General features: G+C 68.8%; 102 protein-coding genes and 2 pseudogenes (2 of these 104 cut by a window edge). 66 read left to right on the top strand and 38 right to left on the bottom strand.

Annotation, left to right across the window (positions count from 1 at the left end; translation table 11 throughout):
• The 10 genes in view from ABZV44_RS13795 to ABZV44_RS13750 are tightly spaced (at most 24 nt apart) and all read left to right on the top strand, a layout consistent with a single transcriptional unit that may run on beyond the window.
• Positions 1–1870, top strand: the final stretch of a protein-coding gene (locus tag ABZV44_RS13795) for a beta-ketoacyl synthase N-terminal-like domain-containing protein (protein WP_354835735.1). The gene continues 5123 nt to the left of window position 1, outside the view; the window shows 1870 of its 6993 coding nt (coding positions 5124–6993); its start codon lies off the left edge, out of view; the stop codon is at positions 1868–1870.
• Positions 1867–3462 carry a PfaD family polyunsaturated fatty acid/polyketide biosynthesis protein gene (locus ABZV44_RS13790; protein WP_354835733.1) on the top strand — a complete coding sequence of 532 codons (1596 nt, stop codon included), beginning with the start codon at positions 1867–1869 and terminating at the stop codon, positions 3460–3462. Before ABZV44_RS13795 ends, ABZV44_RS13790 begins: the two co-directional genes overlap by 4 nt.
• On the top strand, positions 3459–5276 hold the full coding sequence (locus tag ABZV44_RS13785) for an acyl-CoA dehydrogenase (protein ID WP_354835731.1): 1818 nt from the start codon (positions 3459–3461) through the stop codon (positions 5274–5276). Before ABZV44_RS13790 ends, ABZV44_RS13785 begins: the two co-directional genes overlap by 4 nt.
• Positions 5273–7060, top strand: a complete 1788-nt coding sequence (locus ABZV44_RS13780; RefSeq protein WP_354835729.1) for an acyl-CoA dehydrogenase family protein — start codon at positions 5273–5275, stop codon at positions 7058–7060. The genes ABZV44_RS13785 and ABZV44_RS13780 overlap by 4 nt, the downstream gene beginning before the upstream one ends.
• 13 nt (positions 7061–7073) lie before the next feature.
• Positions 7074–7484 carry an SRPBCC family protein gene (locus ABZV44_RS13775; RefSeq protein WP_354835727.1) on the top strand — a complete coding sequence of 137 codons (411 nt, stop codon included), beginning with the start codon at positions 7074–7076 and terminating at the stop codon, positions 7482–7484.
• Positions 7485–7494: 10 nt separating this feature from the next.
• On the top strand, positions 7495–8742 hold the full coding sequence (locus ABZV44_RS13770; RefSeq protein WP_354835725.1) for an aspartate aminotransferase family protein: 1248 nt from the start codon (positions 7495–7497) through the stop codon (positions 8740–8742).
• A gap of 24 nt (positions 8743–8766) precedes the next feature.
• Positions 8767–9960 (top strand): thioester reductase domain-containing protein, encoded by a 1194-nt coding sequence (locus ABZV44_RS13765; RefSeq protein ID WP_354835723.1) that lies wholly within the window; start codon positions 8767–8769, stop codon positions 9958–9960.
• A 24-nt stretch (positions 9961–9984) separates the two neighbouring features.
• Positions 9985–10218, top strand: coding sequence for a LuxR C-terminal-related transcriptional regulator (locus tag ABZV44_RS13760; RefSeq protein ID WP_354835720.1), 234 nt, complete (start codon positions 9985–9987; stop codon positions 10216–10218).
• A gap of 13 nt (positions 10219–10231) precedes the next feature.
• Positions 10232–11974 (top strand): ABC transporter ATP-binding protein, encoded by a 1743-nt coding sequence (locus ABZV44_RS13755; protein WP_354835718.1) that lies wholly within the window; start codon positions 10232–10234, stop codon positions 11972–11974.
• The gene (locus ABZV44_RS13750; protein ID WP_354835716.1) at positions 11971–13692 is read left to right on the top strand and encodes an ABC transporter ATP-binding protein; all 1722 of its coding nucleotides are present in this window, start codon (positions 11971–11973) and stop codon (positions 13690–13692) included. The genes ABZV44_RS13755 and ABZV44_RS13750 overlap by 4 nt, the downstream gene beginning before the upstream one ends.
• 178 nt (positions 13693–13870) lie before the next feature.
• On the opposite strand, the gene ABZV44_RS13745 is transcribed toward ABZV44_RS13750, so the two are convergent.
• Complete coding sequence (locus tag ABZV44_RS13745) at positions 13871–15196, bottom strand: salicylate synthase (RefSeq protein ID WP_354835713.1); 1326 nt, start codon at positions 15194–15196, stop codon at positions 13871–13873.
• Positions 15197–15242: 46 nt separating this feature from the next.
• Entirely contained in the window at positions 15243–16577 is a 1335-nt protein-coding gene (locus tag ABZV44_RS13740) for an AMP-binding protein (RefSeq protein WP_354835710.1), read from the bottom strand.
• A 178-nt stretch (positions 16578–16755) separates the two neighbouring features.
• Here ABZV44_RS13740 and ABZV44_RS13735 point away from each other — a divergent pair, with 178 nt between their 5' ends.
• The 16 genes from ABZV44_RS13735 (at position 16756) to ABZV44_RS13660 (ending at position 37734) form a co-directional block, all read left to right on the top strand.
• A complete protein-coding gene (locus ABZV44_RS13735) occupies positions 16756–17790 on the top strand; it encodes a ketoacyl-ACP synthase III family protein (RefSeq protein WP_354835708.1) in 1035 nt (344 codons plus the stop codon).
• 10 nt (positions 17791–17800) lie between these two features.
• On the top strand, positions 17801–19408 hold the full coding sequence (locus tag ABZV44_RS13730) for an AMP-binding protein (RefSeq protein ID WP_354835706.1): 1608 nt from the start codon (positions 17801–17803) through the stop codon (positions 19406–19408).
• Entirely contained in the window at positions 19405–19674 is a 270-nt protein-coding gene (locus ABZV44_RS13725) for a phosphopantetheine-binding protein (RefSeq protein ID WP_354835704.1), read from the top strand. Before ABZV44_RS13730 ends, ABZV44_RS13725 begins: the two co-directional genes overlap by 4 nt.
• Positions 19671–21161 (top strand): amidohydrolase family protein, encoded by a 1491-nt coding sequence (locus ABZV44_RS13720; RefSeq protein WP_354835702.1) that lies wholly within the window; start codon positions 19671–19673, stop codon positions 21159–21161. Before ABZV44_RS13725 ends, ABZV44_RS13720 begins: the two co-directional genes overlap by 4 nt.
• Entirely contained in the window at positions 21158–21922 is a 765-nt protein-coding gene (locus ABZV44_RS13715; protein ID WP_354835700.1) for a 2,3-dihydro-2,3-dihydroxybenzoate dehydrogenase, read from the top strand. Before ABZV44_RS13720 ends, ABZV44_RS13715 begins: the two co-directional genes overlap by 4 nt.
• A 48-nt stretch (positions 21923–21970) precedes the next feature.
• The gene (locus tag ABZV44_RS13710) at positions 21971–22597 is read left to right on the top strand and encodes an isochorismatase family protein (protein WP_354836004.1); all 627 of its coding nucleotides are present in this window, start codon (positions 21971–21973) and stop codon (positions 22595–22597) included.
• A complete protein-coding gene (locus tag ABZV44_RS13705) occupies positions 22594–24480 on the top strand; it encodes an anthranilate synthase family protein (RefSeq protein ID WP_354835698.1) in 1887 nt (628 codons plus the stop codon). The genes ABZV44_RS13710 and ABZV44_RS13705 overlap by 4 nt, the downstream gene beginning before the upstream one ends.
• 65 nt (positions 24481–24545) lie before the next feature.
• Entirely contained in the window at positions 24546–25058 is a 513-nt protein-coding gene (locus ABZV44_RS13700; protein ID WP_354835696.1) for a TetR/AcrR family transcriptional regulator, read from the top strand.
• 73 nt (positions 25059–25131) lie between these two features.
• The gene (locus ABZV44_RS13695; RefSeq protein WP_354835694.1) at positions 25132–26598 is read left to right on the top strand and encodes a DHA2 family efflux MFS transporter permease subunit; all 1467 of its coding nucleotides are present in this window, start codon (positions 25132–25134) and stop codon (positions 26596–26598) included.
• Between the two features lie 28 nt (positions 26599–26626).
• Positions 26627–28840 (top strand): MMPL family transporter, encoded by a 2214-nt coding sequence (locus tag ABZV44_RS13690; protein WP_354835692.1) that lies wholly within the window; start codon positions 26627–26629, stop codon positions 28838–28840.
• A 157-nt stretch (positions 28841–28997) separates the two neighbouring features.
• The gene (locus ABZV44_RS13685) at positions 28998–29270 is read left to right on the top strand and encodes a hypothetical protein (RefSeq protein ID WP_354835690.1); all 273 of its coding nucleotides are present in this window, start codon (positions 28998–29000) and stop codon (positions 29268–29270) included.
• Positions 29271–29301: 31 nt separating this feature from the next.
• Entirely contained in the window at positions 29302–29820 is a 519-nt protein-coding gene (locus ABZV44_RS13680) for a DUF2505 domain-containing protein (protein ID WP_354835688.1), read from the top strand.
• Positions 29810–30553 (top strand): alpha/beta fold hydrolase, encoded by a 744-nt coding sequence (locus ABZV44_RS13675; protein ID WP_354835686.1) that lies wholly within the window; start codon positions 29810–29812, stop codon positions 30551–30553. The genes ABZV44_RS13680 and ABZV44_RS13675 overlap by 11 nt, the downstream gene beginning before the upstream one ends.
• A gap of 345 nt (positions 30554–30898) precedes the next feature.
• Complete coding sequence (locus tag ABZV44_RS13670; RefSeq protein ID WP_354835684.1) at positions 30899–31345, top strand: hypothetical protein; 447 nt, start codon at positions 30899–30901, stop codon at positions 31343–31345.
• 46 nt (positions 31346–31391) lie between these two features.
• Positions 31392–36872 (top strand): biotin carboxylase N-terminal domain-containing protein, encoded by a 5481-nt coding sequence (locus tag ABZV44_RS13665; RefSeq protein WP_354835682.1) that lies wholly within the window; start codon positions 31392–31394, stop codon positions 36870–36872.
• Between the two features lie 10 nt (positions 36873–36882).
• Positions 36883–37734, top strand: coding sequence for an SAM-dependent methyltransferase (locus ABZV44_RS13660; RefSeq protein WP_354835680.1), 852 nt, complete (start codon positions 36883–36885; stop codon positions 37732–37734).
• Between the two features lie 48 nt (positions 37735–37782).
• On the opposite strand, the gene ABZV44_RS13655 is transcribed toward ABZV44_RS13660, so the two are convergent.
• Positions 37783–38265 (bottom strand): hypothetical protein, encoded by a 483-nt coding sequence (locus tag ABZV44_RS13655; protein ID WP_354835678.1) that lies wholly within the window; start codon positions 38263–38265, stop codon positions 37783–37785.
• Positions 38266–38555: 290 nt separating this feature from the next.
• On the opposite strand from ABZV44_RS13655, the pseudogene ABZV44_RS13650 reads away from it, so the two are divergent.
• A pseudogene (locus ABZV44_RS13650) lies at positions 38556–41297 on the top strand (aminotransferase class I/II-fold pyridoxal phosphate-dependent enzyme); the annotation flags it as partial.
• A 29-nt stretch (positions 41298–41326) separates the two neighbouring features.
• On the opposite strand, the gene bfr reads toward ABZV44_RS13650, so the two are convergent.
• On the bottom strand, positions 41327–41806 hold the full coding sequence (bfr, locus tag ABZV44_RS13645) for a bacterioferritin (RefSeq protein WP_354835676.1): 480 nt from the start codon (positions 41804–41806) through the stop codon (positions 41327–41329).
• Positions 41807–41862: 56 nt separating this feature from the next.
• Positions 41863–42054 carry a (2Fe-2S)-binding protein gene (locus ABZV44_RS13640; protein WP_354835674.1) on the bottom strand — a complete coding sequence of 64 codons (192 nt, stop codon included), beginning with the start codon at positions 42052–42054 and terminating at the stop codon, positions 41863–41865.
• 160 nt (positions 42055–42214) lie between these two features.
• Here ABZV44_RS13640 and ABZV44_RS13635 point away from each other — a divergent pair, with 160 nt between their 5' ends.
• Positions 42215–42970 carry a Mut7-C RNAse domain-containing protein gene (locus ABZV44_RS13635; RefSeq protein WP_354835672.1) on the top strand — a complete coding sequence of 252 codons (756 nt, stop codon included), beginning with the start codon at positions 42215–42217 and terminating at the stop codon, positions 42968–42970.
• Between the two features lie 322 nt (positions 42971–43292).
• Here ABZV44_RS13635 and ABZV44_RS13630 read toward each other — a convergent pair whose 3' ends face one another.
• Positions 43293–43859 (bottom strand): hypothetical protein, encoded by a 567-nt coding sequence (locus tag ABZV44_RS13630; RefSeq protein ID WP_354835670.1) that lies wholly within the window; start codon positions 43857–43859, stop codon positions 43293–43295.
• A gap of 172 nt (positions 43860–44031) precedes the next feature.
• On the opposite strand from ABZV44_RS13630, the gene ABZV44_RS13625 reads away from it, so the two are divergent.
• Positions 44032–44841, top strand: coding sequence for an SAM-dependent methyltransferase (locus ABZV44_RS13625; RefSeq protein WP_354835668.1), 810 nt, complete (start codon positions 44032–44034; stop codon positions 44839–44841).
• Positions 44842–44932: 91 nt separating this feature from the next.
• Here ABZV44_RS13625 and ABZV44_RS13620 read toward each other — a convergent pair whose 3' ends face one another.
• Positions 44933–46243 carry a family 1 glycosylhydrolase gene (locus ABZV44_RS13620; protein ID WP_354835666.1) on the bottom strand — a complete coding sequence of 437 codons (1311 nt, stop codon included), beginning with the start codon at positions 46241–46243 and terminating at the stop codon, positions 44933–44935.
• 128 nt (positions 46244–46371) lie between these two features.
• Between ABZV44_RS13620 and ABZV44_RS13615 the strand changes: the two genes are divergently transcribed.
• Complete coding sequence (locus tag ABZV44_RS13615) at positions 46372–46989, top strand: helix-turn-helix domain-containing protein (protein WP_354835664.1); 618 nt, start codon at positions 46372–46374, stop codon at positions 46987–46989.
• 5 nt (positions 46990–46994) lie between these two features.
• Here ABZV44_RS13615 and ABZV44_RS13610 read toward each other — a convergent pair whose 3' ends face one another.
• The 3 genes from ABZV44_RS13610 to ABZV44_RS13600 form a co-directional block, all read right to left on the bottom strand.
• Positions 46995–48224 carry a lipase family protein gene (locus ABZV44_RS13610; RefSeq protein ID WP_354835662.1) on the bottom strand — a complete coding sequence of 410 codons (1230 nt, stop codon included), beginning with the start codon at positions 48222–48224 and terminating at the stop codon, positions 46995–46997.
• A gap of 66 nt (positions 48225–48290) precedes the next feature.
• On the bottom strand, positions 48291–49052 hold the full coding sequence (locus ABZV44_RS13605) for a hypothetical protein (protein WP_354835659.1): 762 nt from the start codon (positions 49050–49052) through the stop codon (positions 48291–48293).
• Positions 49053–49078: 26 nt separating this feature from the next.
• Positions 49079–49816: a hypothetical protein gene (locus ABZV44_RS13600; protein ID WP_354835656.1), complete on the bottom strand. Its 738-nt coding sequence runs from the start codon at positions 49814–49816 to the stop codon at positions 49079–49081.
• Between the two features lie 149 nt (positions 49817–49965).
• On the opposite strand from ABZV44_RS13600, the gene ABZV44_RS13595 reads away from it, so the two are divergent.
• Positions 49966–51174 carry a family 1 glycosylhydrolase gene (locus ABZV44_RS13595; protein WP_354835653.1) on the top strand — a complete coding sequence of 403 codons (1209 nt, stop codon included), beginning with the start codon at positions 49966–49968 and terminating at the stop codon, positions 51172–51174.
• A 2-nt stretch (positions 51175–51176) separates the two neighbouring features.
• Positions 51177–51785 carry a GDSL-type esterase/lipase family protein gene (locus ABZV44_RS13590; protein WP_354835650.1) on the top strand — a complete coding sequence of 203 codons (609 nt, stop codon included), beginning with the start codon at positions 51177–51179 and terminating at the stop codon, positions 51783–51785.
• 67 nt (positions 51786–51852) lie between these two features.
• On the opposite strand, the gene ABZV44_RS13585 is transcribed toward ABZV44_RS13590, so the two are convergent.
• The 3 genes from ABZV44_RS13585 to ABZV44_RS13575 all read right to left on the bottom strand — a co-directional run bounded on the left by ABZV44_RS13585 (position 51853) and on the right by ABZV44_RS13575 (position 55676).
• Entirely contained in the window at positions 51853–53451 is a 1599-nt protein-coding gene (locus tag ABZV44_RS13585) for an MFS transporter (protein WP_354835648.1), read from the bottom strand.
• A gap of 92 nt (positions 53452–53543) precedes the next feature.
• Entirely contained in the window at positions 53544–54812 is a 1269-nt protein-coding gene (locus ABZV44_RS13580; RefSeq protein ID WP_354835646.1) for an MFS transporter, read from the bottom strand.
• Between the two features lie 12 nt (positions 54813–54824).
• Positions 54825–55676 carry an SDR family NAD(P)-dependent oxidoreductase gene (locus ABZV44_RS13575; protein ID WP_354835644.1) on the bottom strand — a complete coding sequence of 284 codons (852 nt, stop codon included), beginning with the start codon at positions 55674–55676 and terminating at the stop codon, positions 54825–54827.
• Positions 55677–55998: 322 nt separating this feature from the next.
• Between ABZV44_RS13575 and ABZV44_RS13570 the strand changes: the two genes are divergently transcribed.
• Complete coding sequence (locus ABZV44_RS13570; protein ID WP_354835642.1) at positions 55999–57021, top strand: AraC family transcriptional regulator ligand-binding domain-containing protein; 1023 nt, start codon at positions 55999–56001, stop codon at positions 57019–57021.
• A 185-nt stretch (positions 57022–57206) separates the two neighbouring features.
• On the top strand, positions 57207–58898 hold the full coding sequence (locus ABZV44_RS13565) for a BTAD domain-containing putative transcriptional regulator (protein WP_354835640.1): 1692 nt from the start codon (positions 57207–57209) through the stop codon (positions 58896–58898).
• A gap of 34 nt (positions 58899–58932) precedes the next feature.
• Here ABZV44_RS13565 and ABZV44_RS13560 read toward each other — a convergent pair whose 3' ends face one another.
• Together ABZV44_RS13560 and ABZV44_RS13555 are read right to left on the bottom strand one after the other, a co-directional pair.
• Entirely contained in the window at positions 58933–60072 is a 1140-nt protein-coding gene (locus tag ABZV44_RS13560; RefSeq protein WP_354835638.1) for a hypothetical protein, read from the bottom strand.
• The gene (locus ABZV44_RS13555) at positions 60072–61007 is read right to left on the bottom strand and encodes a metal-dependent hydrolase (RefSeq protein ID WP_354835636.1); all 936 of its coding nucleotides are present in this window, start codon (positions 61005–61007) and stop codon (positions 60072–60074) included. Before ABZV44_RS13555 ends, ABZV44_RS13560 begins: the two co-directional genes overlap by 1 nt.
• 174 nt (positions 61008–61181) lie before the next feature.
• Between ABZV44_RS13555 and ABZV44_RS13550 the strand changes: the two genes are divergently transcribed.
• The 5 genes from ABZV44_RS13550 (at position 61182) to ABZV44_RS13530 (ending at position 64990) form a co-directional block, all read left to right on the top strand.
• A complete protein-coding gene (locus ABZV44_RS13550) occupies positions 61182–61817 on the top strand; it encodes a TetR/AcrR family transcriptional regulator (RefSeq protein ID WP_354835633.1) in 636 nt (211 codons plus the stop codon).
• A gap of 83 nt (positions 61818–61900) precedes the next feature.
• Positions 61901–63097 (top strand): glycosyltransferase 87 family protein, encoded by a 1197-nt coding sequence (locus ABZV44_RS13545; protein WP_354835631.1) that lies wholly within the window; start codon positions 61901–61903, stop codon positions 63095–63097.
• 470 nt (positions 63098–63567) lie between these two features.
• Positions 63568–63918 carry a nitroreductase/quinone reductase family protein gene (locus ABZV44_RS13540; RefSeq protein WP_354835629.1) on the top strand — a complete coding sequence of 117 codons (351 nt, stop codon included), beginning with the start codon at positions 63568–63570 and terminating at the stop codon, positions 63916–63918.
• 48 nt (positions 63919–63966) lie between these two features.
• Positions 63967–64506, top strand: a complete 540-nt coding sequence (locus ABZV44_RS13535) for a TIGR00730 family Rossman fold protein (protein WP_354835627.1) — start codon at positions 63967–63969, stop codon at positions 64504–64506.
• Positions 64507–64624: 118 nt separating this feature from the next.
• Complete coding sequence (locus tag ABZV44_RS13530) at positions 64625–64990, top strand: hypothetical protein (protein WP_354835625.1); 366 nt, start codon at positions 64625–64627, stop codon at positions 64988–64990.
• Here the strand turns inward: ABZV44_RS13530 and ABZV44_RS13525 are convergent.
• Positions 64987–65688 (bottom strand): hypothetical protein, encoded by a 702-nt coding sequence (locus ABZV44_RS13525; RefSeq protein ID WP_354835623.1) that lies wholly within the window; start codon positions 65686–65688, stop codon positions 64987–64989. The genes ABZV44_RS13530 and ABZV44_RS13525 overlap by 4 nt on opposite strands.
• 353 nt (positions 65689–66041) lie before the next feature.
• On the opposite strand from ABZV44_RS13525, the gene ABZV44_RS13520 reads away from it, so the two are divergent.
• Both ABZV44_RS13520 and ABZV44_RS13515 read left to right on the top strand, forming a co-directional pair.
• Positions 66042–67172 (top strand): alpha/beta hydrolase family protein, encoded by a 1131-nt coding sequence (locus tag ABZV44_RS13520; protein ID WP_354835621.1) that lies wholly within the window; start codon positions 66042–66044, stop codon positions 67170–67172.
• A 110-nt stretch (positions 67173–67282) separates the two neighbouring features.
• On the top strand, positions 67283–67423 hold the full coding sequence (locus ABZV44_RS13515; RefSeq protein WP_354835619.1) for a hypothetical protein: 141 nt from the start codon (positions 67283–67285) through the stop codon (positions 67421–67423).
• Between the two features lie 43 nt (positions 67424–67466).
• Here ABZV44_RS13515 and ABZV44_RS13510 read toward each other — a convergent pair whose 3' ends face one another.
• Positions 67467–71357, bottom strand: coding sequence for an arabinosyltransferase domain-containing protein (locus tag ABZV44_RS13510; RefSeq protein ID WP_354835617.1), 3891 nt, complete (start codon positions 71355–71357; stop codon positions 67467–67469).
• Positions 71358–71540: 183 nt separating this feature from the next.
• Here ABZV44_RS13510 and ABZV44_RS13505 point away from each other — a divergent pair, with 183 nt between their 5' ends.
• Positions 71541–73046: an MFS transporter gene (locus tag ABZV44_RS13505; RefSeq protein WP_354835615.1), complete on the top strand. Its 1506-nt coding sequence runs from the start codon at positions 71541–71543 to the stop codon at positions 73044–73046.
• 23 nt (positions 73047–73069) lie between these two features.
• Here ABZV44_RS13505 and ABZV44_RS13500 read toward each other — a convergent pair whose 3' ends face one another.
• Positions 73070–74086, bottom strand: coding sequence for an alpha/beta hydrolase (locus tag ABZV44_RS13500; protein WP_354835613.1), 1017 nt, complete (start codon positions 74084–74086; stop codon positions 73070–73072).
• Between the two features lies 1 nt (position 74087).
• Positions 74088–74441, bottom strand: a complete 354-nt coding sequence (locus tag ABZV44_RS13495) for a hypothetical protein (RefSeq protein ID WP_354835611.1) — start codon at positions 74439–74441, stop codon at positions 74088–74090.
• A gap of 122 nt (positions 74442–74563) precedes the next feature.
• Between ABZV44_RS13495 and ABZV44_RS13490 the strand changes: the two genes are divergently transcribed.
• Entirely contained in the window at positions 74564–75604 is a 1041-nt protein-coding gene (locus ABZV44_RS13490) for a hypothetical protein (protein WP_354835609.1), read from the top strand.
• 50 nt (positions 75605–75654) lie between these two features.
• On the opposite strand, the gene ABZV44_RS13485 is transcribed toward ABZV44_RS13490, so the two are convergent.
• Positions 75655–76446 (bottom strand): SAM-dependent methyltransferase, encoded by a 792-nt coding sequence (locus ABZV44_RS13485; protein WP_354835607.1) that lies wholly within the window; start codon positions 76444–76446, stop codon positions 75655–75657.
• Between the two features lie 158 nt (positions 76447–76604).
• On the opposite strand from ABZV44_RS13485, the gene hutH reads away from it, so the two are divergent.
• The gene (gene hutH, locus ABZV44_RS13480) at positions 76605–78149 is read left to right on the top strand and encodes a histidine ammonia-lyase (protein WP_354835604.1); all 1545 of its coding nucleotides are present in this window, start codon (positions 76605–76607) and stop codon (positions 78147–78149) included.
• A pseudogene (hutU, locus tag ABZV44_RS13475) lies at positions 78146–79794 on the top strand (urocanate hydratase). Before hutH ends, hutU begins: the two are co-directional and overlap by 4 nt.
• A gap of 9 nt (positions 79795–79803) precedes the next feature.
• On the opposite strand, the gene ABZV44_RS13470 reads toward hutU, so the two are convergent.
• The 4 genes from ABZV44_RS13470 to ABZV44_RS13455 all read right to left on the bottom strand — a co-directional run bounded on the left by ABZV44_RS13470 (position 79804) and on the right by ABZV44_RS13455 (position 82295).
• A complete protein-coding gene (locus ABZV44_RS13470; RefSeq protein ID WP_354835602.1) occupies positions 79804–80196 on the bottom strand; it encodes a nitroreductase/quinone reductase family protein in 393 nt (130 codons plus the stop codon).
• A 26-nt stretch (positions 80197–80222) separates the two neighbouring features.
• The gene (locus tag ABZV44_RS13465; protein ID WP_354835600.1) at positions 80223–80570 is read right to left on the bottom strand and encodes a DoxX family protein; all 348 of its coding nucleotides are present in this window, start codon (positions 80568–80570) and stop codon (positions 80223–80225) included.
• 75 nt (positions 80571–80645) lie between these two features.
• On the bottom strand, positions 80646–81815 hold the full coding sequence (locus ABZV44_RS13460; protein WP_354835597.1) for a lipase family protein: 1170 nt from the start codon (positions 81813–81815) through the stop codon (positions 80646–80648).
• 45 nt (positions 81816–81860) lie between these two features.
• Positions 81861–82295 (bottom strand): T6SS immunity protein Tdi1 domain-containing protein, encoded by a 435-nt coding sequence (locus tag ABZV44_RS13455; RefSeq protein ID WP_354835595.1) that lies wholly within the window; start codon positions 82293–82295, stop codon positions 81861–81863.
• 96 nt (positions 82296–82391) lie between these two features.
• Between ABZV44_RS13455 and ABZV44_RS13450 the strand changes: the two genes are divergently transcribed.
• The 3 genes from ABZV44_RS13450 (at position 82392) to ABZV44_RS13440 (ending at position 85328) form a co-directional block, all read left to right on the top strand.
• A complete protein-coding gene (locus ABZV44_RS13450) occupies positions 82392–83375 on the top strand; it encodes a cyclase family protein (protein ID WP_354835593.1) in 984 nt (327 codons plus the stop codon).
• A 134-nt stretch (positions 83376–83509) separates the two neighbouring features.
• On the top strand, positions 83510–84337 hold the full coding sequence (locus ABZV44_RS13445; RefSeq protein WP_354835591.1) for a helix-turn-helix domain-containing protein: 828 nt from the start codon (positions 83510–83512) through the stop codon (positions 84335–84337).
• A 160-nt stretch (positions 84338–84497) separates the two neighbouring features.
• Positions 84498–85328, top strand: coding sequence for a GNAT family N-acetyltransferase (locus ABZV44_RS13440; RefSeq protein ID WP_354835589.1), 831 nt, complete (start codon positions 84498–84500; stop codon positions 85326–85328).
• 43 nt (positions 85329–85371) lie between these two features.
• Here ABZV44_RS13440 and ABZV44_RS13435 read toward each other — a convergent pair whose 3' ends face one another.
• Positions 85372–86166, bottom strand: coding sequence for an SAM-dependent methyltransferase (locus tag ABZV44_RS13435; protein WP_354835587.1), 795 nt, complete (start codon positions 86164–86166; stop codon positions 85372–85374).
• Positions 86167–86635: 469 nt separating this feature from the next.
• Between ABZV44_RS13435 and ABZV44_RS13430 the strand changes: the two genes are divergently transcribed.
• Together ABZV44_RS13430 and ABZV44_RS13425 are read left to right on the top strand one after the other, a co-directional pair.
• Positions 86636–87505, top strand: coding sequence for a hypothetical protein (locus ABZV44_RS13430; protein ID WP_354835585.1), 870 nt, complete (start codon positions 86636–86638; stop codon positions 87503–87505).
• Positions 87506–87533: 28 nt separating this feature from the next.
• Positions 87534–88100 carry a YbhB/YbcL family Raf kinase inhibitor-like protein gene (locus tag ABZV44_RS13425; protein WP_354835583.1) on the top strand — a complete coding sequence of 189 codons (567 nt, stop codon included), beginning with the start codon at positions 87534–87536 and terminating at the stop codon, positions 88098–88100.
• Positions 88101–88183: 83 nt separating this feature from the next.
• Here the strand turns inward: ABZV44_RS13425 and ABZV44_RS13420 are convergent, their stop codons facing one another.
• Entirely contained in the window at positions 88184–88972 is a 789-nt protein-coding gene (locus ABZV44_RS13420) for a hypothetical protein (RefSeq protein ID WP_354835581.1), read from the bottom strand.
• 104 nt (positions 88973–89076) lie between these two features.
• Positions 89077–89646 carry a lipoprotein LpqH gene (locus ABZV44_RS13415; RefSeq protein ID WP_354835579.1) on the bottom strand — a complete coding sequence of 190 codons (570 nt, stop codon included), beginning with the start codon at positions 89644–89646 and terminating at the stop codon, positions 89077–89079.
• A gap of 148 nt (positions 89647–89794) precedes the next feature.
• Here ABZV44_RS13415 and ABZV44_RS13410 point away from each other — a divergent pair, with 148 nt between their 5' ends.
• The 5 genes from ABZV44_RS13410 to ABZV44_RS13390 all read left to right on the top strand — a co-directional run bounded on the left by ABZV44_RS13410 (position 89795) and on the right by ABZV44_RS13390 (position 96685).
• On the top strand, positions 89795–91315 hold the full coding sequence (locus ABZV44_RS13410; protein ID WP_354836002.1) for a hypothetical protein: 1521 nt from the start codon (positions 89795–89797) through the stop codon (positions 91313–91315).
• Positions 91312–92430 (top strand): hypothetical protein, encoded by a 1119-nt coding sequence (locus ABZV44_RS13405; protein ID WP_354835577.1) that lies wholly within the window; start codon positions 91312–91314, stop codon positions 92428–92430. The genes ABZV44_RS13410 and ABZV44_RS13405 overlap by 4 nt, the downstream gene beginning before the upstream one ends.
• Before the next feature lies 1 nt (position 92431).
• Positions 92432–93946: a tetratricopeptide repeat protein gene (locus ABZV44_RS13400; protein ID WP_354835575.1), complete on the top strand. Its 1515-nt coding sequence runs from the start codon at positions 92432–92434 to the stop codon at positions 93944–93946.
• Positions 93943–95244, top strand: a complete 1302-nt coding sequence (locus tag ABZV44_RS13395; protein WP_354835573.1) for a hypothetical protein — start codon at positions 93943–93945, stop codon at positions 95242–95244. Before ABZV44_RS13400 ends, ABZV44_RS13395 begins: the two co-directional genes overlap by 4 nt.
• Positions 95245–95362: 118 nt before the next feature.
• Positions 95363–96685, top strand: coding sequence for a serine hydrolase (locus ABZV44_RS13390; protein WP_354835571.1), 1323 nt, complete (start codon positions 95363–95365; stop codon positions 96683–96685).
• A 72-nt stretch (positions 96686–96757) separates the two neighbouring features.
• Here ABZV44_RS13390 and ABZV44_RS13385 read toward each other — a convergent pair whose 3' ends face one another.
• Together ABZV44_RS13385 and ABZV44_RS13380 are read right to left on the bottom strand one after the other, a co-directional pair.
• Positions 96758–97408, bottom strand: a complete 651-nt coding sequence (locus tag ABZV44_RS13385; protein WP_354835569.1) for a zinc ribbon domain-containing protein — start codon at positions 97406–97408, stop codon at positions 96758–96760.
• A 144-nt stretch (positions 97409–97552) separates the two neighbouring features.
• Complete coding sequence (locus ABZV44_RS13380) at positions 97553–98275, bottom strand: SDR family oxidoreductase (RefSeq protein WP_354835567.1); 723 nt, start codon at positions 98273–98275, stop codon at positions 97553–97555.
• Positions 98276–98384: 109 nt separating this feature from the next.
• Between ABZV44_RS13380 and ABZV44_RS13375 the strand changes: the two genes are divergently transcribed.
• The 4 genes from ABZV44_RS13375 (at position 98385) to ABZV44_RS13360 (ending at position 100445) form a co-directional block, all read left to right on the top strand.
• Complete coding sequence (locus ABZV44_RS13375; protein ID WP_354835565.1) at positions 98385–99026, top strand: helix-turn-helix domain-containing protein; 642 nt, start codon at positions 98385–98387, stop codon at positions 99024–99026.
• Between the two features lie 93 nt (positions 99027–99119).
• Positions 99120–99431 carry a hypothetical protein gene (locus tag ABZV44_RS13370; RefSeq protein ID WP_354835563.1) on the top strand — a complete coding sequence of 104 codons (312 nt, stop codon included), beginning with the start codon at positions 99120–99122 and terminating at the stop codon, positions 99429–99431.
• Between the two features lie 82 nt (positions 99432–99513).
• A complete protein-coding gene (locus ABZV44_RS13365; protein WP_354835561.1) occupies positions 99514–99978 on the top strand; it encodes a hypothetical protein in 465 nt (154 codons plus the stop codon).
• A 95-nt stretch (positions 99979–100073) separates the two neighbouring features.
• A complete protein-coding gene (locus ABZV44_RS13360) occupies positions 100074–100445 on the top strand; it encodes a hypothetical protein (RefSeq protein ID WP_354835559.1) in 372 nt (123 codons plus the stop codon).
• A 79-nt stretch (positions 100446–100524) separates the two neighbouring features.
• On the opposite strand, the gene ABZV44_RS13355 is transcribed toward ABZV44_RS13360, so the two are convergent.
• A complete protein-coding gene (locus ABZV44_RS13355) occupies positions 100525–101184 on the bottom strand; it encodes a TetR family transcriptional regulator (RefSeq protein ID WP_354835557.1) in 660 nt (219 codons plus the stop codon).
• Between the two features lie 114 nt (positions 101185–101298).
• Here ABZV44_RS13355 and ABZV44_RS13350 point away from each other — a divergent pair, with 114 nt between their 5' ends.
• Positions 101299–102747, top strand: coding sequence for a DHA2 family efflux MFS transporter permease subunit (locus tag ABZV44_RS13350; RefSeq protein ID WP_354835555.1), 1449 nt, complete (start codon positions 101299–101301; stop codon positions 102745–102747).
• A 111-nt stretch (positions 102748–102858) separates the two neighbouring features.
• On the opposite strand, the gene ABZV44_RS13345 is transcribed toward ABZV44_RS13350, so the two are convergent.
• The 3 genes from ABZV44_RS13345 to ABZV44_RS13335 all read right to left on the bottom strand — a co-directional run bounded on the left by ABZV44_RS13345 (position 102859) and on the right by ABZV44_RS13335 (position 105961).
• Positions 102859–103974 carry an alpha/beta hydrolase gene (locus ABZV44_RS13345; protein WP_354835553.1) on the bottom strand — a complete coding sequence of 372 codons (1116 nt, stop codon included), beginning with the start codon at positions 103972–103974 and terminating at the stop codon, positions 102859–102861.
• 104 nt (positions 103975–104078) lie between these two features.
• Positions 104079–104783 carry a dihydrofolate reductase family protein gene (locus ABZV44_RS13340; RefSeq protein WP_354835551.1) on the bottom strand — a complete coding sequence of 235 codons (705 nt, stop codon included), beginning with the start codon at positions 104781–104783 and terminating at the stop codon, positions 104079–104081.
• The gene (locus ABZV44_RS13335; RefSeq protein WP_354835549.1) at positions 104768–105961 is read right to left on the bottom strand and encodes a hypothetical protein; all 1194 of its coding nucleotides are present in this window, start codon (positions 105959–105961) and stop codon (positions 104768–104770) included. Before ABZV44_RS13335 ends, ABZV44_RS13340 begins: the two co-directional genes overlap by 16 nt.
• Positions 105962–106487: 526 nt before the next feature.
• On the opposite strand from ABZV44_RS13335, the gene ABZV44_RS13330 reads away from it, so the two are divergent.
• The 3 genes from ABZV44_RS13330 (at position 106488) to ABZV44_RS13320 (ending at position 107531) form a co-directional block, all read left to right on the top strand.
• Entirely contained in the window at positions 106488–106898 is a 411-nt protein-coding gene (locus ABZV44_RS13330; RefSeq protein ID WP_354835547.1) for a hypothetical protein, read from the top strand.
• A 71-nt stretch (positions 106899–106969) separates the two neighbouring features.
• Positions 106970–107278 (top strand): hypothetical protein, encoded by a 309-nt coding sequence (locus ABZV44_RS13325; protein ID WP_354835544.1) that lies wholly within the window; start codon positions 106970–106972, stop codon positions 107276–107278.
• Between the two features lie 19 nt (positions 107279–107297).
• A complete protein-coding gene (locus ABZV44_RS13320) occupies positions 107298–107531 on the top strand; it encodes a hypothetical protein (protein WP_354835542.1) in 234 nt (77 codons plus the stop codon).
• Between the two features lie 17 nt (positions 107532–107548).
• On the opposite strand, the gene ABZV44_RS13315 is transcribed toward ABZV44_RS13320, so the two are convergent.
• Together ABZV44_RS13315 and ABZV44_RS13310 are read right to left on the bottom strand one after the other, a co-directional pair.
• A complete protein-coding gene (locus ABZV44_RS13315; RefSeq protein WP_354835540.1) occupies positions 107549–108781 on the bottom strand; it encodes a sigma-70 family RNA polymerase sigma factor in 1233 nt (410 codons plus the stop codon).
• On the bottom strand, positions 108778–109131 hold the full coding sequence (locus ABZV44_RS13310) for a YciI family protein (RefSeq protein ID WP_354835538.1): 354 nt from the start codon (positions 109129–109131) through the stop codon (positions 108778–108780). Before ABZV44_RS13310 ends, ABZV44_RS13315 begins: the two co-directional genes overlap by 4 nt.
• A gap of 210 nt (positions 109132–109341) precedes the next feature.
• On the opposite strand from ABZV44_RS13310, the gene ABZV44_RS13305 reads away from it, so the two are divergent.
• Together ABZV44_RS13305 and ABZV44_RS13300 are read left to right on the top strand one after the other, a co-directional pair.
• Complete coding sequence (locus ABZV44_RS13305; protein ID WP_354835536.1) at positions 109342–109635, top strand: hypothetical protein; 294 nt, start codon at positions 109342–109344, stop codon at positions 109633–109635.
• Between the two features lie 135 nt (positions 109636–109770).
• Positions 109771–112287: a heavy metal translocating P-type ATPase gene (locus ABZV44_RS13300; protein WP_354835534.1), complete on the top strand. Its 2517-nt coding sequence runs from the start codon at positions 109771–109773 to the stop codon at positions 112285–112287.
• Between the two features lie 293 nt (positions 112288–112580).
• Here ABZV44_RS13300 and ABZV44_RS13295 read toward each other — a convergent pair whose 3' ends face one another.
• On the bottom strand, positions 112581–113183 hold the full coding sequence (locus ABZV44_RS13295; RefSeq protein WP_354835532.1) for a GNAT family protein: 603 nt from the start codon (positions 113181–113183) through the stop codon (positions 112581–112583).
• A 37-nt stretch (positions 113184–113220) separates the two neighbouring features.
• Between ABZV44_RS13295 and ABZV44_RS13290 the strand changes: the two genes are divergently transcribed.
• Positions 113221–114375: a nucleotide pyrophosphatase/phosphodiesterase family protein gene (locus ABZV44_RS13290; protein WP_354835530.1), complete on the top strand. Its 1155-nt coding sequence runs from the start codon at positions 113221–113223 to the stop codon at positions 114373–114375.
• Positions 114376–114406: 31 nt separating this feature from the next.
• On the opposite strand, the gene ABZV44_RS13285 is transcribed toward ABZV44_RS13290, so the two are convergent.
• Positions 114407–114991 carry a QsdR family transcriptional regulator gene (locus ABZV44_RS13285; RefSeq protein WP_354835528.1) on the bottom strand — a complete coding sequence of 195 codons (585 nt, stop codon included), beginning with the start codon at positions 114989–114991 and terminating at the stop codon, positions 114407–114409.
• A protein-coding gene (locus ABZV44_RS13280; protein ID WP_354835526.1) for a patatin family protein crosses the window boundary here: on the bottom strand, positions 114988–115343 show its 3' end. 598 nt of this gene lie beyond the right edge of the window; only the last 356 of its 954 coding nucleotides appear in the window; the start codon falls outside the window, past its right edge; its stop codon occupies positions 114988–114990. Before ABZV44_RS13280 ends, ABZV44_RS13285 begins: the two co-directional genes overlap by 4 nt.

Genomic DNA, 115343 nt, shown 5'->3' with positions numbered 1-115343 from the left:
CGCGGAGCTGGAGAACTCCCTCGGCGTGGTGACCAGCGCGGCCGACCGCAGGCGGCGGGAAGCCATGAGCCGCACCTGGTTCAAGCCGCTGGCGCGCACCGACCGGACGTCGCTCTCGGGCGCCGACCTGGAACTGCTCGCCCAGGGCCGCCCCGCCGAGGTGTTCGGCCCGGCCTGGGACCAGACCGCCGACGGCTGCAATCGCTCACTGCGCCTGCCGGATTCGATGCTGCGCATGATCGACGAGATCACCGTGATCGACCGGCTCGGCGGCCCGTGCGGGATCGGTGAGCTGGGCGCGGTCAAGTACCTGGACCCCGAGGGCTGGTACTTCAAGTGCCACTTCCCGGGTGACCCGGTGCTGGCCGGTTCCCTGGTGGCCGAGGGCGGCGTGCAGCTGTTGCAGGTCTACGCCATGTACCTGGGCATGCACCTGGTGGTCCCGGACGGCGAGTTCCAGTCCGTGCCGGGCCTGAAGACGCAGGTCAAGGTGCGCGGCCAGATCACGCCGCGCCAGCGCAGCCTGCGCTATCACGTCGAGATCACCAAGCTGTCCATGCTGCCGCGCCCGACCGTCATCGCCGACATCGTCGTCTACGACGGCGACAAGGCGATGATCAGCATGCAGAACTTCGGCGTGCAGGTCCGTGAGAAGCCCGGTACCCCGTACCGGCCCGAGACCGGTGGCATCCCGGCGTTCCTCGGCCGGCGCAACGCCCACGGCGAGCCCGCGTTCATCAACGAGCTGCACCTGGCCCACGCCGCCAAGGGCGACCTGGCGACCGCCATGGGACCGGAATTCGAGATCTACGCCGACCGCAAGGCGCCCTACATCCCCAATGGGGACTTCCGCTTCGTGGACCGGATCATGCGATTCGGCGGTGTCCGTGGCCAATTGAAGTCCGGGGCCACCATGGAGACCGAGTACGACTGCCCGCCGGAAGCGTGGTACTTCCACGAGAACGCCTTCCCCGGCATGCCGAACTGCGTGTACATGGAGTCCTCGCTGCAGGCGGCCATCCTGCTCGGCTACTACCTGGGCGCCACCCTGGCCACGCCGGAGCAGGAGCTCAACATCCGCAACCTCGACGGCACCGCCGGTGTGGTCGAGCAGATCGACCTGCGCGGCAAGACGATTCGCCAGCACACGCGGATGACCTTCAACCAGATCATGCCCGGCACGTCGCTGCAGAAGTTCAGCTACGAGCTGTTCGCGGACGGCGTGCTCTTCTACCGGGGCGAGTCCATGTTCGGCTATCACACCGCCGACGCGCTGGCCAATCAGATCGGCCTGGACGGCGGCAAGTACGTGGCTCCCTGGCTGGATCAGCAGGACGGCCTGCCGCCCAGCGCGATTCGCACCCTCGCGGTGCGCGGCGCGGACGACTGGTTCTCGCGGCCGGGCCTGCGGCTGGCCGATGGCCATCTGCGCATGGTCGACACCGTGGACATCGTCGCCGGCGGCGGCAAGTACGAGCAGGGGTACCTGCGCGGCCACCGCGAAATCGACCACGACGACTGGTATTTCGAGTGCCACTTCTACCGCGACCCGGTCATGCCCGGTTCGCTGGGCGTCGAGGCGCTGATCCAGGCGCTGCAGGTCTACGCCATCGAAGCGGGGCTCGGCGGGGAGTTCGACGACCCGGTCTTCGCCATGCCGGTCGGCGTGCCGATGACCTGGAAGTACCGCGGGCAGATTCTGCGGACCGAGGGTCCGATGACCTTCGACCTGCACATCAAGGAAATCCGGCGCGAGGACGGCCGGGCGCTGGTCATCGCCGACGCCAATGTCTGGAAGCCGGGCATGCGCATCTACGAGATCACTGACATCGCCGTTGAGGTGCACAACCGTCGAGAGGACGAACGATGAGCATCACCCTCGGAACCGACGACTTCGTCGAACCGATTGTCCACACCACCGTCGAAGGCTGCTACGACACCCTCACCGACCTCGAGTCGTCCGTCTACGTGGTGCGCACGCCCGAGGGTGCCGGGCTGAGCGTGCACCGGCCGCTCGACGACGCGACCGTGGTCGCCGCGGTCGGCCCGCTGCTCCCGGAAAGCCTGGGCTCCCAGGCGTTCCGCGCGCATCACGGCGTGCGGTACGCCTACATGGGCGGCGCCATGGCCGGCGGCATCGCCTCGGAGGACTACGTCATCGCGCTGGCCCGGGCCGGATACCTCGGCTCGTTCGGCGCGGCCGGACTGCTGCCCTCGCGGGTGGAGGCCGCCCTGCAGCGCTTCGCGGCCGAGATCCCGGGACTGCCCTACGCCGCCAACCTGATTCACAGCCCCAGCGAGGCCGAGCTGGAGCGCGCCGCGGTGGAGCTGTTCCTGCGCTACGGCGTCCGGTGCGTCGAGGCGTCGGCCTTCATGGACATCACCCCGAACATCGTGCGCTACCGGGTGGCCGGGCTCTCCCGCTCCGCCGGCGGCTGGGTGATCACCGGAAACCGGGTGATCGCCAAGGTTTCCCGCGCCGAGGTCGCCGAGAAGTTCATGCGGCCGGCGCCGGAGGCCATGGTCGCCGAGCTGGTCGCCGCCGGTCTGGTGACCGCCGAGCAGGCCGAGCTGGCCCGGCTGGTCCCGCTGGCCGACGACATCACCGCCGAGGCCGACTCCGGCGGCCACACCGACCGCCGTCCGCTGACCACCCTGTTCCCGTCGCTGGTGCGCCGCCGCGACCAGATCCGGCACGAACTGGGCCTGCCGCTGGACGTCCGGATCGGCGCCGCCGGCGGCATCGGCACCCCGATCGCCGCGGCCGCGGCCTTCGCCATGGGGGCCGACTACATCGTGACCGGCTCGGTGAACCAATCCTGCCTGGAGGCGGGCACGTCCAGCGAGGTCCGGCATCTGCTCGCCCAGTCCGGCGTCGCCGATGTGGACATGGCCCCGGCCGCCGACATGTTCGAGCTCGGCGTGGAGCTGCAGGTGCTGAAGAAGGGCACCATGTTCGCGATGCGCGCCAAGCGCCTCTACGAAATCTATTGCGCCTACCCGGGTCTGGACGCCCTGCCGCAGGCGGAGCTGGCCCGGCTCGAGGGGCAGATCCTGCGCCGCACCGTGGACGAGGTGTGGCAGGACGTGGTCGAGTACTTCACCCGCCGCGACCCCGACCAGCTGACCCGGGCCGCCGACGACCCGAAGCGGAAGATGGCGCTCATCTTCCGGTGGTATCTGGGCATGGCCTCGCGGTGGGCGGTCGTCGGCGAGGGCGATCGGACGCTGGACTACCAGATCTGGTGCGGCCCGGCGATGGGCAGCTTCAACGAGTGGGTTCGCGGTTCCTACCTGGCGGCCGCCGAGAACCGTCGCGTCGCCGATGTCGCGCGGAACCTGATGCACGGTGCGGCCTTCACCTCCCGCGTGCACCAGCTGGCGCTGGCCGGGGTGCGGATGCCCCGCGGCTGCGGCGACTTCCGCCCCGCGCCGGCCGATCAGAGCGGGAACGAGCTGTGACTGCGGTAGCGAATATCGCGCCCGCCCAGCTGTATTCGGGCGCGGCGGCGCTGGACGCCGCGCTCGGGGATCCCGCCGATCCGGAGAACGCGTGCGGATTCGCCGCCATGGTCACCCGGGCCGAGCGGGGCGCGTTTCCCGACGCGCTGACCGAGGCGGCCGGCCCGGCGCTGCGGATGTCCTACGTACCCGTGGCGGCGGGTGGCGATCTGGTGCGGTACGACGAGACGTTCGCGCTGGTGCGGGTGGCCGCCCGGCGCGACCTGACCGTCATGCCCGCCACCATGATCGACATCACGGCCACCTCGTGTGTCCTGCTGGCGGGCTCGCAAGCGCAGCGGCAGCGGGTCGTCGAGCTGCTGCGCGGCGGCGGTTCCATCGGATTCGCGTTCTCCGAGCCCGGCCACGGCAGTGACCTGCTCGCCAATACCTGCGCGCTGACACCGTCCGAGACCGGGTGGCGCCTGGACGGGTCGAAGTGGCTCACGGGCTTCGGGCGCCGGGCCGAGGCGGCCCTGGTGATCGGCCACACCGGCGGTCGTGGCCCGGCCGCGTTCAGCGCCGTCCTGCTCGAGAACCCGCTCGACCTGCCTTCCGCGGGACCGGATTCCGCCACCTCGATCCGGTTCCAGCGCGTCGCCGGCATGCGCGGCGCGCACTTCACCGAGTTCCACTTCGACCAGGTCCCCGTCGCCCCCGACGCGCTGGTCGGGCAGCTCGGGCGGGGCATGGAAACGGCCATGAAGGCCATGCAGATCGTGCGCGCCACCAGCACGGCCGCCAACCTGGCCGGCGCCGACAGCGCGCTGCGGCTCACCCTGGACTTCGCCCGCGGACACGTGGTCGCGAACCGTCCGGTCGATCACCACCCCGTCAACCGCCGGGAGCTGGGGACCGCGGCCGCCGCCCTGATCGCCTGTGACGCCGCCGCATTGGCGTGCGTGCGCGCGATGCACACGTTCCCGGAGGCACAGAGCCTGTGGTCCGGGACGCTGAAGACGGTCCTCACCGGGCTGTCCGAGGAAGTCTTCGCGCGGTGCGCGGATGTGCTCGGCACCCGGAGCGTGCTGCGGGAAGGGCCGGCGGGAGCCTTCGACGTGCTGCGTGCCGACAATGCCGCGGTCCGGTACTTCGACACCAGCCCGATGGCGAATCTGCGCCTGGTCTCGATGCAGCTGAACTGCTTCGCGGACGCGAAGGAGATCGACCGCGACCACGAATTGCTCTCTGCCACCTACGATTTGGGCCGGGATCTGCCGCCGCTGGAATTCGATCGGCTCGCGCTCAGCACCCGCGGCCGCGACGTGGTGACCGGCGAACTGGCCGGTGTCCTCGCGGAGGTCCGGGCGGTGCTGGATCCGGTCGTGCTCGACCGGGGCGTCCTGGAAGCCGATGCGGCGCTGCTGCTCGAGGAACTCGAACTGCTCGAGGCCGAGCTGCGTGCGGCCACGGCCGACATTCGCAGGATCGCCGCGCAGCCGTCCGCGCAACGCGGTCCGGCACAGCTGGACCTGACCGCCCGGATCGCGTATCTGCACGCGGCCGCGTCGTGTGTGCACCTGTGGTGGTTCAACCGGCACCGCTCGCTGTACGGCTGCCCACCCGGCGCGGTCGGCTGGCTGACCGCCGCCCTGTCGCTGCTGCGGGCCCGGGCTTCGGAACGCACCGCCAGGCTTCCGATGCCGGTGGCGGACACCGCATTCCGCATCGTGTCGCGGTTGTGGCGGGAGCAGCGGCTGTTCTCCGCCGCGCCGATCCAGCTGGCCGGACCCCACTCAGACCCGGAAGACGAGAAAGGACGGATGCTGGCATGACCGTTCAGCACAATATCGCGCTCGCCGAGGGACTCGAACGTCATCTCGGCGATCCCCACGATCCGGCGACCCTGCTGTCGTTCCAGCGCATCCTGCGGTACGACGAGCTGGAGGAGTTCCCGCACGAACTGGTCGGCGAACTGCAGCGGCAGGCCGTGCACGAGTACTGCCTGCCCGCCGAATGGGGCGGGCGCGCAGGCGATGTCGAGACCGGCTTCCTGCTGCTGCGCCTGGTCGCGCGCCGCGACCCCACCACGGCCAGCGCGCTCATGCTGACCGACCTCGCCTTCATGCCGACCTGGATCGGCGGCAGCGACACCCAGCGCACCCGATTCGTCTCCATGATCAACAACGGCGCGAAGATGGCCTGGGGCCTGTCCGAACGCCACCACGGCAGCGATGTGCTGTCCAACGACATGCGTGCCGAGAAGACCGACGGCGGGTACCTGCTCACCGGTGAGAAGTGGCTCATCGGCGTCGCGACGCTCGCCGACGTGGTCACCGTGCACGCGCGCACCGGCGCCCGCGGCGGGCCCGGCGACTGGTCGGTGTTCGCGGTCGAAAAACGTTTGTGCCCCGCCGGATCCGTGCGCGAGGTGCCCAATGAGCGGCTGCACGGCCTGCGCGCGCTGGATCTGAGCGGAATCCGGCTCGACGAGGTGTTCGTCCCCGACAGCCACCGCATCGGCGCCGAAGGCCAGGGCCTGGAACTGGTCCTCAAGAGCGCACAGGTGGCCCGCACCACGATCAGCGGCATCGCGCTCGGCGCTGCGGACACCGCGCTGCGCGTGACCTGCGACTTCATCGTCAGCCGGGAGATCTTCGGGCAGAAGGTCGCTCAGATTCCCTACACCCGCCGTCAGATGGCCGAAAGTTTCGCCGACCTGCTGCTCGCGGAGGCGGTCGCGACCGGCGGCGTGCGCGGCCTGCAGGCCTGCCCGGAACAGGCGGGCATCTTCTCCGCCATCGTCAAGTACTTCGTGCCGACCTCCCTGGAACGCACGCTGTCGCAGCTGTCCCTGGTGCTCGGCGCCCGGCTGTACCTGCGCGAGCACCCGCACTACGGCATCTTCCAGAAGATGCTGCGCGACATTCTGGTCTCGGTGTTCGCCGACGGCAATACCGTCGTGAACCTGAAGAGCGTCGGCGCGCAGCTGGAGACGATCCTGACCCGCGGCGCGACCGCGACGCCGGAGCAGCGCGCGGCCGCCGAGGCCAAGGTCGCGCTCATGTACGACATCGACGCCAAGCTCGACGAATGGGTTCCGGCGCAGCAGCAATTGTTCTGCCGTGACGGTGATCTCGTGCTGCTGGCGCTGCCGGCCGCGATCGAGCGGCTGCGGGCGCTGGCCGCGACCCGCGAGGGCGACCAGCGCGCCTGGTTCGAGCGATCGGCCGACCTGGCCGGCCGGCTGCTGGGTGAGGTCGACCGGCTGGCCGCCGACCAGCGTGAGCTGCAGCAGCGACTGGGCCGCGCCTACGGGCCCTCCGCCGAGCTGTACCGCCTGGCCGAGCAGTACGGCGCCCTGCACGCCGCCGCGGCGATCATCCACCTGACCGTCAATTCCGGTGCGGTGCTGGCGGATCCGTTCCCCGACGGCGCGGTCCTGCTGCTCTGCCTGGAACGCGTCCGGCGCACCTTCCACCCGACCGAGACCTGCACGGACGCGGCCGAGATCGACCACGTCACCGAAGTCCTCCTGCGCCTGCACGGCGAACGAAAGCTGTTCTCGCACTGGCAGATCCAGGTCCAGGCATCCGGCGAGGCCGGAACCGACGAATGAACGGAACGAATACATGTACTCGATGACCTCCCGGCACGCCCTGACGTGCCCGCCCGAGCGGCTGTGGGACGTGCTGCTCGACTGCGCCTCCTACCCCGAATACATGGCCGGCGTCAACGAGGTGGAAATCCTCGACGACGAAGGCGAGCGCCGTACCAGCAGCTGGGTGGTCGAGCTCAAGGGGTCCGAGATGGAGTGGGAGCAAGAGGATCTCATCGCCGTCGAGCAGCGCCGCATCGAATTCCGCCAGCTCGACGGTGACCTCGCGGAATACCGGGGCTACTGGCAGGTCCACCCGGAGGAGCTGGAGCTGAGCGTGGAGTTCGACATCGGGATGCCCCTGGTGGCGGAGATGATCCACCCCGCCATCGCCAAGGCGCTCGAAGGCTACGCCGGGTCCGTCGTCGCCCGTGCCGGGCAGTAGGGGAAATGCGATGAGCGACATCAAGACCGGCGATGCCAAGACCACGTTCAAGCGGGTGAAGCGGCACTTCTCCCCGTCGATGGCGCTGGCCGGCAAGTTCACCGGCCAGGGCGCGGTGGAGGCGTCCGCCAGCGGCTGCCGGGTCACCCTCTCCGACGGTCGTGAGGCCCTCGACTTCGGCTCGTACGCGGTCGCGCTGCTCGGTCACCGCAATGCCGCGGTGGTCGAGGCCGTGCGCCGGCAGCTGGAGACCATGCCCACCTCGACCCGCTCGGTGCTCAACCCGCTGCCCGGGCAGGCCGCCGAGACGATCGTCGAACACCTCGGCGGCGCCCTGCCGAAGGTGTACCTCGGCGGTAGCGGCGCGGACGCGGTCGAGGCGGCGGTGAAGCTCGCCCGCCTGGCGACCGGGCGGCAGACCGTGATCGCCGTGCAGGGTTCCTACCACGGCAAGACGCTCGGAGCGCTGGCGCTGACCCATCACGAGCGGTTCAAGGGCAACCTCGGCCCGCTGCTGATCGGCGCGGTGCACATCGACCCGGCCGACCCGGGCGCCGTCGCGCGCGTGGTCGCCGAAACCGACGTCGCCGCACTGATTTTCGAGCCCGTCCAGGGCGAGAACGGCGTCACCGCGCTCGACCCGGCAATCCTGGCGCAGTGGTGCGCCGACGCGAAAGCGGCCGGCGCCTTCGTGATCGCCGACGAGATCCAGGTCGGCCTGCGTCGCTGCGGGGAACGCTCCGTCGCCCTGGCCGCCGGTCTGCCGGTGGACGCGGTCCTGCTCGGCAAGGCGCTCGGCGGCGGTGTCGTCCCGGTCTCCGCGGTGGTGTGCTCCGAGCAGCTCTACGCCCCGCTGGCGGCCGATCCGGTGCTGCACACCGCCACCTTCTCCGGACATCCGTTGTGCACCGCGGCGATCGAGCCCGCGCTCACCACGATCGAGGCGCACGTCGAGGACGGCGTCCGTATCAGTGCCGAGATGGCCGCCGGACTGGCGGAGATCGCCGCCGACCACGCGCAGGTCGTCACCGAGGTGCGGGGCAAGGGTCTGCTGTGGGGCATCGATTTCCACTCGTCGGAGTTCGTCGGCGAGGTGCAGGTGGGTCTGGCACAGCGCGGCCTGATCGTGTCGACCTGCCTGAGCCGGCCCGAGGTGCTGCGCCTCATTCCGCCCATCGTCGCCGGTTCCGAGGACATCGCCGAGGCGCTGTTCCTGCTGCGCGGATCGATCGAACAGGCGCGCGCCGCGGTCGCGTAGCCACCAGAACGGGAAGGCAAGGACATGACATCGCTCGACATCGAGGGCGACGCAACGCAGTTCGCCGAGGACACGGTGCTCGCGGACGACATCGAGGGCTTCACCCCGCGGGTTCCGGCGGCACGGATGAAGTCGGTACTGCTCACCGGCGCGACCGGCTTTCTCGGCGTGTTCCTGCTGCGCGAACTGCTCGCGGCCGACCTGACGGTGTACTGCCTGGTCCGGGCCGACTCGGTCGAGAAGGCCCGGGAGCGGTTGCACGCCAATCTCGCGTCCTACGACCTGACCGACCAGGTCGCCATGGAGCGCATCGAGTTCGTGCCCGGCGACATCACGCTGCCGCGGCTGGGGCTGTCCCCATCGGATTACCAGGAGCTCGCGGGACGGGTCGACGCGATCTTCCACACCGCGGCCAAGGTCAATTTCCTGACGCCCTACAAGTGGCTGCGCAAGTCGACCGTCACCGGAATCCACGAGGTGCTGCGCTTCGCGTGCGCGGCTTCGGCTCCGCTGCACCATGTCTCGACCACCGGTGTCTTCAGCGGTCAGACCGGGGACAATGTCACTCCGCGCGGTGAGCGGCATCCGACCGGGCCGGCCGAGGGAATGCCGCTGGGGTACACCAAGAGCAAGTGGGTCGCCGAGCAGCTGATCGAGCACGCGCGCGAACGCGGCGTGCCGGTCACGGTGCACCGGCCCACCCAGGTGTGGGGCGATTCGCGGTCGGGGGCGTGCCAGCGCAACGACTTCGTGTGGCGCTTCGTCATCGGCTCCATCCAGGCGGGGGTCTACCCGCGCAGGTTCCGGCTGAAGATGAACCTCGTCCCGGTGGACTACGTGTGCGCGGCCATCGTGGCAGTGTCGCGGCAGGACGACGCGCTCGGCGGGACCTACCACGCCATCGGCCCGGAGGCCATCGACTCGGCCACCATCCAGGGCTTCATCGCCGCCGCCGGATACGACCTGAAAGAGGTCAGCATCATCAAGTGGCTGAAGGCGATCTCGGCCGACGTCGACAACGCCATGTTCCCCCTGATCCGCACCACGATGCTGATGGAGCAGGAAGAACAGCCACCGTTCACCGACGAGACCACGCGCGGCTTCCTGCGTGGGGCAGGATCGGAGGGCGCCGACATCACCTGCCCGCCGATCGACGCGGCGTTGTTCGCCACCTACACGGACTATTTCGTCCGCCGCGGGTTCCTGCCCGCACCGTAAGACACAGAGCAGCAGGAGAGTTCGATGACCACCGTATCGTTCGCCACTTACAGCAACCATTCCGCGACGCTCACCCGCCGCGAGCGTGTGATCGTGGCCCTGGCGGCACAGGGGATGTCGAACCGGGATATCGCCGAGCGACTGTTCATCTCCATCCGGACCGTCGAGAACCACCTGCAGCGCAGCTACCACAAGCTCGGCGTGCACAGCCGGCACGAGCTCGGCGCTGCCGCCGCGCGTGTGCGCGCCGCCGTATGAACAGGGAAAGGTGATGGCAGAGAACAGTTCGACACTGAGTGAGCTCCTGCGACCGATTCGATGGCGGCTGCGCGCGGCCGTCGTGGCCCAGGGTCTCGGCGCGGCGGCCGGGGTCGTGCCGTTCATCGCGATCGCGGAGCTCGGGCGCGTGCTGGTCGGTACCGGACCGGACCGCGCGCACGACGCGTGGCGGTGGGTGGTGGTCGCCGTCGTCGCGTTGCTCGTCCGGACCATCCTGCTGCTCGCCGCGGGGGGCATCACCCACTTCGCGGACAACGAACTGCAGCTGCACATCCGGCGGCGGCTGGTGCGGCGGCTGGGGGAGGTGCCACTGGCGTGGTTCTCCGACCGCAACTCCGGGGCGGTGAAGAAGGTCGTCACCGACGACGTGGAGGCCATGCACCATCTGGTGGCGCACTCCCTGCTCGAGATCACCTCCGCCACCGTGGTTCCGGTCACCTCGCTGGCCTACCTGATCTGGGTCGACTGGCGGATGACGCTGGTGACGGTGCTGCCGCTGGTCATCGGCTTGGGGCTGTACTCCATCACCGCGGCCGCGATCGGCAAGAGCATGCCCGAGTACGGCCGGGCGATGGCCGAAATCAACAGCCGCGCGGTCGAATTCGTGCAGGGTATCGGCGTGGTCAAGATCTTCGGGCAGACCCGCCGGGCGCACGAGCGCTACTCCCGGGCCGCCGACGCCTTCACCACGTTCTTCACCGCCTGGGTGCGCTCGACGCTGACGTCGAAGACGGTGGCCGAGGTGGTGCTGTCGCCGGTGGTCGTGCTGACCGTGGTGCTCGGCGGGGGCGCGATATTCGTGACCCGCGGCTGGCTGGCGGCGGTCGACCTGCTGCCCTTCACGCTGCTGGGCGTCGGCCTCACCGCCCCGATCCTGTCGCTGTTCTACGCCGGCTACGAACTGAGCATGGCGAAGACCGCCGCCGAGCAGGTGCGCGCGACGCTCGACGCGGACGTGCTGCCGGTGTCCGCGAGTCCGCGTATGCCGCAGGACAATACGGTCCGGCTCGAGGGCGTGTGCTGCTCGTACGACGGTGAGGTGGAGGTGCTCGCGGGTGTCGACCTGGAGCTCGCGGACGGCACGGTGACCGCGCTGGTCGGGCCGTCCGGCGCGGGCAAGAGCACGCTCGCGACGCTGGTGCCGCGGTTCCGGGACGTGACCGCCGGCGCGGTCACCGTCGGCGGCGTGGACGTGCGGGAGATCGCGCCCCAGGAGCTGTACCGGCGAGTGGCCTTCGTGTTCCAGGACGTCCGGTTGCTCCGCGACACCGTCGCGGCGAACATCGCGCTGGCCCGGCCCGAGGCGACCCGGGACGAGATCATCGCCATGGCTCGCGCGGCCGCGATCCACGAGGAGATCGAGGCGCTCCCGCGCGGCTACGACTCGGTGGTCGGCATCGACGCCCGGCTGTCGGGCGGTCAGGCGCAACGGGTTTCGATCGCGCGGGCGCTGCTCGCGAACACCCCGATCGTCGTCCTGGACGAGGCCGCCGCCTACGCCGACCCGGAGTCCGAGGCCGCCGTACAGGACGCGCTGTCCCGCTTGACGGCCGGGAAGACGGTGCTGATGATCGCGCACCGGCTGTCCACGGTGACCGGGGCCGACCAGATCGTGGTCCTCGCCGACGGCACTATCGCCGAGCAGGGCCGGCACGACGAATTGCTGGACGCCGGCGGGCGGTACGCCCGCATGTGGGCGGAGTACGAACGTATCGAGGAGAGGACCGGCGCATGATCCGGAAACTGCTGACGGTCGTCGGGCCCGAGCATCGCAGCGCCCTGCGGCACATGCTCGCCGCGCTCGTGATCGGCGCTGTCCTGCAGGGCATCGCCTTCGCCCTGCTGGTACCGATCCTGAAGACCCTCTTCGGATCCGACCCGGGCTCGGTGCTGTGGCCGTGGATGTACGTGCTGCTGGTCGTGCTCGTGCTGTACGCCGTCGAGTACTACGTGAGCCTGCAACTCGGCGTCCGGGTGGGCGCCGCCCTGTCGAAGAGTCTGCACACCCGGCTCGGCGACACCGTCGCCTCGCTGCCGCTGGGCTGGTTCGGCGCCGACCGGGTGGGCATGCTCGGCCAGCTGGCCACCAAGAGCGTCATGGACATCATGGGCGTGCCCGCGCACCTGTTGCGCCCGCTGGTGAACACCGTCGTTACGCCGGCGACGGTGATCGTGGCGTTGTATGTCTTCGACTGGCGTCTCGCGGTTGCCGTGACGCTGACCGTCCCCGTGATCGTCCTCGTCTACCGCTGGAGTCTGACACTCAGCGGCCGGGCCGACGCCGCCCGGGCCGCCGCGCGCGCCGAGACCGGTGGCCGAGTCGTGGAATTCGCCCAATTGCAGCCGGTACTGAGGGTTTTCGGGCGCGGAGCCGGCGACAGGCTGCTGGAGGAGGCACTGCGGACCGATCACCGCACGGCGCGACGCGTGCTGGCGACCGCCGTTCCCGGTCTGGTCGGCCTGAGCGTCGCCGTCCAGGCGTCCTTCACCATCGTGATCGCGCTCGGCGTCTACCTCGTACTCGACCGCGACCTTGCGCCCGCCACCCTGGTGGCGGTCCTGGTGCTGGCGGCCCGATTCACCGAGCCCATCACCGAATTGGCGGTGCTGGGATCCACGCTGAAGTCCGCGGGCGGTGCGCTGGATCGCGTCCTGGCCCTGCTGGACGAGCCGGTGCTGCCCGAGCCGCTCACGCCGGCGACCCCCGCCGGCAACGAGATCCGGTTCGAATCGGTCGAATTCGGCTACGGTGACACCCCGGTGCTGCGGGACGTGTCCTTCGTGATCCCCGAGGGCACCACCACCGCGCTGATCGGTCCCTCCGGCTCCGGCAAGACGACGGTCAGCCGCCTGATCGGGCGTTTCTGGGACGTGAATGCCGGCCGGGTCACGCTGGGCGGTGTCGATATCCGCTCCGTCGCGGGCGTCGATCTGATGGCCCGGCTGTCGGTGGTGTTCCAGGACGTCTATCTGTTCGAGGACACCCTCGAGGAGAATATTCGCCTCGGCCGCCCGAATGCCACCGACGCGCAGGTCCGGGCCGCCGCCGAGGCCGCGCGGGTCACCGAGATCGTCGATCGCCTGCCCGACGGCTGGGCGACGCGGGTCGGCGAGGGCGGTGCGAGCCTGTCAGGCGGTGAGCGGCAACGGGTTTCGATCGCCCGCGCGATCCTGAAGAACGCTCCCATCGTCCTGCTCGACGAGGCGACGGCGGCGCTCGACGCCGAGAACGAGCGGGCGGTCCACGACGCGCTCGCCACTCTCACCGCCGACCGCACCGTCCTGGTCATCGCCCACCGCCTGCACACCGTCATGCACGCGGATCAGATCCTCTTCCTGGACAACGGCGAGATCGCCGAACGCGGTACCCACGACGAACTGCTCTCCGCCGACGGCCGCTACGCCGGTTTCTGGGCGCAGCGCCACCGTGCCCGCAACTGGTCCCTGACCTGACGGTCACCATCGACGCCGGTCGGGCCTCCCGCGTTGCACATGCGCGGGAGGCCCGACGGTTTTCGTGAATCGTGATGTCGTGTCGGCGGATTGGTGCCCGATACCGGATTGCCTCCCGTGAGACCCCTTGGTCTCGCGGGAGGCAATCCGGCTGTCTCGCGTGAGCGGCGAGTTCGGGTCAGCTACGTCGAACCAGGTAAGGGGCGACGCTGCCGAGCTTCTCGCAGGTCTCCTCGAATTCACGCTCGGGGCTCGACTGCGCGATGATGCCCGCGCCGGCTCGGAGCCAGGCGACGCCCGCGGACTGGTAGACCGCGCGCAGGACGAGGGTCGCCTCGAGGGCGCCATCGGGCGAGAGGGTCACCACCGCACCGGAATACAGGCCGCGGGCGGAGCCGTCGATGCGGAAGATGGCGTCGACACAGGGGCGCTTCGGGATGCCGGAGGCGGTGACCGACGGGAAGAGGACCTCGAGGGCGTCCCAGGCGGTGTGGTGGGAGGCGAGGCGGCCCTGGACGGTCGAGGCGAGGTGCTGGACGCTGCCGCGTTCGCGCACCGACATGAAGTCGGTGACCGCCAGGGTGCCCGGGTCGGCGACCCTGGCGACCTCGGCGCAGGAGGCACGCACCGAGACCGCGTGTTCGACAATCTCTTTCGGGTCGCTCTGCAGGTCGTCGCGTGCGGCGCGGTCGGCCGAGAGACCCCGGCCGAAGGCGCGGGTCCCGGCGAGCGGTTCGGTGGTCACGGTGCCGTCGGTATCCACGGACAGCACCAGCTCGGGGCTGAAGCCCGCCGCCTCGAGGTCGCCGAGTTGCAGGAGGAACGATCGTGCCGGGGTGTTGTGCGCGCGTCCCAGGCGGTACGTCTCCGCGAGGTCGATCCGGAAGGGCAGATCGACCCGGCGCGAGAGAATGACCTTGTCGTAATAGCCCGATCGGATCTCCTTGATCGCGGTCGCGACCCGGCGGCGATAGCCGGTCGGATCGGCCGCGACATCCACCGCCTCGGCCTCCGGCAGGGGATCGACCGGCGCGGCGAGGATCTCGTCGATGTGATCGGCCTCCCCGGCGGCGGCGCCCCAGACCGTGACCGCGGACGCGGTGATGGTGACCTCGACGCGCGGAATCATCAGGTGCGCCAGCGTGATTCCGGGAGCGAGGTGATGCCGCGCGTCGAGGGCATGGGCACAGAACTCGAATCCGATCCAACCGTAGGCAGAGCTGGTGGCGGCGGTGGGATCATCGAGGCGGACGCGGTCGAGCGCCTGCTCGAGGGCGGTCACGGGGCGGCCCGTCCAGGACTCTTCGCTGGTGGTCCCGCGCGCGGTGATCCGCACCCGGTCGGTGTTCAGCTCGATCGTTGCCAGGGGGTCCGCGGCGAAAACCCAAGCGCCGGGGCGCTCGTAGACGACGTAGTCGCCGAAGAGTCCCGATCGCGCCAGCCGGCTGACAGCGGCCACCGGGTCGGCGACAGTGTCGGTGGCGGCAAACTCTGTTGTGGTCACGTGCCTTCTCCGTCGTTCTCTACTGTCCCCGCCGATTCGTGGCGGGTCACTGGTACATCAGGGCTTTGTCCCAGGATTCGTCCGGCCCGAACAGGTAGCGGGCCTTGAGGATGTCGCGCTCCGCGGTCAGTGCGTCGGCCGGGACGAGCGTGCCCGGCCGCAGCGGTGTGATCCGGTGCGGGATGCCGAGGGCCGCGTCGATCGCGGCGCCCAATTCGCCTGCGGCGCAGTCGCGGACGTCGTCGGCCGCCTCGAATTCCAGCAGCAGCGCGTCCGGTGTCGCCCGGGCGCGCCAGAACATCACCTCGAATTCGCGGGGCAGGGCGAAGACCAGCTCCTCCAGCTGGTTCTGCGTCACCGTCCGGCCGGCCACCGGGTAACCGAAGCCCGCGCGCCCCAGGACGCGCACGGTCGGCAGCACCAGCCCGCAGGGACAGGGGTCGTAGCTCACCTCGACGTCGTCGGCGAGGTTGTAGCGGAGCAGCGGCATGGCCTCGCGATAGAGCGGCGTCACGACCAGCCGGCCGCGGCCCGCGGCCGAAATCCGGCCGGTGTCGGGGGAGTACACCTCGAAGATCGCCCGGTCGGCCCAGAGATGCAGGCGGCCGTCCTGGCATTCACCGGCGACGGTGCCGGTCTCGGTCGAGCCGTACTCCTCGACGATCTTCACCCCGCCCCAGATCTCGCTCAGCCGGCGCTTGCGCGCGGCGGTCATCGGCTCGGCGGCGACGAACATGGCGCGCAGGGAGGGGAAGTCGGTGTCCGGGCGCAGGCCGGCCGCCCGCGCCGCCGCGGCGATCATCACGGCCTCGGTGGGGTTGCACCACGTCAGGGTGACGTCCAGGGCGGCGAGTAGCCGCACGATCCGCGCCAGCGGCAGCGCCAGTGAGCGCGCGTCCCCGGGGACGACCGTCGCGCCGCGCAGCCGGCCGGCGGCCTGCGCGAGGTGCCCGGTGATCACGAGCGCGTACGGCGTCCGGACCAGAAAGGTGTCCTCCGGGGTGATTCCCACCCATTTGCGGGCATATCGCTCGGCGAGATCGATCCAGTCCTCGTCGGTGTAGTAGGACGCGGTGGGATGGCCCGAGGTGCCGCTGGATTCGTGGTAGGTGGCCAGCTCCCGGCGGTCCACCGCGAGGAGCCCGAACGGATAGCAGTCCCGCAGATCCTGCTTGGTGGTCAGGGCGAGGGATTCGAAGTCCGCGGCCTCGACCGGTGCGCCACCGTCCGCGTATCGGTTGCCGTAGAACGGGGATCGAACTGCGCGTTCGAACAGCCGGGGCAGTCTGGCGCGCTGTAGCTCCGCGAGTTCTTCGAAGCTCGTCCAGTCGCCCGGCTCCGGGCGGCGGGTGGGCGCGGGCACGGCCGACACGTGTGTCATGAGTACTCCTTCAGCGGAACGTATTCATGACTATCCCGGGCTCGGCGGGCCTTGCCAGAGGCAAGGCTACTCAAACTTCGGCCGGGGCTACTCAAATTTGCGAGAAGTTTTCCATCGCAAGCAAATTGAGTACCGACTACTCATGAGATCCGGGCCGCGAAATGGTCGTATAGTCGCCATGCGGACCCAAGACCTGTATCTGGCGGGCATCGGAAGTGAAGTGCCGGAACTGATTCCGACGTCGTCGGCGGTCGCGGCCGGCTGGTACGACGAGTCGGCGCTGGCGGCCTCCGGCCTCGAGTCGATCGCGGTCAGCGCGAGCACTCCGGCGCCCGAACTCGCCATCGCGGCAGCCCGGAAGGCGCTCTCGGCCAGTGGGCACGAGCCCGCCGACGTCGGGGCGCTGATGCACACCTACACCCACCACCAGGGTCCGGACGGCTGGTCGGCGGCGCACTACATCCTGAACAACACCGTCGATCGTCCCGTCCCGGCCCTGGAGATCAAGCAGGGCTGCCTCGGCATGCTGGCCGGTCTGGAGGCCGCGGCGAATCGCCTGGTGGCCAACCCCTCTCATGATGCCGTGCTGATCACCACCGGCGACAACTTCTCCACGCCGCTGGTCGACCGCTGGCGGGCCTCGAAGCTGTTCGTGCTGGCGGACGCCGGCTCGGCCGCGGTGGTCTCGCGCCGCGGCGGTTTCGCGAAGGTGCTCGCGGTCGGCTCGCTCTCGGACTCCTCGATGGAGGTGCTGCACCGCGCCGGTGAGGAGCTCTTCCCGCCCGGCGTCACCCGCGGTGTCGGATTGAACTTCGACGACCGTGCCCTGAAGGTGCGCGAGCAGTGGGCCGCGGGCCAGGCCCCGCCGATCCGCAACTTCGGGCTGCGGGTCGCCGAGATCGCCCAGCGCACGCTGGACGAGGCCGGGATCGGAATGGACAAGATCACGAAGGTCTGCCATCTCGGCTTCGCCCGCGACTCGCTCGAGGCGATGTTCCTGCTGCCGCTGGAAATCGATGAGCAGCAGGAGGTCTGGGACTTCGTCCGGACCATCGGCCACACCGGTACCGCCGACCTGTTCCTGGGGCTCGAGCACGTGTGGCGGACCGGTCAGGTCGGCCCCGGCGACCATGTGCTCATGATCGCGACGGCGGTCGGCATGGAAGCCGGCGCGGCGGTCGTCGAGATCCTGACTCCGGCGCCGGCCGCGTAGGGGAACCGTGATGCTGACCGGATGCACCGCGTGGCCGGCGGACACGGCCGAGCGCTACCGACGACTGGGAATCTGGCGCGGTGAGCCGCTCGACGCGCTGACGACGCATGCCGCCCACCGCGAAACCGACGCTGTCGCACTGGTATACGGCGATCGCCGATACACCTACGGCGAACTGGAGGAGTGGATCTTCCGGCTGGCGTCCGGTTTCGCCCGGCAGGGCGTGGCCGCCGGGGACCGGGTGCTCGTGCAACTCCCGAATGTCCCGGAGTTCGTGGCGATCGTCTTCGCGCTGATGAAAATGGGCGCCAAGCCGGTCTTCTCGCTGATCGCCCACCGGCATACGGAGATCACCCACCTCGTGCGGCTCTCCGGCGCGACCCACTACGTGTTCCCGGATGTGCACCGCACCTTCGACCATCGTGAGCTCGCCCTCCGCGTCCGGAGCGAGAACCCCTCGCTGCGAACGCTCTTCGTGGTCGGAGCGGCCGTCGACGGTCTGGTGGCGGTGGACGCGCTCGGCGTCGACGAGAACTGGACGCCGCCGCCGGCCGACCCCTCGGACATCGCCTTCTTCCTGCTGTCCGGAGGCACCACGGCGCTGCCGAAACTGGTGCCACGGACCCACGACGATTACGCGTACCAGCTGGCGCAGACGACCGCGCTGTGCGGAATCACCAGCCACGACACGTATCTGGCGGCGCTGCCCATCGAATTCAATTTCGCCTGGGGATGCCCCGGCGTCGTCGGCACGCTGGCGACGGGCGGCACCGTGGTCCTGTCGGACACCCCGAATCCCATGGCCTGCATGCCGCTCGTCGAGCGCGAAGGGGTGACCTTCACCTCGCTGGTGCCGTCCGTGCTGGCGCTGTGGATCGAGGTCGCCGAGTGGACGACCGCGAATCTGAGCAGCCTGCGCCTGGTGCAGGTCGGCGGCGCGAAGCTGTCCCGCGAACTGGCCGCGCGGGTGATGCCCGCACTGGACTGCGATCTGCAGCAGGTGTTCGGCATGGCGGAGGGCCTGCTGTGCTTCACGCGCGCCGACGATCCGCTCGAGGTGAAGCTGACCACCCAGGGGCGCCCGGTCTCCTACGCGGACGAGATCCGGATCGTCGACGGAGTCGAGCCGGTACCGCTGGGTGACGTCGGCGAGCTGATCACGCGCGGCCCGTACACGATTCGCGGCTACTACTCCGCGCCCGAGCACAACGAACGAGCGTTCACCACGGACGGTTTCTACCGCACCGGCGATCTCGCCCGGCTGACGCCGCGGGGTGATCTGGTGATCGAGGGCCGGATCAAGGACGTGGTCATCCGAGGCGGCGACAAGATCAACGCCGTCGAGGTCGAGGAGCATCTGCTCACGCACGCGGCGGTCGCGGCGGCCGCCGTCGTCGGCCTGCCCGACGAGCTGTTCGGCGAACGCATCTGCGCGTTCATCGTGCCGTCCGGGCCCGCGCCGACGACCGCGGAGCTGCGGCAGGCGATGCACGCGCGCGGGGTCGCCGACTACAAGCTGCCCGATGAAGTGCGGGTGGTCGGGGAATTGCCGCTGACCCCGCTGGGCAAGGTCGACAAGAAGGCGCTGGCGCGCACAGTGGAAGGAGTGCCGTCGTGACGAACGGTGCGGCTCGAGGTGTTTCGGCGATCCCCGGCGAGAGCGAACTTCGCGCGCTGCTGGCCGTCCCCCTGGAGTTGGCGGACCCCGCCGAACTCGACGCGGACGCGAATCTCGTGCTGCTGGGGCTGAGTTCGCTCGAGATCATGCGAATGGTGGGGCGCTGGAACAAGGCCGGCATTCCCGCGGACTTCGAGGCGCTGATCGAAGTCCCGACGCTGCGGGCCTGGGTGACGTACTTCACCGGGCTGGAGACGAGCCGATGAGCGAGCGCGCGGTCCTGATCGAAGGCGGCTGCGTCTACCCGGCCGACTCCGGCGACACCGTCATCCCGCGGGGCTCGGTCCTCGTGGTGGGGGAGCGGATCACCGCCGTAGGCTCCGTCGAGGAAGTCCGCGGCGCTGTCGCCACACTCGACGCGGCTGTCCGTGACGCGCTGGAACTCGTCGACGCCGGCGCGATGATGGTGCTGCCCGGCCTGGTCAACGGGCACTGGCACGACATGTTCGCGATGGGATTCCCGCTGCGCGGCGCCCTGCGCCCGGCCGCCGATCGAGCCGATGAGGTCGGCTTCTTCGGCGGTGGCGGCGACATGCACACCATCTCGCGCACCTTCGACTCCTTCGACGGACTGATCGCCGGGCTGACACCCGACGAGGCCTACGCCATCGCCCAGTACTCCATGTGGACGCAGCTGCGCGGCGGCGTCACCACCATCGGCGACGTCGGCTCGCTCAATCGGCCGCACGACATGGTCAGGGCCGCACTGGATCTCGGCATCCGCTTCAGCGCGACCACCTGGGCGGGGGACGCCGTCTGCCCGCCCGGCGGCGACCGGTACGAGCGCACGCGAGACACCGAGACGGTGCTGTCCGCGGTCGAAGACCTGCTGCGCCAGTGCGACTCCGATACGACGGGCCGCATCAGATGCCGTCCGAGCATCGCGTACGTGACCAATATGACCGACGAGCTCGGCTTCGGCTTCGCCGACCTCGTCAAGGGGCACGACGTGGGCTTCGCAACCCACGTCGGCGCGGTCCGCAACGAGCCCGAGGTGCTCCGCACGTACTACGGCACGACCGGTGTGCGGCGGCTGCACGACCTCGGCCTGCTGACCGACAAGCTGATGGCGGCGCACTGCGCCTTCGTCGACGAGGAAGAGCAGCGCCTGCTGCTCGAGGCGGGCGTCCATATCAGCCACTCGCCCGGAAAGTACGGTCCCGCAGGCGAATCCACGATCACCGAGACGGGTGTGGTGCCCGCGCTGCGGCGGGCGGGCCTGGACGTCTCACTGTCCACCGACGGAGCCTCGCTGCCGAACGCCGGCATGGCCGAGACGATGCGCGCGGCCTGGCTCACCTACAACGAGATGGCCGCCAGCCAGATCGAGGTACTGCCCACGGACGCGCTGGCAATGGCGACCCGCATCGCCGCGAAGGGCCTGCAGTGGTCCGCTGAGATCGGCAGTCTGGAGCCGGGCAAACAGGCGGACCTGGTGCTCGTGCGCACGGACGACTGGCGCTATCTGCTCAATCCCCGGCCGTTGGAAAGCTTCCTGTGGCTCGGTGGTTCCGCCGACGTGGACACGGTGATGGTTGCCGGGCGGACCTTGATCGCGGGTGGAGAGCCGGTCGGCATCTCCTTCGCCGAGCTGCGCGACCGCTACCTCGACGCGCTGGGCTCCTTCACGACCCGTTGCCTGCGCGTCCCCGGTGACGTGGTCGACGGCATCCTGAACGGGGTCGCGCGATGAAGGTAGCGCTGGTGACGGGAGCGGCCGGCGGAATCGGCGCGGCGATCGTCCGCGAACTGGCCTTCGCCGGAATCGCGGTCGCCATGGTCGACCGGGATCCAGCCGCGTTGGAACGGGTGGCATCCGGGCCGGGACTCGAGGATTGCCGGACGCTGTCGCTGGTCGCGGACGTCAGCTGTGCCGAGCAGGCCGAGGGCGCGGTGCTCCAGGCCTGCACTGCGCTCGGCGGTATCGACTATCTCGTCAATGCGGCCGGCGTCCTCCAGTCCGGCTGGATTGCCGACATGTCCGACGAGGACTGGCACTACACCATGGCGGTGAACGTCGGCGGTGTCTTTCATATGAGCCGCGCCGTCGCACGGCAGATGGCGGGCCGGTCGAGGGGCGCGATCGTCACCGTGTCGTCCAATGCCGGATCGACCCCACGCATGGGCATGGCCGCCTATGCGGCCTCGAAAGCCGCCGCGACCATGTTCACCCGCTGTCTCGGGCTGGAGCTCGCGCAGTACGGGATCCGCTGCAACGTAGTGGCTCCCGGATCCACCGATACACCGATGCTGACCGCGTTGTTCAACCACGAGCAGGCTTCGCGCGTCGCGGTGGACGGCGTCCCGGAGGCCTTCCGGATCGGTATTCCCCTGGGCCGCATCGCACAGCCCGATGACATCGCCGCGGCCGTCCGCTTCCTGCTGTCCGACGCCGCCGCCCACATCACCCTGCAGGAGCTCGTCGTCGACGGCGGCGCGACCCTGGGTGTCTGACCGAGGAGGACTGTCTCCGTGGCGATTTCGCCTATTGCCCCCTATCCCATGCCGACCGAGCCGGAGCTGCCGGCCAACCTCGTCGACTGGGCGATCGAGCCGCACCGGGCCGTCCTGCTCGTCCACGACATGCAGCACTATTTCCTGCAGCCGTTCGCGGACGGCTGTGAGCCCCGGAGCGCACTCATGCGAAACGTGCGACGGCTGCGGGAACACTGTGAGCAGCTGGACATTCCGACCATCTATACGGCGCAACCGGGCAGCATGACCCGGGAGCAGCGGGGTCTGCTGCTGGACTTCTGGGGTCCGGGTATGTCCGCACGGCCCGAAGATCGCGGCATTCCATCGGAGATCGCCCCCGCCCTCGGCGATCCCGTCCTCACCAAGTGGCGGGCCAGCGCGTTCCACAGCACGAATCTGCTCGAGCGGATGCACTACCTGGAGCGCGACCAACTGCTGATCTGCGGTGTCTACGCCCACGTCGGCGTGCTGCTCACCGCCGCCGACGCCTTCGCGAACAATGTGCAGGCCTTCGTGATCGCCGACGCGGTCGCCGACTTCACCCCCGAATACCACCGGATGGCGATGGAATACGTGGCAACCCGCTGTGGCCGCGTGGTGCTGACCTCGCAGGTGGCCACGGAACTCGCAGCGTACGAGACGAGAGTGCCTTGACCGCTCGGAACCAGCAGCGGATCGCCGAGTTGGGCTGCGGTGGAACGCCTTTCGCGCTGTTGTATCGCCCGGAGGCCGGACCCGGGAATCGTATCGAGGCGCTGCTGGGCGATATGCACGAGGTAGCGGGCACCGCTCAGCTGCCCGATGCCGGCATGGGCGGCACGGACTGCCACCAGCTGCTGGCGCTGTTGCCGTATCGAGTGGTCGGTGAACGTGGCTTCGCCCACCCGCCGGACGCGGAGCCGGTGTTGTACCTGAAGGTCACCGAGAGTTTCGAGCTCGAGCCGGACGCGTTCCGGAAGGGTTTCGCCGATCACCGGATCGATGTGGGCGAGGGCGAATTCGACATCAGCGACGACGAGTATGCCGCCCTGGTCGCACGCGTCGTCGCCGAGGAGATCGGCCACGGCGCGGGAGCCAACTTCGTGCTGCGGCGAACCTGGCGGGCCGAGGTCGGCAACTGGGACGTCGCCTCCGGATTGGCATTGTTCGCGCGCCTGCTCACCGGCGAGCGCAGTGCGTATTGGACGTTCCTCGTCTATACCGGCGAGCGGATGCTCATCGGCGCGAGCCCGGAACGCCATGTCAGCCTCGATCGCGGCACGGTCGCCATGACACCCATCAGCGGCACGTACCGCTATCCGGCCGGTGGGCCGACCCCCGCGGGCGTCCTGGATTTCCTTGCCGACGGCAAGGAGGCCAATGAGCTGTACATGGTGCTCGACGAAGAGTTGAAGATGATGTGCCGGATCTGCGACGAGCCCTACGTGGAGGGCCCGGAACTGCAGGAGATGGCTCACCTCGCCCACACCCGCTACCTCATCACCGGGCGCAGCGATCGAGACTATCGAGAGGTGCTGCGGGAGACCCTGCTCGCGCCCACGGTCACCGGCAGCCCGCTGGAGAACGCGTGCCGGGTGATCGCGCGCTTCGAACCGGACGGCCGCGGCTATTACGCCGGGGTGGTGGCACTTGTCGGCCGCGACGACAGCGGCGCGCGGCGAATGGATTCGGCGATTCTGATCCGGACCGCCGACATCGACTCCGCGGGCGCCATGCGAATCGGCGTGGGCGCCACGATCGTTCGTGATTCCGATCCCGCGGCGGAGGCGCTGGAGACGCGGGCCAAGGCCGCGGGGTTGCTGAACGCCCTGCGCCGCGGCACCGTGCCTCCGGCGTATGCGGGCATCGGCGACCATGTCGCCGTTCGCGAGGCATTGCGTGCGCGAAACAGCCCGCTCGCACCGCTGTGGCTGGATCCGTTGCCCCCCGCACCGGAGTATCGCGGCCGCACCGCGGTGATCATCGATGGCGAGGATGCCTTCACCGCGATGGGTGCGCGGATGCTGCGCGCGCTCGGATTCGCCATCACCGTGCGCAGATTCGATGCACCGCTCGATGTTTCGCGATTCGACCTGGCCGTCGTCGGCCCGGGGCCCGGAGATCCTCGCGAGGTGCGGGATCCGAAGATCGCGAGGCTGCGCGAGCTCACCGAGGAACTGCTCGCCGCCCGGAGACCGTTCTTCTCGGTGTGCCTGGGCCATCAGGTGCTGAGTACGGTGCTGGGGCTGCCGATTCGGCGCAGAGCGGTGTCGAATCAAGGTGTCCTGAGGGTGATCGACCTGTTCGGCGTCGCCGAGCCGGTGTACTTCTACAACGCCTTCGAAGCGCACAGCGACAGTGAGGTTTTCGAGGCTCGCGGTAACGGCGGCCGCGTGCTGGTGGCGCGCGACCCGCGCACCGGCGAGGTGCACGGGCTGCGTGGCGACGGCTTCGCCTCGCTGCAGTTCCATCCGGCATCGGTGATGTCCCGCAACGGGAGCCGGATCGTGTCGAGGCTGGTGTCCGAACTGTTAACGACTGCTGAACTGTCCGCCTAGCACGTTGCTTAGTTGGGTGAGTGCTCACTAAACTAAGGACCATGAGCTCACCGGTAAGGACGCGCATGTCGAAGAGTGCGCGACGCGAACAGGTATTGGCTGCCGCCATCGCCGAATTCGCTGCCGGTGGCTATGCGGCGACGTCAACGGAGTCGATCGCCCAGCGAGCCGGAATTTCGCAGGCCTACCTTTTCCGATTGTTCCCGACCAAGAAAGCGGTCTTCCTCGCCGCGGCGAATCAAGCATTCGATACGGTCGAGAACGCTTTTCGTGCGGCGGCCGCCCGGAGCGTCGCAACCGATGCCGCCGATCGTCTGGACGCGATGGCGGACGCCTACATCGATCTGCTGGGCGATCGCCAGTCACTGACCTTTCAACTGCAGATATACGCGGCGTCGGCTCTCGACGAGGAGATCCGGACCCTGGCGCGTGAACGCTTCCATCGGCTCTACCAGACGGTGCGGGAGCTGTCCGGCAGCGATGCCGGCGGGGCGTTCAATTTCATGGCTCAGGGCATGTTGCTGAATGTCACGAGTGTGCTGGAACTAGAACTGTTGAACCCGGACGCGGGCGAGTAGCGTCCGGGTTTCTGGCGGTTTCTCAGCGCAGTCGATTTACGAACTACGCCATAATTCTTCATAAGGAACCACCATGTCGAATACCGACTCTCGTCGTGTGTTGTGGACCTTTATCGTCAGTGGAATCGCCATTTTCATGGTCTCGCTGGACAATCTGGTCGTCTTCAACGCGCTTCCCACCATTCGGACCGAACTGCATACGGGCCTGGACGGCCTGCAGTGGATCATCAACTCCTACACGCTGACCGAAGCGGTGCTGCTGCTGGCCGGCGCATCACTGGGTGATCGATTCGGCCGCAAGCGCACCTTCGTGGCCGGCCTGGTCATCTTCACCGCGGCGTCCGCGGCCTGCGCCCTGTCCTCGTCGATCGGCCTGCTGATCGCTGCCCGCGCGGTACAGGGGGTGGGTGCGGCCATCGTCATCCCGTTGACCTTGACGCTGCTCGCCCAGGCCGTCCCACCGGCCAAGCGCGGTGCGGCCATCGGGATGTGGAGTGCCATGAGCGGTCTGGCGGTCGGTCTCGGCCCGGTGGTCGGCGGTGCGATCACGAATTACGCGTCGTGGCAATGGATCTTCTGGATCAATGTGCCGATCGGTGTGGTTCTCGTTCCGCTCGCCATCGCCCTGGTGGGGGAGAGCTTCGGCACGAGTGCCCGGCTGGACCTGGTGGGTAACGCACTGATCGCGCTGGGCCTGCTCGGCATTGTGTTCGGCCTGATCCGCGGCAATGATCACGGATGGACCAGTGCCGGTGTGCTCGGCTCGCTGATCGGTGGCGCGCTGCTGCTCGCGGTGTTCGTCGCGTGGATCAACCGGGTCTCCGAGCCGATGGTGCCGCCGGTGATCTTCACCAGCCGCGGTTTCACATTGACCGCCCTGGCGGCGCTCGGGATGTCGGTCGGCATGTTCGGCGCGGTGTTCTTCCTGGTGCAGTTCCTGCAGTCGGCCCAGCACTATTCGGCGCTGTCGGCCGGCGTGCACACCCTGGCGTGGACGGCCATGCCGACGTTCACGGCCCCGATCGCAGGCATCCTGATCGACAGGATCGGCGGAAAGCCGGTGCTGGTCGTGGGTTTGGTGCTCCAGGCCATCGGCCTGGGATGGCTGGCGGCGGTCACCACCCCCGATGTCTCCTACGCGGTGCTCGTGCCCTCCTTCGTGATCAGTGGCGCGGGGATGGGCCTGTTCTTCCCGCCGATCGCGCGACTGGCGCTGGAATATGTTGCGCCGCAATTCGAAGGCGTCGCCTCCGGCGTGTCCAGTGCCATCCGCTACTTCGGGACGGTGCTCGGTATCGCGGTGCTGGGAGCGGTGTTCGCCGCCCACGGCAGCTACGCCAACCCGCGAACCTTCACCGACGGCTACGTGCCCGCGCTCTGGTGGGCCTGCGCCTTCCTGACGGTGAGCGCGATCGTCGCGATCCTGCTTCCGCGACGGCCCGAGCGGGCCGGCAGCGGGGCGCCCGCAGCGGCGGAGACCGCCACGGCCGCAGCGGCGGAGACAGCCGCGGATGCGCCCGAAACAGTAACGGCTCGTTGATCTTTCCTGCTCGAAAAGGGGTGTAGCAGTGTTCGAAAGACTGGGCTACTTCATCCACCGCCGGCGACTGATCGTGCTGGCCGTCACGGCGGTGCTGGCCGTACTGTCCGGAATCTACGGGCTCGGGGTGTTCGGCGACATGGTGCCGAACGGCTTCGAGGCACGCGGCTCCGACAGCCGCACAGCGGCCGTACTGGCCGACAAGTCGTTCGCGCAGCGCAGTCCCGACGCGGTGATCATCTACCGCAGCGCGGATCGCACCGTAGACGACCCGGCGTTCCGCAAGTCGGTCGAGGATGTGCTCGACGGACTGCCGGGCACGGCGGTCACCGGATCGGTCGACTATTGGCGTACCGGACTGGACGAGCTCGTCAGTCATGACCGGCACGCGACCTACACGCTGCTGAATTTCGTCGGTGGCGACGACAATGCCAAGCAGGACAGCTATCTGAAGATCAAGGACAAGCTGTCGGCGACGGGCCTGCAGACCTTCCGAGGCGGTAACACACCCGCGGGATACGAAGCCGGTGATCAGGTCGGCAAAGATCTCGGCATGGCCGAGGGACTGTCGTTCCCGGTGCTGTTCATCTTCCTGGTGATCGTGTTCGGTGGATTCGTCGCGGCCGGCCTGCCGCTCGCGGTCGGAGGTCTCTCGATCCTCGGCTCGATGGCCGTCCTGCGGGTGTTCGCCCGATTCACCGACATCTCCGTCTTCGCAATGAGTCTGGTGACCATCCTCGGCCTGGCCGTCGCCATCGACTACGGCCTGTTCATCGTGAGCCGCTACCGCGAGGAGATGGAACAGGGTCATACGGGTGGCGACGCGCTGGCCCGCACCCTCGCCACCGCCGGCCGCACGGTCGCCGTCTCCGGTATCACCGTCGCGGTCGCGCTCGCCTCGATGAGCTTCTTCCCGTTCGTGTTCCTGAAGTCGATGGCCTACGGCGGTGTCGCGGCCGTGTTGCTGTCGATGTTCTTCTCGCTCGTGGCGCTGCCCGCGGCCCTGTCGCTGCTGGGACACCGCCTCAACGCGCTGTCGCTGTGGAAGCAGCGTTCGGTGATCCCGAGCGCCACCGGATTCTGGTACCGGCTGGCCCAGGGCGTCATGCGCAGGCCGGTGCTCGTCGCGGCGGCCGCCATCGCGCTGCTGCTGGTGCTGGCGTCGCCCGTGCTGCGCATCGAATTCGGGGTGAACGACGCGCGGCAGCTGCCGGACTCGGCGCAGGGCCGCCAGGTGTTCACCATGCTCGAGAAGGATTTCCCGCGCGGTGCGGCGAAGACCATCGACGCGGTCGTGGTGCTGCCCGCGGGCGTGGACACGCCGAACGAGCAAGCGGCACTGGCGGATTACGCACGCCGGCTGGCCGGCGTACCCGGCGCGGGCCGGGCGGAGATCACCGGCGCCCAGGGTACGGTGGCGCGAGTATCGGTGGCCTACGACGGCGTGGCGGTGTCCAAGCCGAGCCGCGAGCTGCTGCACCGGCTGCGTGATCAGCCGAAACCCCCGGGCGCATCGGTGTATTTCGGTGGCGAGACCGCGACCTACGACGACACCCTGAACCGGCTCGGCGACGCGCTGCCCGCCATGCTGATCTACATCGCCGTCGCCACCTACCTGCTGCTGTTCCTGGCCTTCGGCTCGGTGCTGTTGCCGTTGAAGGCGATCGTGATGAACCTGCTGTCGCTGTCGGCGACCTTCGGCGTGCTGGTCTGGATCTTCCAGGACGGGCACTTCGCCGATCTGCTCGGTTTCCAGCCCACCGGCAATATCGAACCGAACATGCCGATCATGTTGTTCGCCTTGATCTTCGGACTGTCCATGGACTACGAGGTCTTCCTGCTCTCCCGGGTGCGCGAACAGTACGACACGCTCGGCGACCCGACCGCCGCGGTGGCCACCGGCGTGCAGCGCACCGGCCGGCTCATCACCAGCGCCGCGTTGCTGATGTGCGTGCCGTTGGCGGCGATGGCCTCCAGCCAGGTCCTCACCATGATCCTGTTCGGCGTAGGCATGGTCGTCGCAATCGTGTTGGACGCCACGGTGGTTCGGATCCTGCTCGTCCCGGCCATCTTGCGACTGCTCGGCCACCTCGGCTGGTGGGCCCCGGGCCCCCTGCGTCGCCTCTACGAACGATTCGGAATCCGCGAGTCGGACGGCGACATCGAGATCGAGCAGCCCGCAGGTGAGATCGAGCAGCACACAGGCGATACCGAACCAGCGGTCTCCGGAACCCCGTCGTAATCAGAGAAACAACAAGAGAAAGAAGAGGCCCGTCATGCCCGCTCTGCCCTGGACCAAAGGAACTCACAAGCCCGCCGCTGGCGATCAACTCCACGTTCTCACCTCACGACTGCCGCTTCGGAGCTACGCCGACGTGCCCCGATTTCTGTACTGGACCATGAGGATCCGCAGCCAGCTGCAGTCGGCGCCCGGCTGCGTCGGGTTCGCGCTGGACGCCAAGCTGATCACCAAAACCTTCTGGACGCTGTCCGCGTGGTCGGACAAGGAGGCCATGGACAGCTTCGCGCACAGCGGCACGCACGCGAACATGCTCGCCGATATGAAGGGGCGGATCGGCAACCCGAGCTTCGTGGATTCGACGGCGACCACGCAGGACATCCCGCTGTCCTGGCCGGATGCCCGGGCTCGAATCCAGAAGCTGCTGCCCTGAGGGCCGCCGAGCGGTAGATCTAGGAGTGGTTGTGGGTCAAAAGATTCGTTTGATCAGTGAATTTCCCTTCTCGGCCGGACTGCTCCATGACGCGATGGTCAGTCCCGAATACTGGCGGGCGCGGGTGGCGGAATTGGACGGGCCGCTTGCCGAGCTGTCGATTCGGCGCGACTCGGACGACATGATCGCCACCGTGTCCAAACCCCTTGCTCCGGACCGCATCCCGCCCCGGCTGTCGAAGGCGTGGCCGGCCGGCATGCGCCTGGAATACTCCGAGCGTTGGTCGCCGTTCGCCGACGGGGTGGCCCGGGCGGTGGTCCGGGGCACCATTTCCGCGATCGGCTCGATGTCCGGCGTTTTCGAATTGCGTGACAGCGCGGACGGCTCCGTGTGCGAATACGTGGTGACGGTCGAATCCGGAATCCCGATGGCGGGGAGGCTGATCGCCGGGGCTTTCGCCAAGGGGGTCATCGAGGACTCGGGCGCGGTGGACGCGTTCACCGAGCGCTGGCTGAAATCGCGTGGTGCGGAGGTTCCCGGTGGCGCGTGACGTGTTCGCGACCTGGACCCGGCGCATGCGTGCCGGTGCGCCGGGACAACCCACCCTGGTGTGCTTTCCACCCGGCGGCGGGGCGGCCGGTGGCTATCGCGCACTCGCGAACCACATCGCCGACGGTATCGCGGTCTACGCCATCCAGTACCCGGGCCGCCGCGATCGCATCAGCGAGGCACCGATCGGCTCATTGACCGAACTGGCCGATCACGTCGCCGAGGCACTGGAACCGCTCGGCGGTGAGCTGGCCTTCTTCGGCCACAGCATGGGTGCCACAGTGGCTTTCGAGACGGCCCTGCGCCTCGAGACGCACGGCCGCCGCCTGAGAAGGTTGTTCGTCTCCGGCCGGACTGCTCCCTCCGAGCCGCCGCCGGACACGACGATCGAGACGGACGACGCCACATTGATCGCCGAAATGGAGCGTCTGGCGAACGACCCTCGGTCGGTGGCCGTCCTGCGAACCGACGCCGCGCTTGCCGCTGCCGTGCTTCCCTCGGTCCGGAACGATTATCACGCGATCGAGCGCTACGTTCACATCCTCGGCGAACCGCTGCGTTGCCCGATCGTCGGTCTCACCGGTGCCGACGATCCCGTGGTTACACCCGCCCAACTCGAACGATGGCGTATGCACACCAGCGGGGCGTTCGAGTTGCACATCTTCCCCGGTTCACACTTCTACCTCGACGCCCGGCCTGCGGAGATCGCACATGTGATCAACAGCTGTATCTGAGATCCGCTCTCGGGTCGCCGTATTCGTGAGAGGCAGTAGCGAGAAGCCTCTCGCGGGTATGCGTAGTGCTGCTCGATCTGCTCGGCTACCTCTTTCGAGGTATGCGGTTACCTCCAAAGTGGACTCCAGTCCTTACGTCCGCGCCCATAGCCTGAGAGCGAGTCCGGTTGCGAACGACAAAGGTCGGACCTGGCCGAGGACAGTGGGCCGTGGATCGATCGGCTCATGGCGCGAACGCGCGCTGAATCGGTTGCGGGCACTACTCCCGCCGGAGGCCGAGAGCTGGGTGGCCCGATCGATTGTTCTCGATCCAGACCCCGAAGTCACTGAAAGGAAACCGGTTCGATGTCGGTGGAAAGCCAAACGCCCAATGGGGCAGTCGCGCCGACTCTGTCACGGACGACCTGTCGAATTGCCGGAATTCTGTTACTGGTAATGCCATCAGTGGAATTCGGCGGATACTTCCTCACCCTGGTCGATACCGGCAAGGTGCCGCAGACCACATTCCAGCAGAGCTTCGACCGCGCCGGCCACGCGCACGCGGCCGTGTTGCTGATTCTGTCGCTCGTTTCCCTGCTGCTCGCCGATTCGCTGCGGCTGGCCGGCTGGTTCGGCTGGGTCTCCCGGCTCGCGATTCCGGCTGCCGCGGTGCTGATTTCGGCCGGGTTCTTCCTCTCGGCGCTCGGGAGCGGCCGGACTCAGCCGAACCCCCTGGTCATCGTGCTGTGGCTCGGAGTCATCAGCCTGACCACCGGATTGATAAGTCTCGGCGTGGCTCTGCTGCGTCGCTAACCGTCTCGCGTTTCACGTCTTCGACGTTTCTTGCCTGGAGTAGTCAATGTTCACGCGCATCGCCATCGTCAACCGTGGAGAGGCGGCCCGCCGCCTGATCCACGCGGTCCGGGAATTCAATGCCCAGCATCGCGATCGAGAGCCGCTGCGCACCATCGCGCTACACACCGATGGTGAGCGGCAGGCGGGGTTCGTTCGCGACGCGGATGAGGCGTACTGCCTGGGGCCGGCCTCGGCCCGGCCGTATCTGGACATGGCGGTGCTGGAGCGGGCGCTGACCGAATCCCGGGCCGACGCGGCCTGGGTCGGCTGGGGTTTCGTGGCCGAGGACCCGGCCTTCGCCGAGCTGTGCGACCGCCTCGGGGTCACGTTCATCGGCCCGAGCGCTACGGCCATGCGGGCACTCGGGGACAAGATCGGCGCCAAGCTGCTGGCCGAACAGGTCGGTGTGCCGGTGGCAGCCTGGAGCCGCGGGCCGGTCGAATCGCTCGACGACGCACTGGGCGCGGCCGAAGCGATCGGATACCCCCTGATGCTCAAGGCGACCGCCGGTGGTGGTGGCCGGGGCATCCGGATTGTCGCGACGCCTCAGGAGTTGCGTGAGGCTTACGCGCGGACCAGCGAAGAGGCGGCGCGTTCGTTCGGCAACGGGACCGTCTTTCTGGAGCGGCTGGTTTCCGGTGCCCGGCACATCGAAGTACAGGTGATCGCCGACTCGCACGGCACCGCGTGGGCGCTGGGTGTGCGCGACTGCACCGTTCAGCGGCGCAACCAGAAGATCATCGAGGAGTCCGCCTCGCCCTTGCTGAGCGCGGAACAGATTGCGACAGTGAAGGATTCGGCCGAGCGTCTGGCCCTGGCGGTCGAGTACTGCGGGGCCGCCACCGTGGAATTCCTCTACCAGCCGCAGGAACAGCTGTTCGCCTTCCTGGAGGTCAACACGCGGCTGCAGGTGGAGCATCCGGTCACCGAGGTCACGACCGGAATCGACCTGGTGAAACTGCAATTGGAGGTGGCGGCCGGATTGCCGCTGCGCGGTGACAAGCCGGTCGAGCGCGGCCACGCGATCGAGGCGCGTTTGAACGCGGAGGACGCCGACCGCGATTTCGCCCCGGCGCCGGGGCGGATCGAGTTGCTGCGCTGGCCCGTCGGGCCCGGCATCCGCATCGACACCGGCGTTGTCGAAGGCGACGACATCCCCTCGGATTTCGACTCGATGATTGCGAAGATCATCGCGTACGGCCGGGATCGGGCCGAGGCCCTTGCCCGCCTGCGCCGGGCGGTCGCCGAGACGACGGTCGTCATCGAAGGCGGCGCCACCAACAAGGGCCTGCTGATGTCTCTGCTGGAGTCCGCCGAGGTGGTGAACGCCACCGCCGACACCCGCTGGGTGGACCGGGCCCGCGCCGCAGGTGAGCTGCACGCGGCCCAGCGAACCGGGATCGCGCTCGCGGCCGCCGCCATCGCCGGATACGAGGAGGACGAGGCAGCGCGCCGGATCCGCCTGTGGGAGACCGGCCGCGGGGGTCGCCCGCAGGTGCTCGACGAACCGCTGCGCGCGGTCGAGGTGAAGCTGGCGGGCCGGGGCCATCGGGTGATCGCGGCCAGGACCGGTGCGAACAGCTTCCGCGTCGGCATCGGCGACGACACCGGCTTCGATGTCGACCTCACGCGGATCGACACGTACTCCAGCCGGCTCGGTGTCGGCGACCGGACCTATCGCGTCGTGTCGGCGACACACGGCACCGTGCAGGTCGTCGAGGTCGATGGCGTCGCACACCGGGTCAGTCGCGACGAAGGGGGCTCCGTCCGCGCGCCCGCGCCCGCTCTCGTCGTCGCCACGCCGGTCGCCGAGGGCGCCGAGGTCGGCGCGGGCACACCGGTTCTCGTGCTCGAGAGCATGAAGATGGAAACGGTGCTCCCGGCGCCGTTCGACGCACGGGTCCGCAAGCTGCTGGTGGCGGTGGGCAGCCAGGTGTCCACCGGAACGCTGCTGGCGCAACTGGAGGTGCTGGACGAGAACGCCACCGAGGAACCGCAGGAACCCGTGGACCTGATGCTGCCGGAGCTCGACGAGCCGTCCACCGCGATCCGGGCCGCGCGGGCGCTGCGCGAAGTATCCGGGGTAATCCTCGGTTTCGACCACGCCGACGATGCCGAATCGGCGGTGACGCGATATCTGCGAGACCGGAGCGGCCTCGTCGCCGAGGCGGGAGCGCCGTGGGCGGCCGAGGCCGAGCTGATCGAATCATTCTGCGACATAGCGGAACTGTGCGACCCGCGCCCGGAAGACGACACCCACCGCTCGCGGCGGGAGCAGCTCCACATCTATCTGCAGAGCCTGGACGCGAACCGCGGTCGGCTGACGGCGGGTTTCCGGCAGGTTCTGACCAGCGCACTGCACCGTTACCGGGTCGATGGTTTGGAGCGCACCCCGGCGCTGGAAGCGGCTGTCTACCGAATTGTGCTGGCTACCAGGCGATTCGATGAATCCAGCCACGCGATGCAAGATCTGCTGAAGGTGTGGCTCAGCGAGCCCCGCCAGCACGACGACAGTATCCGGCCCGCGCTGGAGCGAATGATCCGTGTCGGAGCGGCGCGGACGCCGGTGCTCGCCGATCTTGCTCGCAGTGTCGAATTCCGGTGGTACCTGCACCCCGAGGCCGAGGCGGCGAAGGCCGGGGCGCTGGCCGGGGTGCCCGACGAACTGCGCATTCTCGCCGGCCTGCCGCACCTCCCGGAACGCACGCGGCGCATCATGGCCATCGCGGACATCGCCGAGTCGCTGGATCACCTGGTGGCGGCTCGACTCCAGCGAGACATCCATCTCCCGGTCGACCCGCTGCTCGAGGTGCTGTGCCGCCGCCGCTACGCCGAACAGAACCTGGGCGACGTGCGCGCGGTGACCATCGCGGGGCGGGCCTTCGCGATCTGCGACTACGAGCTCGAACTCCGGCCGGGCAACACCGTGCCCACGACCTGCGTGGCGACCATGGGGCGGATGAGCGATCTGCGGGACGGGCCGTCGGGCGCCCTCACCACCGCACTGCGCGGCTTGCTGGAAGGCGCGCCCACCGACCACGTCCGGGTGGTCGATCTGCTGCTGTCCTGGCCGGCCGCACCCGGTTCCGCCGACGAGCGGGCCCGCGGACTGCTGGACGCGCTGCAGAACGCCGGACTGACCTCGGATATGCGGCGCATCACGGTGGCACTGGCGCCGCCACACGACGGTCCGCTGGAACAGTTCACCTTCCGCACCCGCGCCGGTGAACTGGTGGAAGATACCGTGATTCGCGGGGTGCACCCGCTGGTGGGCCGCCGGCTGCATCTGTGGCGGTTGCGCAACTTCCACCTCGACCGGCTGCCGGCGCCACCGGACATGATCGTGTATCACGCGGTCGCCAAGGAGAATTCGTCCGACGAACGTCTGGTCGCCCTTGCCCAGGTGCGCCGGTTCGCGCCGGTTCGTGACGGCGCCGGCGCCATCGTCACCGTGCGCGGTGCGGAAACGGTGCTCAATGCGTGCGCCGAAGTGGTGGCGCGGGCCCGCCGAGACCTGGATCCGGCCGGGACGCGGCTGGCGCTCAACCACGTGTGGCTCGATATCCGTCCGGTGATCGATGTCGATACCGCCGTGCTGGCCGACTGGCTGCACGCCACCGCACCGCAGATCATCCGGGCCGGTATCCAGGAAGTGGTGGTGCACGGCCGAGTCCGTCAGCCCGACGGCGCCTACGACTTCCAGGTGACGCGGTTCCGGTACGACCTGACCGGCGGCACCGAGGTCACCGTCGACGCCCCGCCCGCGGAGCCGCTGGCGCCGCTGCGTGATTACGACCAGAAGGTGCTGCGGGTCCGGCGTCGCGGTGCCGTCTATCCCTACGAGCTGATCGACCTGGTACGTGGCCCGAACGGCAGCTTCACCGAGCTGGATCTTCCGCCACAGGGCGGCGACCTGATCGAGGTCGACCGTCCGCGTGGCCTCAATGCGGCCGGAATCGTCGTCGGTACCGTCAGCACGCCGACCCCGCTGCATCCGGACGGGGTGCGCCGGATCGTCCTGTTCGGTGACCCGTACCGCGAACTGGGTGCACTCGGTGAGCCCGAATGCACCCGTATCGATGCCGCGCTCGTGCTGGCAGAGCGCGAACGGATTCCGCTCGAGTGGTATTCGCTGTCGTCGGGTGCGCGCATCTCGATGGACTCCGGCACCGAGAACATGGACTGGGTGGCTCGGGTACTGCGCCGCATCGTGCAGTTCACCCAGCACGGCGGCGAGATCAACATCGTGGTCGCGGGGATCAATGTCGGTGCCCAGCCGTACTGGAACGCCGAGGCCACGATGCTGATGCACACCCGCGGCATCCTGGTGATGACGCCGGCCAGTGCCATGGTGCTCACCGGCAAGCAGTCGCTGGACTTCTCCGGCGGGGTCTCGGCGGAGGACAACTTCGGGATCGGCGGGTACGCCCGGGTGATGGGCGCCAACGGCCAGGCGCAGTACTTCGCTCCGGATCTCGTTGCCGCGCACGAGATTCTGATGAGCCACTACGAACACACCTACGTCGCCGCCGGGGATCCCGGTCCGCGCCGGGCAGCGAGCATCGACCCCGTGAATCGCGATATCACGGAGTTCCCGCACCACCATCTCGACAGCGAATTCACAACCGTCGGACAGATATTCGGGTCGGACACCAATCCCGACCGCAAGAAGCCGTTCTCGATCCGGGCCGTGCTCCGGGCGGTCTCGGACCAGGACTTCCCGCTCTCGGAGCGCTGGGCGGACATGGCCGAGGCCGAGACCGCGGTCGTCACCGATGCCCGCATCGACGGGTGGTCCGTGTGCTTGATCGGCATCGAATCGGCTCCGGTTGCCCGGCACGGCTTCCCGCCCGCCGATGGCCCCGAATCCTTCACCGCCGGAACCCTTTTCCCGCTGTCGTCGAAAAAGGTGGCGCGGGCGATCAACGCCGCCAGCGGCAACCGCCCGGTAGTGGTGCTGGCGAACCTGTCGGGCTTCGACGGATCGCCCGAGTCGATGCGGCGGCTCCAATTGGAGTACGGCGCCGAAATAGGCCGCGCCATCGTCAATTTCGATGGACGGATCGTCTTCTGCGTGATCTCGCGCTATCACGGCGGCGCCTTCGTGGTGTTCTCCAAGGCGCTCAATCCGAATATGACGGTGCTGGCCGTCGAGGGCTCCTTCGCATCGGTGATCGGCGGTGCGCCTGCCGCGGCGGTGGTGTTCGCCCGCACCGTCGACGCTCGGACCGCAGCCGATCCGCGTATCCGCCGTCTGCAGGAGGAAATAGCCATGACCGAAGACCCCGGTAAGCGGGCCGAGCTGGTCACCGAGTTGGCGGACGAACGTGTCACGGTACGGGCCGAGCACCTGTCCGCCCTCGGGACCGAATTCGATGGCGTGCACAGCATCCAGCGGGCGGTCGAGGTCGGCTCGGTCGACGCGGTCGTCTCCGTTCCCGAACTCCGCGCACGCATCGCGGCCGCCATGGCCGCCGTCTGGTGAGCGTCGTCCCATGACCGAAATGAAACCGATCATCTCCAGCGTGTCCGACACCGCACGGTGGGTCGCGGTGTACCGGGCGATCGAGTCGGCGCGCCCGGACGCACTGTTCCGCGATCCGCTGGCAGGCATGCTCGCAGGCGACGTCGGGCCCGTCATCGCGGCCGAGACGACCCGTGTGATGGGCGATCACGGGTGGCCGATCGTCGCCCGTACCAAGCTGATCGACGACATGATCAGCTCGGCGATCAACAGCGGTTGCGACCGGGTGATCAACCTGGCGGCAGGCCTGGACACCAGGCCCTACCGGCTCGATCTGCCCGCGGACCTGACGTGGATCGAAGCCGATCTGCCGGCGCTGCTGGAGGAGAAGAAGCGGCTGCTCGACCGGTACACGCCGCGTTGCCGGCTGATCAGGCGCGCCGTCGACCTCTCTGATGCGGTGGCCCGGCGGGCGTTTCTGAACAACGCCCTCGCCGGGGCCGCCCGGGCATTCGTGATCACCGAGGGGCTGGTCATGTATCTGCGGCCCGACGAGGTCCGGCAACTGGCAGCGGACTTCCGGCGCGAGGAGATCACCTGGTGGGTGGTCGACATCGTGTCGGTCGTGATTGCCGAGCGTCTGGAGCGTAGTGGTGACGGCCTGCTGAAGAACGCGCCCTTCACCTTCACGCCGGCGAATGGCGTCGCGTTCTTCGAGGACGAAGGATGGGAAGTGCTCGAGGTGGAGTCGATCCTGCAGGCGGCGAGCCGATTTCGGCGGCTCTCCCCGATGTATCGCTTCTTTTCCCGTCTGCCGCAACCGAATCCACGCAAGCCCGGCACCGTCATCCCGTGGAGCGCCGTTCTCCGACTGATCCACTGAGCCGCTGCCGGGCGGTCACCCGGCCGACCACCAATTCGCCCTCTGGGCTCAAGAAGCCGTGAACGTACCGAGCCCCGAGGACAGGTTGATGGCGACGCCGTTGGTGGTGGCGGCTGCGACGATCCGGCCTGCTCCGGTGAACACCGACACCGATGCCGGGGCGCAGTCACAAGATTGCTGTGATATTGCTCGAATTGGCAGGTCGGTCACCGCCGTTTTTCCGGTCGTCAGGTTCGCCCAGTGGATCTGGACGGCCGAGTCGGGCATGCTGCCACCGTCGAACTGTGGTGGGGTGGCGACACCGAAGGTGGTGACGCCGCGTTGCTCGCCGACGGTGGCCGTCAAGCCGATCGTGAACTGCCTGGGGCCTCCGATTGATTGGGACACTTCCATCAATGGGAGCTGGAACGTGGTCGTCTCCGCGGCGTGAGCGACGGCGTGCTGCCCCAGAACCAGCGCACTTGCCATGGCACCCGCGAAACCCAGCTTGCCGACCGCGCCGGCAACCCGGCGGATCACGTTGTTCGTCACTAGCCCTCCTCACAGTTGGTTCCTGCTGATTCCTGCCTGCATCGAGATCGGCGACGCGCTGACGACTGCCCTGAACGAGCACCCTGCCAGTAAAACAACCCGAGATCCGATATTCACGGCATCGCCCCGCGCGTCGCCGCGGGGCAACCCGATGGCGGCGCACTGCCGCCGAACGCGAGCTAGGAATTTGCTCGACAACGGGACACAATACTTGCAGGGATGACTGTTCCAGAGCGATCTGCCGTTTTCGGCAGACCCACCTCGTCTGCACTGATTGGGGCGGAACCGACATGCACCGAGACGGTGAGCGACCGAAACGGCTCAGTGTTTCCGCGCTGGCGGCGGTAGCCAACCCGTCGTACTCGCGAATCGATACCTGGAATCTGCTCGACGACGCCTGCCGTCAGCTGGCCGATGTCGACCGTGCCGGTCAGGACACCACACATGAGGCCGCCGTGGTGCGACGTCTGCTCGATCGTCTCGGCGCCTACGAGCGGTACTGGCTGTATCCGGGAGCGGAGCGACTGGCGGCGTTCCACAGATATGTCGACGACCTGGCCACGGCGCGGCTCACCGAGGAGGTGTCGCTGGCCGTGCGCCTGCTCTCCGAATACGGCGACCGCACAGCCCTGTTCGACACCTCCGCGCCCTTGGCCGATCAGGAGCTCGTGGCTCGGACCAGACAGCAGCAGTTCTATACCGTCGTGCTCGGCGACGATTCCCCGCCCGAGGCTCCCGAGAGCCTGGCGGAGAGCCTGCGGGCGCTTCGCGACCCGTGCGACGATGTGCAGTTCGAGCTGCTCGTCGTCACGAGCATCGAGGACGCGATCACCGCCGTCGCATTGAACGGCGAGATTCAGGCGGCGATCATCCGGCATGACCTGCCGCTGCGTTCCCGCGACCGGGTGCCGTTGATGAACACGCTGCTCGGCGCCAACGAGGACGTGGTCGTGACCGACCGCACCCACGACTGGGTCGAATGCGGTGAGTGGATCCGGAAGCTGCGGCCTCATATCGACCTGTATCTGCTGACCGACGAGTCGATCGCCGCGGAGACCGAGGGCGAGCTGGACGTCTACGACCGCACGTTCTACCGGCTCAACGATGTCACCGACCTGTACAGCACGGTGCTCGCCGGCATCCGGAACCGGTTCGCCACACCATTTTTCGATGCTCTGCGCGCCTATGCGGCCGCACCGGTCGGCCAATTCCACGCCCTTCCCGTCGCGCGCGGCGCCAGCATCTTCAACTCCAAATCGCTGCAGGACATGGGCGAGTTCTACGGCCGCAACATCTTCATGGCGGAGACGTCGTCCACCTCCGGCGGGCTGGACTCGCTGCTGGACCCGCACGGCACGATCAGGGCGGCCATGGACAAGGCCGCCGCGACCTGGTGTGCCGATCAGACGTACTTCGTCACCAACGGAACATCCACCGCGAACAAGATCGTCGTGCAGGCCCTGACCCGGCCGGGCGACATCGTTCTGATCGACCGCAATTGCCACAAGTCGCACCATTACGGCCTGGTGCTCGCCGGCGCGTACCCGATGTACCTGGACGCCTACCCGCTCGCGCCGTTCGCGATCTACGGAGCGGTGTCCCTGCACACCATCAAGAAGGCGTTGCTGGACCTCGAGGCTGCCGGGCAGCTGGACCGGGTGCGCATGCTGCTGCTCACCAACTGCACGTTCGATGGCATCGTCTACAACCCCCGGCGGGTGATGGAGGAGGTCCTGGCGATCAAGCCGGACATCTGCTTCCTGTGGGACGAGGCGTGGTACGCGTTCGCGACCGCGGTGCCGTGGGCCCGGCAGCGGACCGCGATGGTCGCCGCCGAGCAACTCGAATCGACATTGTCCTCACCCGGTTACGCCCAGGAGTACCGCCGGTGGCAGGCGTCGATGGACGGCGTGGACCGTGCCGAGTGGGCCGACCGCCGGCTGCTTCCCGACCCCGGGCGGGCGCGGGTGCGCGTATACGCGACGCATTCCACCCACAAGTCGCTGTCGGCGCTTCGGCAGGCGTCGATGATCCATATCCGCGACCAGGATTTCGCCGCCCTCGTCCGCGAGATGTTCACCGAGGCGTTTCTGACCCATACCTCGACGTCGCCGAACCAGCAACTGCTGGCGTCGTTGGACCTGGCGCGCCGGCAGGTCGACATCGAGGGCTTCCAGCTGGTCCGCAACGTCTACGACATGGCGCTGGTCTTCCGGCACCGGGTCCGCAAGGACCGGCTGATCGGCAAGTGGTTCCGCATCCTGGACGAGGCCGACCTGGTGCCCGAGGAGTTCCGGGCCTCCGAGGTCAGCTCGTACCGGCAGGTCAGGCAGGGTGGGCTGGCGGAGTGGAACGAGGCGTGGCGGTCCGATCAGTTCGTGCTCGACGCGACGCGGGTCACCCTGTTCATCGGCAAGACCGGCATGAACGGATACGAGTTCCGCGGGAAGATCCTGATGGACCGATTCGGCATCCAGATCAACAAGACCTCGATCAACAGCGTGCTGTTGATCTTCACGATCGGCGTCACCTGGTCGAGCGTGCAGTACCTGCTCGACGTGCTGCGGCGGATCGCCACCGACTTCGAGCGCAGCGAGAGCGCGGCCGGCAAGGCCGATCGCGCCCTGCAGCTGCGCCGGGTCGACGCGATCACCAAGGATCTGCCCGCGCTACCCGACTTCAGCGAGTTCGACACCGCCTTCCGTCCCGACGGCGCCAGCTCGTTCGGCGACATGCGATCGGCCTTCTACGCCGGATATGAGGAGTCCGACCGCGAACACGTCCTGCTCGGCGAGGCCGGTCGCCGGATCGCCCAGGGAAAGACCCTGGTGTCGACGACTTTCGTCGTCCCCTATCCGCCCGGCTTCCCGGTGCTGGTCCCTGGTCAGGTGATCTCGCGGGAGATCCTCTATTTCCTGGCCGAGCTCGACGTCAAGGAAATCCACGGCTACAACCCCGATCTCGGGTTGTCGGTCTTCACCGATGCCGCGCTCGCGCGGCTCACGGCCCGGCGCCTGGGTGTCGCCACGGTCGACGGTGTGCCGACTGTGACGAGGCAGGATCAGTCCTCCGCGGCGTCGGTGTAGCGCTGGAGATAGAGGGCTTCGCCGAGCTTCTCGAGGAGGTCGAGTTCGGTGTGCAGGTAGTCGACGTGCTGCTCTTCGTCCTCGAGGATCTGTTCGAAGAGGCGAGCCGAGATCGCGTCGCCTCGCGAGCGCATCAGCTCGATGCCCGGGCGCAGCCGGTCGACGGCGTCGATTTCGATCTGCAGATCGGCCTGCAGCTGTTCGGCGATGGTCTGTCCGATACGTAGCAGGCCGAGTTTCTGGTAGTTGGGAAGCCCATCGAGAAACAGGATTCGATCGGTGAGGATTTCCGCGTGCCGCATCTCGTCGATCGACTCGTGGCGGGTGTGCTGGGCCAGTTTCGGGAAGCCCCAGTGCTCCTGCATCTTGGCATGCAGAAAGTACTGGTTGATCGCGGTGAGTTCGGCCGTCAGCTGGTCATTGAGCAGTGCAATGATGTCCTTGTCGCCCTTCATGGCGTGATCGTGGCACAGATCACACGGGGTGGCGAGGTGCGAGCGCGCGTGTCGGATCAGGCCGCTGAGGACTCGGTGCCGGACGACGCCTGAGCCTGGCTGAAAACCTCCGCCAGTCGCCTCGCGCAGTTGCCGCAGCCCGGTCGCCAGCCGCAAGCGCGTTTGACCTCTCGGACGGAGTGGGCGCCGCGCGAAACGCAGTCGTGCACATCGTCTTCGGAGACGGCGTTGCAGATGCAGACATACACGGGCGGGCCTCGCTGGCGGGAGTTGTTTTCCGAAGAGGCCGACCACTCAGAGGTAAGCCTCCCCTAATTTATAGCACCGGATAGGGGAATCGGGAAGGCCGCGCTCGCGGGGGGCGCCGCTCGACAGCCGGATGGCGCTGCCGGGGCCGACAATGGTCATATGACCGGCAGTGTCCAACTGCGCGTGTACGCCGAGCTGAACGACTTCCTGCACCAGGATGTCCGGTACACGGCGCAGCCTCGGCCGATCCGTCCCCATCAGACCGTGAAAGACGTCGTCGAGGCTGCCGGTATCCCGCATACCGAGGTCGATCTGATCCTGGTGAACGGCGAATCCGTCGGCTTCGGCCACCACCCGCAGCCGGGCGATCGGCTCGTCGCCTACCCGATGTTCGAGACGCTGGATATCGGCCCGCTGACCCGGGTACGCCCTCATCCGCTGCGTGATCCGCGTTTCGTCGTCGACGTCAATCTCGGCGGGCTCGGACCGCTGCTGCGACTGATGGGACTCGACGCTCGCTGTGAGTGGGACGCCGACGACGCCACTCTCGCCGCGACGGCCGCCGCGGAGAATCGCATCCTGCTCACCCGCGACCGCGGACTTCTGAAGCGGCGCAACGTGACCCACGGCGTCTTCGTCCGCTCGAACCGCCCGTTCGAACAGCTGGTGGAGGTGATCCGCCGCCTCGACCTGGCCGATCGGCTGGCCCCCTTCACCCGTTGCCTGCGCTGCGGCGGCCTGCTCACCGACGTGCCCAAACAGGACATCATCGATCGGCTCCAACCCCTCACCCGCCGTTATTACGACACCTTCCGCCAGTGCCCGGAGTGCGGCCGGATCTACTGGGAGGGCTCGCATCAGCCCCGCCTGAACAACCTCGTCGCCCGAATCCGCGCCGCGATCGGGTCGTCGTAGCGGGCCGAGAAAAAAATTGCCACCGATGTGCCCGCATGTATTGACTACGGGCAAAGGTGGAGGACACTTGTGTATACACCGAAACACCGGAGAACGCCGCAATGGCGATGGAGACGTCCGTCAAAATGAGCGGTGGAGCCCACAGGATTCGGCCAGGCCCCCGGCAAGTCGATTGGAAAATCGAGTGGTCAGCGACGACTGAGACTCGAGATTTCGATAGAGACTACCGGGGACTGATCTGTTCGGGGGCAAACGTACAGCGGCGCGGCGACCAACCATGGTCGCCGCGCCGTCGTTTCTCCAGTGCGAGCCGAGCCCCGATTCACCTCATGAGGCGCAGCAGGCCGAGGTCGGGAACGAGCGCGCCGTCCTGGCCGAGTGCGAGGAAGTCGGCCTCGACTGCCGAGAGCGGGAGCTTCCCCGCGCGCACTGCGCGGTAGCGCACGAACGACCAGAGGAAGACATCGAGATTGTCGAAGCGGGTGTTGGCCTCGAGCACCTCCTCCTCGTGGAACCACACGGCCACCTGACCATTGGTCAGCACGACGTACAGGTTTCCGCCACCGTCCGCGCCGATCGAGTACACATCGTCGTCGGTGAGCTCGGTGGTGTAGTCCGAATCGCGGATACCGCAATCGTTTCCGGCGAAGTCGAAGCCGTACGACCAGAAGAAGATGTCCGAGAACTGGGGCATCCGGCCCGAACGTACTCGACGATCGAACGCCTCCAGCGCAGCGGCATCCCCCGCCGCGAGACGCGCGAGAAACGGTGCCACCGTACGGGTTTCCTCCGGCACCTGAACCGTCGGGGCGTCGGAGAACCAGCGGTCCAAATCGCCGTCGAGATCACGGTCGGTGTAGCCGGCGAGGTCGGCAAGAGTGAGAGCCACGCCGGGATTCTAGAAGCCTCGAAACAGCGGTGCCGGTGGCGGATGTCCGACTGCCCCTCGAGGCGGCGTGCCCATTGCGCCACTTGTTCGTGATCGTGTCGTATGGAAAGTCGGGCTGGGGTATACCTGCGGTATACGGGTTTTCAGATCTCAGCGTACAGGGGGCTTGCCGATGTCCGGTCAGATCGATCTGCACACCGACGTGCCGCACTCGGCTCGTATGTACGATTACTTTCTCGGTGGCAAGGACAATTACGAGGCGGATCGTGATGCCGCCGAAAAGGCATTGCAGGAGTTTCCCGCGGTTCGGGTGACCGCGCGTACCAATCGTGAGTTCATGCGGCATGCCACGCGATTTCTCGCCGGGCAGGGGATTACGCAGTTCCTCGACATCGGCACGGGTATCCCGACGGAGCCGAATCTGCATCAGGTCGCGCAGGAACTGGCACCGGACTCCCGGGTCGTCTACGTCGACAACGATCCGCTCGTATTCGCGCACGCACGAGCACTGCTGGTGAGTTCGCCCGAGGGCCGCATCGCCTACGTCCACGCCGACGCCGCGCGCCCGCTGGATATCCTCGCAGCCCCGGAACTGCGGGAAACACTGGATCTTTCGCGGCCGGTGGCCGTCTCCCTGATGGCCCTGCTCCATTTCGTGCCCGGCGACGTCCACGAGATCGTCCGGACCCTCATGGAGCCCCTGGCTCCGGGTTCCTACCTCGCGATCTCGCATGTGACAACGGACTTCGACGACGGCGACTCGGATCCCGACGGCATGGCCCGCCTGCTACAGGTCTACGTCGACCGCGGAATTCCCGTCCGTCCCCGCACCCGCGCGGAGGTCGAGCGCCTGTTCGACGGCCTGGAACTGGTGCCCCCCGGCGTAGAGGTGATTCACCGCTGGCGCAATCAGGGCATCGACCACCCACCCGGCCACGACAAAGTCGTGTCGCTCTACGGCGCCGTGGGCACGAAGATCTAGGTTGCCCCCATATTTCGCTGTCTGCGGTTCTTCTTCGAGTTGGTATCACGCGAATGACCCCCGGTCGCAGACCCGGGGGTCATTCGGTCCTTCAGCGCACCGGTTCGGTGCAGCTGGTGGGTGGGTCGACGATGGAGCAGGGGAGTGGGGGACGGGTCGGGTGGTAGCCGGCGGGGACGCTGTCGGCGGTGATGATGGCGCGGTAGGCGGGGACGGCGTCGGTGGCGTGGCGGGTCAGGGTGGGGTCGGTCCGGACGTCGACCGTGTAGAGGCCGAATCGCGGTGTGTAGGAACCCCATTCGTAGTTGTCGGTGAGGCTCCAGTAGTTGTAGCCGATGATGTTCATGCCGTCGGCCTTGGCGCGCTGGACCCAGTAGATGGAGTCGCGCAGGTTGTCGGCGCGGGTGTAGCCGTCGGCGCGGGGCTCGGCGTTTTCGGTGGGCATACCGTTTTCGACTATGTAGAGCGGCTTGCCGGGGAAGGCGCGGGCGTAGTGGCGGAGCGCGTAGTAGATGCCCTCGGGTTGGAGCGCGCTCTCCCACGGGCGGCCGGCGGCGATCTCGGGCCCCGGCGGGTCGCCGTAGTAGTAGTCGATGCCGATGTAGTCGAGCGCATTCGCGATCCGATCCTCGAAGGGCCGCTCGGACAGGGATTCCAGCCCGCTCAGGTAGGCGACATTGCTGGTCACCATGGCATCGGGGGTGCGTGCGTGAATGTAGTCGTAGATCGCCTCGTGGACGGTGACCAGCCGATCGAACATCGCGGGCAGCTCGGTTGCCGGCAGGCCACCGTAGGCCGCGGCGAGTCCGGCGTAGGCGGTCGGCTCATTGATGGTGACCCACAGCGGGTCCGCGTCGGCGTAGCGGTCGACCACCCGCCGGGCATTGGCAAGCCAGGCATCGGGCATGCCGGGATCGCTCCACCCGCCGCGATCGTCCGCCCAGCCGGGATACACCCAGTGGTCGAGAGTGATCATGGGTCGCATGCCGGCGGCGTGAATCGCGGCGATCACCCTGTCGTAGAAGGCGAATCCCTGCTCGTCCCAGCGATCCGGTTCGGGTTGCACGCGCGCCCATTCGACACTGATCCGGTACACCTTGACGCCGAGGTCCGCGGCGAGGCGGATGTCCTGCGCGTAGCGGTGATAGAAGTCGACCGATTCGCCGTACGGGTCGGACATCCGGCCCGAGGCCGCCAGTCTGCTCCAATTGCTGTCCGGCGCAGCGCCTTCGCTCTGAAATCCCGACGACGAGACGCCCCACAGGAAGTCCGGACCGAGTCCGGGCGGTGAATCCGCCTGCGCCGCAGCCGGAGCCAGCGCACCGGCCGCCACTGCCGCCGCGACGGCGAGGATCGCCCGGCGGCGGGCCCGTGCGGCGCGGCGCGCACCCGAGGTGATCATGTGATGCTCCTTCTCCTGGGAAGCCGGTGGCGCTTGCCCCCGTGATCCGGCCGCATGACTGGACAGTAGGCTGGCGAGGGCAATATCGGTGCAAACGAAACCCGTTCGGCGGGTGGGAGGTCGGACGCATGGCGCGAACACGCGACGCCGAACAGTCGGGCGCGGCGCGGCGCGGCCAGATCCTGGCCGCCGCGATGACCCTCTTCGCCGAGAACGGGTACCGCGGCACCTCGCTGGCGGCGGTCGCCGCCGCGGCGGGCATCACGCGGTCCGGGGTGCTGCACCATTTCTCCAGCAAGGAGGCGCTGCTGTCGGCGGTGCTGGCCGAACGCGATCAGCAGGCGTTCGACGCGGTCGAGGTCGATCGCGAGTACCAGGGTCCGGCGGTGCTGCGCGCTCTCGAGATCGTGGATGATCTGGCCGAGCGCAATCGGGCCGATCCGGAGCTCACCCGGATGAGCCATCTGGCCCTCTTCGGCTCCGCCGACGCCCCGGATGTGGCGCACGAGTGGTCGAATCAGCGCATCCGGACCTACCGCGACAACCTGGCCCGGGTGATCGAGCAGAGCGCCGCCGCCGGCGATATTCGTGCCGACGTCGATGCCGAGGCCGCCGCGCTGCTGCTGGTGGGCGCGCTCACCGGCCTGACCGAACTCTGGCTGCGCGACGACTCGCTGGACATGGTGGGCGCGGTCCGGATGCTCACCGGCCTGCTGCGCCGGGATCTGGCACCGGACCAGGACTGACCTCCTCACCACCCCGGTCCCACCGGGCGATCCAGGTCGGCATTGGCGACGGGGCCGCCGGCGAACCGTTCCCGCAGGAACTGCTGCGCCGTGGCCTGCCGCTTCGACGCCTCCAGACCATGCTCGCCGATCGGGTCGCGCACGGTGACGACGGTCGTGCCGCCGCGCCGCCAGGCCGCGACCAGATCGTCGGCCTGGGCGACCGGCACGACTTCGTCCGAGTCGGATTGGTAGTCGAGGATGGGCATCGTCGGTGCGCCGCCGCCGAGCGAATTCCGTTGCAGCGCTCCGGTGAGCCGGGTGTCGTCGTGGTAACCGTCGGCGGTGGCCGCGGCCAGCCGCCAGAACGGGAATCGAATCAGCAGTTCGATGACGCACACGTCGGCGGCGGCCGCGGTGTCCGCCCGGCCGCGCTCGTTGAGCAGTTCGTCGATGCGAGCGTCGGGGAACTCGCGCTGATACGACACCAGCACGCCGACCAGAAAGCCCGAGAACACCCCGCCGTCAACATTTTTCATGACCGCCGGCAGGTTCGCGGGCACCCCGCCGAGGGCGGCTCCGGCGAAGGTCAGCTCGGGCGCGTAGGCAGGCTGTAGCTCCGCCGCCCAGCCGGTGGCCGCCGCCCCGCCGGAGTAACCGTCCAGCGCCCAGCGGGTATCCGGCCCGAGCCCGGCGGGCGCGAATGCCCCGGCGGCCCGGACCCCGTCCAGGATGGCGTGCCCGGACTGCGGGCCGGTGAGGAAGGCCGACTTCGGCCCCTCGAAATCGGGGACCGCCAGCGCCCAGCCCTCGGCCAGCATGGCGGCGATCTGATCACCGGATTGCAAAGTGCCCGTGGCTATTCCGTACGAGGGCGCGCACCGGGTGCCGGTGGAGTCCTCCGGAATCTGTTCGGACACGGCGGGCCGGGAGCCCGGACCGGTCCATGGCGCGGTCGGCACCAGCAGTGTGGTGACACCCAGCTCCGGGTTCCCCAGCGAATCATTGGTGCGATACGACACCTGCCAGGCCCGCACCGCGACCGGCAGCTTGGTGCCGATCTCCCGCCCCGCCACCACCTGGCCATTGCGCAGGGTGCCGATATCGGGTGGTGGGGTGTAGAACGGATCCTGGTCCGGCACAACGGAAACGGCCGACGGCTCCTCGGCGGATACCGGGGCGGTGGCGGACATCGGCACGGTGGCCGCCGCCGCGGCGACGGCCAGTGCGGCAGCGACCGCAAGACGCGAAACCATGAAATGCACTCTCTCGGTTGATTGTCGAATCGTCGTCGGCCCGCCGCCCCACCGGCCGTCCCGGGTCTAGCTACCGGACCCGCTGCTGCTGCCGGACCCGCCGCTGCTGCTGCCCGACCCGATCGACGGTGGCATGCGCAGCACGGCGTCGGGGACGCCGGTGCCGTTCGGATCGAGCACGCCGCCCTGGTGGGCGTACATGCTCTCGCCGGGCGCGGCATTCACCGTCGAGATGTAACGCCACACGCCGTCGGCCAGCGCGGCGCCACCGGCGACGAGCGTCCCCAGCAGCCCGCCCGCGCCGGCGAAGGTGCCGATGGCGGCGGGTGCTACGGCCAGGCACGCGGGCCCTATCACCAGGCACGAGCCCAGACCGATGACCGCCCCGACCGCCGCGCCGAGCAGCGCGCCCGCGATCGATCCCAGCGGCACCTTCGCCATATTGGCGGCGAAGTCGTTGACCGCCAGCTGTTCCTCCATGGGCGAGGCGACCGGCTTCAGCCCGGTGTCGGGTGTCAGCGTGAGAGCGCGCCCGGACTCCATGACCTGGTACCGCATCGGGTGCAGTACGCCGTCGAGCAGAAATCCGGTCGGCAGGCTGAGGACGGATTGCCCGTCCAGGGTATGGATTTCGACTCCCTGCCCGTCGGCGGTGGCGGCGAACAGCGCGTGGTCGAGCACGGCCAGCACGGAGTCGCCGACCACCCGGGCGGCGACGGTGGGCTCGGCAGCCGGCTCGGCGGCGGGTTCGGCGAGCGCGGTGCCGGTCCCGGCGGCGACCGCGCACACGGTCAGGGACGCGACGGAAAGCGTTGCGCGAAGGTTCATCTCGGAGTTCCTCGGTGCTTCCCGGCTCAGTTGCCCTCGGCCGGGGCGGCCGGAACGCCCGGCCTGCCCTGGAGGTCCTTGGCGTAAATGCTCTGTCCCGGAGCCGCATTGAGCGCGGTGATGTACTGGTAGACGGCGTAGGCGGCCGCGGGCCCGCCGCCGATGACCAACCCGGCCAGGCCGCCGACGCCGCCCACCAGGCTCACGATCGGCAGCACGGCGATCACGCAGCCCAGGCTCAGGACCAGGCAGGACGCGCCCGCCACGGTGAACCCGACGCCGATGCCGATGACCGCGCCGATGGCGGTGCCGATCAGGCTGCCCACCGAGGTGCCGATGCTGACGGAGTTGATCATGTCGTTCATGGCCAGCTGGTTCTCCAGCGGCGAGGCGACCGGGGTCAGCGGCGCCGCGATGGGAGTCAGTGCCGAGCGGTCGACGGCCGCCGCGTCGGGCGTCAGGCGCAGCGTGCGGCCGTCCTCGGACACCTGCTGGCGAATGGAGAGCCGCTGCCCGTCGATGGTGTAGGCCAGCGGCAGCGAGTCCAGCACGGTGCCCGCGTCATCGCGAATGCCGATGGCGTCCGCGGCGGCCGGGGCGAAGGTGCCGTGGTCCAGGCTGACCACCACGGTGCCGTCGGTCAGGCCGGCGTGGTAGCCGACCGGTGCGACGGATTGTTCGGGAGCCGCGTTCGCGGTGGCCGCGGTGACGGCCACACCGGCGACTGCACAGGCGGCGATCAGGCCCGCGCGACGATTCTTCATGGGAATACCTCAATTGTTCGTACTGCCTTACCGCCGGAGAGCGTACCGACTGATGGGTCAGTCTGCTATAAAATCGCCAAACGAAAAATTGGCACATTCCGTGCGGAAAGGATTCCGACAATGCATCGACGCTATGAGGTACCCGGCACATGACACCGAAGCTGCCCGCCGAATTCCTGTGGGGCGCGGCCACCTCCCCGCATCAAACCGAGGGAAACAACATCGGCAGCGATTGGTGGGCCCTCGAAAACGCCGAACACCCGGTCATTCCGGAGCGCAGCGGGGACGCTGTCGACAGCTATCACCGCTACCCCGCGGACATGGCCCTGCTCGCGGGAGCGGGCTTGAACGCCTACCGGTTCGGCGTCGAGTGGGCGCGTATCGAACCCGAGCGTGGACAGGTCTCGCTGGCGGCGCTCGCCCACTACCGCCGCATGATCGACACCGCGCTCGACTGCGGTCTCACACCGGTCGTCACGCTGCACCACTTCACCGGCCCACGCTGGTTCGCCGAACTGGGCGGCTGGACGAACCCGCACGCGGTCGGACATTTCGCCCGGTTCGTGAGCGCCGTGACGCCGATCCTGGGCGATGTGCCCTGGGTGTGCACGATCAACGAGCCGAACATGGTCGCCACCATGGCGGGCGTGCAGCGCGCGGTTCCGGACGCGGAAGCCGTGCGGGCCTTCGCTTCCGGCGCGCTCCCGGACCCGGACCCGGACGCCGCCCGCGTCCTCATCGAGGCCCATCACATCGCCACCGGGATCGTGAAGGCCGAGACCGACGCCGCGGTTGGGTGGACAGTGGCGCAGCAGGCGTTCGTCGCCGCTCCCGGCTGCGAAGAGCAACTGGAACAGGCGAATCGGCTGTGGGAGGACCCCTACCTGGAGGCCGCTCGCGACGACGATTTCATCGGCAGCCAGGCGTACACCAGCCGGCTGGTGGGCCCCGACGGTCCCATCCCGCACGCCGAGGATCCCGGCAACACGCTCACCGGCTGGGCCTATCGGCCGGACGCACTGGGTATCGCGGTGCGCCACGCCTGGAAGGTCACCGGCGGCACCCCGGTACTGGTCACCGAGAACGGCATCGCCACCGCCGACGACACCCGCCGCATCGCCTACACCACCGAGGCACTCGACCACCTGCGGCTGGCCATGGCCGACGGCGTCGCGGTGCGCGGGTACCTGCACTGGTCGGCGCTGGACAATTACGAATGGGGGCACTGGCGGCCGACCTTCGGGCTGATCGCGGTCGACCGCAAGACCTTCGCCCGCACGCCCAAACCGAGCCTGGCCTGGCTGGGCTCGGTCGCCCGCGAGAACGTGCTGCCGGTGGCCGCCCGTCAGGAGAAGTAACCGTGTTCATCTACAAACTGGGCCGTCGCTACATGCTCCGGACCTCCATTGCCATGCGGGCCTCGCAATTCGCCCAGCTGCCCCCGCCCACCGGGCGAGTGGTGTTCTACGGCGACAGCATCACCGAGGGCGGCCTGTGGGACGAGTGGTTCCCGCAGGTGCGTCCGGTCAATCGCGGGATCGGCGGCAATACGGTCGACGATCTGCGGGCCCGCCTGGACACCGCCATCGACGCGCCGGCCGCGGTCTTCCTGCTGATCGGCACGAATGATCTCGGGCTGGGCCAGACCCCGCGTCAGGTCGCGGAGAACCTGCGCGAGCTGGTCTCCGAGATTCGTGAGCGGGCGCCGCACGCGCCGTTGTTCGTGCAGAGCGTGATGCCCCGGCGGGCGAAGTTCGCCGAGCGGATTCGCGAACTGAATTCCGTGATCGTGGAAATCGCCGCGCAGGCCGACGCGGTGTACATCGATCTGTGGCCGGCTCTCGCCGACGCCAATGGCGTGCTGCGGCGGGAATTCACCCGCGACGGACTGCATTTGTCGGGTGCGGGATATGCGGCCTGGGCCGAGGTGCTGCAGCCGCGCATCGCCGCCCTGCGTCTCGAACGCTGACCCCTCCCCGCAACAGACCGCCGGCCGGAACGGAATCCGTTCCGGCCGGCGGCGTTTTCGATGAAGGTCAGCCTGCTTGTTCGGGTGCGGCAGGTTCGACAGCGGCAGATTCGACCGTCGCAGGTTCGACTGCCGCCGGCTGGGATGCGGCAGGTTGGGGCACGATCGACTCGATGCTCACCTGCTCGATGGTGCGCGGCAGCAGCAGCGCGAAGAGCAGACCCACGCCCGCGATGGCGGCCGCGATCAGGAATCCGACCCGCAGCCCCCCTTCGGTGTAGATGACCGCGCCATTGAGCATCCGCGTGATCATCGGCGGCAGCTCGGCGACATGGGAGCCGTTCATGACGGAGAACGCGATGATCGGCGCGATGGCCGGAATCACGGTCTGGCACACGCTGACCAGCGCCGCCGTCGACGCCTGGACGCCGGGCGGCACCGCCGCGATCAGCAGATTCGGCGTCGCCGCGTACGCCAGGCCGGTGCCGAGGCCGACGAGCCCGGCGAAGAGCAGCAGCAGGTCCTTACTGTCGTGGGAATACGCCGTGAGGGCGGAACCCAGTGCGGTCGAGAGCATTCCGAGCGCCAGCAGCAGACCGGGCCGGATCAGCCGACGCCCGGCGAGAACACCGACCGCGATCCCGCCGGCCACGCTCAGCAGTCCGATCGGCACCAGGTATTCGGCGACGCCCTTCGGCGTCACGCCGAATCCGTAGCCCAGCCCGAGCATGGCCGGGGTCCGGATCAGCATCGGCAGCACCATGGCGTACAAACCCGTTGCGGCATAGACGCATCCGGCGGCGAGGGCGGTGAGCAGCACCGGGCGGCGACGCCACAGCCGGAGGTCGATCAGGGCGTCCCCGGTCCGGGCCGCGGTCGCGAGCCAGGCGACGATCAGCGCGGCGCCGGCGCCGAGGCAGGCGAGGGTGGGCGGCGTGACCCAACCCCACGCCGGTCCCTGCGACACCCCGACGAGCACGATCACCAGTCCGAGACCGAGCAGTGCCGCGCCGCGCACGCCCACCCGAACCGGCAGCCGCACAGTCGATTCCCGCGTGGTGACCGCGACCGCCACCGCCGCGAGCGCGGTGACGAGGAAGAAGAACCCGAAGACGGTGCGATAGCCGTGATCGTCGAGCAGTCGTTCGGTGAGATACGGCGCGGGGATGGCGGCCAGGCCCACCGCCGAGGTCACGATCGACACCGCCAGCGCAATGGTCCTGGGCGGGAAGACATCCCGGACCAGCGAGTAGCTCAGGAACAGGCAGGGTACCAGCAGCCCGAACAGGCAGCGCCCCGCCAGGAGGATCGCGAAGCTGGGCGCCAGCGCGGACATCAACGCACCGGCCGCCGACAATGCCAGGCAGCTCAGCAGGATTCGGCGCTTGCCGTGCAGATCGGCCAGCTTGCCGAGCAGGGGCGCCGTGGCGGCGCCGACCAGCAGGAACGACGTCATCACCCAACCGGCCTGGGTGGTGTGGAAGTGCGCGGTGATGGCGGGTTCCGCCATCGGCACCAGCGGGTAGCTGAGGGCGAGCGTCTCGACGACGGCGACGAGCGCGGCCAGCGAGCAGACCACGCGCCAATTCCAGCCGGGTCGCGGTCTCCCCGGTGGTTCGACCTGCTGGGCGGGTTCGGTGCCGTCGAAGGAGGCAGAGGAGGTCACGACAGGGAGTCCTTTCGAGGGATCGTGAGTGGAGAAGGGTGAAGCCGTTGCCCTGAAAGGGTTTTCGGTGTGCGGAGGGGTTCCCCGCGTCCTCAGCGGACGCTCTTGATCGGCAGTACCGCGAGCGCGCCGAGGGCGGAGACGATGGCCGCGGTGGGATAGACCGCGCCGTAGCTGCCGGACAGGTGCACGATGGCGGCGGCGATGGCCGGGGCCAGCACGCTGGGCAGGGTGGTGGCGATATTGAGAATTCCCAGGTCCTTGGCGAAGTCGTCCTTCGCGGGCAGCACCTCGGAGACCAGTGCGATATCGACCGCGGTGAAAATGCCGAAGCCGATGGTCGTCACGGCGCCGGAGGCGAACAATCCGGCCACTGTCGGGGCGGCCAGTGGGATGAGCGTCGAGACCGCGACGATCAGCCCGCCCGCCAGCACCAGGGGTTTGCGGCGGCCGATGCGATCGGAGTACGGCCCCGCCACCACGATGGCCACCAGGAATCCGGGCAGGCCCACCACGCCGACCAGCGGCACCACCTTGGCGGCTTCGCCGGTGCTGAGTCCGATATAGCCCTGCGCGAGATACAGCTGATAGGTGAGCACCATGAAATAGCCGCCGAAGATGAACAGGCGCCCGAGGAAGGCCCAGCCGAAATCGGGATGTTCGCGAGGATCAACCCACAGGGCGGTGAGGAAGTCCCGCACCGAGAATCCGGGTCGCGGGATGCCGCGATTGTCAGCCTCCGGATTCACCGCGAGAAAGGCCACGACGATCACCAGGATCACGCCGGTCGCGCTGAAGTAGCCCAGCGGAATGCGGTCGACGAACAGCGAGGCGAGAACCGGTCCGACAATGGCCGAGGCGATCGATCCCAATCCCGACAGCGTGGAATACCGGCCGCGCAGAGGAATTGGAATCCGGTCGGGAAGGATGGCCGACAGCGGTCCCGCCAGGGCGTTGAAACCGAATTGGATGGTCATGGCGGCCACCACCAGCCAGGCGATGGTGGTCGACAGTCCCGCGGTGATGAGCCCGGCCGCACCGATCAGCGCGCCGAGCAGAATCCACGGGGAGCGGGCCCCCGCCCGGGTGCGGGTGCGATCGGACAGCACGCCGATCAGCGGCTGGGCGACCATGGCAGCCACCGCGCCGGCCGCCTGCACCAGCGCCAGATTGCCGACCTTGGCGTCGGCGTCGACGGCCTGAACCTGAAGTGCCAGAAAGTATCCCGACACCGCGAAGCCCAATGCGGAGCTCGCGCTGGCGAAGGGTACCGAGGCCAGCAGTCGTTTCAGCGCGCGGTCGGCCGGGGGAGCGCTGTCGGGGGTGCGCACAACGGTGGTGGCGGCGAGCTTTTCGTCCATCTCGTGCCCGCCCTAATCGCCGGCGGGGCATGGTGTTCCGGTCCGAGCGCCGAGCGCGTCATCGGCCAGCCGCCACATCTCCTCGACCTGATTGCGGAAGGTGTCGCGGGTGAACTCGGGCAGCGCGAAGACCAGGGGTTCATTGCGCAGGATCCCGTCGACGGCCGCGCGGGCCACATCGTGCGGTTCGATCGCCAGCGGAATCACTCCGGTGCCGAACGGTTCCCGCGCCCGGCGCCCGAAGCTGTCGGGCCGATTGCGCTGCGCGTCGAGGATGCGCGTCGCCGCCTGTCCCGGGCACAGCAGGGTGACGCCGATGCCGTCATCGGCCAGCTCGCTCCGCAGTCCGAGGGTGACGCCGACGACCGCGTGCTTGGTGGCGCTGTACAGCGCGCTGGTGGCGGTGTCCGGCAGGAACGCGTGCGTGGACGCGGTATTCATGACGTGCCGCCACCCGGTGGCCCGGCTCATGCGGGGGAGAAAGGCGTGCAGGCAGTTCAGCATCCCCTCCACATTCACCGACGACAGCCACCGCCAGTCGCCGATCGTCGCGTCGGCGACCGGCCCGAACAGCAGCACCCCCGCGTTGTTGCACAGCAGTTCGACCGATCCGAACTCCTCATAGCTCGCCGCGGCCAGCTCCGCCACCGACCCCGGATCCGCCACATCGACGCCGTAGCCGAGCGCCCGCACGCCACGATCCCGCAGCTCCGCGGCGGTCCGCCGGACACCGATCTCGTCGATGTCGGCGAGCACGACCGACATCCCGCGCGCGCCCAGCTCCGCCGCGAGCGCCGCGCCTATCCCGCCGGCCGCGCCGGTGACCACGGCGGTCCGGCCGCTGAGCAGATCTGATTCAGGCATGAGGTTCCTTCCTGGGTTTTCGCTCGTCTCCGCCATCCGAAGCAAGCAGACTGACTCATAAGTCGGTCAGCTTAGCCTGTTACCCCGATCACGTCGAGAGCGCGAGGATGGGCAGCACCTGCTTCGCTCGGTAACACCGGCTGGGTTCGTCGTGTCTGCCTCGGAGGTTCTGGCAGATCCCGCAACCCCGGGCAGTAGGACGGCCGTTCGGCAGAGGCGCTCTTCTCGACGATCGCTCTTGTTCCGGATCCTGTCGCGCCACAAGCTATGTGAGGGCGAACGCGCTGAACCTGGCGTGTGCGCGAGGTAGGGAGGTAGGCCGATGGTCGCGGTTTCGGTGCAGGAGGAGCTCGGCGTGCAGGTCGAGGCGACCGACAACGTCCGGCTGCCGCAATCGATACTGCGGCACGCGGTTTCGGCGGGACTGGAACCGCGACAGCTCACCCGGGATTCGGGGGTACCCACCTGGTCGATGAGCGACGGCGAGGAGTACCGCGTCCCCAGCGCCGGATACCTGCGCACCTGGGAGGTGGTCGAGCACGGGCTCGGCAACCCGGACGCGGCGCTCGATATCGCCGAGCGGTACGTCCTGGGCCAAGTGGGTTTGTACGACTACCTTTTCAGCACCGCGCCGACGCTGGGGGCCGGGCTGGAACTGTGCGGAACGTACCTGGGGGCCATCACCACGAACTTCCGCATGGAGCCGGGCCTCGAGACCGAGGAGGAGGTCACCTTCGAGATCGGCATGATCAATGGCGAGGGCCGCGGCCGGGAGCTGGCCGCGCAGTGGGGGCTGGCCGCGATCTTCACGCGCGGCAGGCTGGTCATGGACGGGCCGGTGAGCCCGGTCCGCGTCGCCTTCCACCAGCGGGCGCCGCGCAACCACGACCGGCTGGTCGAGTTGTTCGGCACCGACGCCATCGATTTCGGCGCTCCCGCGGACAGCATCACGGTCAGTACCGCCGATCTGGTCCGCCCGCTGCGCACCGCGGACCCCCGGCTGGCCGAGATCCTCCAGCGGTACGCGGCCACCACCCAGCCCGTGGTGCCGCCGCGCGCCACCACCTGGACCGACCATCTGGGCCTGGTCATTTCCGCTGCCCTGGAGCAGGATTCGGTCACCATCGACCAGGTCGCCGCCCGCCTGTTCCTGAGCCGCCGCTCGCTGCAGCGGCGTCTGGCCGAGCACGGCACGACCTGGCGCACCGAGCTCGAGCGCGCCCGGCGCCGGCGGTACGAGCAGGCCGCGGCGGACGGCCCGCTCACCCGGTCGGAACAGGCGGAGCTACTCGGTTACAAGGATCTTCGGTCGGCCCGCCGCGCGGTGGAACGGTGGCAGGACTGACGCGCTCTCGTCCGGATTGGCACGTTTTTGCCTTGTGATTGGCGCAATCAGCCCTCGTCGACGGACCGGTCGTCCCATGAAACTGACGATGCGGGGGAGCCGAATCGGGTGGGTTGATGTCGAGCGAGGGACGTGTGGGACAGATAACGCTCCTTGGTGGAGTGGGCATTTCGGCCGATGGGCAGGTGAAACGGGTCGGTGGCCCGCGGGTGCGCATGCTGCTGGCGCTGCTCGCCCTGCAGCCCGGCCGGGCGACGACCTGTGACGCGCTGATCGGCGCCATCTGGGGTGACAGCCTGCCGGCCGATCCGGCGAATGCCCTGCAGACACTGGTGAAACGGCTGCGCGCGGTGCTGCCGGAGCACGCGGCGGTGGAATCGGACGGCGGCGGGTATCGGCTGCGCCTCGCGGCCGACGACATCGACATGCACCGCTTCACGCGCCTGGCCGAGAAGGGCATCGGCCGGTTGGCGGCCGGTGAGGTCGCCGCCGCCGCCCGGACCCTCGATGTCGCGTTCGGCCTGTGGCGTGGTGCGGCCTTCGCGGACCTGGCCGACCATCCGGACCTGTACTGGCACGCGGACCGGCTGAACCAGCTGCGCCTGCACGCGGTCGAGGCCCGCGCCGACGCCTACCTGGCACTGGGACGGGCACGGGAGCTGGTCGCCTCCCTCGAGGCGGAACTCCGCGACGAGCCGTTGCGAGAGTCCTTGGCGGTGCGGGTGATTCACGCGCTGACCGCCGCCGGCCGGTCCGGCCGGGCCCGGGAGGTCTTCGACGCCACCCGTACGCAGCTGCGCCGCGAGCTCGGCGTGCCGCCCTCCCGCGAGCTGGTCCTCGCCCTCGATCGCGGCGCGAGCCCCGCAACCGCTCCCACGCCTGCCCTGCCGGTCCGCCTGACCAGCCTGATCGGCCGCGAACCCGACCTGAACCGCCTTGCGGCCCTACTGCCCTCGACCCGGCTGCTGACCCTGACCGGTCCCGGCGGGATCGGCAAGACCAGCCTCGCTCTGGAGGCTGCCACCCGCCTGGCCCCCCGCTGGCCGGACGGCTGCCGCCTGGTCGAGCTGGCCGCGATCGGCGACGCTGCCACCGCGGGCGAGCACCTGCTGGCCGGGCTCGGGCTGCGCGCCGAGCCGGATTCGCTGCACGCCTGCCCGATGCACCGCCCGGCCGTCGGCGCGAAGCTGCTGCTCGTCCTCGACAACTGCGAGCACGTGCTCGATATCGCGGAGCTGGTCGCGGACGTACTCAGCCGCTGCCCCGACCTGACGGTGCTCGCCACCAGCCGCGAGCCCCTCGGCATCAATGGCGAAACCCTGTTCCCGGTGCGGCCTCTGGCGTCGCCGCCACCCGGATCGGCCCCCGCGGAGGCCCTCGGCTCCGCCGCGATACACCTGTTCCTCGACCGGGCCCGCGCCGTCCGATCCGGCTTCACCCTGACCGACGAGAACTACGAGACGATCGCCGCCATCTGCCGCCGCCTGGACGGCATCCCGCTGGCCCTGGAACTGGCCGCCGCCCGCGTCCACACCATGACCCCCGCCCAGATCCTGCGCCGCCTCGACGATCGTTTCCGCCTGCTCGCCGGCACCCGCTCCGCCGTGGAACGGCACCGCTCCCTCTACACCACCATCGAATGGAGCTGGGACACCCTCGCCGCCCCGGAACGTCGCCTGGCCCAACGCCTCTGGCAGTTCCCGGACGGCGCGACCCTCGACACCCTGCAGGAGGTCGGCCCCGGCGACATCCTGGCCCCGCTGAGCCGCCTGGTGAACAAATCCCTGGTCGAGTTCGACGGCCGCCGCTACCGGATGCTGGAAACCATCCGGGCTTTCGTCGGTTCCACCGTCTGCTCCGAGCAGAGCGTCGCGTAGTCACCGGGATCGGGTGCGCCGGTACCGCATTCGATCAGACAGTCGCGGGCGAATCCTCCTTCTCCGAAGCGGTCGTGGCGGGCAGGGTGAAAACGGCTGCGACGCAGAGGATGCCGATGGCGAAGCAGGCGAGGGTGTACCAGAGGTTGCCGATGGGGTCGCCGTTGCGGGTGACTCCGCCGGTGGCGTCGAGGAAGTCGGGGAGGGCGGTGGCCCACAGGACGGCCATGACGAGCAGGTAGACCACGCTGTAGGCGCGGACGAACCGGTTGTCGTAGCCGGGGTCGGCCGATCCGGGCTGTCGCCGGCGCGTCCATTGGCGGTACATCAGCACGATCGCCGCCAGGGTGAGAACGATCAGTTCGAGCGCGTAGATGGTGCCGCGGACGGTCGTGCTGCCGGCTCCGAGCACGGTGGCGGGCAGCGGGAGGATGAAGGTTCCGAGTGAGGCCAGCAGGCCGATCACGATGGTGCGCCAGACCAGTTGGAGGCCGGTGAAGCGCTCGCCGCCGTCGACGCGGCGCCCTACGAACCAGTACACGCAGAACGCCAGCGACATCGGCCACAGCGCGGCGAAGACCACCACGCTCGGCAGCGGTACCGAATCGAACATGGGCTGGTTGAGCGGGTTCGAGGTCGACCACTCCCACCAGCGCAGCTGCGGCCCGATCTGATCGAAGATCTCGTAGAACGCGTGGTGCACGAATCCGACGCAGGCCGCCCCGGCGATCGCGCCGTAGGTCCGGAAGACCCCCAGCATGCGCACGATCTCGTACGCGAGCGTCGCCATGAACGGATAGATCGCCACGATATAGAGCGGCAACCGCCCCCAGAGGAAATCCACCGTGAAGACGTTGTGCGCGAACATCGTGTCCACATGCCCCGAAATACCGAACGCCGCGGGGAAATACAGCGGTGGCTCGATGATGAACAGGTACGCGGTGGCGCCGAACCACAGCACCAGGTTGGTGGGATCGCCGTGGCGGCGCAGCCGCACGATGGCCCACACCAGCGCGAGCACCGAGCCGACGATCACGGTCAGCTCGAGGACGGGCAGCGTCCAGTTCTCCAGCGCCAGCGGGTTTCTCACCTCGACCAGCCCGCCCGCCGTGTCGCAGGAGAAGCCGAGCGATCGGGCGAGCTGGTCGAAGGTGGGTGCGCAGTGGCCGGTCATCAGTTCGCCTCCGCCCCGGTCGCCGCCGCGGTGTACCAGCGCGTGACGTCGTATCCGTCGCGGTAGCGCTCGAACCACACATCGGCCAGTGCCGGCGTGTTCTCGTGTGCCGGATCATGGTTGGGCAGCTGGCTGCGGATGATGCCGCGCAGCGCGGTGAGCTGCTCGCCCAGCGGCAGGCTGTCGAAGGCCCGCGGCCCCGGCCCCGCGTAGGGCAGCGCGAAGCGCGGCAGCAGCTTGCCCAGCCGCTGCTGGTAGCGGTAAGTGGCGAACATCGACAGTGCGTCGATCTTCCGGTCCTCCAGCGGCACATGCTTATTGAACCCTGCACAAGCCATCCGGACGACCTTCAGCACATGCCGGAAGATGGACGGTGCCACCCGCATGCGATAGAGATCGCTGCCCACCAGCGAATCGAAGATGATGAGCGCGGAACTGCGGTGCTCGACCTCCTCGACGAAATGCCAGATGAACAGCGACGCGACCCGGTCGTCCCCGGGCCGGAACAGCGACGCCTCGTTGTCCAGCATGAGCTTGAAGACCGAGGTGAAGGTGGCTTCCAGATCGGCGGTATAGGCCAGCCGGTACTTCAGCGGGGTGTTCGCGGTGAGCTTGTCGAATTCCGCGACCACTTCGTCGAGGGTCTCCTGCAATCCCGGGTAGGCGCGGATCAATCCGCGCACGTGCTGGCGGTGCGCGGTCGAATGCTGACCCTCCTGCCGCATGAAGGCGTCGGCCTCCTCGGCGACGGCGGGGTCGGTGAATTGCGGCTTGGCCTGCGTGATCATCTGCACGATCATCTTCTCGAAACCGATGGCCAGGAACGACACCGCGTTGGCCATGCTGGAGAAGGCCGGGTTCTCGGGATTCCAGAGGAACGGCACGTCGTGCTCCTCGAACGCGAAAGTCAGCTTCCGCACAATCAAATCCGTCATGTCGGGCGATACCTCGTCTTCCGGAGGTGGATGGGTCCGGTGGCCCGGTCGCGCGCTCCGATGCCGCTGTGAACATACAAACATACATCAGCGCGTACAAGTGTATGATTGGAAGACCCAGCTCAGACCGTATGCCGTACTGGACGGGACGATCCCGCGTGTTACGGTCGGGCCGTGGCACGAAGGCGCGGGTGGGGCGGGAGTCCGCCGGAGAACGACGAGGAGGCATCCCGTCGAATCGTCGCCGCCGCAGTCGAATTGATCGCGCGCACCGGTGCGGAGATCAGCATCGCGGACGTCGCGGAATCGCTCGGGGTGATCCGCCAGACCGTGTACCGGTACTTCCCCAGTGCGGACGCGCTCATGCGGGCCTCGGCCATCGCCTCGGTGGACGACTTCCTGGACCGGCTGGCCGCGCAGGTCAGCGGCATGACCGATCCGGTCGAGGCCATGACCGAGGGCGTCGTCTACACCCTCGCCGAGGTGCGCCGGACGCCGCACCTGGGCATCCTGCTGGCCGCCACCTACTCCAATGCCGACCCCGCCGGCATCACCTCCGCGGAGGCGCAGGCCTTCGGCATCACCATGATCAAACGCTTCGACGTGGACTGGCGGCACTACGGCTACGACGACGAATCCCTGCGCGAGCTGGTGGAATTCCTGCTGCGCACCATGCAGTCGTTCTTCATCTCGCCGGGCAATCCGCCGCGCGGAGACGCGGAGTTGCGGCGATACCTGCGCCGCTGGATGGGGTCGGCGATCATCGCCCAGGCGAGCGCCGTGCCGGGTGCGCCGAACCGGCGGTCGTGATCGCGCCAGGTCATTCACTAGGCTAATTGGTTGTGTCGGATTCACGCTCGATGGAGGTTTCCCGCTCCGGTGCAACGCTTTTCGTGCTCACACTGAGTGCGTTGCTGGCGTTGGCGCTGGTGTTCACGACGGTCGATCCCTGGCTGGAGAAGGCGGGAATTCTCGTGGGCGGGCTCGATGTGCACATCTACCGCGAGGGCGCCTGGCGTTTGCTGCACGGGCATTCGTTGTATCGGGACGAGACCGTCGGGGGGCTGCTCTACACCTACACGCCGTTCTCGGCCATGGTGTTCATCCCGGGGCTCGCCGTGCCCGCGGCCTGGATCACCGATGCGTTCCTGCTGGTGAATCTCGGTGTGCTGTATGCCTGTGTCCTGCTGTGCTGGCGGATGCTCGGCTATCGGATGAGCACCCGCGTGGCGAGTGTCGGTGCGCTGCTGGCGATTACGTGCATCTTCCTCGAACCGGTGCGCACCACACTGTTCTACGGGCAGATCAACCTGGTGCTCATGCTGCTGGTGCTGTGGGACTTCGCGCGGCCCGAGGACGGGCGGCTGCGTGGCCTCGGCGTCGGGGTGGCCGCCGGGGTCAAACTGGTACCGGGCTTCTTCATCGTGCAGTATCTGGTGCTGCGCCAATGGCGTTCGGCCGCAACGGCGTCGGTGACGGTGGCGGCGACGGTTGCCCTGGCCTGGCTCGTCTCGCCGGGTGATTCCCGCGAATACTGGTTCTCGACCTTCTTCCACTCCGAGCGCATCGCACCCGACACCGAGCCGGCCAACCAGTCGGTCCGCGGCGTGCTCGCGCACCTGACCGGGGGTGGCGCGCCCGTCTGGTTGTGGCTGATCCTCGGGGGCGTGGTGGCGGGTGTGGGCCTGACGCTCGTCGCCGTGCTGGACCGCTGCGGCGAGCGGTTGCTCGCGGTCACGCTGGGCGGGATGACGGCCTGTGCGGTGTCGCCGTTCTCGTGGGGACACCACTGGGTGTGGTTCGTCCCGCTACTGGTCCATCTCGTGCACCGGGCGCAGACCCGGCCGCTGTGGTGGCTCGCGGCGGCGCTGCTGTTCGTGGCCACCGGGGCATGGACGTACCAGTGGACTCCGGATTTCGCCTCGGTCGGCGTCTTCGTCCTGCCCAAACCCTGGCACTCCGAGCCGATTCTGGAGAACGCCCACGTGATCGTGTACGTGTTCGCCCTGCTCTACGGCCTGTCGGTGGCGCGCCCCGCCGAGGTCGAGCGGCCCCGGGCAGCGGTTGCGGATCCGATCCGCGTCGGCTGACATACACGAGATTCGGGGCGGGCCATGGTCGATGATCGAATACTCCGATTTATTCATCGTGATTTGCCGTGACGATGCGGTACCGGAGACGGGATAGCCTGGGAAATTCATGGCAAACTCCCTGCCGCGGTGAAAGGTGCGGTCCGGCGGCGAATTTTGTTCCTTTCCAAGGCATTTCCCGGACTATTCCGGCAGGAATGGATGTGATTGCCATCCGTCCAGTCTCCGGCAACGAATAGGTGATCAGCACCGTTGTCGGTTCAGGTACGAACCGACTGGTAACGGTTATTCGCATTTTCCACAAAGGAGGAAAGGCCCATGATTCCGCACTTCATCGGCGACTTCATCGACGCTGTGAACACCCTCATCGCGAAGTGGTTCCTCCCGTAGAGCCGCCGGCCCGGGGAGGTCCGCCGCCCCGGGCCACCGATCCCACCCGTGCTACCGTGCCCCGGAACAGGAGGGCGCACATGGTGAAAAATGTTGTGGCACAGGTTGTGGGCGGGGTCAATGCCGGTATCGTGGCGCTGACCAAGCTTCCGGTGATCGGCCCGCTCATGGGCCGCGGATTCGTCGTCATCACCTACACCGGCCGCCGCTCGGGCAAGACTTTCTCCACGCCGGTCAACTACTGGCGTTCGGGCGACGAACTCGTCATCGGCGTCGGCATGCCGGACAAGAAGAGCTGGTGGCGCAACTTCCAGGGCGAGGGCGGGCCGATCTCGTTGCACCTGAACGGCGTCGACCGCACGGGCCACGCGGTGACCCAGCGCGACAACGGCCGCGTCTCGGTGCGGGTCACCCTCGACGACAAGGCCTGAGCGCCACCGCGGCCGGGCCGCGGCCCCTTTCGGCAATACAGTGACTGCATGAACATCTGCGTGTTTCTGTCGGCCGCCGACCTCGACGAGCGCTACACCGGGCCCGCCCGCGAGTTCGCGGAGTTGATCGGGAAGGGCGGGCACACGCTGGTGTGGGGCGGGTCCGAAGCCGGGTTGATGAAGATCGTTGCCGATGGGGTGCAGAACAGCGGCGGCAGGCTGGTCGGGGTGTCGGCGGAGTTCCTGCGCGGCGGGGCGCGTGCCAATGCCGACGAGATGATCATCGCCCCCGATCTGGCCGCGCGGAAGGCGAAGCTGCTCGAGCTCGCCGACTGCGTGGTCATCATGGTCGGCGGCACCGGGACCCTCGACGAGGCCACCGCGATCCTCGAGATGAAGAAGCACCGGATGCACCGGAAGCCGGTGGTCCTGCTGAACACCGCCGGGTTCTACGACGGGCTGATGCAGCAGTTCCAGCGCATGGAGGCCGAGGGCTTCCTGCCGGTGCCGCTGGCCGACCTCGTGTACTTCGCCACCGACGGTGCGCACGCCATGGCCTATCTCGAGGACGCGGTGCGCCGCCGCTGAGCGTCTTCCCGGGCGGATTCGCGTTGCCCCACCGAAGCCTCCGTGCCAGCCTGGTTGCAGTGGGACATCTGCCCGGGCATATCGATGTGCGTCCGGCCGGGTGCTCGAGGAGGCAGCCGTGAAGGACCGGGCAGGACTCGGGGAGCACTCGACGCTGCGCGTCACCGTCGACTTCACCGACGCGGCCCATCGGTCGCTGGGGGTGGGCTGGTCGGTGGACGCGGCGGCCTACCGGCGGTTCGAGTCAGCGCGAATCTTCCTGGTGGCGATCGGTTCCCGGCCCTGCCGGACCTATCTGGGGCTGGTCGACGGGCAGGATCGAACCTCGATCCAGCTGCCCGAGGCGCTCCCCGCCGGCGCATACGCCATCGACATCGACGCCTACGGTAGTGCCAGCTGGGGCGACGGCCGGCTGGACGCCCGCGGGCGCAGCCCGGTCTTCACCGTCGAGCCCGAGGCGGCCGAATCCGCCGGTGCCGATTAGCGCGGTGCGTCGGGCAGCCCGGGGTGGGCGGCGAAGTCGACCGGACCGAGCAGGTCGGCCACCTGGCACAGTTGCCCCGCGAACCGGGGAATCAGGTTCGGGTCCTTCAGCTTTCCGCCGGGCGCGCAGGTGAGCAGCTCGTTGCCGACCAGGCTCCACTGCGGTACCGTGCCCGCGATGTGCGCGGCGACCAGTGCCGGTCCGACCATGGTCTTGGCGTGCGCCGGGGCCATCGCATCGATCCGGAAGCGGGCGTCGAACAGCACATTGCCGGTGGCGGTCGGCTTGTCGCCGAACAGGGCCCGGCCGAACTGCGACATCAGCCCGCGCTGCCGCACCGCGAGGGCGGGATGCGGCCGGTCCAGCAGCACCAGCGCCACCAGGTGGTGGTGCGTGGTGGTGGTCGTGGATTCGCCTGTGCTCGAGGTGGTTTCGTACGAGTACTCGGCGACCGTCACCCAGCGCCCGCCGACCTGTCCGGTCAGGGTGACGCCGAGCCCGCGGGGATTGCGTCCCGGGAGCCGCGCGGTCCACGGAGCGAACGATCGTTCCTGGAATGTCCAGCCGTTGACCATGGCCCAATCCCGCAGTCGCGCCTTCCGATCCCGTTCGGCCAGGATCGCGATGGGCAGCAACACCATCAGCAGTACCAGCGGGATCCCCAACAACACACCGAAGACAAGCACCGCCGCCTCCATCCCCGTCCCCTTTCACCGGTGTTCGGTCCCGTGGGGCTCGAACTGTTCGCGGTGCCAGCCTTCGTGTGAACCCTTCCGGTTCGCTTAACAGATCATTGCGCCGAAGGGATATCAACATCTTGTTGAATGCGACTCGTGACGCACCCGACCCGCACCGCGGCGGCGACCTCATCCGCGTCGAACTGGCCTAGCGCGCATTCCGATCCGGCCCAGTGCCGCAATCTGATTCGGGGGGACCAGATCCCTCGGCAGCGGCTATGCTGCTCGGCGAACCGCCGCGCCGGGAACAGGGAGCGGGGGAGGATCGAGGGGAGCGGCCGGGTTCGGCCGTGGAGTGAAAGGCACAACAGGATATGCGGGGTGGATGGGCCAAGCGGGGCCTGGCGGGAGCCGCGGTGGCCGTATTGCTGCCGTTCGGGGCGTTGACGGCCGGACCGGCTGCGGCAGACACGAATCCGGATGCGTTCGACTTCTATGTCGACTCCAGCATGGGTTCGATCAAGTCCCGGATCGTGCGCGCGGCCGACGGAAATACCGACCGGGTGGTGTACCTGCTCGATGGCGAGCGCGCGCAGAACGATTACAACGGCTGGGAGATTCACACCAGCATTCCGGCCGCGCTGGCCAAGTTCAATATCAATGTGGTGATGCCGGTCGGCGGCGAATCCAGCTTCTATCAGGACTGGGATGCCCCGAGCAGCTTCGGCGGCGCCAATCCCGATGCGTCGCTGTTCCCGAGCCGGGATTCCGGTTCGGCGGTCGCGGGCTGGGACGAGACCTCCGGCAAGTCCTACACCTACCAGTGGGAGACCTTCCTCTCCCAGAACCTGCGTGATGCGCTGCGAGATCGACTGGGGTTCAGCGACTCTCGCAACGGCATCTTCGGGCTGTCCAGTGGCGGCAGCGCGGCCCTGCTGATGGCGGCCTACCACCCCGGCCAGTTCAACTACGCCGGTTCGCTGTCGGGTTACCTGTACATGTCGGCGCCCGGCATGCGTGACGCCCTGCGCCTGGCCCTGCTCGCGGCCGGCGGCTACAACATCGATTCCATGGCCGCCGCGGGCAGCGCCAAGTGGCAGCGGATGGACCCGTACGGCTTCGTCCAGCAGTTGATCGACAACAACACCCGCCTCTACATCGCCGCGGGTAGCGCCGTCCCCGCCCAGCAGGACCTGTCCTCCGCGGACGCGGTCATCCAGGGCATGCCCCTGGAAGGCATCGCCCTGGCCAACACCAAGGCTTTCCAGTCCCGCCTGCAGTCCCTCGGCTACGACAACGTCAGCTACGACTTCCCGAGCATCGGCGTCCACAACTGGGGCAACTGGGAGCAGGTCGCCAACCGCATGCTCCCCGACATCGCCCAGCACATCGGCAAGCCCCTCCCCCCGGGCGCCCAGCCCGCCCAGCCCCCGGCCGACGCCCCGCCCGGCGCCCAGCCCCCGAACGGCGCCCCGCCCGCCGGCGCCCCGGCTCCGCAAAACTGACCGGGCCCAACTGAATCGACAACGCCGAACCCAGAGACCCGCCGCCGTCCGAGCATTCGGACCGCGGCGGGTCACTTCTTGTCAGCTCGGCACGCGCGAATTGTGTGGCGATGGTGGGGGATCGGTCGATAGCGTGCAGCCGATTCACCGGTGGGCGGACCATCCTCGAACTGTGGGTGCCGGCCGACGAGCTGGAAGAGTTCAATGAGCACCTGGTGGGCCCGATCGAAGTCGTTCACGAATTCCGTTGATACACGACCGAGTCCGGGCCCGGAGGCCCGGCTCGATCGAGTTCTAGTGGGTTTGGGTCGGGTCGGGGGCGGCCTTGATGGGGGTGTCGTTGGTCCAGCCCCAGCGGGTTTCGAGGTGGACGGTGGTGGTGGCGGGGGGTGCGTCGATGTACGGGGTGAGTTTCTGGAGCTCGCCCCAGTCTCGGGTCCAGTCGTGGTTGAGATAGGCGGGGACGGGCTGGGAGCGGAGTAGGAGGCTGGACCAGCCGAGGGGGCCGCCGCCGGTGTCGCCCTGCCAGGTTTCGGAGACCTGGGCGTTCAGTTTGTCGGGGAGGATGCGCCAGGACGGGAGCTGGGCGACGCCGTCCCGGTGGTCGAAGGGGTGCTGGCACGGGAAGGCCAGGCCGACATGGAAATCGGTCAGGACCGGGGTGTCGTGGCCGACGACGGTGTCGAGGGTGGCCAGGTGGGGCAGGCGGGGTGGGGTGAGGGCGAGCCATTGCTTGCCGGTCGGGTCGTCGGTGGCGGCCACCAGGCGAATCGCGGTGGTCCGGGCGGGGATTCGGTTCAAGGGGATGGGCAGGTTGCGCCAGCCGGGGGCACCGCCGACCGTCGGGGGCGTCAGAGTGCCGAGGGGTTCGATGGTGCCGTCGTCGGATCGGTGGGCGAACTCGAGGTGTAGTTGAGCGCCGTCGATCCGGTGGCCCTGCTCCTCACCGGCGATGCGGCCGGCCACGGTCAGCACCAGGATGTGGTAGCTGGAATCACGTTGCGCCGCAGCGAGATCCATGCGGTACCACTGGGTGGTGAGATGCGCGGGCTGCGGTTGGCCCGTGGTGTAGCTGCCCAGGATGGGCGTCAGCTTCGGGTCGAGTCCGTAGGGCAGGGCGATGGTGCTGCCGTTGATGCCGGGGTCGGCCTTGGACTTGTCCGTGGGGCCGCCGCCGGGCGGGGGAGTGGCCTGTTGCTGACCGCCGCCGCCGGGGCCGCCGCTGCCACCACCCGGACCGCTGCCACCGCCGGGGCCACCGCCCTCGGGCGCGAGGTCTCCGACGCCATTGGCAGTGAATCCGCTGTTGTCCGCGGCGAGTCCGTCGGCTGGGGTGCCGGTGTAGGGCGTGAGCACGGATTCCTCGGACTTGGTCTCCACGAGCACGTCATCGGCCATGGAGCATGGTTTTCCTTGCAGGGCCCGCAGATTCGAGAGCGCGACCGAGTACGCGGGGTACTGCGTCCACGCCGCCGAGGCCATGGTCGCCACCTCGAACAGCACCACCAGCGCGGCGGCGACCGTGAGCGGCCGGATGGCGATTCGATCGAAAACCCGTGCCGCCGAGCCGTTTCCTGCCGGTCGATAGGGCTCGCGGAAGTACTGCCAGGCCGCCACCAGCAGGCACAACGCGCCCAGCCCGAGGATCAGCGAGGCGACGCTGGTACCGCCCACCACGGGTGCGCGATCCGGCCAGCGCACGCCGTAGCCGGAGACGTACCACCAGCCGTTGGAGCCGGTGAAGCAGAACGCCACCAGGACCAGCACCGCCGCCGCGAACAGCGAGCGCAGGTACGGCAGCCGGATTCCCTTGCCGCCCACCGCGACCGCCGTGACCGCGGCCAGTGCACCCGCCAGCCCGGCATAAACACCGAAGTGATGGGTCCACTTGGTCGGCGTGAAGGCCATGAGCAGCGGTGACATGACGGCGATGCCGAGCACCCGCGCCACCGGCCCGCGGGCGGTCTCCGGAATCCGGCCGCCCTTGCGCAACGCCACCGCGACGCAGACAACCAGGCACAGCAGCATGGCGAGCACGCCGAAGCGCCGCGACAGGGAGCCGTCCGGGGTCAGGGAGAGCAGCGAGATCCAGCGGGTCGGTTCGTCCGGCCAGGACAGGTCGGGGCCCACCAGCTTTCGCACCCGGGTGGCCTCGGCGACCGACGCCAGGGTCTGATCCGCGAAGACCACCGTCAGGACCAGGGTGCCCGCCGTCAGCACCGGAGCGATGCGCGCGAGCAGGGCCGGGAGCCCTCCGGCTTCCGCGCGCACCTGGGTGAGGAGAATCCGCAGCACGCGTCGTGAGCCGGCGAAAAGTGCTGCCAGGCAGATCAATCCGGACGGTCCCGCCGCCAGCGAGAACGCGGCGATCAGCACCGCGACAGCGGCGGGCAGCAAGCGCCTGGTGGCGATCGCGCGTTCGATGGAGCACCAGGTCAGCAACGCACCCAGCGCGATCAGGGGCTCCGGCCGCAGACCGTTGTTGAACGGCAGCCACAGCGCCAGGAACACCAGCGCGGCCGCCCAGCGCGGACCCGACGCGGCGCGCACCCGGGAACCGAGGCGCGGCAGCACCTCCCGGCTGATCACCCACCAGCACAGCACCGCGGCCAGCAGCGCCGGCAACCGCATCCAGACCCCGGCATCGGTGACCCGGGTCATCTGCGCCAGTAGTTCGTACGGCCATCCGAAGGGCGCTTCCGCCACCCCGTACCACCGGTAGTAGTTGGCGGTGTATCCCGCGTACTCGGATACCCGCGCCATGGTGAGGATGTAACCGTCGTCGGAGGTATTGGCCCCGATCACATGCCAGACACCCAGCGTCGCGAGCACGACCGCATCGGTGAGCGTGAACCGCCACCAGCGCGCCGGCAGGAACCGTCGCCTGCGTCTGCCGTCCGCCGCATCCATGAAGTACAGGCAGACCAGCGCGACGAGGGTGCACAGCACCGCGCCCGCCATAGCCGCCAGCTTCAGCACGCTCGGGCTCGACGAGAACCGCGAATCCACCTCGGCGTGCAACGTGGCATTACTCAGCCGCGTCCGATCCAGATCGGTGTACACGCCGACGATCTGGGGCCGCACATCCCGCGCGATCCTGGTCCGGAACGGCGAACCGTCCGACTTGGTCAACCCGGTCAACTCGGCGGTGGTGACCTCCGCACTCGAATGCACAACCAGCGCACCGCAACCGGCGTGCGGCACAAGATTCGGATTCGACCCGCTCCCGGCCCCGGGCCCGGCAGCCGTACCGGGATCGGTGCTACCGGCGGGCGGCAGCGGCGCATCCGCCGGCAGGGTGGCTGCCGGCGGTGTCGCCCCCGGCGGCGGTGTCGAGCCCGGCGGCGGTGTCGCCCCCGGCGGCGGTGTCGAGCCCGGCGGCGGTGTCGAGCCCGGCGGCGGAGTCGCTCCGGCAGGCGGATTCGCGCCCGGCGGAGGTGAGGCACCAGGCGGCGTGGTTGCTCCTCGCGCCGGATTCGAGCCCGCTACCGGCGTGGCTCCCGCGAGCGGCGTGGCCACTGGCGGTGGTGTCGCTCCGGCAGGCGGATTCGCGCCTGAGGGCGGTGTCGCTCCCAGAGCCGGGCTCGCGCCCGAGGGTTGTGCAGCGCCGGGTGCAGTGTTCGCGCCGGACGGTTGTGCCGCTCCGGGTGCGGGATTCGGGCCCGGCGGCGGTGTGGCTCCGGGCTCGGGGTTCGTGTTGGCGGGGGGTGTGGCTCCGGGTGTCGGGGTCGGCGTGGTGCCGGATTGCGGGGTGACGCTGGAGGGGGAGGTGATGGCCGGGTCGGAAGCTGTTCCGATGCCGGTCATTTCGAAGATCGAGGCGGTGAGCAGAGGGACGTTGCGGAGCGTCACGGAGAGGGTGCGCCCGATGCCCGGTCGGTCCTCGACGCGGGCGATCAGACCCTTGGCGGCGGCGCCCGGAGCCTGTGCGGGCACCGTGGACAGCACTGTCCCGCTGGTCATGTCGCGCAGCACCGCGCACGGCACGCTCATATCCATCGACAGCGGCACGTAATCCACCAGCGGCGCGGTCATCTGAACCGCCTGTGCCTGTGGCCAATCGAGGCCGGCCCGATCCTGCCGGACCGGCAGCAGCGGTGTGAGCACCGCCAGCAGAACACCGAGCACCCCCGCCACGAGGGCGATCAGTCGAATTGGAAAAACTCCCCCGGAAACTGAACGCACGAACGCCGATGCTAGCCATAGCCTCCGCGAAACTCATCGCGGAATATTCGGACCGGCACGTTTTCCGGCCCCGATCGACCCGTATCGTCGCAGTTCGAGCGGTGATCTTCGAGGATTGGCCTATCGTTTGTCGGGGCATTCGATGGTGGACAGAGGACGCGGTAACCGGACTCAGGAGTCGTGATGGCGGAGGCGCTCGGCAGCGGCGGCGTGGTGCGGACCCTGGTGCCCGCCCGGATCGATCGATTGCCGTGGTCGAGATTCCACACCCGGCTGGTGGTCGCGCTGGGAGTGGCGTGGATTCTCGACGGCCTCGAGATCACGGTGGCCAGCGCGGTCGCCGACACCCTCACCAAACCCGAGACCCTGCACCTGTCCTCGACCGCGGTCGGCCTGATCGCGACGGTGTACCTGGCGGGCGAGGTGGTCGGCGCGCTGGTGTTCGGCAACCTCTCCGATCGTCTGGGCCGGCGCAAGCTGTTCCTGATCACCCTGGGCATCTATCTGCTCGGAAGCGGGCTCACCGCAGCGACTCTCGGCAATGGCGCGGGCTGGGTGGCCTTCCTGTACGTCACCCGTTTCATCGCGGGCACCGGCATCGGCGGCGAGTACGCGGCCATCAACTCCGCCATCGACGAGCTGATTCCGGCCCGCTATCGCGGCCGCGTCGACATCGCGGTGAACGGAACCTATTGGGCCGGAGCAATTATCGGCACCCTCGGCACCTACGTTCTGCTCAATCACCTGAGCCTGTCGCTGGGCTGGCGGCTGGGCTTCCTCATCGGCCCGGTGCTGGGCCTGGTGATCCTGTTCGTGCGCCGCCATCTCCCGGAGAGCCCGCGCTGGCAGATCATGCACGGCCACGCCCGCGACGCGGAGGAGTCGATCGCGGAGATCGAGCGCGAGGTGGAGGCGACGGGGGTGTCGCTGCCGCCGGTCGACGAATCCCGGGTCATGGCGTTGAAACCCGCCGATCGCATCGGCTATCTGGCACTGACCAGGGTGCTGTTCCGCGAGTATCCGCAGCGCGCGATCCTGGGCGCGAGTCTCATGATCAGCCAATCGTTTCTGTACAACGCGATCTTCTTCACCTACACGCTGGTGCTCGGCAAGTTCTACGGGGTGCCCTCCGGTTCCACGCCCATCTATCTGATCGCCTTCGCGGTCGGAAACTTGGCCGGGCCGCTCACCATCGGGCACTTCTTCGACACCATCGGTCGCCGTCGCATGATCGCGGGCACCTACATCCTCTCCGGTGTGCTGCTGGCGATCTCGGCGGTGCTGTTCTACGCCGGGGTCCTGAATGCGATCACCCAGACGGCGTGCTGGTGCGTCATCTTCTTCTTCGCCTCGGCGGGCGCGAGTTCGGCCTATCTCACCGTGAGCGAGATCTTCCCGCTCGAGGTCCGCGCCAAGGCGATCGCCGTATTCTTCGCTATCGCACAGTGTTTCGGCGCGCTCGGGCCCGTCGTCTACGGCGCGCTGATCGGCGACGGCTCACATCCGGGTCGCCTCTTCCTCGGCTATCTGCTCGGCGCGGCGGTCATGATCGCGGGCGGTGTAATCGCCCAGCTCCTCGCGGTGGATGCCGAGGGCCGGTCGCTCGAGGACATCGCCCTGCCACTGGCTGCCACCCGGCGCGAGGGCCCGGCCCGGGCGGAGGGAGCGGGCTCGCCGTTCTCGGCCTGAGTTCCGCAGGCCCGCACCGGATCTCAGTTGGCGAGCGACTTCATCCAGTCGAGGACCACGGCGCGGTAGTCAGCCGTATTCGGCGCGAGATTGATGGCATGGCCGCTGTCGGGGAGCACGAAGGTGCGCAGCTTCGCCGCGGGGGAGAAGTACGGGCGCTCGGCCGCATCCAGGGTGGCCGTGTCGGTGCAGGTGCCGAAACCGGGGCCGCAGGTCATGCGATCCCGGCTCCCGTTCACGATGAGCACCGGCGCCGTGATGAAGCTGGACATACCGGGCAGGGTGGAGAGCAGGCCGTCGGGGTACTCGGTGAGGGAGAAGGTCTCCTTGCCGGCCTCGTCGATCGCGACGACCCGGGGGTCCGGGGCTACGCCATAGAAATCGGCGGCGCGGGTGCCCGGGCGGGTGACCAGATAGCCGGGATCGTAACCGCGCCCGGCGAATTCGGGATCATCGACCGCCTGATAGTAGGTGCTGATCACGCCGAGCACGTCCGGCACGCTGAGCGTGTGCGAGTAGCCGGTCAGCAGGACGCCGTCGACATCGTGGTAACTGGTGGCCTCCATGACCGAGGTGCCGGAGGTCAGTGAGTGCCCGGCGGTGACCACCTTGGTGAAGGGGGCATTGCCCGCGAAGCCGCCGCGCAGCGCCTGCACCATGGTGTGCAGGGCCTCCGCGGTCTCGGAGGCCGTCAGGCTGAGGCTGGGAGGCCGGCTGCTCGCGCCATTGCCGAGCCGGTCCGCCACCAGCGTCGCGTAACCGGCCGCGTTCATGGCGCGCCGGAAGTTGTAGGTGTCGGGCTGGTACGGGAAATCCCAGTACAGGTGGTTGTAGTTGGATCCCGACATCAGGATCATCACCGTGTCCGCGGGCCCGTCCGGCAGGCACAGGGTGCCCGCGATGGTGCCCTGCGGGACCGGGAACGTCACGTCCTGGCAGTGATCGGCAGGGGCCGCGGGATCGGCCTGCGCCAGTACCGGAGTGAGGGAGAGCAGGGTCGTGGCCGCGCAGACGGCCAGCGCCCGCAACGAGGTGCGCACGTCAGGAAATCCCTTGGCTGAAGTCGACTTTCGCGGCGTCGTCGGCGACCGCGCCCGCCACCACCTCGAGCGTGCGCGCGTCGATGGGCGTGCAGCCCAGCCGCGCCAGCGTCGTGTGGCGGTGCTCGCTGTCGGCGTCCCGCATGGCGTGTTCGAGGTCTTTTTCGGTGTCGTACAGCGTGATCGAGAACATGGTCCCGTCCTGCTCGTCCAGGAAGAAGAAGATCTGGCGCGCACCCGGATCCGACATGGCGTACGGGACGACCTCACCCTGGATGATGGGAAGATTGACCGCCATCGACTCCGGATCGACGGGACATGAGGCCTTCATCAAACGGGCATAGAGCTTCTTCATCACCGAGATTCTTCCCAGGAGCGGTTCCGAGTCCGGCCATTCTCTGGCGAATGACGATACTCCACACAATGATCCGCGAACGGTGCATTCGGGAACGTGGTCGAAGATCTACCATGCACGGTATGGGCGCGCGAAATGTGCACTTCGTCGGGAGCTTTCCGGCCGAGAGCACCGGCGATGCGATGCGGGCGATGCTCGACGGTGCGGGCACCCGGTTGCGGACGCTGCCGACCGGGGAGACCGGACGCTACGAGTGGTACATCCAGCCGATCATCGACGATCTGGTTACTCAGGGTGCACTGGAAGTGAAACGCAGCGGCTCATGGACGTCGAGCCGAGAGCGGACCATCCACCGCGCCGCCCGGGACGCCGGGCTGACCGGAGACATGATGGAGTTCGGCTACCGCGGCGAGGCCGAAGAAGCGCTGCCGACCTTCGAAACCCTACGCGCGGAACGGGATCTACCCGAGCTGTCACTCCAGATGGGCATGCCGACCGATTTCACGATGGCCTTCATCGCCATGGGGGCGGGCGGGGTGCGACGGCATCGGAAAGCCTTCCGCGACGCCATGATTCGCGATATCGAAGCCATTCGCGCGCGGGCCGGCGACCAGGTGGTGCTGCAGTTCGAGGCCACCGCCGAAATGGTGCTGATGGCCAAAACCCAGCCGCTGCACCGGCGTATCGATGCCGCGCTGGGCCTGGGCCGCGGCATCGCCGATCTCGCGGCGGCCACCCCGGAGGGCACCCGCATCGGCGTGCACCTGTGTCTCGGGAGCATGCGCAACAAGGCGCGGACCACACTGCGCGATACCCGCCCGCTGGTCGAATTGGCCAATTCCATTGCCCGGCACTGGCCTTCGGGCCGGACGCTGGAGTTCATCCACGGCCCGCTCGCGGCCGGTGAGATTCCGCCCTCGACCCGTCCGGAGTTCTACGCCCCGCTCGCGGGCCTGGACCTACCGCCGGCAACCCGCTTCTACGCGGGTTTCGTGCACGAGGCCCCGACCGAGGCCCAGCAGATCCAGACGCTGCGCACCATCGAATCGGTGCTGGGCCGCCCGGTCGACGGCGTCGCCAGCGCCTGCGGCCTGGGCCGGCGTCCTCGCCCGATCGCCGATGCGCTGGTCACGCGGGCGGACACGCTGGCCGCGGTGGATTGAGTGGTGCTGCAGTGGGTTGCCCTGCGCCGCAGCAGTTTTCGTCCCGGCGGTCAGTTCTTGCGGCCGATGCCGCAGAGGACCACCAGGCGGGTGGGCTGGAGGTCGCCTTCGAGCCATTCATTGGCGGGCGCGAGGCCCGGCGGCAGCATCTCCAAGCCCTCGAAGAAGCGCTCGACCTGCTCCGGCGGCCGGAAGTCGACCTGGGAGGGGCTGCCGACGGTGTCGCTGGTGGAGGCGTTCTGGAAAAACGGGTGGGTATTGGTGGAGGCGTGCTGGATGACCAGCAGGCTGCCCGGCGCCATGGCGTCACGCAGGCGTGCCACGGCCTCGTAGGGCTTCTCGTCGTCCATGACGAAGTGCAGGACGCCGACGATCACGACGGCGACCGGCAGGGAGAAGTCGATTCCGCCCGCGGTGCGCGCTAATTCGAGAATTTTGTCCGGTTCGCGAATATCCGCGAGGATGGGCGTGACGCCCGGCGCGCCGGTGAGCAGCGCATTGCTGTGGGCGTACACCACGGGGTCGTAATCGATGGAGGCGACGATGGCGGACGGGTCGACCTCCTGTGCCACCTCGTGCACATTCGGGCTGATCGGAATGCCCGCGCCGATGTCCACGAACTGACGGATGCCGTCCTCTGCCGCGCGTCGCACCGCCCGCAGCAGGAATTGCCTGCTGTGCCAGGCGGTCTCCCGGGTGTCCGGGGCGACCTGCAGCATCTTGTCGCCGAGTGCGCGGTCGGCGTCGTAATTGTCCTTGCCACCGAGCATGTAGTTGTACACGCGAGCAGCGTTGGGCCGGAATGGATCCACGCCCACCGGCGCTCGATTGAGCTCAGACACCGCACCTCCCTCGACATCCCCGCCGATCGTAACAATTCGCGGCGCACGCCAGAGAGAAACGCGGAGCTTACCGGCAACCTGCCAGGCGTCGGAAAAAGCTCGCGAAACCGGGCCGAGGGTGCTCGATCTGCGCGGCCGGAAGCGCTGGAATGGTGCCCATGACTCGAATCGGAGCCGAACGGGTGCCGGTGGGAGCGGGACCCCTGACGCGGGCGGCCGTGGTGGCGGTGGCCCGGCGCGGCGCACGAGTGGAATTGGACGCGGACGCGCTGGCGGAGCTGGCGCGGGTGCGGCAGCACATCGACGCGCTGGCACACAGTGACCGGCCGGTCTACGGGGTGTCCACCGGGTTCGGGGCGCTGGCGCTGCGGCACATACCAGCGGCCCGGCGAACCGACCTGCAGCGCTCGCTGATTCGTTCGCACGCCGCCGGGGCCGGTGCACCGGTGGAGGCGGAGGTGGTGCGGGCCATGATGCTGCTGCGCTTGCGCACCCTGCTGTCCGGGCACACCGGGGTGCGGCCCGGGACCGCGCGGGCGCTGGCCGGACTGCTGGACAGCGGGCTGATTCCGGTTGTGCCGGAATACGGTTCGCTGGGCTGCTCGGGTGACCTGGCCCCGCTGGCGGCGGTGGCGCTGGCACTGATGGGGGAGGGGTCGGTGCTCGGGCCCGGCGGTCCGCGCCCGATCGGGCCCGCGCTGGCCGAGCACGGGCTGGCGCCGATCACCTTGGCGGAGAAGGAGGGCCTGGCTCTCACCAATGGCACCGACGGCATGCTGGCCATGCTGGTGCTGGCCATCGAGGACCTGCGGCGGCTGTTCGACCTGGCCGATCTGACCGCGGCCATGAGCGTGGAAGCGCAGCTGGGCACCGATCGGGTGTTCGCGGCGGATCTGCAGGAGCTGCGCCCGCATCCCGGACAGGCGGTGTCGGCGGCGCGCATGCTGGCGGCGCTGGCCGGGTCCGAGATCGTGGCCAGTCACCGGGGCGAGGACTGCCCGCGGGTACAGGACGCGTATTCGCTGCGGTGCGCGCCACAGGTGCACGGCGCGGCGCGGGACACCCTCGACCACGCCGAGACCGTCGCCGCACGAGAATTGCGGTCCGCCATCGACAATCCCGTGGTGCTCGCCGACGGCCGGGTGGAGTCCAACGGGAACTTCCACGGCGCTCCCGTCGGCTATGTGCTGGATTTCCTGGCCATCGCGGTCGCCGACGTGGCCGGCATGGCCGAACGCCGCACCGACCGCATGCTGGACGTGCACCGATCACACGGGCTGCCCGCATTCCTGGCCGCCGATCCGGGCGTGGACTCCGGCTACATGATCGCCCAGTACACCCAGGCCGGGGTGGTGACCGAGCTGAAGCGGTTTGCGGTACCGGCGTCGGTGGATTCCATCCCCTCCAGCGCCATGCAGGAGGACCACGCGTCCATGGGCTGGACCGCGGCCCGCAAGCTGCGGCGCGCGGTGGACGGGCTGACCACCGTGCTCACCATCGAATTGCTCACCGCCGCACGCGCATTGGACCTCCGGGCACCGCTGCGGCCCGCTCCGGTGACCGGGGCGCTGCGGGATCTGGTGCGGGCCCGGGTGCCGGGACCCGGGCCCGACCGCCACCTCGCACCGGATATCGCCACCGTGGCCGCACTGGTGCGGTCGGGTGCGGCGGATCACCTTCTCGACCAGGGGGTTTCGTCATGACCCGAATCGTCCGGGCCGCCCGCGGCGACACGCTCACCGCCCGCACCTGGCAGACCGAGGCGGCCTGGCGCATGCTGCACAACAATCTGGATCCCGAGGTGGCCGAGCGGCCACAGGATCTCGTCGTCTACGGCGGGACCGGCCGGGCGGCCCGGGACTGGCCCAGCTTCGACGCCATCGCGCGGACCCTGCTCGACCTGCGCGAGGACGAGACCCTGCTGGTCCAGTCCGGCCGGCCGGTCGGTGTGCTGCGCACCCACGAGTGGGCGCCGCGGGTGCTCATCGCCAACTCGAATCTTGTTCCGGACTGGGCGAACTGGCCCGAGTTCCGCCGCCTGGAGGCGGCCGGGCTGACCATGTACGGGCAGATGACCGCCGGATCGTGGATCTATATCGGCACCCAGGGGATCCTGCAGGGCACCTATGAGACCTTCGCGGCGGTGGCCGCCAAGCGATTCGGCGGCACCCTGACCGGAACCCTCACGCTCACCGCGGGTCTGGGCGGTATGGGCGGGGCCCAACCGCTGGCCGTCACCATGAACGGCGGCGTGGCGCTGTGCGTCGAATGCAATCCGCGGCATGCCCGCCGCCGGGTCGAGACCCGGTACCTGGACGAGATCGCGGACGACATCGACGACGCCCTGGCCCGGGTGCTCGCCGCCAAGACCGAACGGCGGCCACTGTCGGTGGGGCTCATCGGCAATGCCGCCGAGGTACTGCCGGAACTGCTGCGCCGCGAGGTCGAGGTGGACATCGTCACCGATCAGACCTCGGCCCACGACCCGCTGACCTACCTGCCGATCGGTGTCGCACTGGAGGACTGGGACGACTACGCGGGCCGCAAGCCCGACGAATTCACCCGGCGCGCACGGGATTCCATGGCCATCCACGTCGGCGCCATGGTCGGTTTCCTGGACCGCGGCGCGGAGGTCTTCGACTACGGCAATTCCATTCGCGGCGAGGCGAAGCTGGCCGGATACGAGCGCGCCTTCGACTTCCCGGGCTTCGTGCCCGCCTACATCCGGCCCCTCTTCTGCGCGGGCAAGGGCCCGTTCCGCTGGGTCGCCCTGTCCGGAGACCCGGCCGTATCGCCACCACCGACCGCGCCATCCTCGACCTGTTCCCCGAGAACGAGTCCCTCGCCCGCTGGATCCGCCTGGCGCGGGATCGGGTCGCGTTCCAGGGCCTGCCCGCCCGCATCTGCTGGCTCGGCTACGGCGAACGCCGGTCCGCCGGACTCCGATTCAACGAGCTGGTCGCCGACGGTCAGGTCGCGGCCCCCATCGTGATCGGCCGCGATCACCTCGATTGCGGCTCGGTCGCCTCGCCCTACCGTGAAACCGAATCCATGGCCGACGGCTCCGACGCCATCGCGGACTGGCCGCTGCTCAATGCCCTCGTCAATACCGCGTCCGGCGCGAGCTGGGTCTCCATCCACCACGGCGGCGGCGTGGGTATCGGCCGCTCCATCCACGCCGGTCAGGTCACGGTCGCCGACGGCACCCCGCTGGCCGCCCAGAAGATCGACCGGGTGCTCACCAACGACCCGGCCACGGGCGTGCTGCGCCACGTGGACGCCGGATACCCGGAGGCGGAATCGGTCGCCCGCGTGAAGGACATTCGAATTCCATTGTGGGAGGGCTGATCCGGCGACTCAATCCAGGTCGATGCGGACGCTCAGGAGGTCGGTGCCCATCACTCGGACGGCTGCGCTGTTGGCCTTCGGGAGGGTGCGCAGACGCGCGATGGCGTCGTCGTCGGGCAGGAGGTGGGCGGTGCCGGTGTACCAGCGGCCGTGGAGGCGGAGGCGGACCCGGGGGTCGGCTTCGATATTGCGGATGTACTGGGAGCGGGTGCCGAATTCGGAGACCAGCCAGAAGGACGCGCCGGAGCGGCGGCCGCCGACGGGGGTGAGGCGGGGGCGGCCGCTGACCCGGCCGGTGGTCTCCAGCAGGGTTTGGATGGGTAGGCGGCCCAGGATCGGGTTGGCCACCCTCCGCTGAAATGTCGTGACCATGGCGTGTTGCAGATCGCGTCGGCTCGGCATGGGCCGACGCTAGCACCGGCCGCGGCTCACCGGGCCAATTGCAGGGCCAGCGTGGCGGCGGCGGGGGCCAGGTATAGCAGGGGGAAGGGGGTGGTCTTGTAGGAGTGGGCGCGGATGGTGGTGGCCGCGGCCCCGGTGAAGTAGAGGATCAGGCCGATGGCGGCCGCGATGCCGAGGGGCGGGAGGAAGAAACCGGCCACCAGGCCCAGCGCACCGGCCGATTTGGCCAGGGCCAGCCAGTTCCACCAGGTGCGCGGGACGCCGTAGTCGATCAGCGGGTCCACGACGAACTGCTGCTCGGTGAACAGGGAGTACCCGGAGAAGCCGATCCAGAGGGCCGAGACGACACCGACGATGTGGTAGGCGAGGTTCATGGGAGCCACGTCCTTTCAGGTTTGCTGTGCTCTTACCCGAATGACGAAGCGGGAGCCCGAGGAGTGACATCGGGGTCAGGGGAGGTGGGATTGCAGGAAGGTGAGCGCGTCGGGCAGGGAGGCGAGGAACGCGCCGCTGTGGTCCTTGCCGGGGTAGGCCGTGACCGTGACGCGCACCCAGGGGCTGTGGTCCTGGAGGGCGGCACCGTACGCGGGGGTGTCGGCCGGGGGGACGTCGATATCGGCGGTGCCGTAGCCGATCATGAGATCGGCGGGGACCAGGTCCTCCTGATAGGAGACCAGCGATCTGATGTCGGCCTCGAAGGTCGGGGTGGGGTTGTCCGGATCGGCGACGAGCGCCTCGGGACGGCGGCCCCCGGCGGCGGCCACCAGATCCGAAAGGCATGCGGTGGCAGCCTTTTCCACGTACTGCCTGCCGAAGTCGGACAGGTACGGGGTCACGGTGCCGGGCGCGAGCCCCTCCAGCGCGGCGAGATAGTAGCCCGCGTAGCCGACCTGGTTCTCGGAGCCGGTCGTGCCGCGGCGGAACATCTCACGCAGGCTCTTGGCCGGATTCGTGCGCAAGCCGGTGGCGATCACGCCGGTGAGTCCCCGGACGGCGGCCGGGTTCCGGGCGTACAGGGCGGCCGCGCTCATGACGGCGTGCGCGCCTTCGGACTGGCCGATGAGCACCCAGTGCGCCGACAGCGGGACGGGCAGACCGCGGACGGCCGTGATCGAGTCGAGAATGGAGCGGCCCTCGACCGCTGCGTTGTAGTAGCTGAAATTGCCGCCGGTGCCCAGACCCTGATAGTCGGGCGCCAGCACGGCGTAGCCCCGGTCCAGAATCTGGTTGAAATAGCTGCGATTTCGATCCGACTGTGGCCGATGCGAGGGCGCGCAGTCATTGCCGATCCCGGTCGTGCCGTGCGCCCACACCACCAGCGGCCAGCCACCCTGCGGCGGCAGCCCCGACGGCAGATACAGCGCCGCGCCGGCCCGGGCCGGACTCTCCCGCTGATCGACGGTGGTGTAGGTGAAGCCGAGCGACCCGGCGGCCCTGTCGAAAGACCATGCGCCATTGAGCAATTCGATCCCGCTCAGCCGCCCGAGATCATTGTTGTCGGCCGTGGCCGGCGCCGCCGTCACGGTCAGGGTGGCGGTCAGCGCGGCGCAGGCGCTCAGCATGCCCGCGGCCAGTGCGGCCTGCCAGACCGCGGCTGCGAACCTGCGACGAATCGGCATGGCCATCACTCCCTTTCGGCGGGCAACCCCCCGACCATACCGCCGTCATTCCATCCCGTGGGCTTGCGCCACCAGATCGAAGAACACCCAGACGCCGCCCTTCTGATACGCGTCCGGTGTCTCCGATCCGCCCAGGAACGGGTACGGGGTGGCGATGTACACCTCGTCGTCGGCGAGCGGGCCCAGGCGCCGGCGGATCTCGGCGACGTGCCCCGGCTGGAGGACATAGGTGATGACGTTCGGGTCGAACAGGACCCGGCTGACGAACTCGGTGATCTCGGTGAAGACGCCGTACGGCTTCACGCCGGGGCTGTACGGATCGAGGATCCCGTACTCGCCGGTCCGGCTGCTCATCAGGAACGCGCACCCCAGATCCGAGTAGCCGACCACCGTGTCGAACTGCGGATAGTGTTCGGCCCAGGCCGGCATCACCCGGTCCATACGCTGGTCGCCGATCAGACGGAAGGGAACGCTGGTCACTGCGCCCATCCAACCAGACCGGCGACCGGGACCGGTCCTCGACAGGTCCGGCCGCACCGAGTGAAGATCGAATCACCCGTCGTAGTGGAGGTGCCCGTGACCGAAGAATGGCGCAAAGTCGCTGAGCGCGTCCGCAACTGGGGCCGCTGGGGCGAGGACGACCAGCTCGGCACCCTGAACCTGCTGACCCCGGACCGCATCGCCTTTGCCGCGACCCGGGCACGCGCGGGCCGCACGATCCAGCTGGGCATCCCGTTCGACGCGTACGGACCGCAGGGCTCGAGCGGCTTCCGGCGCAACCCCATCCACCTCATGGCCGTGGACGGCGGCGACGCCGGCCTCGCCACCGCCCTGGACGGCTGGGGCGGCCGGAACGAGGCACAGGTGGCGGGCATGTACGCCGCCGGCCCGATGCGCTACAACGACGACTACATCATGATGCCGCTGCAGACGGCCACGCAGTGGGACGCGCTCTCCCACGTGTACTACGACGGCCTGCTCTACAACGGCTATCCGGCCGCGGCCGTCACCAGCTTCGGCGCCGCCAAGCTCGGCATCGAACACGTCGCCGAGCGCGGCGGCGTGGTGGGCCGCGGCGTGCTGCTGGACGTGGCCCGGCACCACAACCTGGATCGGCTCGAGGCGGGGACCGTCGTCACGCCGCAGGACCTGCAGGCGACGGCGGACGCGCAGGACGTCGAGCTGCGCCCCGGCGACATCCTGCTGGTGCGCACCGGATGGTGGACCAGATTTCTCGAAACCCGCAGGGCCGCAGAATGGTTCAGCGGCAGCCCCGGCCTGAGCTGGCGCTGCGCGGAATGGCTGCACGAGCACGACATCGCCGCGGTCGCGGTGGACAATCCGGCCGTCGAGGTGATGCGCCCCGAGGACGACGTCATGATGCCGCTGCACATGCTCGCGCTGCGCGACATGGGACTGCCGCTCGGCGAGATCTGGAACCTCGAAGCCCTGGCCCGCGACTGCGCCGAGGACGGCGTCCACGACTTCCTGCTGTGCGCACCCGCCCTGCGGATCCCAGGTGCGGTGGGGAGCCCGATCAGTCCCATCGCCATCAAATAGACCGGCCGGTAACACCTTTCAGAACGCCGCCGGCACCAGGGCGGCGATATTGGCAGACCACCCCGGACCGTCGGGACGAGGCTCGGCGGTATCGGCCCGAAACGCGGGCCGGCCCGGTAGATTCGGCACCGCTCATGGTCAAAATTGGTCAGCCCATCCGGACACTGCAGTACGCGCCGACGGCCGGTTCGCCCACCGGTCTCGAACTGCTGACCTTCGACCAGCTGCGCCGCATGCCGGTGGCCGCCGGTCGCGAGGTGATCCGCGGCGACTTCCACGTCCTGGCCCGCTGCACCGCCGGAAGCGGGCGTATGACCATCGACTTTGTCGCGCACGACCTGGCCGCGGACACGGTCGCCTGGATCCGTCCCGGCTGGACCCACCGCTGGGACGATATCGCCGAGCTGAAGGGCGATCTCATCCTGTGCCGCTCGGAACTGGTGCCCGCCGCGGCCCTCGGACATCTGCCGTCCCCGGCCACACCCCCGGTGGTGACCGCGAATCCCCTGACCGACTCCGCCTTCGAACATCTGACCAGTGAATACGCCGTCGATCCGCCGAACACGGCCATCCTGCACCACCTGCTCAGCGCGGTGACGCTCCGGCTGGCCGCGGGTCTGCCCGCCCTGCCCGACCCCACCGATCTCTTCGACCGTTTCGCCCGCCTGGCCGAGCGGTACCACTCCGAAACCCGCGAAGTCGCCTGGTACGCCGCCCAACTCGGCTACTCGCCCCGCACCCTCTCGCGCGCCGTGCAATCGGCCATCGGCGCCACCGCCAAGCAGTACCTGAACGCCCGCGTCACCCTCGAAGCCAAACGCCTGCTCGCCCACGAGCCGGTCACCACCGCCGAATGCGCCCGCCGCCTCGGCTTCGACGACCCGGCCAACTTCACCAAGTTCTTCCGCGCGAACACCGCCACCACCCCCACCCAGTTCCGCCTGGACCTCACCGGGCAATAGATCCGGCCCGAGGCGAAGCATCACCGCGACCCCGGCGGCACGCTGTTCGAATCCGGCGGTGCGGTATCGGCACGGCCACCACGACAGATCGTTTCGGGAATTTTCTGATTGCCGGGCGATTCGGCTGTGACCTCTCGGATCGTCGCGTTAGGTTGGGCCGGTGCGGGTGGAGATGACGAGCGATCCGGTGGAATTCCAGCGGCGGGTGGCCGGGTTCATCGGGCGTGATCCCTTGCGGCACACGGTGATGTCGACGGTCCTCGCCAATGAGATCGCCGGTCTCACCATCGCCCGTGAGCCTTCCTGTTTCGCGTCGGTGCACACGGATGACGTTGTGGGCGTTGCCATGCGGAGCGCCGGACGCGGAGTGTGGCTGGGGCAGTTGCCGACCGACGCGGTGCCGCTCCTGGTGACCCGGTTCGCCGAGCTCGTGCCGCAGATCGACGACGTGCACGGCACCGAGCCCGTGGCGGCGCCGTTCGCGGCGGCGTGGAGTGCGCTGCGCGGCAGGGCCTATCACGCGGACCACGGTGCGCGGCTGTACCGGCTCGGGCCGCTGCGCCCGCCGCTTGCGCCCCCCGGCAAGGCTCGCCCCGCCACCGCGGCGGATATCGATGTCAGCGGGCGCTGGCTCGCCGAGATGGCCCGCGAACTGGGCGATAAGCACCTGGCCATGAACGACAAAGGAATCCGCGCCCGCATCGAGGCCGGACGCTGGTGGCTGTGGGAGGACGACGGAAAACCGGTGTCCCTGACAGCGCACCAGGTCCCGGTGAACGGCTGGGTCCGGATCGGGCCGGTCTTCACGCCCCGGGCCGCCCGCGGCCACGGCTACGCCTCGGCACTGGTCGCGGAGGTTTCCCGTCGGCTGCGCGAGACCGGGGCCGACGTCTGCCTGTACGCCGACATCGACAATCCGACCTCGAACAAGATCTACCGCGCCATCGGATTCGAGGCCGTCATCGACGAGGCGCACTACACCTTCGAGTGAGCGTGCCGGCTGCGGGTGCCTTTCCTGCTCGAGTGCAGGACGGTCACGCCTTGTGTGCGAGGCCGCCGTAGGCGGCGATCGGGGCGGGTTCGCCGATTCGGGCGGGGTTGATGCGCCATTCGGTGATGCGCACGAACCCCGGCTCGTCGAGGGACAGGCCGTCGAAGGCTGCCCGGATCTGCTCCTGGGTACGCGGGTAGTATGGGACGCCGCCGGATTTGGCGTATTCCTCGCACAACTCCACGTACGGCCGACTGTCGGTGGTGCCGTCCCACAGCACCAGATAGCTGCCCGACGGTACTGCCTGCACAACCGTGCGCACGATCCGCAGCATGTCGTCGTAGGTGCGGGCGTGCCCGAGCACCCCCATGAACATCAGCGCGATGGGCTGGTCGAAGTTCAGCACGGTGCGGGCCTCGGCGATGATCTGCTCGGGATCGTGGAAGTCGCGCTCGATATAGGTGGTGACACCCTCAGCGGTGGTGTCGGTCAGCAACGCGCGCGCGTGGGCGAGTACCAGGGGGTCGTTGTCGACGTAGACGATCTTGGCTTCCGGCGCCACAGATTGGGCGACCTCATGGGTGTTCTGCATCGTGGGCAGACCGGTGCCGATATCGAGGAACTGACGAATCCCGGCTTCGCGGGCGAGGTGGCGGACCGCGCGGATGAGGAACTCGCGCGATTGCACCGCCATGGTCGCGATGTCGGGATCGATCTTCAGGCTCTGCTCACCGACCTCCCGGTCGATCTCGTAGTTGTCCTTGCCGCCCATCCAGAAATTCCAGATCCGCGCCGAATGCGGGATATCGGTACGGATCACCGGTCCGGTCTCGTTCACGTCGAATTCCATTCCTTCGTCGATGCACACGCCCCACACCAGCAGTGCTACCCGCCCCCGACCCGGTCGTGCACCTCCGGCGTCCTCCGACGCTACATAGCGCAACCCAGCCCGTCCAATAGTCCGAACATATTGGCCCAAAGCAACTTCCATGATCGGCCGAACATGCACGTTCGGTCCACTACGCGCAGCCCGTCGGCCGGCATCTCCTCCCAGGTCGAGTTCGTCGACGGTGCGGGATCAGAGGGTCGGGTCGGGTTGAGGGTTCGGTGCGACGCCTCGGGTTGGGGCCCCTTGGTAGTTCGACACAGGGGGTGGGAGTGGATTGCTCGACAGGCATGCCCTCGCGCCGCCGGAATATCCGGTCCAGCCGGACAATCGACTTGAACTACCATGACAGCCGCACTTGGTGAACATGGGTTCGGTTCGCGGGACATCGAGCCGCGCCGTCCTGGCAGGAGGGACGACTGTGGCCGCTGACCTGGTCGAAGGCGAACTGAGCATCGATGGATTGCGCCGGACCTTCGGGGTGCGCCCACCGCGGCGGCAGCACGCGCCACTGGTGGTGGTGCTGCACGGAAACCAGGGGCCGTCGGCGACCGAGCGGCTCATGTACGACTGGACCAGCTTCGCCCGGCACGCCGACGAGTGGGGGATCGGGGTCGCCTACCCGGACGGGTGGGAAGGCTGCTGGGCCGACGGTCGCGGGGTCACCACGGCGGACGAGGCGGGCGTGGACGATATCGCCTTCCTGCGGGCCGTGATCGACTGGTGCGCTGCGCAATTCGACACCCAGGACGATCGCGCGGTCGTCACCGGCATCTCCAACGGTGCGTTCATGTCGCACCGGATGGCCCTCGAGGCCGGCGATCGGGTGGCGGTCTTCGCCGCCGTCGCGGGCGGGCTGCCGGAGGCGCTGACCGGGATCCGGCCCGGGCACGCGGTGTCGGCCATGCTCATCAACGGCGACGCCGATCCGGTGGTGCCGATCACCGGCGGCTACTCGCGGCATCTCGGTCCGAACGGCGAATCACGGGGCGGCACCAGGGGATTGGCGGAGTCCGCGCGGTACTGGCGCGAGCTCGACGGCTGCACTGGGCCCGGGGATACCGTCACCACCGACCGGTCGACCCGCACCACGGTGAGCCAGGGCGTCGGCGGCACCGTGGTATCCGAGTGGACGGTCTTCGGCGGTGGCCACACCTGGCCCGGCACACCGGTGCCGGAACGCTGGGCCGGCAGCCCGGGCTCGGCGGTGTCGCTGGAATTCGATGCCGCCGAGCAGATCTGGCGCTTCGCCGAGCCGCTGCTGTTGTCAGCGGACGCCCGCAAGCTCTGAAAGCTCTATCCGCCACAAGGAGAACGGAATGGCGATCATCGGCAGACTGCTGCGGAACCGGCGCGCCGCGCCCGAGGACCTGGCCTGGTGCCGGCCGAATCTGGCAGCAGGTGACGTTTTCGAGGTGACCAGCACGGATTTCGAGCACGAGGCGGCGCTCGATGTCCGGCACGCCATGAAACGGGTCGGGGGGCAGGACCTGTCGCCCGCACTGGCCTGGTCGGGAGTCCCCGCGGACACCGCGCAGCTGCTGCTGGTGGTGGAGGATCAGGACGCGCCGTTCGGCGGTCCGTTCGTGCACGCGCTCGCACTGCTCGACCCGAAGATCAACGAACTGCCCAGTGGCGCACTGGCTTCCGGATCCACCATCGACGGTGTCGAGGTGCTGCGCTCGAGCTGGGGGCGCGGATACCTGGGTCCGGGTCCGGTCCCGGGGCACGGGCCGCACCGATACGTCTTCCAGGTCTTCGCGCTGACGGAACCGGTCACCATCCCCGGCGGCGGCGCTCCTGAATCGGCCAAGCCGCGAGCGGTACTCGCCGCTGCCAGGGCGCACGCCCGGGGCCGGATCGACGGTTTCTACGAACGTCCCTGACCGGGTACGGCAAGGACACCTTGGGAATGACGAAGAGCCGCGGCCCGATGGGCCTGCGGCTCTGCTCTTTTCGGATACCACTGTCAGTTGGCGGTGTTGACCGGTAGCGACAGCACCACCTCCTGCTCGTTCTCGGGCAGATAGTGGACGTTCACCACGCGGCCGACCTGGACCATCGAGACCGCCGCCGGGGGCAGGAACTTCTCGGTGCGCGTCTCGAAGGTGCTGCCGTCCGGGCGGGTGACCACCAGCACCAGATCCAGCCGCGAGTGGCCGTCGCGGATCTCCCCGGGCACCGACAGTGACCGCACCACGGCCTGGGCCGCGATGCCGCGCCGGGCGATATCGAGCTTGGCGGGGGTGGTGAAGCCCTTGCGGATGTTGGCCACGTTCATGGCCTCCTGTGCCGCGGAGGTATCTCCGGACATGTCCACCTCGACCTTCTCGAGCCGGTCGGGCAGGTAGCGGACCGGCAGCACCACGCCGGGCCGCAACAGCGCCAGCTGGGTCAACGGCACGATCATCTTGGCGTGCGAGGCGAAGACCTTGCCGTCGGCGCCCTCGACCCGGAAGTCGATGCGCACCTGCGGCTGCTCGTTGAGGTAGACACCGGTCTGGCGGACACCCTCGACGGTGCCCAGACCCACCAGGCCATTGCGGAACTGGGAGCTGTTGTTGCCGGTGAAGGCCGACATGATGCCGTCGCCGGTGAAGGCGAAGGCGATGGGGACGATGGTCAGGGCGATGATCGGCAGGGCCATCTGCGGGCCGACCCAGCCGAAGACGCTGTCGGAGGTGAGGCCGTGCCACAGGTAGTAGCCGATGGCCAGGACGCCGAGAGCGAGTGCTGCGTAGCGGATTTGGTTCTTCATGAGCTTTCCGGATCGGAGACGTGGGGGGAGGGGAGCCCGCTCATGCCCGGTGGCACGAGCGGGGAGGACAGGGCCCCGCGTCGGGGGCCGGTGGACGGACCGGCTCAGCCGCCGACGATGGTGCTGCAGGCGAAGACGATCTCGAACTTCTCGGTCTTCGGGCCGGCCATGGGGTTGGACAGATCGGGGGTGCCGACGCCCTCGCCGGTGACGGTGTAGGTGTTGCCGCTCTTGGTCACCTTGGCGTTGCCGCCCGGCATGCCGTTGCCGAAGCCGATCGCGTACGGCTGGCCGTTGTCGCCGCCCTTGGTGCCGGTGATGCCGACCGCCTGCACGGTGGTGTCGCCGGTGATGGTGGCGCTCGCGCTGAGCGTGCCGTAGGTGGAGTTGCCGCTGTCGGTCAGTGCCAGCGCCAGATTGCCGCCCTGCTTGGCGCAGGTGGTCTCGAACTTGGCGGTGATCGCCTTGCCGCCGACCGAGGCCGAGGACGCGCCGCCGGCGGGGGCCGCGGAGCCCGGGGCCGAGGTGGCCGCGGCGGAGGTGGCCGCGGGGGCGGTGGTGGTCGGGCTGGACTTGGAGCTGCTCGAGTTGCTGGAGCAACCGGTGACCAGCAGGGCCGCCGCGGCGGTGGCGGCGAGGACGGCGGTGGTCAGGCGGACGGGCTTGGAGTTCATGGTCATTCCTCGTTCTCGTGATGTTGGCTCCGTGGTGGAACCGATGCCAGAACCGTAGAAATCGGCACCCGGCCTACCGATCCCAACTTCCGGCACGCGAAAGGCGGTGGAACTGGGCTAACCTGGGCGAATGCGACGACCGCGGGCCATGGTGCTGGATGAGGTGTGGCGCCGCCTCGACGGGGTCGAACCCTTGAGCGGACCGCACGGCGGACCCCTGCGGCGGACCGTCAAGCTGATCCTGGATCCGCTGGTCATCCGCCCGGTTCAGCACCCGCAGTGCGCGGGCTCGATGCTCTCCGCCGACGGAGCGGTGTTGCTGGCCACCCGGATTCACGCCGCCGCCGATGTCCTGCGCGCCACCGCGGCCTGGTTCACACTGCTCAAGCAGACGCGCCGGGCGCTGCGGATCACCGAGGGCAATGCCCAGGACCTGTACTTCCAGCGCTGCTTCGAACTCGCCACCGTCTCGGGCCCGCCCGACCCGGTCGGCGACCGCCCCGCCGCGGAAGCCGCGCTGCGCGAGATCCACGGGCTCGCCGCCGGCCGCACCACCCAGGCGCTCAAGGAATACCTGTCCGAACCGGCCCGGGTCGGCGAGCTGACCGAACTGATCCAGACCGCCTGGCGACGGCGCCCGCTGACCGAGGTGCCGGACCACTCCGAGCTGCTGGCCGGACTCCTGGAGGAGTGCGCCGCAACCAGATTCGACAGCGCCGGTGACCCCGCCGATATCGACGCCGTCATCGACGCATACGTCGGCACTCACACGGGAATCCGGCTGTGGCTCAATGAAATAGGCTGCACCGCACAGGAATTCGGTCTCACGCTGTACCCCCTCCCGCTCCCGCCCCAGGTGGGCTTCTCGGCCTCCACCGCCACCCTCGGCCTGCCCCTGGACCGCACCATCCACGAGCGCGTCTTCACCGTTCTGCAAGCCTCCAGCGAACGGTCCGACCTGCCCGCGATCCCCGAACTGGTTGCCGCCGAGATCGCCCGCGCCTGCGCACCCTGGGCCCTGTTGGACGAATCCCTCCGGGTGGCCGCTGCCACCGGCGCCACCCTGGCGGTCGACCTCCGCCCCCTCGGTGCATCGCTTCCTATCGGCTACGCCCCGGACGGCGACGCCGCCCCTGCTCCCAGATCCACTGTCACCCTGGCCGGTGCGGCCACCGGTCTGCTGGGCGCGGCCGTCGGCCTGACCGGCACGGCCGCCGGGCTGCTCGCCGGCTCGACCGGGCTGGCGGGTACCGCGGCCGGGGTGACGGGCGCCGTCGCCGGATTGACCAGTGCCGCAGCCGGTCCGACCCGGCCCGGCGCGCCCTCGAGCGGCGGTGCGGCGGCGCGGTTGATCAATGGGCGATGGCAGCGCGAGGCCTATGTGCTGCAGGCGCGGCGAATGGCGGTTCGGGTGGACGCGGTCGACGGTCCACTGGGGGCGATAGCGGCGGATCTGCGCGTGCCGTGGCGTCCCTACCTGCGCAGACTTTGGGCGCGACTGCACGGGCGGGACGTACGTGAGTTCCCCGTGTACGCCGTCGGCGAACTCTGGGATCTGCTGGACGGCGTGGCCCGGTCGGTGATCCTGGACCACCGGATGCGGGTGAAACGGGCCCTGGCCGCCGGTGCGGCGGCCGAGCCCGGCGATCTGGAATCGAGGGTGGGATGACGAACTCGGCGGTCACGATCCACCGCTACCCCGACGGGTTGCGCGGCATAGTCCCGGTCGGCGACCCGGCTGCCCTGCACGCCGCCCCTGGGCCCGACTCCATGGTGCTCGAGGTCGCCGGCGGCCACCTCATCTGGAGTGTGCTTGCCGGACAGGAACTTCCGGCGGCGCTGATCGACGATGTGGATGCCGCGCAGGAATGGGTGTGGGCGCTCTACGGCGAACCCGCCGCCCTGGCCCTCGACTCCGTCCGGCCGGGCGGGCCGGTGGCGACCGCGGACGAGCAGCCGGTTCCGGCGGTGGCCGCGGACGAGCGCCCGGTCGAGGTGCCCGCCGCTCCCGTGCTCCGGTCCCAGGCCGTCAGCGCCCGCAGACTCGCGTACGCGCACTGGGCATCCCGGTGGTGGCCGGCGTCAACCCTGGACGGCATCGCCGACCTCGACCCGGCGCTGCTCGATCGCGATATCGCCCTGCTGACCGAGGAGTGCGAACTGCTGGTGGACGGCGCGGACGCGCTCGCCCCACCGGCTCCCACCTATCTCGAAACATCCTTGCGCGCTTCGGATTATGCCCTCGCGGCCGGTGACGAGGCCCGGTCCGGCGGCACCCTGGTACTGGCCCGCGGCACCGGCGGGTGGGACTGGCGCCGCTGCCCGCCCGGGCTGGTCGACGCCTCCGAATCCGCGGTGTCCTGGGAACTCGTCCGCGACGCCGGAGCGACCAGCGTGGCCATCGCGGTGGCGGCGCACCCGGGCCTGCCCGATGCGGTTCCGGCCCACCTGCGGCCCTGGGCCCGCATCGATATCGGCCGTGGCGAACTCGACACCGAACTTCGGGCCGCCGACGACACCTGGATCGGCGAATCCGTGCTGCCCGCACCGGCTTCCGCCGTCCGGGTGGCCATCCACGTCCCCGGTTTCGGGCCGGATCCGGAGGCCGGCCCGGCCCCGGCCGATGATCCGGCCACCGGCACCGCGGCCGCCCTGCGCCGGCAGATCCGCGACTTCGCGGCCGCCCGGCTCCGCACAGCGGTAGACCCGGCCGCCGACCACTCCGGGCCGCTGTCCCCCTTGCTCGCCGAAATCGCGGCCGCAGAGGCGGATTCGGACTACTGATATGTCGTATGTGGAGCCGGGGTTCGACACACCGGAGAGCCCATTGCTGCGAGCCGGGGCCGAGGCGGTCGCGCGGGGCGAGTTGGGGGAGGCGCTGCGGGTTTTCGAGCAGGCCGCGGAGACCGAAACCGGGGATCTGCGGCTGTGCGCGCTGGTGGACGTGGCGGTGGTGACCGATCAGCTGGGGGAGCACGCGGCGGCGGTGGAGCGGTTTCGGGAAGCGTTGGGGGAGATGTCTTCCGGCGCGCGGCGGATGTATCCGGGTGCGCTGATCGGGTTGTCGCAGGCCATGCAGAACCTCGGGGATCTGGATGGGGCGCAGGAGGCGCTCGAGCGGGCTCGGTCGGCGCTGGATCGCGCGGATGCGCCGGGGGACCTGCGCCTGGCGTGCCTGGTGTCGTCCACAGCGGTGGCGTTGCATCGGCAGCACTGGTGGCGGGCCCTCGATCTGGCGGTCGAATCCCTGGATGCGGCACGGCGTTTCGATCCCGAACGGGTCGGGCACCCGCTCATGAATCTGGCCGCCGCCCACTTCGAGACCGGGCGCTGGGAGCTGGCACAGGATTTCGCCGGTCAGGCGCTGGCGGCCTTCGCGGCGGTGAACGACAGCGCGGGGGTGGCCGAGACCCGGCAGAACCTGGCGCTGATGTACACGCGTACGGGATCTTTCGATGAGGCCGAGCCGCTGCTCGCCGCCGCCCAGGAGCACTTCGAGGCGGCCGGTGCGGCGCATCGCGCCGGAATCGGGCTGAAGGTCATGGGATTCATCGCCGAGCACCGGGGTCGGCCGGAGGTGGCGCAGGCCCGGTATCGCGAGGCTTTGCGCCGATTCGAGGAATCCGGGGCGGTCATCGACACCGCGGATGTGCGACTCCGCGTGGCCACCACCGCATTCGCGGCCGGGCGGTTCGAGGAGGGCGAATCCGAACTGGCCGCCGCCCGCGTCATCTACGCGGTGCGCGGCCTGGGCCTGCACTGCGCGCAGCTCGACTACTGGCACGCCGGGCTGCTGGAGCCGCTCGTCGCCCAGGTGCCCGGATTACTCGCGCGGGCAGTGGATCTCGCGGTTCCGGCGGCGCTTGCCCTGGATGCCGTCCGCTACGAGCTGCCCGACGGCGCCCAGCGCGACACCTGGAACCGTCGCATCGTGAATCCCGCGTTGCGCCTGGCCTTCCGGTACTCGTATCTGGCCGGTGATGCCCGGCTGGTCGCCGATCTCATCGAAAATCAGTGTGCGGGAACAATTGTGGATATCGACAGGCTGTCCGCGGAACCGCCCGCGCCGCTCGATCTGTTCCAGCCGTTCGAACCGCCGTCCGAGTCGGCCGCCGTTCAGGACGCGCTGCAACTCGGCACCGCGCTCGCGGCGGTGGCGGCCGGCGCGGGCCTGCCCGTCAGCCCGCCGCCACGGGTCTCCGTTCCGCCGGACGGCCATATCGCCCTGTCCGCCTGGCTGGATGCCGCCGAGCAGCGCTACGGCCGTCGCGTCCGCGCCGAACGGGTGATACCCGTATGACCCCCACCGTCTGCGTCCGCATGGCCGATGCGGGCGACCTCTACCTGACCTGGCGCTGGACCGACGAGAGCGCGCCCGGCGGCGTCGGCGTGGTGCCGGAGGACCAGGTCGCGGCGGCCGTGGCCCGGTTCGCGGCGGCCCTGCCCGCGCCCGGCGTGGCGGGTGGTCTCGAATCCGCGCTCACCACCGGTGAACTGGCCTCCTATCCGGCGGAAAATGCTCTCGCCCAATACCTCTCGTCGACCTTCCTGCCCTACAACCTGGCGGTGCGGCTGCACGAGCTCTATTCGCGGGGCATCCGGCCGCGCATCCGCATCCAGCCATCGCCGCGCACCGCGCAGGTGCCGTGGGAGCTCATCGCCCCCGATCCGGAGGTGCGGCTGGTGGAGATCGCCGACGTGAGCGTGCTCGCGCCCACCGGCATCGTGCACGCGCCCGCCCGGGCGACGCGGTCGTGGGCGGAGACCCGGACGCTGCCGGTGGTCGCCATCCTGGATCCGCGGGTGCCCGGCTTCCGCGCCGACTCCGCACTGGGATCGGTACTGGGCCGGATGGCCGCGGACGCGCCACTCGCCGCCCTGGTCGCCACCCACGCCGCCGCCGATCGGCTGAGCCCGGCCGTCGGCGATCCCCTCGCGGCGTTCCGCCGGACCGATCTGGACCGGGCCTGGCTGAGCCGCACCCTGCACGCGGGCGCGGCCCGCCTGCTGTACGTCGGTCACGTCACCGCCGCGGCCCCCGAATCCGGCCGCAGTGAATCGGCCACCCTGCACCTGTCCTGTACCGCCGCCAGTCCGGGCTGCGCACCGGCCTACCGTGACCATCGCCCGCTCTCGGCCCGCGACCTGCTGCTCGGCACACACGCGCTCACAGACGGTGCGGGGCATGACTATTCGGGCAATGGGCACGGAGAGGCGGTGCCGCGCACCGGGCCCGAAATCTGGCCGATCCCGAGCCGGGTCGCCCTGATCGCCTGTGAGAGCGGCGGCGACCTCCGCTTCGCCGAGCCGCTCGGCCTGGTCGCGGCCATGCTCACCGGAGGCGCGGAAGTGGTGACGGCCGGACGCTGGCCACTGCCCACCGATCTCGCCTTCCATCGCTTCGCGGGCATGCCGACCACCGCGCACCCCTTCCAGGAAGCGGTGTGCGCCATCGACGCCGCCCACGAATCGCCCGATCCGGTCGCCGCTCTCAACGCGTGGCAGCGTGCGCATCTGGCCGCCTGGCGCAGCTCCGGCGGAATTCAGCATTCCCCGCTGATCTGGGCCGCCTTCGCCACGGTCGACGCCCGTCGCTGAGTCACCGGAACGGCTGAGCCCCCAGAACTATCGCCCCAGAAAGTCCCGGGTCACGAAAAGATAACGGCCCCACACGCTCTCCGATGAAGCCTCACGAAAGATCGGGAGCGGAGGGCGAATGGCGCGAATCGTGACAGGCATCGTGGTGGCGGCGCTGGCGGCCGCCCTGGCATTGATCGCCGGGCCGATCGGCCGCGCCGAGCCGGATGGCCTGCGGCACTGCGAAGTCAGCGCGGGCCGGCAGCCCGAGACCGCGACACCCGAAGAGGTGGGACTGGATTCGGCCGCGCTGCGGCGGGCGGTGGACTTCGCCGCCGACCCGACCCGATTCACGGTCCAGGTATTCCGCAACAACTGCCTGATCGGCGGTGGGCCCACCAATCAACGCGCGGGCGGTGTCGCCTGGAATCTGTGGAGCGGCACCAAGAGCGTGGTGTCCCTGGTCGCCGGGATCGCCGTGGACGAACACAAACTGCGCGTCGACGATCCGATCGACGTCTACCTGCCCGCCGGGCTCGGCGACGCCGCACATCGCGCGATCACCGTGCGCAGCCTGCTGACCGAGACCTCCGGCATGGAGGTCGCCATCGCCTCCGAGGGCGTCACCGGGCTGGCCCGGCTCGACCCGAACGTGGTGGCGCAGGCGCTGGCCATGCCCATCGAGCATCCGCAGGGCGAGACCTGGCAGTACAGTCAGCGGGCCGTGGACCTGCTGGTCTATGTCATCCAGCAGGCCGTGGGCGAGGACTTCCAGGCGTACGCGCAGCGGAACCTGTTCGGCCCGTTGGGCATCGAGAAGTCCGACTACCTCTGGGCGCGGGACCGCAGCGGCAACACCTACGGGCACGCCCATCTGGTGCTGCCGCCCGACGACTACGCCAAACTCGGCCTACTGCTGGTGAATCGCGGCAATTGGCATGGCCGGCAGCTGATCTCCATCGGCTACCTGGCCGAGGCCACGACGCCGAACGATGTCAATCCCTGCTACGGCTTCCTGATCACCGTCAACGGCCCGGATTGCGAGGACCTGTTCCCCGGACTGCCCAAGGACGCCCTCCAAATGGCCGGGATGATGCGCCAGGACAACTTCATCGTCCCCAGCCTGGGCCTGCTGGTCAGCTGGACCGGTGTGACGGTTCCCGGTGGCGCGGTGAGCTTTCCGCACGACGTGCTGCGTGGGCTCACCACCGCGTTCCGGACCCCGAGCCTGCCCGACCCGGGTCCGTACGTACCGCGGCCGGACACCAGCCTCACCGACCCGATGTTCATGAACCCGGATGCCACGCTGTCCGCTCTGGGCCTCGGCCCGATGGCCTACCCGGGCTGCGGCATTCTGGAATGCCTCGGCAAGCCGCTGTATCCGCCGTTCGGAGACTGGCCGCCCGGCTGCTTCATCCTCGGCTGCGTGGGGACCGACCCGGCGACGCCGGGCATCCGCTGACCGGTTTCGCCGTGTGGCACACCACCGGGCGAATCCGGGTGAATTCCCCGGTGGCGTGCCGCGCGGCGGGACCTATTGGGGCTGGCCGCAGTTGGCGCAGAAGGCGGCACCCACTTGGACCTGATGGCCGCAACCGCGGCAATTCGATTGCAGGGACAGGGCGGTGCCGCAGGTGGAGCAGAACTTGCCGCCCGTGGTGTGCGCGCCGCAGGTCGGGCAGGACACCCGGGCCGGGGTGGCCACATCGTGCTGGGACACCCAGTCCTGCTGATAGGCGGCCTCGCGGATCTGCGAACCGCGGGCCTCGGCCTGTGCCTGAGCGATCTGGTGCGCCACCTGCGGCGAGCAATTGGTGCACTGACCGACCTGCTCGTTCCAGCAGACCTGGTGGCAGACCCAGCGGCCGCAGCCGCCGCACGCCCGGAAGTCGTTGCGCACCTGCTCGACCGCGCGTGCGAACGCCTTGTCCTTGGTGCTGGAGGAGGAGCCGCCCCAGTGGTTCGAGTAGCTCTCCGCGGCATTGGAGATCTTGTCGATGGCGCGCACCTGATCGCCGAAGAGATCGCGCAGCACACGCAGCGCACCCCGGCCGCGGGAGAAGTAGTTCTGCTCGAACGGCGACTTGTACGTGGTGCTGCAGCGATCACAACGGAACTCCCACTGGAATCCGTCGTCGTTGGATTCGTCGTGGTAAGAGCTGGTGAAGACGACCGGACCGGTCATGGTCGAGTTATTCCTTTGCGGCTGAGCGGAACTCTGTGAACGGACGCGCCCGGAGCCCCCCGGACCGTGTTTCGTCAGGTTCTTATCGTATGACTCAGCCCGCCCGCAACACATCCCACGAATCCCCCGCAGCCGGGGCGCGGATCACGCGGTGAAGCCGACCTCCACCTCGGTGCGGTCGCGCCGTGTGTACATCTCCCAATACTGGTCGCCCAGTTCGGTATTGGTCATGCGCGCGATATCGACGCCCGCCGGCACCAGCTCCGGATGCTCGTCGACGATTCGCTCGGCCGCGCTGTCGCCGATCAGCACCCCGATGTTCAGCAACCCGACATACACGCCGGTGCCGCGCAGTTCCTCGGCCAGCTGCAGCAGGTAGCCGCGCTGAGCCGCCAGGGCGACACCGAAATTCGACAGATAGGGCAGCACCACGTTCGGTGAGGAGCCCGAGGAGAACAGGAGTGCGCCCGCCCCGCGCTCGACCATGCCGGGGACCAGAGCGCGGGTGACGAGCATGGGGGAGTGCAGTTTCAGGGCCATGGGCAGGCGCAGGTCCGGTACGTCCAGGGCCAGCGTGGACGGGATACGGTCGGCCATCCCGCCGGCCGCGCCGTGCAGGGCGACGTCGATCTCGCCGAAGGTCTGCCGGATGGTCGCGACCGCGTCGGCGATCTGCGCCGCGTCGGTCACATCGGCGGGGAAGGCCGCGGCCTCGATGCCCTCGGCCTTCAGATCGGCGACATGCTGTTCGGCCTTGCCGGGCTTGCGGCCGATGACGGCCACCCGGAAGCCCTCCCGGCCGAAACGCCGGGCGACGCCCATGCCCAGGCCGGGCCCGAATCCGAAGATCGCGATGGTCTTGCTCATGCTCGTTCCTCACTAAGTTGAGCCATGGTTCAAGTTACCCGGCCGACGCTAGCATGAAGTTGAGCCTATGCTCAACTTAAATCCGCTGCCCGATTTGTAGGATCGGCGAATGCCCGCGCAGAAACCCCTCCGCCTCGACGCCCGCCGCAATCGCGACGCGCTGGTGACCGCGGCGCGCGAGGTCTTCGCCGAACGCGGGCTCGACGCGCCGCTCAAGGAGATCGCCGCCCGCGCGGGCGTGGCCATCGGCACGCTCTACAACCGGTTTCCGGCCCGCGATGATCTGATCGCGGCGGCCGTCGAGGATCGCGTCCAGGCGGGCGGGCGCATCGCGGAAGAGGCTCTGGCCCTTGATGATCCGTGGGAATCGTTCGTCTATCTCGTCGAAAAGATCTGTGAGCTACAGGCTTACGACCGGTTGCTCAACGAGCTGGCGCTGCGGGCCGCGCCCAGTCCGGAGATCGCCGCGCAACGCGATCGCGGGCACGCGGTCATGCGCGAAATCATCACGCGCGCACAGGATGCCGGGGTGCTGCGGGCGGACTGGGCGCTCGAGGACATCGCCTTCATCACCTGGTCGCACACCCGGGTGGTGGAGCAGACCTCGGGCATCGCACCCGAGGCCTGGCGGCGCAATCTGGCGCTCATGCTCGATGGGCTGCGCGCGGAAGCCGCTCACCCGCTGCCGGTTCCGCCGATCAGCGAGGCGCAGCTGAACCGCTCGCTGCTGGCGGATCCGGCCCGCGACTGATCGGGCGGATCGCCGCCCCGAGAAAACGGTGGAATCGGCTCCGGTTACCGTCGAGGGGATAATTCGTTCGCTTGTGTGTTGGAGGTAGTGACAATGGCAGGGATTCCCGCGGTACCGACCTCGCTGCTGGTGGCCGGAGGGCTCACCGGTGGCTTCGCCCTCGCTCAGGCCACCAAGAAGCGTCAGCTCGGTGGCGCGGTGTTCGCGGCGGGCACGGCGGCCGCCTTCCCGCGCTGGCGCAAGACGGTCGGCACCGGTGGTGCGGCCGCGCTGACCGGGCTCGCCGTCGGAGCGATGGGCGCCTCGCACCCGCTCGCCAAGAAGATCGGCGCCTGGCCGTCGGTCGCGGTGGTGTCCGGTGTGGTCGCGGTGGCCGCGTGGGCCGCGGTGGACCGTCGCGCCTGATTCATCGGCCGGTCCTCCGGCGTGTTCCGGACCGTAAGGTTCGAGGGCGTGCCGGGGGACCGGAAGCGCAATACCGTGGAGTATGCGCACTTTCGTTCATCTGCTGCTGTTCGCCGCCGCCATCGCGGTGGCGGTCGGGGTTTTCGGTCCGCTGGTCGGCACGGTCGACGCGCGGAATGTCCAGTTCTCCGATCTGCGGAGCGGATTCGCCTCGGGCCGGTCACTGGACCAGATCGGCGCGCAGTCGGGGTCCTTCACGACCTCCCTGGCCATCGGGCTGCTCGGAGTGGCGGCCGTGGTGCTGGTGGCCGCGCTGGTCGGATCGCGGATCCTGGGCTGGATCGGCGTCCTCGTCGGCCTGGCCGGGCTCGGCGTGCTGACCTGGCGGCTCGACCAGCGCTTCGATCACGAGCTGCGCACCGACTATCGGCATCTGCTCAGCGGGACCTGGGGGTTGTACCTGGTCGGCGGCGGGCTGGTGCTGTCGCTACTGCTCCTGCTGATCCCCCGCGAGCGCCGCTTGCCGCCGCCCGGACCCGGCCTCTGATCTCGTAATCCGCTGTCGGCCTTCACTGTTCGATCAACTACCGAACCTCCACGTAACCCGGTGTCGTATCTAGGGCGAACGAGGAGGTTCATTCAATGCACACCAACACCGCTCTGATCGCCGTCCGGAAACCGCTGACCTGCCTGGTCGCGGCCGGAGCCCTGTTCGCCACCGCCGCCGGCATCGCCGCGGCCGAACCGCCGGGCTCGACGATCTCGGGCGGCTCCGGGGCCGGATCCATCACCCCCGGCACGTCCCACCACACCGTCATCACCTACTCGACCGACCCCTACGGCTACTCCTACCAGTACGAATACGTCGACCCCGCCCCACAACCCGCCGCCCCCGACCCGGCTACCTCCAACCGGCTCAGCACCGCCGGTTCGGACCACACCTGGATGCCCGTCGCCCGCCCCGATGGCACCGGCTGGACGGTCTGCACCCAATATTCCACCGTCTGCAGATAATCCCCCCGCAGTCGAAAATCCTGACTCGCCCTCGGTGAGATCGCCCCGAACCGCTGCTCTCGCAGTCAATTCCGAAACCTCACCGGCCGAGTAGCTGGATCAATCTGCGCAGCTGCCCACTGTAATACTCTTCGAATTCCGGTGAGCCGGGCTGCTTTCCGGTCGCCTGCAGGGCTGTCTCGGGAAGCATGACGGGTGCCAGGATCACGCCCATCAGGGCCATTCTGATGAAGGCGGGATCGATCCCGGGGGAGATCTCGCCGCGTTCCTGGGCTCGCGTCAGGTTCTCCAGATCGGCTTCGATAGTGGCCGATCCATCCAAATAGTCGGTGGCAGAACCACTTCCGGTAAGCCCGCGCCACACCAGCAGGCGGGCCGGGCGGGGATCGGCCAGCACCGCGGACAGATACCGGGCGGCGACCTCGTCGAGCGGGAGTTCCGGATCCGCACGCTCGGCTTCCGCCGCGGGCCAGCCACGCTGAATCTCTTGGTACAGACCCTCTTTGCCGCCGAAGTAGTAAGCGATCAGCTGCTTGTTGACCCCCGCGCGATCGGCGATCTCCTGCACCCGGGCACCGTCGAAACCCTTGGCGGCGAACTCGTCCAGGGCCGCGTCCAGCAGGGCCTGGCGGGAGCGCTCGGCATCGCGGCGGCGATCGGCGGCGCTGGGAGCGCGCCGGGGCCGGCGGCCCGCGGCAGGCGGGACGGGGTCCGTGTCGGGGTCGGGCTCGGTTGCCATCCGACCATCGTAATGCGGTGGATGACTGTGTCATCCACTGAGCCGACTGTGTCATACATCCGTATGTCATCCAATTGGTTGACACTTTTATCCGAACGGATGACACTTCGACGTGTGACTATCTCGAACATCCCGGGCGGGGCCGTGGATCGGGCCGCGCTCACTCCGCGGGCGCGCCGGGCCATCGTGGTCGTGCTGGTCGGCGCGATACTCGCCTTCCTCGACGCGACCGTCGTCAATGTGTCCCTGAAATCGCTGGCAGCCGACCTGGGCGGCACCCTCGACGCGATTCAGTGGGTCGTCACCGTCTACCTGCTGGTGCAGGCGGCCGTGCTACCCGTGACCGGCTGGGCCGCACGGCGCGTCGGGCGTAAACGGCTCTATCTCGGTGCGCTGCTGCTGTTCACGCTCGCCTCGGTGGCCTGTGCCGCCGCGGGGAGCGTCGGCATGCTGATCGCGGCCCGGGTGGCCCAGGGGCTGGGGGCCGGGGTCATGATCCCGGTCGGGCAGATGATCCTGGTCACCGCGGCAGGGCGGGATGGGATGGCGAAAGCCATGGCGGCGGCGGGCATTCCGATGGTGCTGACCCCGGTGATCGGACCGACGATCGGCGGGCTGCTGTTGGAATACGCGGGCTGGCAGTGGATTTTCCTGATCAACGCGCCGATCGGCGCGGTCGGGCTGGTACTGGCCGTGCGGCTGCTGCCGCGGGATGAGCGCGCCGAATCCGCCGAGGCGCTCGATGTGCTCGGTCTGATCCTGGTCTCGGCGGGCATGGTCGGAATCACCTACGGGCTGTCCGAGGCGGCGTCGCGTGGCTTGACCGACCCGAAGGTGCTCGTGACACTGTGCGGCGGTGCGATTCTGGTCGCGGTATTCGTCGCGCATTCGCTCCGGGTCCGGAATCCGGTCCTGGACCTGCGCCTGTGGCGGGACCGCTACTTCGCCGCGGGGACGGTCTCGACCCTCGTCATCGGCGCGGTGACGTTCGGGGCAATGGTGCTGCTGCCCTTGTACTTTCAGCTGATTCGCCATCAGGATGCCGCCCACACCGGCCTGTTGATGGCACCGCAGGGCGTCGGCGCGGCCATCGCCATGGGCCTGTCCGCGCGGCTCTACGAGCGCGTCGGCGCGCTCACCTGCCTGCTCGGCGCCCTCGTCTGCTGCGTCGCCACCGTTCCGTTCATGCTGATCACCGACGACACGCCCTACTGGCTGCTCTGCCTCGCCATGATCGTGCGCGGCCTGGGTATCGGAATGGCCGCCATGCCCGCCATGACGGCGGCCATGCGGGAGCTCGGTCCGTCCCAGATCATCGACGCCACACCGCAACTCACCGTCATGCAGCGTGTCGGCGGCTCGATCGGCACCGCCGCCTTCGTAGTGATCCTGCAACGGCACCTGCCTGGCGGGATCGGCCGGCCGGGCCGAGGGGACGCCTTCGCGGTGACCTTCGGCTGGGTGTTCGCGGGCTCCGCCCTCGCCCTTCTGCCGACCGGGCTGTTGGCGGTGCTGGAGCGTCGATCGCGTAAGCGCCCGGCGATCAGCGCCGCGGCGAGTTGATCGGTGATGCGGTCCCAGCCTTGCCAGTGGCGGTCGACGAAATCCGGTGGGGTGCAGAATATGGCGGGAAAGCCCTTCCGGCACAGTTGGTTCGGCAGATGGGCGGACTGGTCATCGGTGGGCGTCCAGCCAGTGCGCCAGGGTGTCCAGGGCCGACTGGTCGATGGGCTGGAAGTTGTCGTGCAGGACGTCGGGGGTGGGGCCGAGGGAGTGGCCGAGGCCGGGGAAGAGATGGAGGGCGTGGTCGCGGGTGCCGGCGGCGGCCAGGGCGGCGTCGAGGCTGGACGAACCCGCGGGAGGGACGTTGGCGTCGTCCACACCTTGCAGGATGAGCACGGGCGCGGTCAGTTTCGGGGCCTGTTCGATGAGGCTGGGGAGGGCGCGGGCCGGATCGTAGATGTCGTAGATGCCGCCGGGGCGCATCGCGGACTCCAGGTAGAACTGGTAGACGGGGCGAAACTCGAGGTCCACGTCGAGCTTGCCGTCTCGGTTGAGATCCCAGGTCGGGCGGACGGTGAAGTCTCCGGCATCGGCGTTCACGCAGGCGAAGCGGAGTGCGAGCTTGGCCATGAGCCCGCCGTCGCCATGGAAGGCGCGGCCGAGCTCGTCGGGCCCGAGCAGGCCGTTCGACGCGAATCGCGCGAGGTACGGCGCGTAGACCTGCTCGCCCTGATAACCGAAGGTCACACGCCAGGGGAGTGCCACCGGGCCCTGGAAGACGGTTCCGGCCAATTCCGGATGGGTCGTCGCCAGGGCGGCCGCGACGGTGCTGCCCTCGCTCCAGCCGTAGACGAAGACACGGTGCGGGTCGACGTGTGAATCCTGCTCGGCGGCGCGCAGGACCTGATCGGCGTCGTCCCGCATGTCGTTCAGGTCGAGTTTGGTCCAGTAGTCGGCACTGTCGACATCGCCAGGGGCGTGCACGTAGCGCTTGTTGTACCGCATGACGGCGTAGCCGCGGCTGGTCAGGTCGTCCGCGATATCGAGAAAGATATGGGAGCCGGACGCTTGGTCGGCGTTGAGATCCTCGGGGCCCGACCCCGGAATCAGCACCACGACAGGCGCATTGCGCGACCCCGCAGGAAAGTCCAGCTCACCCGAGCCGGTGAAATCGCCGAACTGAAAGGTGAAGGACTCGCGTTCGACCGTGGGCTCCGCAGCGGCCACGCCGCCGGTGCCCAGTACCAGCGCGATCGCCCCCAGCGCCACTGCCCCGCGGATCCCCATGAGCGGCAATCTAACTGTCCCTGTGCGATGCGGCAATCCCATTCAGGAGCCGAGGTCGTGCAGGCGGGAGGTGAGTACGTCCGCGCTCATACGCCGCCGAGCGCCTACTGACCCGGCGAGATCGTGCTGGTGCGTTTCGGTCGATATCGCAGAACCACTACATCGTCGAGCACTGTCGCATCAAGGAATTCCAGTCGCCTGCGCGACCCGCCTGGGAATTGGGCCGGCTGGACGAACCGAGGTGCATCGGCCTGTCCGATCAGCAGCGGCGCGATGGCATATCGCAGCTCGTCGGCCAGGCCCGCCGAAAGGAACGCGGTGTGAATGTGGGTGCCGCCCTCGACGATCAGTCGCTCGATGCCGCGGCGGCCGAGGTCGTCGAGCAGTGCGCCCCAGAAATCCTGATCTGTGATGGCGGTGACCTCCGCGACGGAGTCGAGGCGATCGCTCATCTTCTCGGCACCATCAACGGTGGTGTACACCAGTGGCTTTCCGGCCTCGATGTGGTGATGGAACATCCTCGCGTCCGGGTCGATGTCGCCCGAGCGCGTCACGGTGACCTTGACCAGGTTCGCGGGTTTGCCCGCGGCGATGCGCGCAGCGCGGCGTTCTTCGCTCCGTAGCCACAGTCGCGGATTGTCTCGGCGCACCGTCTCTGCACCGATGAGGATCGCGTCGCAGTCGGCGCGCAGCGCGTCGACGCCGTCGAAATCCTTGTCATTGGACAGGTAGAGTCGCGCCGGGATCGTATCGTCGATGTAGCCGTCGAGGCTCACGGCGACGGAGAGCACTACTAGCGGTCGGGGCAACTCGCGTCCTTCCAGGCGGTAACGGCGTCCAGGAATTCGGCGACACCGGTCTGCGTGCTGTCCGGGTCGATCATGCCCGAGAGTTCGCGGACCTTGTGCAAGATGCGGGCCGACCTTGTGCCGATACCGATTTCGAGGGCGCGGCCTCCCGCAGCTGCCGCAGGCTCGATCTCGCCTGCCGCCATGTGGGCCACGGCAGCCCGGGCGAGGTAGACGCCCTTGTCGCGCTGGTAATCGGGTTGCATGTGCGCGATGGCCTCTGTGAACTGCGTTGTCGCACGGGAGTATTCGCCTGTCTCAGCGCTGGTATACGCCTGATAGGCATCTACGTACGAGTGGTCGAGGAACATGCCCCACTTTGGATCATCGGCTGCGAATTCGACGATTTTGCGTGCGTTGTCGTAAGCTCGGACGCTACCGAGCGGGTCACCGTCGAGCGCTTGGGAGTGGGCGCGGAATGTCAGTGCTGCGGCGGAGAACAGGGAATCCGGTGGCGCGCTGCGTCGAGCGGCGGTGGCCAGTTCCGCGCCTTCGGTCGCGTCGCCCCGGTCGCAGGCGAGCTGGCTCATACGCACCAACGACAGGCCGATGTAATAGTCGTCGGCCAACTGGTGAGACCATCGCAGGGCCTTCGCTGCCCAGTTATCGGCGCGGACGTAATCACGTTGGTCTTGGTACTGCCAGGCCGCAGTCTCGGCGAACATGGCCTGCATTCGGAGGATCCCGCGCGGATCGCCGACTTTCCCCCGCTTCAGCCGGCCGAGCAGGTCGAGGGCACTGAGCACATGCGGAAGGGTCTGCGCCGAGCCATACAGATTGTCGGATTCGATCAGTGACATCCGCAGTTTGTCGAAGTGCCGGACGTGATCGATCGAGGTATCAGCGAACAGTGCCGCGAGCGTGCTGCCGAGCGGACTGCTCGTCACACCGGCAACGGCTGCCCCGATTGCGCCTGTTCCGATCCCGAGAACGACGGTCCGTCGCGGTAGCGCGACGAGCACTATTTCGCCGGAGAGCGCCCGGGTCGGGACGACTACACAGTCGTCATCGTCGAACTGCGCGCCGGGCACATCGTCGAGCAGTTCGTGCGGCCTGCCCTCGATGACTGTCTGCATGTTCAGGATGGCCCGAAACCGTTCGACGACAGCGGGATCCGCAGCTGCCAGCTTGTTGTCCATCCGAGCGGCGTAGGCGGGACTCAAGGTGATGTCGCCGAGTCGGCGATCCCATTTCTTGACCGTGTCGTAGGCGACGCCGACGTGCTCCGCGAATGGTTCCTGGGTCATTCGGAGCGCCTTGCGGAATGCGTTTACTTCAATGCCGGTCCACCGCGCGCAAATGCTCATCGGGTTCCCCTGTGCATGGTCGATGCACCGAAGAGTACCCGCGGGGTACCCGCTGGGTCACTTCAATCAGGGGTGTCCGGGCGGCAACGTTGAAGATGCACGCGACGCCGGGACGATCACCTGAACCCGGCGTCGGGTGCCCTCCAACGCCATTCCAGGGACATGGAGAACACCCGACATGGAAATCATCGTTGCAATAACGCTCGCCGCGCTAGCGCTGCTCAGCGCCGCAAGAATCGCACTGCCCGCCGCTGGCCGCCATGACCAGCCGAAACGGTTGACCGTCAGCGACATTCAGACACGGTTGGCCGCAGAGCCCCCGTATACACACATCCCGCTGAGCCGAAGGTGGTGACCGATGAGCCTGCTGCCGTCCGCCGTGGGGTTCTTGCGTAGCGATGTATCCGGGCTGAGTCAGCCGCAGGATGAGTTGCGAATTCGTAGGGCTGCCAGGAGAACTGGCTATGACTTGAGGCGAACCATCGTCTTCAGCGACTACACCGAGAACCGGGCGCACCGCCTGCGTGTGGCGATCAGGCGTCTCGGCGTGGACGCGGTCTTCGTGCCGAGCACCGCCCACTTCGACGACCACGTCATCCCCGCAGAAGTTCTCGATGTGGCGACGGTGATCACGGTATCGCCCGGGTGCACGCACACTCGGCAGAAGAATCCAGGTCGCGAAGGCGGACCCCTCGGATTTCACCACACCGAAAGCGGCGTGATGCCCATTGGTGATGACGGGTGGCCGGACTTGGAAGCCGGGCAATAAGGACGGACTTCCCCCGGACGAGCCTGGCAAATCGGACGAAGAACATCGTAAGTAGATACGAGGTAAAACCTATGCGTCAGTTGATCATTCGTGCGACTTTCGTGGCGACTTGCGCGGTCATCGCGGTATTGCTGACCTCTGGTCCAGCGAGCGCACTCACCCCCGAAGCGTGCGAGCATTTCGGTGGGTTAGTGGGGCTGCGGCCGGCCACGGTCACTCAGCAACCTGACCCGTACGACATCAACAAGGTGGGTATGGGGCAATGCGTCTGTCACCACAATGACCCCGCCATCGACCAACAGCCGGTCTGGGGGCTGGTGTATCTCGAGCAGCCTGCGGGCTCTCCATTCCACTCCGGTTTCTACCAGTGCACCATGTAGCCGCGCGTAACCTACGACGATGACTGCATCCGATCTGCCCGCAGAATCGCTGCTCAGTCGTTTCGGTGAACCAGATATCACGTTGGAAGCGGTGGTGGAGATCGGTCGTCCGAAGCCGTGGCCCGGAACTCCGCACTTCGCCTGTCCATATCGAATCGGCGAGACGACGGGCTATGCCGCTGGCGTCGATGCGGCCGAAGCTCTGCGGTCCGCGGTGCAGACCGTCGCGGAAATCCTCCAACGCCAGGACTGATTGGCCGGCAATCCGATTCAGCGGTCGAGGTCGTGGAGGCGGGTGGTGAGGAAGTCCGCTTCGACCTTGTTCTCGGCGAGCAGCAGGGCCTCCTGGTAGGCGAGGCGGGCCTCGTCGAATCTGCCCAGGCGGGTGAGGAATTCGGCGCGGGCGGCGGGGAGGTAGTGGTAGGCGGTGAGCTGGGGTTCGGTGGCCAGGCGATCGAGTTCGTCCAGGCCGCGCTGCGGGCCGTGGGCGTGGCCGAGGGCGACGGCGCGATTGAGGGCGACGACGGGGGAGGGCCAGACGGCGATGAGATGGTCGTAGAGACCGGCGATCTCGTGCCAGTCGGTGGCGTCGAAGGCGGGGGCCTCGGCGTGGACGGCGGCAATGGCCGCCATGAGCGGGAAGCGGCCCGGCGCACGGCCGCGTAATGATCTGCGCACCAAGGCTATTCCCTCGGAGATGGCCCGGCGGTCCCAGTGGGCGCGGTCCTGCTCGGCCAGCGGCAGGAAGCGTCCCGTCTCGTCGGTGCGGGTGCCGCGGCGGGCGTCGGTGAGCAGCAGCAGCGCGTACAGGCCCGCCACATCCGGGTCGTTGGGCAGCAGCAGGCGCAGCATGCGGGCCAGGTCGAGGGCGCGTTCCACCAGCTCGGGGCGGACCAGTTCGGCGCCGGCCGGGGCGGTGTGGCCGGTGGTGAACAGCAGGTGCAGCACGGTCAGCACCGCGTCGACGCGGTCGGGCAGTTCCTCGTCGGACGGGAGGCGATAGGGGATGTGCGCCTCGGCGATCTTCTTCTTGGCCCGCGTGATGCGCGCCGCCATGGTCGGTTCCGCGACCAGGAAGGCGCGCGCGATCTCCGGCGTGGACAGACCACACAGCAGGCGCAGGGTCAGCGCCACCCGCGCCTCCATCGACAGGGCCGGGTGGCAGCAGATGAAGATGAGCCGCAGCCGATCGTCGGCCACCGAGTCCGGGGCGGCCGGGTCGGGCGCGGGATCCTCCACCAGCAGCGGAATCGAGCGCTCGAACGCGATGTCGCGGCGCAGGGCGTCCAGGGCGCGCCGCCGGGCCACCGTGGTCAGCCAGGCGCCGGGGCGATCCGGGATCCCCGACTCCGGCCAGGCCTGCAGAGCCTGCGTGAACGCCTCCTGCACAGCCTCTTCGGCGAGATCGATATCGCGGGTCACCCGCACGGTCGCCGCCAGCACGAAGCCCCACTCGCGCCGGTGCGCCTCGGCGACCGCGGCGGCCACCTCCGGCGTCGTCACGGCTCGTCGTGCGGGTGGATCGGCCGGACCTCGACACAACCGAACGGCGACGGTACGTCTACGGCGATCCGGATGGCCTCGTCCAGATCGGCCGCCTCGACCAGGTAGTAGCCGCCCAGAACCTCTTTGGTCTCAGCGAACACGCCGTCGGTGATGACCGTGCGGCCGTGCTCGTCGTGCCGGACCGTGGTCGCGGTCGAGGTGGGGCGCAGGCGGTTACCGCCGCGCAGCCGGTCGGCGTGCGCGGCCATGAACTCGAGGTGCTCGTTCAGGGTGCGCTGCCGCACGGCCGGATCCGCGGCCAGCCAGGTCTGTTCGTCCTGGTGGATCAGCAGCAGGTACTCGGGCATGTCACTGCTCCCTTCGCTGGGGGGATCGCACGGCTCCGTTGCCGTGTCACTGCTGACGTCGTTGTCGCTCAACCCGTCGTTCGGGATGGCGGCGAAATCGACACGGTCGCGAAAAAAAATTCGCGACCCGATTGTCGATTCCCGGCCGGAGCCGCGCGACGGATTCACGAGTCGGCCGACCGGGCCGTCCACCCGACAGGAGAAACGACAATGTCCACCTACATCCTCGCCTTCCGCAACGACCCCAACCGCGCAGCCACGCCCGAGCAGGAAAAGCTGTGGGCCGACTGGTTCGCCGAGATCGGCGAGCGCGTCACCGATTTCGGTAATCGCGTGGGCCAGACCGTCATGCTGGGCGACAACCCCGCCGCGCCCGACCGGCTCTCCGGCTATGTCGCCGTCGAGGCCGACGACCTGGACTCGGCGGTGAAACTCGCCTCCGGCTGCCCGGGTCTGACCTATGGCGGTCGCGTGGAGGTCGGCGAACCCGTCCCCATGTCCTGACGCCCGAGGTCCGGGCCCGCACCCCACCGGGCCCGGTGCCCGCCCTGACGGCTCGTTCCTGCCGGAACCCTGCCAATTACCCCTACGGGGTATATGGTCGAGGGCGGTGAGAGCCAGTCGGCGGAGGAGTGCGAGATGGATCGGCAGAGCGACCAGCGGACCACGGTCCTGGACATCCGGGGCCTGCACTGGGCCAGCCAGCAGAACGTGGTGAAGTCGGTCCTCGGCCGCCGGCCGGGCGTCCTCGCCGTCGACCCCAACCCCGTCTCCCAAACCGCCACCCTCATCTTCGACCCCGCCCACACCTCCGTCGCCGACCTCCGCACCTGGATCCAGGAATGCGGCCTGCACTGCGCCGGCCAATCGGTTCCCAACCACGTCTGCGACCCGCTGGCCGAACCCGCCGCCGCGGCACACGCCGCTCAGCCGTCCGCGACCCGCGATGCCGGCGCGGCCACGGATCACGATGCCCACGCGGGCATGGACCACGCGGCACACGCCGATATGGACCATGCGGCGCATGCGGATTCAGGTCATGCGGCGCACGGGGGGTCGGGCCACGAAGCGTATGCGGGCATGGATCACGCCGTGCACGAGAGCGGGGACCAAATGACTCATGCGGGGATGGATCATGCCGCGATGGGGCACGGTGCACATGCCGGGCATGCGGGGATGTCCATGGAGGACATGGCCGCTGACATGCGGAACCGGTTCGTCGTGGCCGCCGTGTTCTCGGTGCTGGTGATGCTGTGGTCGCCGATGGCCACCGACATGTTCGGGTGGCATCTGCCGGTGCCGTTCGGAATGCGCTCGGACATCTGGGAATTGATCCTCAGCCTGCCGGTGATCTTCTACTCCTCGACCATCTTCTTCACCGGGGCGTGGGCGGCGCTGAAAGCGCGGACGCTGGACATGATGGTGCTGGTCGCGGTCGGTATCGGGGCGGGATGGCTGTACTCCCTCGGCATTACGCTGACCGGCGGCGGCGAGGTCTTCTACGAGGCCTCGACCATGCTGGCCACCTTCGTGCTGCTCGGCCACTGGTTCGAGATGCGGGCGCGGGGCGGCGCCAATGACGCGATTCGCACGCTGCTGGATCTGGCGCCGCCGCAGGCGGCGGTGATCCGGGACGGGCAGGAAGTCGAAATCCCCACGGCCGAGGTGAAAGTCGGCGATCTGCTGCTGGTGCGCCCGGGCTCGAAGATCGCGGTGGACGGCCTCGTGGAGGACGGGACCAGCGAGGTCGACGAATCCATGGTGACCGGCGAGAGCCTGCCGGTGCACAAGGAGCCGGGCTCGGCGGTCATCGGCGCCACCCTCAACGAGAACGGCACGCTGCGGGTGCGCGCCACCAAGGTGGGAGCGGACACCGCGCTGGCGCAGATCGTGAACCTGGTACAGCAGGCCCAGAATTCGAAGGCCCCGGGCCAGCGACTGGCCGACCGGGCCGCCTTCTGGCTGGTGCTGGTCGCCTTGATCGGTGGTGTGCTGACCCTGGCGGTGTGGCTGCTGGCGGGAGCCACCTTCGCCAAGGCCATGCTGTTCGCCATTACGGTCGTGGTCATCACCTGCCCCGACGCCCTCGGCCTGGCCACCCCGACCGCCATCATGGTCGGCACCGGCCTGGGCGCGAAACGCGGTGTGCTGTTCAAGAACGCGATGGCACTGGAGAGCTCGGCCCGCATCCAGACCGTCGTGATGGACAAGACCGGCACCCTCACCAAGGGCGAGCCGGAAGTCACCGAAATCATCACCGGCCCCGGGCTTTCCGAGGCCGACCTGCTACCCCTGCTGGCCGCTGTCGAACGCGAGTCCGAGCACCCGCTGGCCGACGCCGTGGTGCGCTACGCCAAGGAGCGCGGCCCCACCGACGCCCGCGCGGTGGACTTCGAGAACGTCCCCGGTCACGGCGCGATCGCCACCGTGGACGGCCGCCGCGTGGTCATCGGCAATCGCCGGCTGCTCGACCGCGAAGGCGTCGACCTGGGCGAGCTGGCCGTAGCCCGCGACCGGGTGGCGGGCGCGGGCCAGACCGCGGTGCTGGCCGCCGTCGACGGCGAGCCCGCCGCGGTGATCGGAATCGCCGACGCGCCCCGGGAGAGCTCCGCCGAAGCCGTTGCGGACCTGCACGACATGGGCGTCGAAGTGGTGATGCTGACCGGCGACAACCGGGCGACCGCCGAGCGCATCGCCGCCGAACTCGGCATCGACACCGTCATCGCCGAGGTGCTGCCCGGCGACAAGGCGGCCAAGATCATCGAATTGCAGTCCGCCGGACGGAAGATCGCCATGGTCGGCGACGGCGTCAACGACGCACCCGCCCTGGCCCAGGCCGATCTCGGCATCGCCATCGGCGCGGGCACCGACGTCGCCATCGAGACCGCCGATGTGGTGCTCATGCGCTCCGATCCGCTGGACGTCCCCACCGCGCTGCGCATCGGCCGCGGCACGCTGCGCAAAATGCATCAGAACCTGGCCTGGGCGGTCGGCTACAACAGCCTGGCCCTGCCCATCGCGGCCGGCGTCTTCGAGCCCGCCTTCGGCTTCACGCTGCGACCGGAGATCGCCGCGATGTCCATGTCGGGATCCAGCATCATCGTGGCCCTGAATGCCCTGTCCCTGAAACGTTTGCGCCTGCCCGAGCGGGACTGAGCCGGACCGGTGCCGCTGTGCGCTGGGTAACACCTCGGCCGAGGGGTGAGTCGATTCATGATGCTGGGAGTTAGCTGCCGCTAATACAGTGGAACTGCACCATGTTCCCGGCCCGAAAGACTTGAAACATGCCTATCGTCAACCTCGGTTCCGCCGCCATCGACCTGGCCAACACCCTCACCGGAATCGCCGCCAACATCACCTATGTCCTGAAGGCGTGGGGCCTGGCCTGATTCGCCCCACAACGCACGAAACCGCCTCCTCGGAGGCGGTTTTCGCGTATGCGGGCAGGGCTATGCGGGATGGCCGCGGTGCTCGGCCCATTCGCGGGACAGGATGGACATGACGGTCGCGTCGATCCACTCGTCGCCATAGCGCAGGGATTCGCGCAGGACGCCCTCGGGACGGAAGCCGGCCTTCTCGTAGGCACGGCGAGCGCGCGGGTTGAAGGCATAGACCTCCAGGGAGATTCGGTGCAGGCCGAGCTTCTCGAACCCGTAGCCGACGATCAGCCGCGTCGCCTCGGTGCCCAGCCCGCGGCCCTGGCCATCGGGGCCGATCAGGATGCGGAAGTTGCAGCTGCCGTTGCCGGGATCCCACCGATTGAGGACGGCCTCCCCGACACAGCGGCCGGTCGCGATGTCGGCAATGGCCAAATCGAGGCGGTCGGGCTGGGTTTCGCGCGTGGCGTACCAGTCGCGCAAGCGCTCGTACTCGGCCGGATCCTCCGGCACGGACTCGGTGGTCTCCTGGTGAACGCTGCCGGTCAGCCGCCGGACGTCGGGATCGCGCAGGGCTGCGAGGATGGCGTCGAGGTCTTCGGGAATGAACGGCCGCAGGAGAACTTTCGTGCCGGTCAGGGTGGGCTTGATCGAAAAGTCGGCGGATTCGAACACCGGTGAATTATCGCGCCGAGATCAATAGAGTCGGCGAATGGCCAGTTCACCCTCGGAGACGTCGCCGGCCACGCTCGCCGACGTCCTGCCGTCCGTCGCCGCGTCCTTCGGGCTCGACCAGCGCAATCCGCTGGCCCTCGCACCCAACCGGGATGTGGTGGTGCTGCTGATCGACGGTCTCGGCGCGGAACTTCTCGCCCGCCACGCCGACAGCGCACCCACCCTGGCCGCGCACGTCCGCACCACCCTCACCGCGGGCTTTCCCGCCACCACCGCGACCAGTCTCGCCAGCCTCGCCCTCGGCGCGCCCTGCGCGACACACGGCATCATCGGCTACAGCTTCGCCCTGCCCGACCGCGATCGTCTCCGCCTGCTGAATGCGCTGCGCTGGAGTTTCGACAGCGCGACCGGCGAGGACGCCCGCGACGCGTACCCGCCGGAGTCGGTGCAGCCGCACACCAGCCGCCTGGAGGACCTCGCCGCCCACGGCGTCGAGCTGCACTACGTGATCCCCGCCTACCAGCGCACCTCCGGTCTGACCCGGGCCGCCTTCCGTGCGCCGGGCACCCTGCACCCGGCCGCCACCCTCGACGAGCTGCGCGCCGGAATCCTCGCTGTCGCACGGCATTCCGGCACGAACTCCCGTTTCGCCTACGCCTATTTCCCCGATCTCGATGCGAACGGTCACCTGTACGGACCCGAATCGCCGCAGTGGCTGGCCGTGCTCCGCGATATCGACGCCTGCCTCGCCGGCCTGCTCGCCGAACTCCCCTCCACCTGCACGGTGCTGATCACCGGCGATCACGGAATGATCCACGTGGACACCGTCATCGATCTGGACGTGCGGCCCGCGCTGCATCGCGACGTCCGGCTGATCGGCGGCGAGGCGCGGGTCCGCCACATCTACCTCGAGCGCCCCGAGGCCCTGGCCGACGCCCACGCCGCGTGGACCGCCGAACTGTCCACGCACGCAACGGTCGTGACCCGCGAACAGGCGCTCGACGAGCACTGGTTCGGCCCGACCCCGCCCACACCGGTGATCACCTCCCGCATCGGCGATCTCATCGCCGTCGCCGAGGGTGTCGCGGTCCTGGTCCGCCCCGCCCTCGAGCCCCTGGAGTCCGCCCTCGTGGGTCACCACGGCGCCCGCACCTCGGCCGAGCAACTCGTCCCCCTCATCGTCACACCCTGATGTCGAGTGGGTGCGGCGCTCGCTGCAGCTCTCAGGTGCGCAGTAGCGCGGTCTGGACCTTGCGCAGGCGGTCCACATCGCCGCGGAAGCCGGCCACGGCGTCGTTGTAGAGGAACGCCTCCCACAGCCGGACCAGGGCGTAGGCCAGGGTGTCGCGCTCGATGGGAGGCTGGTAGCCCTCGGATTCGGCGCGCTCGATGAACCGCTCCACCAGGGCCACCGCGGTCTGGTGCACGATTCCGTCACCTCGGGTGATCAGGCGCAGGGCCGCGGTCGATTCATTGTCGAAATACGAACGCAGCGCGTCGTTCTCGACCAGCAGATCGATGGTCCGATTGAGCGCCGCGGTGAGCCGTTCTCCGCCCGCCCCGCGGGAGCGGCGGTCGGCATGGGCCACGACCCGCTCCAGCTGCCGCGCCACGGCCGCGCCCAGCAGACCGTCCCGGGATCCGAACCAGCGGTAGATGCTCGCGCGGCCCACCCCCAGCTGAGCGGCAATGGCATTGACGTCCACCCTTTTTCCGCTCAGGAACACGGCGATGGCGGCTTCGAGCACATCGTCGCGGCTGGCCGAGGCGGGCCGGCCCGGTGCTCTGGTTCCCTCCGCGCGTGTCACGCGGACAGCTTAGGGGCCAGGTGTGCCGACAGTGTGCGGGCGGTGGCCACCCGCCCCAGGGTGAGGGCCTGCCGGAGCACCCCGGGATCGCGGTCGATGCGCCCGATATCGGGCGCGTTGTGCGGCGGGCGGATCTGCAGCACGGCCGGATCGGAGTCGAAGTCCCGCTCGTCGCTGTGGTGTCGCTGGACCCGATCGAGCCACGGTCCGACCGTCCCCGGCGCGTGCCGGGACAGGAAGCGGGCCACCACCCGGGATTCCAGACCCGAAGGGGGACGCATGGTTTCGCCGGCGCGGCGGGTGCGCAGCACCAGGACGCGGGTCGCGCCCTGCGTCAATGCCGTTCGCACCG

This window comes from Nocardia sp. NPDC004860 (genome assembly GCF_040609015.1).
In the GTDB taxonomy this organism is placed as follows: Bacteria; Actinomycetota; Actinomycetes; order Mycobacteriales; family Mycobacteriaceae; genus Nocardia.
The sequence above is the reverse complement of the archived record's forward strand: the minus strand, read 5'-3'. Positions and strand labels throughout refer to the sequence as shown.

Coding starts and splice junctions, on each gene's coding strand:
- ABZV44_RS13610 (WP_354835662.1), bottom strand. CDS start 48,224: ATGGTTTCGCGTCTTGCGGTCGCTGCCGCACTGGCCGTCGCCGCGGCG.
- ABZV44_RS13735 (WP_354835708.1), top strand. CDS start 16,756: ATGCGGACCCAAGACCTGTATCTGGCGGGCATCGGAAGTGAAGTGCCG.
- ABZV44_RS13445 (WP_354835591.1), top strand. CDS start 83,510: ATGGTCAAAATTGGTCAGCCCATCCGGACACTGCAGTACGCGCCGACG.
- ABZV44_RS13380 (WP_354835567.1), bottom strand. CDS start 98,275: ATGAGCAAGACCATCGCGATCTTCGGATTCGGGCCCGGCCTGGGCATG.
- ABZV44_RS13330 (WP_354835547.1), top strand. CDS start 106,488: ATGAGCCTGCTGCCGTCCGCCGTGGGGTTCTTGCGTAGCGATGTATCC.
- ABZV44_RS13465 (WP_354835600.1), bottom strand. CDS start 80,570: ATGAACCTCGCCTACCACATCGTCGGTGTCGTCTCGGCCCTCTGGATC.
- ABZV44_RS13385 (WP_354835569.1), bottom strand. CDS start 97,408: ATGACCGGTCCGGTCGTCTTCACCAGCTCTTACCACGACGAATCCAAC.
- ABZV44_RS13420 (WP_354835581.1), bottom strand. CDS start 88,972: ATGAAGAACCAAATCCGCTACGCAGCACTCGCTCTCGGCGTCCTGGCC.
- ABZV44_RS13335 (WP_354835549.1), bottom strand. CDS start 105,961: ATGGACAACAAGCTGGCAGCTGCGGATCCCGCTGTCGTCGAACGGTTT.
- ABZV44_RS13415 (WP_354835579.1), bottom strand. CDS start 89,646: ATGAACTCCAAGCCCGTCCGCCTGACCACCGCCGTCCTCGCCGCCACC.
- ABZV44_RS13760 (WP_354835720.1), top strand. CDS start 9,985: ATGACCACCGTATCGTTCGCCACTTACAGCAACCATTCCGCGACGCTC.
- ABZV44_RS13395 (WP_354835573.1), top strand. CDS start 93,943: ATGACCCCCACCGTCTGCGTCCGCATGGCCGATGCGGGCGACCTCTAC.
- ABZV44_RS13520 (WP_354835621.1), top strand. CDS start 66,042: ATGCGGGGTGGATGGGCCAAGCGGGGCCTGGCGGGAGCCGCGGTGGCC.
- ABZV44_RS13525 (WP_354835623.1), bottom strand. CDS start 65,688: ATGGAGGCGGCGGTGCTTGTCTTCGGTGTGTTGTTGGGGATCCCGCTG.
- ABZV44_RS13535 (WP_354835627.1), top strand. CDS start 63,967: ATGAACATCTGCGTGTTTCTGTCGGCCGCCGACCTCGACGAGCGCTAC.
- ABZV44_RS13505 (WP_354835615.1), top strand. CDS start 71,541: ATGGCGGAGGCGCTCGGCAGCGGCGGCGTGGTGCGGACCCTGGTGCCC.
- ABZV44_RS13290 (WP_354835530.1), top strand. CDS start 113,221: ATGGCCAGTTCACCCTCGGAGACGTCGCCGGCCACGCTCGCCGACGTC.
- ABZV44_RS13570 (WP_354835642.1), top strand. CDS start 55,999: ATGGTCGCGGTTTCGGTGCAGGAGGAGCTCGGCGTGCAGGTCGAGGCG.
- ABZV44_RS13375 (WP_354835565.1), top strand. CDS start 98,385: ATGCCCGCGCAGAAACCCCTCCGCCTCGACGCCCGCCGCAATCGCGAC.
- hutH (WP_354835604.1), top strand. CDS start 76,605: ATGACTCGAATCGGAGCCGAACGGGTGCCGGTGGGAGCGGGACCCCTG.
- ABZV44_RS13365 (WP_354835561.1), top strand. CDS start 99,514: ATGCGCACTTTCGTTCATCTGCTGCTGTTCGCCGCCGCCATCGCGGTG.
- ABZV44_RS13400 (WP_354835575.1), top strand. CDS start 92,432: ATGTCGTATGTGGAGCCGGGGTTCGACACACCGGAGAGCCCATTGCTG.
- ABZV44_RS13495 (WP_354835611.1), bottom strand. CDS start 74,441: ATGAAGAAGCTCTATGCCCGTTTGATGAAGGCCTCATGTCCCGTCGAT.
- ABZV44_RS13575 (WP_354835644.1), bottom strand. CDS start 55,676: ATGCCTGAATCAGATCTGCTCAGCGGCCGGACCGCCGTGGTCACCGGC.
- ABZV44_RS13790 (WP_354835733.1), top strand. CDS start 1,867: ATGAGCATCACCCTCGGAACCGACGACTTCGTCGAACCGATTGTCCAC.
- ABZV44_RS13410 (WP_354836002.1), top strand. CDS start 89,795: ATGGTGCTGGATGAGGTGTGGCGCCGCCTCGACGGGGTCGAACCCTTG.
- ABZV44_RS13300 (WP_354835534.1), top strand. CDS start 109,771: ATGGATCGGCAGAGCGACCAGCGGACCACGGTCCTGGACATCCGGGGC.
- ABZV44_RS13370 (WP_354835563.1), top strand. CDS start 99,120: ATGGCAGGGATTCCCGCGGTACCGACCTCGCTGCTGGTGGCCGGAGGG.
- ABZV44_RS13540 (WP_354835629.1), top strand. CDS start 63,568: ATGGTGAAAAATGTTGTGGCACAGGTTGTGGGCGGGGTCAATGCCGGT.
- ABZV44_RS13595 (WP_354835653.1), top strand. CDS start 49,966: ATGACACCGAAGCTGCCCGCCGAATTCCTGTGGGGCGCGGCCACCTCC.
- ABZV44_RS13425 (WP_354835583.1), top strand. CDS start 87,534: ATGGCGATCATCGGCAGACTGCTGCGGAACCGGCGCGCCGCGCCCGAG.
- ABZV44_RS13620 (WP_354835666.1), bottom strand. CDS start 46,243: ATGATCACCTCGGGTGCGCGCCGCGCCGCACGGGCCCGCCGCCGGGCG.
- ABZV44_RS13605 (WP_354835659.1), bottom strand. CDS start 49,052: ATGAACCTTCGCGCAACGCTTTCCGTCGCGTCCCTGACCGTGTGCGCG.
- ABZV44_RS13310 (WP_354835538.1), bottom strand. CDS start 109,131: ATGCCCGAGTACCTGCTGCTGATCCACCAGGACGAACAGACCTGGCTG.
- ABZV44_RS13740 (WP_354835710.1), bottom strand. CDS start 16,577: ATGACACACGTGTCGGCCGTGCCCGCGCCCACCCGCCGCCCGGAGCCG.
- bfr (WP_354835676.1), bottom strand. CDS start 41,806: ATGAAGGGCGACAAGGACATCATTGCACTGCTCAATGACCAGCTGACG.
- ABZV44_RS13560 (WP_354835638.1), bottom strand. CDS start 60,072: ATGACCGGCCACTGCGCACCCACCTTCGACCAGCTCGCCCGATCGCTC.
- ABZV44_RS13625 (WP_354835668.1), top strand. CDS start 44,032: ATGTCCGGTCAGATCGATCTGCACACCGACGTGCCGCACTCGGCTCGT.
- ABZV44_RS13765 (WP_354835723.1), top strand. CDS start 8,767: ATGACATCGCTCGACATCGAGGGCGACGCAACGCAGTTCGCCGAGGAC.
- ABZV44_RS13695 (WP_354835694.1), top strand. CDS start 25,132: ATGTCGAATACCGACTCTCGTCGTGTGTTGTGGACCTTTATCGTCAGT.
- ABZV44_RS13555 (WP_354835636.1), bottom strand. CDS start 61,007: ATGACGGATTTGATTGTGCGGAAGCTGACTTTCGCGTTCGAGGAGCAC.
- ABZV44_RS13515 (WP_354835619.1), top strand. CDS start 67,283: ATGGTGGGGGATCGGTCGATAGCGTGCAGCCGATTCACCGGTGGGCGG.
- ABZV44_RS13320 (WP_354835542.1), top strand. CDS start 107,298: ATGACTGCATCCGATCTGCCCGCAGAATCGCTGCTCAGTCGTTTCGGT.
- ABZV44_RS13360 (WP_354835559.1), top strand. CDS start 100,074: ATGCACACCAACACCGCTCTGATCGCCGTCCGGAAACCGCTGACCTGC.
- ABZV44_RS13700 (WP_354835696.1), top strand. CDS start 24,546: ATGTCGAAGAGTGCGCGACGCGAACAGGTATTGGCTGCCGCCATCGCC.
- ABZV44_RS13305 (WP_354835536.1), top strand. CDS start 109,342: ATGTCCACCTACATCCTCGCCTTCCGCAACGACCCCAACCGCGCAGCC.
- ABZV44_RS13755 (WP_354835718.1), top strand. CDS start 10,232: ATGGCAGAGAACAGTTCGACACTGAGTGAGCTCCTGCGACCGATTCGA.
- ABZV44_RS13615 (WP_354835664.1), top strand. CDS start 46,372: ATGGCGCGAACACGCGACGCCGAACAGTCGGGCGCGGCGCGGCGCGGC.
- ABZV44_RS13775 (WP_354835727.1), top strand. CDS start 7,074: ATGTACTCGATGACCTCCCGGCACGCCCTGACGTGCCCGCCCGAGCGG.
- ABZV44_RS13460 (WP_354835597.1), bottom strand. CDS start 81,815: ATGCCGATTCGTCGCAGGTTCGCAGCCGCGGTCTGGCAGGCCGCACTG.
- ABZV44_RS13770 (WP_354835725.1), top strand. CDS start 7,495: ATGAGCGACATCAAGACCGGCGATGCCAAGACCACGTTCAAGCGGGTG.
- ABZV44_RS13470 (WP_354835602.1), bottom strand. CDS start 80,196: ATGCCGAGCCGACGCGATCTGCAACACGCCATGGTCACGACATTTCAG.
- ABZV44_RS13720 (WP_354835702.1), top strand. CDS start 19,671: ATGAGCGAGCGCGCGGTCCTGATCGAAGGCGGCTGCGTCTACCCGGCC.
- ABZV44_RS13325 (WP_354835544.1), top strand. CDS start 106,970: ATGCGTCAGTTGATCATTCGTGCGACTTTCGTGGCGACTTGCGCGGTC.
- ABZV44_RS13670 (WP_354835684.1), top strand. CDS start 30,899: ATGTCGGTGGAAAGCCAAACGCCCAATGGGGCAGTCGCGCCGACTCTG.
- ABZV44_RS13405 (WP_354835577.1), top strand. CDS start 91,312: ATGACGAACTCGGCGGTCACGATCCACCGCTACCCCGACGGGTTGCGC.
- ABZV44_RS13580 (WP_354835646.1), bottom strand. CDS start 54,812: ATGGACGAAAAGCTCGCCGCCACCACCGTTGTGCGCACCCCCGACAGC.
- ABZV44_RS13685 (WP_354835690.1), top strand. CDS start 28,998: ATGAGGATCCGCAGCCAGCTGCAGTCGGCGCCCGGCTGCGTCGGGTTC.
- ABZV44_RS13345 (WP_354835553.1), bottom strand. CDS start 103,974: ATGGGGATCCGCGGGGCAGTGGCGCTGGGGGCGATCGCGCTGGTACTG.
- ABZV44_RS13715 (WP_354835700.1), top strand. CDS start 21,158: ATGAAGGTAGCGCTGGTGACGGGAGCGGCCGGCGGAATCGGCGCGGCG.
- ABZV44_RS13710 (WP_354836004.1), top strand. CDS start 21,971: ATGCCGACCGAGCCGGAGCTGCCGGCCAACCTCGTCGACTGGGCGATC.
- ABZV44_RS13660 (WP_354835680.1), top strand. CDS start 36,883: ATGACCGAAATGAAACCGATCATCTCCAGCGTGTCCGACACCGCACGG.
- ABZV44_RS13355 (WP_354835557.1), bottom strand. CDS start 101,184: ATGGCAACCGAGCCCGACCCCGACACGGACCCCGTCCCGCCTGCCGCG.
- ABZV44_RS13665 (WP_354835682.1), top strand. CDS start 31,392: ATGTTCACGCGCATCGCCATCGTCAACCGTGGAGAGGCGGCCCGCCGC.
- ABZV44_RS13730 (WP_354835706.1), top strand. CDS start 17,801: ATGCTGACCGGATGCACCGCGTGGCCGGCGGACACGGCCGAGCGCTAC.
- ABZV44_RS13390 (WP_354835571.1), top strand. CDS start 95,363: ATGGCGCGAATCGTGACAGGCATCGTGGTGGCGGCGCTGGCGGCCGCC.
- ABZV44_RS13490 (WP_354835609.1), top strand. CDS start 74,564: ATGGGCGCGCGAAATGTGCACTTCGTCGGGAGCTTTCCGGCCGAGAGC.
- ABZV44_RS13750 (WP_354835716.1), top strand. CDS start 11,971: ATGATCCGGAAACTGCTGACGGTCGTCGGGCCCGAGCATCGCAGCGCC.
- ABZV44_RS13780 (WP_354835729.1), top strand. CDS start 5,273: ATGACCGTTCAGCACAATATCGCGCTCGCCGAGGGACTCGAACGTCAT.
- ABZV44_RS13600 (WP_354835656.1), bottom strand. CDS start 49,816: ATGAAGAATCGTCGCGCGGGCCTGATCGCCGCCTGTGCAGTCGCCGGT.
- ABZV44_RS13635 (WP_354835672.1), top strand. CDS start 42,215: ATGACCGGCAGTGTCCAACTGCGCGTGTACGCCGAGCTGAACGACTTC.